121 protein-coding genes (2 of these 121 cut by a window edge) are annotated in these 111,733 nt (G+C 68.2%); 96 read left to right on the forward strand and 25 right to left on the reverse strand.

Features of this window, described 5'->3' with window-relative positions; translation table 11 throughout:
• The 7 genes from ACZ5ZX_RS05695 to ACZ5ZX_RS05725 form a co-directional block, all read left to right on the forward strand.
• Window positions 1-326, forward strand: the 3' end of a protein-coding gene (locus ACZ5ZX_RS05695; RefSeq protein WP_465500825.1) for a serine hydrolase domain-containing protein. 778 nt of this gene lie to the left of the window's left edge; only the last 326 of its 1,104 coding nucleotides appear in the window; the start codon falls outside the window, past its left edge; the stop codon is at window positions 324-326.
• Window positions 327-1,277: 951 nt separating this feature from the next.
• The gene (locus tag ACZ5ZX_RS05700; protein WP_465501051.1) at window positions 1,278-3,077 is read left to right on the forward strand and encodes a hypothetical protein; all 1,800 of its coding nucleotides are present in this window, start codon (window positions 1,278-1,280) and stop codon (window positions 3,075-3,077) included.
• Window positions 3,078-3,158: 81 nt separating this feature from the next.
• Window positions 3,159-4,919, forward strand: coding sequence for a hypothetical protein (locus tag ACZ5ZX_RS05705; RefSeq protein WP_465500826.1), 1,761 nt, complete (start codon window positions 3,159-3,161; stop codon window positions 4,917-4,919).
• A 61-nt stretch (window positions 4,920-4,980) separates the two neighbouring features.
• Complete coding sequence (locus tag ACZ5ZX_RS05710; protein ID WP_465500827.1) at window positions 4,981-5,214, forward strand: hypothetical protein; 234 nt, start codon at window positions 4,981-4,983, stop codon at window positions 5,212-5,214.
• Between the two features lie 28 nt (window positions 5,215-5,242).
• The gene (locus ACZ5ZX_RS05715) at window positions 5,243-5,476 is read left to right on the forward strand and encodes a hypothetical protein (protein ID WP_465500828.1); all 234 of its coding nucleotides are present in this window, start codon (window positions 5,243-5,245) and stop codon (window positions 5,474-5,476) included.
• Window positions 5,477-5,532: 56 nt separating this feature from the next.
• Window positions 5,533-6,024 (forward strand): hypothetical protein, encoded by a 492-nt coding sequence (locus ACZ5ZX_RS05720; protein WP_465500829.1) that lies wholly within the window; start codon window positions 5,533-5,535, stop codon window positions 6,022-6,024.
• A gap of 81 nt (window positions 6,025-6,105) precedes the next feature.
• Window positions 6,106-6,606, forward strand: a complete 501-nt coding sequence (locus tag ACZ5ZX_RS05725; protein ID WP_465500830.1) for a GNAT family N-acetyltransferase — start codon at window positions 6,106-6,108, stop codon at window positions 6,604-6,606.
• Window positions 6,607-6,667: 61 nt separating this feature from the next.
• On the opposite strand, the gene ACZ5ZX_RS05730 is transcribed toward ACZ5ZX_RS05725, so the two are convergent.
• Genes ACZ5ZX_RS05730 through ACZ5ZX_RS05745 form a run of 4 tightly spaced genes read right to left on the reverse strand, consistent with a single transcriptional unit; the run spans window position 6,668 to window position 9,586 of the window.
• Window positions 6,668-7,366, reverse strand: coding sequence for a hypothetical protein (locus ACZ5ZX_RS05730; protein ID WP_465500831.1), 699 nt, complete (start codon window positions 7,364-7,366; stop codon window positions 6,668-6,670).
• Between the two features lie 32 nt (window positions 7,367-7,398).
• Window positions 7,399-8,664, reverse strand: a complete 1,266-nt coding sequence (locus tag ACZ5ZX_RS05735; protein ID WP_465500832.1) for a WXG100 family type VII secretion target — start codon at window positions 8,662-8,664, stop codon at window positions 7,399-7,401.
• Window positions 8,664-9,020 carry a WXG100 family type VII secretion target gene (locus tag ACZ5ZX_RS05740; protein WP_465500833.1) on the reverse strand — a complete coding sequence of 119 codons (357 nt, stop codon included), beginning with the start codon at window positions 9,018-9,020 and terminating at the stop codon, window positions 8,664-8,666. Before ACZ5ZX_RS05740 ends, ACZ5ZX_RS05735 begins: the two co-directional genes overlap by 1 nt.
• Entirely contained in the window at window positions 9,020-9,586 is a 567-nt protein-coding gene (locus ACZ5ZX_RS05745) for a YbaB/EbfC family nucleoid-associated protein (RefSeq protein ID WP_465500834.1), read from the reverse strand. Before ACZ5ZX_RS05745 ends, ACZ5ZX_RS05740 begins: the two co-directional genes overlap by 1 nt.
• Window positions 9,587-9,777: 191 nt before the next feature.
• Here ACZ5ZX_RS05745 and ACZ5ZX_RS05750 point away from each other — a divergent pair, with 191 nt between their 5' ends.
• The 40 genes from ACZ5ZX_RS05750 to truA all read left to right on the forward strand — a co-directional run bounded on the left by ACZ5ZX_RS05750 (window position 9,778) and on the right by truA (window position 34,844).
• Window positions 9,778-9,924, forward strand: a complete 147-nt coding sequence (locus tag ACZ5ZX_RS05750; RefSeq protein ID WP_465500835.1) for a hypothetical protein — start codon at window positions 9,778-9,780, stop codon at window positions 9,922-9,924.
• A 366-nt stretch (window positions 9,925-10,290) separates the two neighbouring features.
• Entirely contained in the window at window positions 10,291-10,665 is a 375-nt protein-coding gene (gene rpsL, locus ACZ5ZX_RS05755; protein WP_003102113.1) for a 30S ribosomal protein S12, read from the forward strand.
• A complete protein-coding gene (gene rpsG / locus ACZ5ZX_RS05760) occupies window positions 10,665-11,135 on the forward strand; it encodes a 30S ribosomal protein S7 (RefSeq protein ID WP_005166770.1) in 471 nt (156 codons plus the stop codon). The genes rpsL and rpsG overlap by 1 nt, the downstream gene beginning before the upstream one ends.
• 63 nt (window positions 11,136-11,198) lie before the next feature.
• A complete protein-coding gene (gene fusA / locus ACZ5ZX_RS05765) occupies window positions 11,199-13,298 on the forward strand; it encodes an elongation factor G (protein ID WP_061979961.1) in 2,100 nt (699 codons plus the stop codon).
• Window positions 13,299-13,425: 127 nt separating this feature from the next.
• Entirely contained in the window at window positions 13,426-14,619 is a 1,194-nt protein-coding gene (tuf, locus tag ACZ5ZX_RS05770) for an elongation factor Tu (protein WP_007031035.1), read from the forward strand.
• Window positions 14,620-15,012: 393 nt separating this feature from the next.
• Window positions 15,013-15,318 (forward strand): 30S ribosomal protein S10, encoded by a 306-nt coding sequence (gene rpsJ / locus ACZ5ZX_RS05775; RefSeq protein ID WP_003102098.1) that lies wholly within the window; start codon window positions 15,013-15,015, stop codon window positions 15,316-15,318.
• A 31-nt stretch (window positions 15,319-15,349) separates the two neighbouring features.
• Window positions 15,350-16,000: a 50S ribosomal protein L3 gene (rplC, locus tag ACZ5ZX_RS05780; RefSeq protein WP_061979959.1), complete on the forward strand. Its 651-nt coding sequence runs from the start codon at window positions 15,350-15,352 to the stop codon at window positions 15,998-16,000.
• A gap of 2 nt (window positions 16,001-16,002) precedes the next feature.
• Entirely contained in the window at window positions 16,003-16,689 is a 687-nt protein-coding gene (rplD, locus tag ACZ5ZX_RS05785) for a 50S ribosomal protein L4 (RefSeq protein ID WP_037314655.1), read from the forward strand.
• Window positions 16,686-16,997 (forward strand): 50S ribosomal protein L23, encoded by a 312-nt coding sequence (gene rplW, locus ACZ5ZX_RS05790; protein ID WP_005166778.1) that lies wholly within the window; start codon window positions 16,686-16,688, stop codon window positions 16,995-16,997. Before rplD ends, rplW begins: the two co-directional genes overlap by 4 nt.
• Window positions 16,998-17,013: 16 nt before the next feature.
• Complete coding sequence (rplB, locus tag ACZ5ZX_RS05795) at window positions 17,014-17,847, forward strand: 50S ribosomal protein L2 (protein WP_061979958.1); 834 nt, start codon at window positions 17,014-17,016, stop codon at window positions 17,845-17,847.
• Between the two features lie 18 nt (window positions 17,848-17,865).
• A complete protein-coding gene (rpsS, locus tag ACZ5ZX_RS05800) occupies window positions 17,866-18,147 on the forward strand; it encodes a 30S ribosomal protein S19 (protein WP_026468892.1) in 282 nt (93 codons plus the stop codon).
• A gap of 29 nt (window positions 18,148-18,176) precedes the next feature.
• Complete coding sequence (gene rplV, locus ACZ5ZX_RS05805; protein ID WP_005166780.1) at window positions 18,177-18,593, forward strand: 50S ribosomal protein L22; 417 nt, start codon at window positions 18,177-18,179, stop codon at window positions 18,591-18,593.
• Window positions 18,593-19,444 carry a 30S ribosomal protein S3 gene (gene rpsC / locus ACZ5ZX_RS05810; protein ID WP_037314663.1) on the forward strand — a complete coding sequence of 284 codons (852 nt, stop codon included), beginning with the start codon at window positions 18,593-18,595 and terminating at the stop codon, window positions 19,442-19,444. Before rplV ends, rpsC begins: the two co-directional genes overlap by 1 nt.
• Window positions 19,445-19,447: 3 nt before the next feature.
• Window positions 19,448-19,867, forward strand: coding sequence for a 50S ribosomal protein L16 (gene rplP / locus ACZ5ZX_RS05815; protein WP_005166782.1), 420 nt, complete (start codon window positions 19,448-19,450; stop codon window positions 19,865-19,867).
• The gene (gene rpmC, locus ACZ5ZX_RS05820; protein ID WP_061979955.1) at window positions 19,867-20,115 is read left to right on the forward strand and encodes a 50S ribosomal protein L29; all 249 of its coding nucleotides are present in this window, start codon (window positions 19,867-19,869) and stop codon (window positions 20,113-20,115) included. The genes rplP and rpmC overlap by 1 nt, the downstream gene beginning before the upstream one ends.
• Complete coding sequence (rpsQ, locus tag ACZ5ZX_RS05825; protein WP_007031041.1) at window positions 20,112-20,393, forward strand: 30S ribosomal protein S17; 282 nt, start codon at window positions 20,112-20,114, stop codon at window positions 20,391-20,393. Before rpmC ends, rpsQ begins: the two co-directional genes overlap by 4 nt.
• Window positions 20,394-20,472: 79 nt before the next feature.
• Window positions 20,473-20,841 carry a 50S ribosomal protein L14 gene (gene rplN, locus ACZ5ZX_RS05830; RefSeq protein WP_005166785.1) on the forward strand — a complete coding sequence of 123 codons (369 nt, stop codon included), beginning with the start codon at window positions 20,473-20,475 and terminating at the stop codon, window positions 20,839-20,841.
• Between the two features lie 3 nt (window positions 20,842-20,844).
• On the forward strand, window positions 20,845-21,159 hold the full coding sequence (gene rplX / locus ACZ5ZX_RS05835) for a 50S ribosomal protein L24 (protein ID WP_037314671.1): 315 nt from the start codon (window positions 20,845-20,847) through the stop codon (window positions 21,157-21,159).
• A gap of 2 nt (window positions 21,160-21,161) precedes the next feature.
• A complete protein-coding gene (gene rplE, locus ACZ5ZX_RS05840; RefSeq protein WP_061979954.1) occupies window positions 21,162-21,725 on the forward strand; it encodes a 50S ribosomal protein L5 in 564 nt (187 codons plus the stop codon).
• A gap of 4 nt (window positions 21,726-21,729) precedes the next feature.
• Window positions 21,730-21,915 carry a type Z 30S ribosomal protein S14 gene (locus tag ACZ5ZX_RS05845; RefSeq protein WP_005166789.1) on the forward strand — a complete coding sequence of 62 codons (186 nt, stop codon included), beginning with the start codon at window positions 21,730-21,732 and terminating at the stop codon, window positions 21,913-21,915.
• An 80-nt stretch (window positions 21,916-21,995) separates the two neighbouring features.
• On the forward strand, window positions 21,996-22,394 hold the full coding sequence (gene rpsH, locus ACZ5ZX_RS05850) for a 30S ribosomal protein S8 (RefSeq protein WP_005166791.1): 399 nt from the start codon (window positions 21,996-21,998) through the stop codon (window positions 22,392-22,394).
• A 16-nt stretch (window positions 22,395-22,410) separates the two neighbouring features.
• Window positions 22,411-22,950, forward strand: a complete 540-nt coding sequence (rplF, locus tag ACZ5ZX_RS05855; protein WP_037314677.1) for a 50S ribosomal protein L6 — start codon at window positions 22,411-22,413, stop codon at window positions 22,948-22,950.
• A 2-nt stretch (window positions 22,951-22,952) separates the two neighbouring features.
• Entirely contained in the window at window positions 22,953-23,351 is a 399-nt protein-coding gene (gene rplR / locus ACZ5ZX_RS05860; protein ID WP_037314970.1) for a 50S ribosomal protein L18, read from the forward strand.
• A gap of 31 nt (window positions 23,352-23,382) precedes the next feature.
• Window positions 23,383-24,027, forward strand: a complete 645-nt coding sequence (gene rpsE, locus ACZ5ZX_RS05865) for a 30S ribosomal protein S5 (protein WP_005166795.1) — start codon at window positions 23,383-23,385, stop codon at window positions 24,025-24,027.
• A gap of 1 nt (window position 24,028) precedes the next feature.
• Window positions 24,029-24,214 (forward strand): 50S ribosomal protein L30, encoded by a 186-nt coding sequence (gene rpmD, locus ACZ5ZX_RS05870; RefSeq protein ID WP_005166796.1) that lies wholly within the window; start codon window positions 24,029-24,031, stop codon window positions 24,212-24,214.
• Complete coding sequence (gene rplO, locus ACZ5ZX_RS05875) at window positions 24,211-24,657, forward strand: 50S ribosomal protein L15 (RefSeq protein WP_037314680.1); 447 nt, start codon at window positions 24,211-24,213, stop codon at window positions 24,655-24,657. Before rpmD ends, rplO begins: the two co-directional genes overlap by 4 nt.
• A 188-nt stretch (window positions 24,658-24,845) precedes the next feature.
• The gene (locus ACZ5ZX_RS05880) at window positions 24,846-25,673 is read left to right on the forward strand and encodes a hypothetical protein (protein ID WP_465500836.1); all 828 of its coding nucleotides are present in this window, start codon (window positions 24,846-24,848) and stop codon (window positions 25,671-25,673) included.
• A gap of 50 nt (window positions 25,674-25,723) precedes the next feature.
• The gene (locus ACZ5ZX_RS05885) at window positions 25,724-26,356 is read left to right on the forward strand and encodes a LysE family translocator (RefSeq protein WP_465500837.1); all 633 of its coding nucleotides are present in this window, start codon (window positions 25,724-25,726) and stop codon (window positions 26,354-26,356) included.
• A gap of 321 nt (window positions 26,357-26,677) precedes the next feature.
• Window positions 26,678-27,985: a preprotein translocase subunit SecY gene (gene secY / locus ACZ5ZX_RS05890; protein ID WP_465460529.1), complete on the forward strand. Its 1,308-nt coding sequence runs from the start codon at window positions 26,678-26,680 to the stop codon at window positions 27,983-27,985.
• On the forward strand, window positions 27,982-28,536 hold the full coding sequence (locus tag ACZ5ZX_RS05895) for an adenylate kinase (protein WP_465500838.1): 555 nt from the start codon (window positions 27,982-27,984) through the stop codon (window positions 28,534-28,536). Before secY ends, ACZ5ZX_RS05895 begins: the two co-directional genes overlap by 4 nt.
• 44 nt (window positions 28,537-28,580) lie before the next feature.
• Complete coding sequence (map, locus tag ACZ5ZX_RS05900) at window positions 28,581-29,357, forward strand: type I methionyl aminopeptidase (RefSeq protein WP_465500839.1); 777 nt, start codon at window positions 28,581-28,583, stop codon at window positions 29,355-29,357.
• Window positions 29,358-29,900: 543 nt separating this feature from the next.
• Window positions 29,901-30,122, forward strand: coding sequence for a translation initiation factor IF-1 (gene infA, locus ACZ5ZX_RS05905; protein WP_005166804.1), 222 nt, complete (start codon window positions 29,901-29,903; stop codon window positions 30,120-30,122).
• A gap of 36 nt (window positions 30,123-30,158) precedes the next feature.
• On the forward strand, window positions 30,159-30,272 hold the full coding sequence (gene rpmJ, locus ACZ5ZX_RS05910; protein ID WP_004558882.1) for a 50S ribosomal protein L36: 114 nt from the start codon (window positions 30,159-30,161) through the stop codon (window positions 30,270-30,272).
• A gap of 205 nt (window positions 30,273-30,477) precedes the next feature.
• Entirely contained in the window at window positions 30,478-30,858 is a 381-nt protein-coding gene (gene rpsM, locus ACZ5ZX_RS05915; RefSeq protein ID WP_005166805.1) for a 30S ribosomal protein S13, read from the forward strand.
• Entirely contained in the window at window positions 30,855-31,040 is a 186-nt protein-coding gene (locus ACZ5ZX_RS05920; protein ID WP_004558884.1) for a hypothetical protein, read from the forward strand. Before rpsM ends, ACZ5ZX_RS05920 begins: the two co-directional genes overlap by 4 nt.
• 18 nt (window positions 31,041-31,058) lie before the next feature.
• Window positions 31,059-31,466 (forward strand): 30S ribosomal protein S11, encoded by a 408-nt coding sequence (gene rpsK, locus ACZ5ZX_RS05925; RefSeq protein WP_004558885.1) that lies wholly within the window; start codon window positions 31,059-31,061, stop codon window positions 31,464-31,466.
• A 23-nt stretch (window positions 31,467-31,489) separates the two neighbouring features.
• Entirely contained in the window at window positions 31,490-32,095 is a 606-nt protein-coding gene (rpsD, locus tag ACZ5ZX_RS05930; protein WP_061979949.1) for a 30S ribosomal protein S4, read from the forward strand.
• Window positions 32,096-32,222: 127 nt separating this feature from the next.
• Window positions 32,223-33,296, forward strand: a complete 1,074-nt coding sequence (locus ACZ5ZX_RS05935; protein ID WP_005166811.1) for a DNA-directed RNA polymerase subunit alpha — start codon at window positions 32,223-32,225, stop codon at window positions 33,294-33,296.
• A gap of 77 nt (window positions 33,297-33,373) precedes the next feature.
• Window positions 33,374-33,937, forward strand: coding sequence for a 50S ribosomal protein L17 (rplQ, locus tag ACZ5ZX_RS05940; protein ID WP_061979948.1), 564 nt, complete (start codon window positions 33,374-33,376; stop codon window positions 33,935-33,937).
• 73 nt (window positions 33,938-34,010) lie between these two features.
• Complete coding sequence (truA, locus tag ACZ5ZX_RS05945) at window positions 34,011-34,844, forward strand: tRNA pseudouridine(38-40) synthase TruA (RefSeq protein WP_465501052.1); 834 nt, start codon at window positions 34,011-34,013, stop codon at window positions 34,842-34,844.
• Here the strand turns inward: truA and ACZ5ZX_RS05950 are convergent.
• The 4 genes from ACZ5ZX_RS05950 to ACZ5ZX_RS05965 all read right to left on the reverse strand — a co-directional run bounded on the left by ACZ5ZX_RS05950 (window position 34,814) and on the right by ACZ5ZX_RS05965 (window position 38,170).
• On the reverse strand, window positions 34,814-35,773 hold the full coding sequence (locus ACZ5ZX_RS05950; RefSeq protein ID WP_465500840.1) for an endonuclease domain-containing protein: 960 nt from the start codon (window positions 35,771-35,773) through the stop codon (window positions 34,814-34,816). The genes truA and ACZ5ZX_RS05950 overlap by 31 nt on opposite strands.
• A gap of 257 nt (window positions 35,774-36,030) precedes the next feature.
• Window positions 36,031-36,753: a hypothetical protein gene (locus ACZ5ZX_RS05955; RefSeq protein ID WP_465500841.1), complete on the reverse strand. Its 723-nt coding sequence runs from the start codon at window positions 36,751-36,753 to the stop codon at window positions 36,031-36,033.
• On the reverse strand, window positions 36,750-37,931 hold the full coding sequence (eccE, locus tag ACZ5ZX_RS05960) for a type VII secretion protein EccE (protein WP_465501053.1): 1,182 nt from the start codon (window positions 37,929-37,931) through the stop codon (window positions 36,750-36,752). Before eccE ends, ACZ5ZX_RS05955 begins: the two co-directional genes overlap by 4 nt.
• A 50-nt stretch (window positions 37,932-37,981) precedes the next feature.
• Window positions 37,982-38,170, reverse strand: coding sequence for a hypothetical protein (locus ACZ5ZX_RS05965; protein WP_465500842.1), 189 nt, complete (start codon window positions 38,168-38,170; stop codon window positions 37,982-37,984).
• Between the two features lie 289 nt (window positions 38,171-38,459).
• On the opposite strand from ACZ5ZX_RS05965, the gene eccB reads away from it, so the two are divergent.
• Genes eccB through ACZ5ZX_RS05980 form a run of 3 tightly spaced genes read left to right on the forward strand, consistent with a single transcriptional unit; the run spans window position 38,460 to window position 41,631 of the window.
• On the forward strand, window positions 38,460-40,085 hold the full coding sequence (gene eccB, locus ACZ5ZX_RS05970; protein ID WP_465500843.1) for a type VII secretion protein EccB: 1,626 nt from the start codon (window positions 38,460-38,462) through the stop codon (window positions 40,083-40,085).
• Window positions 40,086-40,141: 56 nt separating this feature from the next.
• Window positions 40,142-40,468 (forward strand): hypothetical protein, encoded by a 327-nt coding sequence (locus ACZ5ZX_RS05975; protein ID WP_465500844.1) that lies wholly within the window; start codon window positions 40,142-40,144, stop codon window positions 40,466-40,468.
• Window positions 40,469-40,473: 5 nt separating this feature from the next.
• Window positions 40,474-41,631: a WXG100 family type VII secretion target gene (locus tag ACZ5ZX_RS05980; RefSeq protein WP_465500845.1), complete on the forward strand. Its 1,158-nt coding sequence runs from the start codon at window positions 40,474-40,476 to the stop codon at window positions 41,629-41,631.
• A 98-nt stretch (window positions 41,632-41,729) separates the two neighbouring features.
• Here ACZ5ZX_RS05980 and mycP read toward each other — a convergent pair whose 3' ends face one another.
• Together mycP and eccD are read right to left on the reverse strand one after the other, a co-directional pair.
• Window positions 41,730-43,385: a type VII secretion-associated serine protease mycosin gene (gene mycP / locus ACZ5ZX_RS05985; protein ID WP_465500846.1), complete on the reverse strand. Its 1,656-nt coding sequence runs from the start codon at window positions 43,383-43,385 to the stop codon at window positions 41,730-41,732.
• Between the two features lie 23 nt (window positions 43,386-43,408).
• Window positions 43,409-44,773 (reverse strand): type VII secretion integral membrane protein EccD, encoded by a 1,365-nt coding sequence (eccD, locus tag ACZ5ZX_RS05990; protein WP_465501054.1) that lies wholly within the window; start codon window positions 44,771-44,773, stop codon window positions 43,409-43,411.
• A 461-nt stretch (window positions 44,774-45,234) separates the two neighbouring features.
• On the opposite strand from eccD, the gene eccCa reads away from it, so the two are divergent.
• The 5 genes from eccCa (at window position 45,235) to ACZ5ZX_RS06015 (ending at window position 52,533) form a co-directional block, all read left to right on the forward strand.
• Window positions 45,235-49,242 (forward strand): type VII secretion protein EccCa, encoded by a 4,008-nt coding sequence (gene eccCa / locus ACZ5ZX_RS05995; protein WP_465500847.1) that lies wholly within the window; start codon window positions 45,235-45,237, stop codon window positions 49,240-49,242.
• Window positions 49,243-49,310: 68 nt separating this feature from the next.
• Window positions 49,311-51,266 carry a type VII secretion-associated protein gene (locus tag ACZ5ZX_RS06000; protein WP_465500848.1) on the forward strand — a complete coding sequence of 652 codons (1,956 nt, stop codon included), beginning with the start codon at window positions 49,311-49,313 and terminating at the stop codon, window positions 51,264-51,266.
• A gap of 12 nt (window positions 51,267-51,278) precedes the next feature.
• Window positions 51,279-51,641 carry a hypothetical protein gene (locus ACZ5ZX_RS06005; RefSeq protein WP_465500849.1) on the forward strand — a complete coding sequence of 121 codons (363 nt, stop codon included), beginning with the start codon at window positions 51,279-51,281 and terminating at the stop codon, window positions 51,639-51,641.
• A 233-nt stretch (window positions 51,642-51,874) separates the two neighbouring features.
• A complete protein-coding gene (locus ACZ5ZX_RS06010) occupies window positions 51,875-52,195 on the forward strand; it encodes a WXG100 family type VII secretion target (RefSeq protein WP_076153463.1) in 321 nt (106 codons plus the stop codon).
• Between the two features lie 53 nt (window positions 52,196-52,248).
• Window positions 52,249-52,533: a WXG100 family type VII secretion target gene (locus tag ACZ5ZX_RS06015; RefSeq protein WP_125691155.1), complete on the forward strand. Its 285-nt coding sequence runs from the start codon at window positions 52,249-52,251 to the stop codon at window positions 52,531-52,533.
• A 122-nt stretch (window positions 52,534-52,655) separates the two neighbouring features.
• Here ACZ5ZX_RS06015 and ACZ5ZX_RS06020 read toward each other — a convergent pair whose 3' ends face one another.
• Together ACZ5ZX_RS06020 and ACZ5ZX_RS06025 are read right to left on the reverse strand one after the other, a co-directional pair.
• Window positions 52,656-53,390, reverse strand: coding sequence for a DUF4333 domain-containing protein (locus tag ACZ5ZX_RS06020; RefSeq protein ID WP_465500850.1), 735 nt, complete (start codon window positions 53,388-53,390; stop codon window positions 52,656-52,658).
• A gap of 62 nt (window positions 53,391-53,452) precedes the next feature.
• Window positions 53,453-54,343: a hypothetical protein gene (locus tag ACZ5ZX_RS06025; RefSeq protein ID WP_465500851.1), complete on the reverse strand. Its 891-nt coding sequence runs from the start codon at window positions 54,341-54,343 to the stop codon at window positions 53,453-53,455.
• A 276-nt stretch (window positions 54,344-54,619) separates the two neighbouring features.
• On the opposite strand from ACZ5ZX_RS06025, the gene rplM reads away from it, so the two are divergent.
• The 6 genes from rplM (at window position 54,620) to ACZ5ZX_RS06055 (ending at window position 60,602) form a co-directional block, all read left to right on the forward strand.
• Window positions 54,620-55,072 carry a 50S ribosomal protein L13 gene (gene rplM / locus ACZ5ZX_RS06030; protein ID WP_037314750.1) on the forward strand — a complete coding sequence of 151 codons (453 nt, stop codon included), beginning with the start codon at window positions 54,620-54,622 and terminating at the stop codon, window positions 55,070-55,072.
• Between the two features lie 14 nt (window positions 55,073-55,086).
• Window positions 55,087-55,599 carry a 30S ribosomal protein S9 gene (gene rpsI, locus ACZ5ZX_RS06035; protein WP_074038207.1) on the forward strand — a complete coding sequence of 171 codons (513 nt, stop codon included), beginning with the start codon at window positions 55,087-55,089 and terminating at the stop codon, window positions 55,597-55,599.
• A gap of 228 nt (window positions 55,600-55,827) precedes the next feature.
• Complete coding sequence (glmM, locus tag ACZ5ZX_RS06040; RefSeq protein ID WP_465500852.1) at window positions 55,828-57,162, forward strand: phosphoglucosamine mutase; 1,335 nt, start codon at window positions 55,828-55,830, stop codon at window positions 57,160-57,162.
• A gap of 137 nt (window positions 57,163-57,299) precedes the next feature.
• Entirely contained in the window at window positions 57,300-57,608 is a 309-nt protein-coding gene (locus ACZ5ZX_RS06045; protein ID WP_465500853.1) for a type VII secretion target, read from the forward strand.
• Window positions 57,608-60,091, forward strand: a complete 2,484-nt coding sequence (locus ACZ5ZX_RS06050) for a hypothetical protein (protein ID WP_465500854.1) — start codon at window positions 57,608-57,610, stop codon at window positions 60,089-60,091. Before ACZ5ZX_RS06045 ends, ACZ5ZX_RS06050 begins: the two co-directional genes overlap by 1 nt.
• 19 nt (window positions 60,092-60,110) lie before the next feature.
• A complete protein-coding gene (locus tag ACZ5ZX_RS06055; RefSeq protein ID WP_465500855.1) occupies window positions 60,111-60,602 on the forward strand; it encodes a hypothetical protein in 492 nt (163 codons plus the stop codon).
• Window positions 60,603-60,606: 4 nt separating this feature from the next.
• On the opposite strand, the gene ACZ5ZX_RS06060 is transcribed toward ACZ5ZX_RS06055, so the two are convergent.
• Window positions 60,607-61,539: a cytochrome P450 family protein gene (locus ACZ5ZX_RS06060; protein WP_465500856.1), complete on the reverse strand. Its 933-nt coding sequence runs from the start codon at window positions 61,537-61,539 to the stop codon at window positions 60,607-60,609.
• Between the two features lie 15 nt (window positions 61,540-61,554).
• On the opposite strand from ACZ5ZX_RS06060, the gene ACZ5ZX_RS06065 reads away from it, so the two are divergent.
• The 5 genes from ACZ5ZX_RS06065 (at window position 61,555) to ACZ5ZX_RS06085 (ending at window position 66,998) form a co-directional block, all read left to right on the forward strand.
• Window positions 61,555-63,264: a fatty acyl-AMP ligase gene (locus ACZ5ZX_RS06065; protein WP_465501055.1), complete on the forward strand. Its 1,710-nt coding sequence runs from the start codon at window positions 61,555-61,557 to the stop codon at window positions 63,262-63,264.
• Window positions 63,254-63,559, forward strand: coding sequence for an acyl carrier protein (locus ACZ5ZX_RS06070; protein WP_465500857.1), 306 nt, complete (start codon window positions 63,254-63,256; stop codon window positions 63,557-63,559). Before ACZ5ZX_RS06065 ends, ACZ5ZX_RS06070 begins: the two co-directional genes overlap by 11 nt.
• A 139-nt stretch (window positions 63,560-63,698) precedes the next feature.
• Window positions 63,699-64,013 (forward strand): hypothetical protein, encoded by a 315-nt coding sequence (locus ACZ5ZX_RS06075; RefSeq protein ID WP_465500858.1) that lies wholly within the window; start codon window positions 63,699-63,701, stop codon window positions 64,011-64,013.
• Complete coding sequence (locus tag ACZ5ZX_RS06080; RefSeq protein ID WP_465500859.1) at window positions 64,010-66,427, forward strand: hypothetical protein; 2,418 nt, start codon at window positions 64,010-64,012, stop codon at window positions 66,425-66,427. The genes ACZ5ZX_RS06075 and ACZ5ZX_RS06080 overlap by 4 nt, the downstream gene beginning before the upstream one ends.
• 28 nt (window positions 66,428-66,455) lie before the next feature.
• Window positions 66,456-66,998, forward strand: coding sequence for a hypothetical protein (locus tag ACZ5ZX_RS06085; protein WP_465500860.1), 543 nt, complete (start codon window positions 66,456-66,458; stop codon window positions 66,996-66,998).
• Between the two features lie 274 nt (window positions 66,999-67,272).
• On the opposite strand, the gene ACZ5ZX_RS06090 is transcribed toward ACZ5ZX_RS06085, so the two are convergent.
• Window positions 67,273-68,100, reverse strand: coding sequence for a dienelactone hydrolase family protein (locus ACZ5ZX_RS06090; RefSeq protein ID WP_465500861.1), 828 nt, complete (start codon window positions 68,098-68,100; stop codon window positions 67,273-67,275).
• Between the two features lie 152 nt (window positions 68,101-68,252).
• Between ACZ5ZX_RS06090 and glmS the strand changes: the two genes are divergently transcribed.
• The 8 genes from glmS (at window position 68,253) to tsaE (ending at window position 77,873) form a co-directional block, all read left to right on the forward strand.
• The gene (glmS, locus tag ACZ5ZX_RS06095; protein WP_465500862.1) at window positions 68,253-70,115 is read left to right on the forward strand and encodes a glutamine--fructose-6-phosphate transaminase (isomerizing); all 1,863 of its coding nucleotides are present in this window, start codon (window positions 68,253-68,255) and stop codon (window positions 70,113-70,115) included.
• A 14-nt stretch (window positions 70,116-70,129) separates the two neighbouring features.
• Window positions 70,130-71,575, forward strand: coding sequence for an NAD(P)H-hydrate dehydratase (locus tag ACZ5ZX_RS06100; RefSeq protein ID WP_465500863.1), 1,446 nt, complete (start codon window positions 70,130-70,132; stop codon window positions 71,573-71,575).
• A 233-nt stretch (window positions 71,576-71,808) separates the two neighbouring features.
• Window positions 71,809-72,624: a DeoR/GlpR family DNA-binding transcription regulator gene (locus tag ACZ5ZX_RS06105; protein WP_465500864.1), complete on the forward strand. Its 816-nt coding sequence runs from the start codon at window positions 71,809-71,811 to the stop codon at window positions 72,622-72,624.
• Window positions 72,614-74,050, forward strand: a complete 1,437-nt coding sequence (gene xylB, locus ACZ5ZX_RS06110; RefSeq protein ID WP_465500865.1) for a xylulokinase — start codon at window positions 72,614-72,616, stop codon at window positions 74,048-74,050. Before ACZ5ZX_RS06105 ends, xylB begins: the two co-directional genes overlap by 11 nt.
• Before the next feature lie 4 nt (window positions 74,051-74,054).
• On the forward strand, window positions 74,055-75,146 hold the full coding sequence (locus ACZ5ZX_RS06115; RefSeq protein WP_044855699.1) for an ABC transporter ATP-binding protein: 1,092 nt from the start codon (window positions 74,055-74,057) through the stop codon (window positions 75,144-75,146).
• A gap of 29 nt (window positions 75,147-75,175) precedes the next feature.
• Window positions 75,176-76,315: an alanine racemase gene (gene alr / locus ACZ5ZX_RS06120; protein ID WP_465500866.1), complete on the forward strand. Its 1,140-nt coding sequence runs from the start codon at window positions 75,176-75,178 to the stop codon at window positions 76,313-76,315.
• On the forward strand, window positions 76,312-77,409 hold the full coding sequence (locus ACZ5ZX_RS06125; RefSeq protein ID WP_465500867.1) for an alpha/beta fold hydrolase: 1,098 nt from the start codon (window positions 76,312-76,314) through the stop codon (window positions 77,407-77,409). The genes alr and ACZ5ZX_RS06125 overlap by 4 nt, the downstream gene beginning before the upstream one ends.
• Complete coding sequence (tsaE, locus tag ACZ5ZX_RS06130) at window positions 77,409-77,873, forward strand: tRNA (adenosine(37)-N6)-threonylcarbamoyltransferase complex ATPase subunit type 1 TsaE (protein WP_465500868.1); 465 nt, start codon at window positions 77,409-77,411, stop codon at window positions 77,871-77,873. Before ACZ5ZX_RS06125 ends, tsaE begins: the two co-directional genes overlap by 1 nt.
• Window positions 77,874-78,003: 130 nt before the next feature.
• On the opposite strand, the gene ACZ5ZX_RS06135 is transcribed toward tsaE, so the two are convergent.
• From ACZ5ZX_RS06135 to ACZ5ZX_RS06145, 3 genes are all read right to left on the reverse strand, one after another.
• Window positions 78,004-78,414, reverse strand: coding sequence for a hypothetical protein (locus ACZ5ZX_RS06135; protein ID WP_465324956.1), 411 nt, complete (start codon window positions 78,412-78,414; stop codon window positions 78,004-78,006).
• A gap of 627 nt (window positions 78,415-79,041) precedes the next feature.
• A complete protein-coding gene (locus ACZ5ZX_RS06140; RefSeq protein ID WP_465500869.1) occupies window positions 79,042-80,373 on the reverse strand; it encodes a carboxyl transferase domain-containing protein in 1,332 nt (443 codons plus the stop codon).
• A complete protein-coding gene (locus ACZ5ZX_RS06145) occupies window positions 80,370-81,791 on the reverse strand; it encodes an acyl-CoA synthetase (RefSeq protein ID WP_465500870.1) in 1,422 nt (473 codons plus the stop codon). The genes ACZ5ZX_RS06140 and ACZ5ZX_RS06145 overlap by 4 nt, the downstream gene beginning before the upstream one ends.
• A gap of 194 nt (window positions 81,792-81,985) precedes the next feature.
• Here ACZ5ZX_RS06145 and tsaB point away from each other — a divergent pair, with 194 nt between their 5' ends.
• Genes tsaB through tsaD form a run of 3 tightly spaced genes read left to right on the forward strand, consistent with a single transcriptional unit; the run spans window position 81,986 to window position 84,167 of the window.
• Complete coding sequence (tsaB, locus tag ACZ5ZX_RS06150; protein ID WP_465500871.1) at window positions 81,986-82,645, forward strand: tRNA (adenosine(37)-N6)-threonylcarbamoyltransferase complex dimerization subunit type 1 TsaB; 660 nt, start codon at window positions 81,986-81,988, stop codon at window positions 82,643-82,645.
• Window positions 82,642-83,121, forward strand: coding sequence for a ribosomal protein S18-alanine N-acetyltransferase (rimI, locus tag ACZ5ZX_RS06155; RefSeq protein ID WP_465460569.1), 480 nt, complete (start codon window positions 82,642-82,644; stop codon window positions 83,119-83,121). Before tsaB ends, rimI begins: the two co-directional genes overlap by 4 nt.
• On the forward strand, window positions 83,121-84,167 hold the full coding sequence (tsaD, locus tag ACZ5ZX_RS06160) for a tRNA (adenosine(37)-N6)-threonylcarbamoyltransferase complex transferase subunit TsaD (RefSeq protein ID WP_465500872.1): 1,047 nt from the start codon (window positions 83,121-83,123) through the stop codon (window positions 84,165-84,167). The genes rimI and tsaD overlap by 1 nt, the downstream gene beginning before the upstream one ends.
• Here the strand turns inward: tsaD and wecB are convergent.
• From wecB to ACZ5ZX_RS06175, 3 genes are all read right to left on the reverse strand, one after another.
• Entirely contained in the window at window positions 84,164-85,315 is a 1,152-nt protein-coding gene (gene wecB, locus ACZ5ZX_RS06165) for a non-hydrolyzing UDP-N-acetylglucosamine 2-epimerase (RefSeq protein ID WP_465501056.1), read from the reverse strand. The two genes, tsaD and wecB, sit on opposite strands and share 4 nt — an antisense overlap.
• A 104-nt stretch (window positions 85,316-85,419) precedes the next feature.
• Window positions 85,420-85,599, reverse strand: coding sequence for an LPXTG cell wall anchor domain-containing protein (locus tag ACZ5ZX_RS06170; RefSeq protein ID WP_044855691.1), 180 nt, complete (start codon window positions 85,597-85,599; stop codon window positions 85,420-85,422).
• Window positions 85,600-85,620: 21 nt separating this feature from the next.
• Complete coding sequence (locus ACZ5ZX_RS06175; protein ID WP_465500873.1) at window positions 85,621-86,394, reverse strand: choice-of-anchor P family protein; 774 nt, start codon at window positions 86,392-86,394, stop codon at window positions 85,621-85,623.
• 428 nt (window positions 86,395-86,822) lie between these two features.
• Here ACZ5ZX_RS06175 and xrtP point away from each other — a divergent pair, with 428 nt between their 5' ends.
• Window positions 86,823-87,326, forward strand: a complete 504-nt coding sequence (gene xrtP, locus ACZ5ZX_RS06180) for an exosortase P (RefSeq protein WP_465501057.1) — start codon at window positions 86,823-86,825, stop codon at window positions 87,324-87,326.
• On the forward strand, window positions 87,326-88,714 hold the full coding sequence (locus ACZ5ZX_RS06185; protein ID WP_465500874.1) for a glycosyltransferase: 1,389 nt from the start codon (window positions 87,326-87,328) through the stop codon (window positions 88,712-88,714). Before xrtP ends, ACZ5ZX_RS06185 begins: the two co-directional genes overlap by 1 nt.
• A gap of 64 nt (window positions 88,715-88,778) precedes the next feature.
• Here the strand turns inward: ACZ5ZX_RS06185 and ACZ5ZX_RS06190 are convergent, their stop codons facing one another.
• Window positions 88,779-90,674, reverse strand: a complete 1,896-nt coding sequence (locus ACZ5ZX_RS06190) for an N-acetylmuramoyl-L-alanine amidase (protein WP_465500875.1) — start codon at window positions 90,672-90,674, stop codon at window positions 88,779-88,781.
• Between the two features lie 382 nt (window positions 90,675-91,056).
• On the opposite strand from ACZ5ZX_RS06190, the gene groES reads away from it, so the two are divergent.
• Window positions 91,057-91,350, forward strand: a complete 294-nt coding sequence (gene groES, locus ACZ5ZX_RS06195) for a co-chaperone GroES (protein ID WP_009072407.1) — start codon at window positions 91,057-91,059, stop codon at window positions 91,348-91,350.
• Window positions 91,351-91,449: 99 nt separating this feature from the next.
• Window positions 91,450-93,063, forward strand: a complete 1,614-nt coding sequence (groL, locus tag ACZ5ZX_RS06200) for a chaperonin GroEL (protein WP_465500876.1) — start codon at window positions 91,450-91,452, stop codon at window positions 93,061-93,063.
• 254 nt (window positions 93,064-93,317) lie between these two features.
• Here the strand turns inward: groL and ACZ5ZX_RS06205 are convergent, their stop codons facing one another.
• Window positions 93,318-93,620 (reverse strand): WhiB family transcriptional regulator, encoded by a 303-nt coding sequence (locus ACZ5ZX_RS06205; RefSeq protein ID WP_037315007.1) that lies wholly within the window; start codon window positions 93,618-93,620, stop codon window positions 93,318-93,320.
• A gap of 248 nt (window positions 93,621-93,868) precedes the next feature.
• Between ACZ5ZX_RS06205 and ACZ5ZX_RS06210 the strand changes: the two genes are divergently transcribed.
• The 5 genes from ACZ5ZX_RS06210 (at window position 93,869) to ACZ5ZX_RS06230 (ending at window position 98,268) form a co-directional block, all read left to right on the forward strand.
• Entirely contained in the window at window positions 93,869-94,783 is a 915-nt protein-coding gene (locus ACZ5ZX_RS06210; RefSeq protein WP_465501058.1) for a MerR family transcriptional regulator, read from the forward strand.
• Window positions 94,784-94,792: 9 nt separating this feature from the next.
• Window positions 94,793-95,632 (forward strand): hypothetical protein, encoded by an 840-nt coding sequence (locus ACZ5ZX_RS06215; RefSeq protein ID WP_465500877.1) that lies wholly within the window; start codon window positions 94,793-94,795, stop codon window positions 95,630-95,632.
• Window positions 95,633-95,772: 140 nt separating this feature from the next.
• Entirely contained in the window at window positions 95,773-96,369 is a 597-nt protein-coding gene (locus ACZ5ZX_RS06220; RefSeq protein WP_003073605.1) for a response regulator transcription factor, read from the forward strand.
• A gap of 381 nt (window positions 96,370-96,750) precedes the next feature.
• The gene (locus ACZ5ZX_RS06225; protein WP_037314832.1) at window positions 96,751-97,323 is read left to right on the forward strand and encodes a sigma-70 family RNA polymerase sigma factor; all 573 of its coding nucleotides are present in this window, start codon (window positions 96,751-96,753) and stop codon (window positions 97,321-97,323) included.
• Complete coding sequence (locus ACZ5ZX_RS06230) at window positions 97,324-98,268, forward strand: anti-sigma-D factor RsdA (protein WP_465500878.1); 945 nt, start codon at window positions 97,324-97,326, stop codon at window positions 98,266-98,268.
• 109 nt (window positions 98,269-98,377) lie between these two features.
• Here the strand turns inward: ACZ5ZX_RS06230 and ACZ5ZX_RS06235 are convergent, their stop codons facing one another.
• On the reverse strand, window positions 98,378-98,764 hold the full coding sequence (locus ACZ5ZX_RS06235) for a DUF5319 domain-containing protein (protein ID WP_037314839.1): 387 nt from the start codon (window positions 98,762-98,764) through the stop codon (window positions 98,378-98,380).
• A gap of 123 nt (window positions 98,765-98,887) precedes the next feature.
• Here ACZ5ZX_RS06235 and guaB point away from each other — a divergent pair, with 123 nt between their 5' ends.
• From guaB to ACZ5ZX_RS06265, 6 genes are all read left to right on the forward strand, one after another.
• Window positions 98,888-100,399 carry an IMP dehydrogenase gene (gene guaB, locus ACZ5ZX_RS06240; RefSeq protein WP_465500879.1) on the forward strand — a complete coding sequence of 504 codons (1,512 nt, stop codon included), beginning with the start codon at window positions 98,888-98,890 and terminating at the stop codon, window positions 100,397-100,399.
• Window positions 100,400-100,480: 81 nt separating this feature from the next.
• Window positions 100,481-100,939, forward strand: coding sequence for a DUF3574 domain-containing protein (locus ACZ5ZX_RS06245; protein ID WP_465500880.1), 459 nt, complete (start codon window positions 100,481-100,483; stop codon window positions 100,937-100,939).
• Window positions 100,940-101,111: 172 nt separating this feature from the next.
• Window positions 101,112-102,245, forward strand: a complete 1,134-nt coding sequence (locus ACZ5ZX_RS06250) for a GuaB3 family IMP dehydrogenase-related protein (protein WP_061983389.1) — start codon at window positions 101,112-101,114, stop codon at window positions 102,243-102,245.
• A 239-nt stretch (window positions 102,246-102,484) separates the two neighbouring features.
• The gene (locus tag ACZ5ZX_RS06255) at window positions 102,485-102,850 is read left to right on the forward strand and encodes a hypothetical protein (RefSeq protein WP_465500881.1); all 366 of its coding nucleotides are present in this window, start codon (window positions 102,485-102,487) and stop codon (window positions 102,848-102,850) included.
• A gap of 189 nt (window positions 102,851-103,039) precedes the next feature.
• Complete coding sequence (locus tag ACZ5ZX_RS06260) at window positions 103,040-104,746, forward strand: GMC oxidoreductase (RefSeq protein WP_465500882.1); 1,707 nt, start codon at window positions 103,040-103,042, stop codon at window positions 104,744-104,746.
• A gap of 9 nt (window positions 104,747-104,755) precedes the next feature.
• Window positions 104,756-105,478, forward strand: coding sequence for a maleylpyruvate isomerase family mycothiol-dependent enzyme (locus ACZ5ZX_RS06265; RefSeq protein ID WP_465500883.1), 723 nt, complete (start codon window positions 104,756-104,758; stop codon window positions 105,476-105,478).
• A 24-nt stretch (window positions 105,479-105,502) separates the two neighbouring features.
• Here ACZ5ZX_RS06265 and ACZ5ZX_RS06270 read toward each other — a convergent pair whose 3' ends face one another.
• Window positions 105,503-106,486, reverse strand: a complete 984-nt coding sequence (locus tag ACZ5ZX_RS06270; RefSeq protein WP_465500884.1) for an ABC transporter substrate-binding protein — start codon at window positions 106,484-106,486, stop codon at window positions 105,503-105,505.
• Between the two features lie 53 nt (window positions 106,487-106,539).
• Between ACZ5ZX_RS06270 and ACZ5ZX_RS06275 the strand changes: the two genes are divergently transcribed.
• The 4 genes from ACZ5ZX_RS06275 to ACZ5ZX_RS06290 are packed head-to-tail and all read left to right on the forward strand — an operon-like array spanning window position 106,540 to window position 110,885.
• A complete protein-coding gene (locus tag ACZ5ZX_RS06275; protein WP_465500885.1) occupies window positions 106,540-107,547 on the forward strand; it encodes a FecCD family ABC transporter permease in 1,008 nt (335 codons plus the stop codon).
• Window positions 107,544-108,602: a FecCD family ABC transporter permease gene (locus ACZ5ZX_RS06280; RefSeq protein WP_465500886.1), complete on the forward strand. Its 1,059-nt coding sequence runs from the start codon at window positions 107,544-107,546 to the stop codon at window positions 108,600-108,602. Before ACZ5ZX_RS06275 ends, ACZ5ZX_RS06280 begins: the two co-directional genes overlap by 4 nt.
• Window positions 108,599-109,393: an ABC transporter ATP-binding protein gene (locus ACZ5ZX_RS06285; RefSeq protein WP_465500887.1), complete on the forward strand. Its 795-nt coding sequence runs from the start codon at window positions 108,599-108,601 to the stop codon at window positions 109,391-109,393. Before ACZ5ZX_RS06280 ends, ACZ5ZX_RS06285 begins: the two co-directional genes overlap by 4 nt.
• Window positions 109,394-109,430: 37 nt before the next feature.
• Window positions 109,431-110,885 (forward strand): FAD-binding oxidoreductase, encoded by a 1,455-nt coding sequence (locus tag ACZ5ZX_RS06290; protein WP_465500888.1) that lies wholly within the window; start codon window positions 109,431-109,433, stop codon window positions 110,883-110,885.
• On the opposite strand, the gene ACZ5ZX_RS06295 is transcribed toward ACZ5ZX_RS06290, so the two are convergent.
• Window positions 110,882-111,733, reverse strand: partial view of an aldehyde dehydrogenase family protein gene (locus ACZ5ZX_RS06295; protein WP_465500889.1) — the 3' portion only. It continues 594 nt past the right edge of the window; only the last 852 of its 1,446 coding nucleotides appear in the window; its start codon lies off the right edge, out of view — the gene reads right to left on this strand; it ends in the stop codon at window positions 110,882-110,884. The genes ACZ5ZX_RS06290 and ACZ5ZX_RS06295 overlap by 4 nt on opposite strands.

A 111,733-nucleotide genomic window follows, 5' to 3' on the forward strand; every position in this document is an offset into this window, starting at 1 on the left:
AGCTTCTCGGCGGCGAGATCGTCAGCCCGTCTTCCCTGGCCGAGATGCAGCGGCTCGTTCCGGTCATCAGGCAGAACGGGCAGCTGGTCGACTACGGCCTCGGTCTCGACAAGACCGAGATTCCCGGGCACGGCACCGTCTGGGGTCATGACGGCACGGTTTGGGGAGCCTCGACGCTGTCCTGGACCAGCGTCGACGGCGAACGGCAGTTCTCCGCCGCGATGAACCTGGCGCGGTGGCGCAAGCCGGATGCCGAGGGGACGCCGCACCCCATCGACGAGGCAGTGGCGGCGCTCAAGCACCTCGCCCTCACCAGCCCCGCCTGACCCCCCGGCCACTCCGATCACGTTTAGCCCGCGAAACGCACCTCCCTGCCCCGGAGCGCGTTTCGCGGGCTAAAGGCGATCTGGCACCTGGGTGGGCAGACTTGCGTTTCGCCCCCTAATCGCGATCTGTGGGGGAGGGTGCGCAGGTCAGGAGTGCCGTGCGGCGGGGAAGTCGAAGTAGGTGTCCGGGAATGGCTCCCCGACCAAGGTGTAGTGCCATCACTCCTCGGCCAGGTTCCGGAACCCTGCCGCCGCGAGTGTGGATCACCGGCGAAGCGCGGGCGAACCGGCAGTTGCTCAAGGGCAGGATTGTGGGCACCACCTCCGAAAGCGCGACGAACTCCCGCGGCGCCTTCGTGTGGTACCGCTGGGAAGTTCCCGACAGTTCATAACGAAACCATAACGACCAAACGCGCGGCGGACGCCGGTTACTGGTCCGTTGTGACCTGCGGTAGTGCGGCCAGGTGGCCTAATTCCCACTACCCGGAAAATCGCCACTCGTTCGGGCTAATGGCCCATCCGCATCGTGGGAAATTCACCCTGCCGAGGCATGTCTCATTCTTTGATCACGAGATTGACACTACGACGCGTTCGCACGAGTATTTCGCCCATGCAATCCCCAGTCGCCTTGGTGTGGCGCCGGCACGTTGACTTGCGGCAGCAAGCAAGCGCGCTGTGTATGGATTCCTGACCTTTTTCGGCTCGTCGTGTCCCGTTGAATTCGTGCATCCGAAATGGATGCTCCTGTTCTCCGTGTGTTGACGATTTCCGCTGTGCCGCAACGGTTCCCTGCTTGAATCGGCGGTTGATTGCTTTCCCTTGATCCGTGTCGGTGACGCCTGCGCGAAATGGGGGAGAGGTGTGCCAATTGTCTGGCGCTTTCGGTAGCGAAAACAGGGAGAAAGAATGCTATCCAACTCGCCCAAGTGGCGAAAAGTGGTGATAGGCGCCATGGCGGCGGCGCTCGCCGTGGGCACGGTGACCTATACCGGCTCGGCGACGAGTGCCTACGCGGACGTCCAGGTCGTCAAGGACGCGAAGAAGGCGGCTGACGGCAAGGAGTACTGGGTCCAGAACCACCTGGTGTCCAAGGACGTCGCGGCGGCCCGAAGCGCTGACGGCAAGCGCAAGAAGTGGTTGCTGGTCTGGGCCGGTGACGAGAACATCGCCGACACCCTGGTCAAGGACGTCAAGAACCTGCCGGGGTCGCTCGGCGGCGGTCTCAACAAAATCAAGAACGCGTTGCCGGGTCCGGACTTCCTCGCCGTGATCGACGCGACGCAGGGCTCGCCGACCTACGGCAAGGTCGTCAACACCGCCACCGTCGGTCCGCTTGTCGAGAACGAGCCGCACCACATGCAGTACGTGTGGCACAAGGGCGACACGATCTACGCCGGTGCGCTGTTCGCCGCCGCGACGTACGCCTTCGACGTCTCCGCGTTGCCGCAACTGAAGCTCAAGGGCGTCAGCCTCCCGACCCAGACCCTCGGCGGCTCCGTGCCGGACGCGTACTGGGTGCTCAAGGACGGCACGGCGTACGGGACCTACATGGGCGGCCCGGTCGTGCCCGGTCCGCACACCTACGCCAACGGGTCCACCGTGGTGGGCAACGGTTTCGCGGGCAGCCCCGGCGAGGTCGTCCGCTTCGACCAGAACGCGCAGGTGCTTTCCGAGTCCCCGGCGGCCACCCCGCAGGGCGACAACAAGAAGCTGTGCGACAACCTCCCGCAACTGGACAAGCCGACCTGCGCCAACCCGCACGGCATTCAGGCCCGCGAGGACCTCAACACCCTGGTCACCAGTGACTACGCCGAGCCCCGCAACATCATTCTCGACCCGGTGAAGCAGCCGTCGCCGTACCTGCGACGCCCGACCGTCCGGACATGGGACATCTCCGATCGCAACAAGCCGAAGCTCAAGGCGGTCTCGTACCTGCCGGACGGTCCGAGGGCCGACCCGGCCGACCCGCTGCACGCCGAGAGCCGCGCGGTCATGGAGACCACGGTGACCAACCTGCCCGGCCACAAGGGCGCGTTCGCCCAGACCATGCAGGGCGGCGCGGTGTTCTACACGCCGGACATCACCGCCAAGGAACCGCACTGGATCCAGGTGTTCGACGACGGTGCCGCGAACAAGGCCATCCACCCGAACAACGACTCCAACGGTGGTGGTTCGAACGGTGGCTGGATCCAGACCAGCCCCGACGACAAGTACCTCTACCGCGCGATCACCGGACGCTCCAAGGGCGCGCTCGGCCCGGACGACCCCGGTACCACCGGTGGTGTCTACGTCCTCGACATCCAGAAGCTCGTCGCCGCGGGTGACAAGGTCGAGAACATCAACGGCCGGATCGACACGAAGGAGAAGTCGCAGCAGGGCGGTGGCGGCGACCTGCCGACCGTCGTCGGCGCGGCGCCGATCAACCCGGGCACGCCGGGCGGGGGCCCGCACTGGGGCGCTTACGACAACTTCGTGCTCGGTGACGACGGGTACTACCGCGAGACCGACAAACCGCAGCATCTCGCGGTGTCGAACTACTTCGTCGCACGGTCCGGTTTGGACGGTGACCACAAGGTCAACCTGCTGAATCTCGGCGAGGACGGGAAGGTCGCGGTCGACCAGAACTTCCGGGACGAGTTCACCGGACAGGTCGGGATCAACTTCAACCGGAAGACCTGGCCGCACGGGTCCTTCGGAAACGCCAAGCCGCACTCCGAACTGTTCGTCGTAGCGGACGCGGATCTCAAATAACCCTGTTCGGCGCGGAAGGTCGTGGGTGGCGGGCACATCTCCGTCACCCACGGCCCCGCCGATTCGCTCCGGAAGGTCCCCATGGATCACCACGTCATACCGGCGAGTTCGGGTTCGGCCGGAGTCGGTATCGCCCTGGTCCTGCTTCGGCTCGGGCTACTACTGGCGACGGCTTTCCTTGCCGGAACCGGGATTCTGCGTCCGCTGGTGGGAGAGCCGCCCCGGCGCCTTTACCTCACCATCGCCGCGCTCGGCGGAGTTTCCGTCGCACTCGCGGCTGTTTCCGCTTTCGCGACCGACGTCAACGTCATCGCGCTGACCGTGCACATCGCGCTGGCGCTGGCGATTCCCGTTCTAGTGCGCTGGCCGTCCGCCTGCCGATGGGCTTCTCTCGCCTTGGCCGCGTTGGTGGTGCTCGAAACCTCGCTCGGGCGATCCGGTGTGGAGTTCGCCATCGACACCGTCTACGTCGCGGCGGCGGCCTTGTGGTTCGGCGTCACCGTTCTTTCCGGCTGGGTGCCCGCCTCGGGATGGCGCCAGACGAACTTCCGGCTGGGCCCGCTTTCCTTGACACTGGGCGGACTACTCGTCGTCGCCGGCGCCGTCCAGCTGTTCTCCTCCGGACTCGGGTTCGATCGTCGGATCTACGGAACCTTCTTCGGGATCACGTTGCTGGTGATCGCCGTGCTTCCGGCCATCGCCACCGCAGTCGCTGGCTTTTCCTTGCCAGGCAAGGATTCCACCCGTGCCTATCGATTCGGCGCGGCCGCCGTCGCTGTCGGTTTCGTCGCCTGGAGCGCCCTCGCGGCCATTCCCAAACCACCCGAACTGCCGATTCCCGGCGTCCCGCTGCTCGCCGACGCCTCTATCGGCGATCAGCGGATCCCGGTGTTGATCAGCCCACAGCGACCCGGCAAGAACCTCGTCCATTTCCCGGCGAGCGCGGGGCCGGAGCTGTCAGCCGGAATCGAAGGCGGCCTGATCGGCAAGGCCATCGTGCGCCCCGGCGCCGAGGGCACCTGGGCCGAGGTCGAGCTGCCGAAGGGGCGCAGCGACGTGGTCGTCAGCCGTGGTGAGGAGAAGACGACGATCGAGGTCGACGCGGGGGAGGAGCAGGGGCCCGCCATCGAGGACACGGACGCGCCCGAATGCGCGTCGGCCGCGTTGGGCGGGCTGATCGCCGACCGCCGCGAAGTCCTCACTTCGTGCCCCTCGGACACGCTTTCGGGCGAAGACAGCGGTTCCCTGGTCAAGCTCGTCGAGTTTCTCGCCGGTCGCAAGCCTTCCGCGCTCACCCTTGTCGAGGATGCCTCACCGCGGAGTGTGGCCGCCGCGAAGCTGGTCCGGGAGACCGCCGCGCGTGCCGGGCTCCGGGTGCAGGCCGAAGCGGGCCCGAACACCGCGCTGGTGGTGGTGTCCGGCTGGGCGGGCGGCTACACGGCGATGACCCGCGCGGCCGAGTCCCAGCGGCTCAAGCCGACCCATCAATACGGCCTGTACCTGGCGCCGTGGCTCCTCAACGGCCCGATCGTCAACGCTGTCGCGAGTTCGTCGCTGCCGCTGAGGTTCGACCCGCGAGAGCAGGTCGCCGTCAGCTACGCGGTCGCCACGAACAACGCCTTCGGTGGCGAGAGCCCCACGCTCGGCGGTTTCCGGAACTGGCTCGGCGGCCAGTGGACGTCGGTGAACGGTGACGTCCAGATCTTCGCCGCGGCGCAGGTCAACGCCATGCCGATGTACCCGGGCGAACCGCATTCCGCCGGGATGATCGCCGACCGGAACTACGCGGGGCAATGGATCCCCGACGGCACGATCGTGCCGATCAGTTCGGTGCTGCGGTGAAGGATTCCGCTCGATTCCAGCAGCGGTAAAGCTCGATTTCAACGAAGGAAAAGGAGATGAAATGAAGCGAATCGCGGCCCGTGTGCTGCTGCCGCTCGCCGTGGCGGGCGCGTTGTCCGGACTGGCGGGAGGGATCGCCTCGGCCGACCCGCTGCCGGGCCTGCCGACCGGTGGTGGCGGCCCGGCGCTCTGGCTGATCCCCGGTGTCGACCTCGGCGGGCTGCTCGGCCCGGCCGTCACGGCGCCGACCGGCGTCCTCGCCCCGATCTTCGGGATCATCACGCCGATTTCGTAAGAAACCGTTACCAGCAAAGGAGAAACCCATGAAGAAGAGTCTCGTCCGCGCGGTCGCCGGCGCGGCGCTCGCCGGCCTCGTCGCCCTCGGTGCGGCCGCTCCCGCACTCGCCGTGGAAGCCGCCCCGAACGATGTCGTGGTCGTCGACGAGCCCGACACGAGCGACCTCAACAACATCTGGACGTTCGCGCCGCTCGGTGTCCCGGTGCTGGGCCTCATCCAGTCGCTCAACGGTGTCCCCGGCCGGCTGCTGCCGTCCTGACTTTTCGCGGCGGCGCGGCTCCCGGGCCGCGCCGCCGCTTTCGGTGAGGAGAACCGATGGCCGACAGACAACTGATCGGGCGGATCGCCATCGCGGGAATCGTGGTGGCCGCGCTCGCGACCTGCGTGGTGCTGCTCAACGGCGGTGAAGAGCCGCTAGCCGAGACGGTGGCCGTCGTCGGCGAACCCACCGACGCCGCGCCGTCGCGCGAACCGGACCGCACGATCACACGGACGCTCAGCCAGGAGCGGCCGCAGCCGGTGTCGGGCGACTGGCGGATCACCTACGAACTCGACGGCACGGGGACGGCGACCGTGGTCTACGACTCGAACGGGCTGGGGCTCGTGCACCAGGAGTTGCAGGTGACACTGCCGTGGCGCAAGGAACTCACGTGGAAGAACACCGGCGCGCCGCCGACCGTCCAGCTGATGGGGCAGGGCGAGGGCGCCGTGGAATGCCGGGTGGCCGTGGGCGGCGCCGTCGTCACGGCACAGAAGTCCACCCCCGGCGAGGTCGCCACCTGCGCCGGCCGCCTGGCCCCCTCCTGACCCGCCCCCACGTCGCCTTTAGCGGGCTAATCGCGATCCGGGCCGGAGAAATTCGCTGGCCGGGGCAGGGATCATGGAGCCATGAGCTGGAGCTTCGAAGTGACCCCCGTCGACCACCCCGACGCGGCGCTGCTGCTGCGCGAGTACCTGGACGAGATCGCGTCGCGTTACTACGGTAGCCCGGTCCCCGAGGAGGAGCTCGACATCCTGCTCGAGGAGCATCACAGCCGGGATCTGGTCCCGCCGACCGGCGCCTTCCTGCTCGCGCGCCGTGACGGGGTGCTCGCCGGATGCGCCGGGGTCCGGGGCGCCACGCCTGAAATCGCCGAACTCACCCGCGTCTTCCTCCGGAAGGACGAGCGCGGCCGAGGCGGGGCGGCGCTGCTCGTGGCCGCCGCCGAGGACGTCGCCCGAGGACTCGGGGCCACCTCCATCCGCCTGGACACCCGCAGCGATCTGGTCGAGGCGAGGGCCCTGTACGCGCGCCTCGGCTACGACGAGGTCGAGCGCTTCAACGACAACCCTTTTGCCCACCACTTCTTCTCGAAGTCCCTGGTCCAGGCCATGTCAGATCGCGTTTAGCCCGCTAAAGTCGCTCTGGCCCGCGCGCGCCCGGAGCGCCTTTAGCGGGCTAAACGCGATCTCAGCGGGGCAGGCGGGCGGCGACGTCGATCAGGAAATCGGCCTCGGCGAGCAGGGTCTCGCGGTCAAGGGACCGGTGCCCGCCGGTGCGGATCGTCCCCCGTTCGACGAACACGGGCCACCGCCCGAACCGCGGGTCGCCGAGGATCCAGGCGCGCACGTCCGGCGTGAGCAGCCCCGCGGCCCGCTCACGGTCGGCGGCGCGGACCTTCATCGCGCCGTCGAAGGCCCTGTCGAACGTCTTGACCTGCTCGAATTCCCGCAGCACACGGGCCGGGAACACCCCGTCGGCCGCCAGGAAGAGCGCCGCCGAATCCGGCACGCGGACCTGCACCGAATGGAACGCCCGCGGGGTGGTGTCACCGCCCGGCTGATGGCGGTCGTCGAAGAAGTCGACGCCGATGACGTCGTGGTCGCGGTGCCGGAACTCCACCGACCTGGTCACCGAAGCCTCGGCCAGCGGCCGGTCCCGCCCGACCGGATCCACGCCGAACCCGGGTGACGTACCGCCGTCCTCGGCGTGGAATCGGCCGGACCTCTCCGCGGCGAAACCGCTCATCCAGTGCCCGCGCTCGTGCCTTCCGCGCACCTTCCCGGCGATGAACAGGACCAGGAACAGAAGCCCGACGCCGACCGCGAGCATGAAGATCGCCCCGAGGGTGATCATGACCGGCGAATCGGCGTCGAGTGCCGAGACCATCTCGTATTCCCTTTCCACACCGCTCGAAAGTCTCAGAAGTCCAGGTCGTCCTTGATCTCCTGATCGGACTGCTCCTCGCCGCGACCACCGTGGTCTCCGGCCTTCTTGAAGTCCTTGGTGTAGCCGATCACCTTGCCGCCGGCGTCGAGGATGGCCTTGCCGCGCTTGTCCTTCCAGTCACCGGTCGTCGCACCGGTCACGCCCTTGACGACGCCGTCCACCGCCGCCTTGCCGACGTCGCGCCGCATCTCGGCGCGCAACGTCGCGTCGACGTCGACCGCGTCCTTGGTGGCGTTCAGCACCGGCCGCGGGGTGTCGAGCCGCTTGCCGAGCATGCCCTTCTCACCCATCAGCGCGTCGACGTACCCCTTGCCGGACTTGGTGTTCGCCATCCGGTCGGCGAACCGGTCGGTCGCCTTGGTCCCGTCGGTGAGGAACTTGCCCATCTTGCTGTCGGCGAGTTTGGCCTGCATCTTGCGCAGCCACGCCAGCACGTCGGACAGGATCTTGCGGAGCCGGTTGACGAACCCCGTCGTCTTCGTCGCGGTGGACGCGAGCTTCGGCGGCGTGGCGGCACCGGCGGCCGCCGTCGAAGCGCCCGCGGTGGGGATGGCCGCGGCGATCGCGGGCACCCACAACGTGATCAGCCAGCTGATGACCTCGGTGAGGATGGCCTTGATCAGCTCCTCGATGAAGGTCATCAGCATGCTGTTGAGCTGCAGCATCTGCGCCATGTCGCCGGCCTTCGCCGCGACACCGTTGATACCGCTGGAGAACTCCGCGAGCCCCTTCTTCGCCGCCGTCCCCGCGTCACCGGCCCAGCCGGCGAGCCGCTCGTCCGCGACCTGGTCGAAGTTGACCGACATCTCCTGCAGCGCCTTGGCCAGCGTGCCGAAGTTCTCCGCCGCCTTGCCCAGTGCGGGGCCGTCGCCGCTGACGAAATGGATGGCGTCCTGCACCGGCTGGACGACGTTGATCAGAAAGCTCAGTCCCTGCCCGATGAGCCAGCCGAGCGGATCCGTCGCGATGTCCACAATGGTCTGTGAGCCGGACTGGATCAACGACTTGGCGTCGAGGGCGATGGTGGTGACACCCAGCGCGATGTCCGCGCCGTCGGCCTGGGTCTTGCTGTCGAAGACCTGTTTGTACGCCGAGACGGAGTCCTTGCCCAGCTGGACGGCGTCGCCGACGATCGGCGTCTTCTTGATCGCGTTCTCGGTGTTGATCCCGGGGATCACGGTGTCGCCCTGGTAGGACTTCATCGAGACGCCCTCGGTCACGTCCTTGACCTCGGCCATTACGGCTTCCCCCCGGTCTTGGGCCCGTCGATCTTCGCTTCGATCTTGTTGAACGTGGTCACATGGTCCTCTTCGACGCCCTGGTAGATGTCGGCCGCCTGCGTCATCTTCGACCCGGCGCTCTCCAGGCCCTTGGCCATGGCTTCCATCAAATCCTTGAGGGAGGCCAAAGTCTGCGTGTAACCGTCCTTGGTGAACAGGCCGACGAGTCCCCAGGACTGGTTGCCGACGTCGGCCTGGCCGACCATTTCCTTCAGCTTCCCGGTCTGGCCGCCGTAGTTGCCGAGTTCGCCGGAATAGCGGCGGAGCGCGGCGGGATCCACGGTGTAGCCGCCGTTGACCGAACCGTCGGGCATCAGTGGTCACCTTCCTCGAACAGGTGCTTCAGGAACCGGTCGCCGTCCGAGCCGCCGGACGACGGCGGTGCCGGTCGCGGCGGCTCCGGGTCGGTCTTGAGGACCGATCGCTCGGAATAGTCGTCCGCCGGGCTGTCCGGTGAAGGACGCGCCGGCGCCTCTTCCGCCATCTTCGACCGCATTTCCTCGACGGTGGTTCCGAAAAGCTCCGCCTGGGTCTCCAGCACCTGGTCGACCAGGTGGAGATCGTCACCCATGTGCTCTTCGACGATGGCGGCCTGCTTGCGCGCCGATTCGGCGACGGCCTGCTGGATGGTCGACATCAGCGCCGCCGAAAGGGCCTCCGGACGCTGGCGTAACGCCTCTTCGGTGAACCGGACGTCCATGATCGCGCCCGCCGGGCCCGCCACCACGGTGACCGAACGGTCCGGAGAGGACGCCGTGGCCTGAAGCGCGCTGAGCTCGCTCTGCATGTCGCCGATGTTCGCGAACCGATCATCGACGTTCTGGATCCTGGACTGGAACTTCTCGAATTCCGCGACCAGCTGTTCGAACTCGGCTGACATGGAGCCTCCCCGTGCGAGTGCGATGCGCCACCTGGAACCACGCCCGTCGACGCTGTGACCGGTGTCATCGTGACCTATTCACCGGTTCGACGCGATGGGGTGCTTCTCGGATCCATCCGGCTCACCCGTTAGGGGAATGGGTAGCGTGGTTCGCCGAGTAAGGCGACAGCAGCACAGCGAGGGGAGGCGTCGTGGACGCCGAGCAGAAGGAAAGCAACGAGGAGCCGAGGCGGGGGAGCCACGCGGCGCCGGAGGGTGCGCCCGTGCACCCGCTGATCGATCTCGGCCGGGACCCGAACCCCGGCAGGCCGGACCACGCCAAGCCCGACGAGGAATGAAGGCCGGGCGCGCGGCCCCTCGGTTCGAGGGCGAGGGAATGAACGCGGCCGAAACGCCGTTCCATCAGGGTGGCCGCGGCCTGACGCCCGGCACGATATAGTTATCGACCCCCCGATTTGGTCGCCCCTGAAGTGGGCGGGTATCTTTGGAGACCGTGCCCGGCAGGCGTCGGGCCGTCCCGTGTGCCGTGCGGCGTGAACGGGGTGCTCAGGCATCCGGTTCGAAGGCTTCGCCCACACGGGATCCGACGGAAAATCCCTACGGGAAGTTACCGGTCGAAAGACCGTGACGCGGGCCGACACGCCCGACCGCGGGGGCCGGAGACAGACACGTAGTAGCAAGATCGCGAACAGAAAGCTGGTCCATTGCCCACGATCCAGCAGCTGGTCCGTAAGGGCCGCCAGGACAAGGCTGCCAAGCAGAAGACCGCGGCCCTCAAGGGGAGCCCGCAGCGGCGTGGCGTGTGCACTCGCGTGTACACCACAACCCCCAAGAAGCCGAACTCGGCGCTTCGCAAGGTCGCTCGTGTGAAGTTGACCAGCGGCATCGAGGTCACCGCCTACATTCCCGGTGAAGGCCACAACCTGCAGGAGCACTCGATGGTGCTCGTGCGTGGTGGTCGTGTGAAGGACCTGCCGGGTGTCCGTTACAAGATCATCCGCGGTTCGCTCGACACCCAGGGTGTCAAGAACCGTAAGCAGGCGCGCAGCCGGTACGGCGCGAAGAAGGAGAAGAGCTAATGCCTCGCAAGGGTCCGGCGCCGAAGCGGCCGCTGATCTCTGACCCCGTCTACGCATCCCCGCTGGTCACCCAGCTGGTGAACAAGGTGCTGAAGGACGGCAAGCGGTCCCTGGCCGAGCGCATCGTCTACGGCGCCCTCGAAGGCGCTCGCGAGAAGACCGGCACTGACCCGGTCGTCACGCTGAAGCGCGCCCTCGACAACGTGAAGCCCACCATCGAGGTGAAGAGCCGTCGTGTCGGTGGCGCCACCTACCAGGTGCCGATCGAGGTCAAGCCGGGCCGCTCCACCACCCTTGCGCTTCGCTGGCTGGTCTCCTTCTCCGCGGCTCGCCGTGAGAAGACCATGATCGAGCGCCTGCAGAACGAGCTGCTCGACGCGAGCAACGGCCTCGGCGCCAGCGTGAAGCGGCGCGAGGACACGCACAAGATGGCCGAGTCCAACAAGGCCTTCGCGCACTACCGCTGGTGATGACCGCCCGGCTGCCGATCCAAGCCTTGCCGGGCCCCAATTTTGAGACAGGGGAACACTCTCGTGGCACGTGACGTGCTGACCGACCTGAACAAGGTCCGCAACATCGGCATCATGGCCCACATCGACGCCGGTAAGACCACCACCACCGAGCGGATCCTGTTCTACACCGGGGTCAACTACAAGATCGGTGAAGTCCACGATGGCGCCGCCACCATGGACTGGATGGAGGAGGAGCAGAAGCGGGGTATCACCATCACCTCGGCTGCCACCACCACCTTCTGGGCCGATCACCAGATCAACATCATCGACACCCCGGGTCACGTCGACTTCACCGTCGAGGTGGAGCGTTCGCTCCGCGTGCTCGACGGTGCCGTCGCCGTGTTCGACGGCAAGGAAGGTGTCGAGCCGCAGTCCGAGCAGGTCTGGCGTCAGGCGGACAAGTACGAGGTTCCTCGTATCTGCTTCGTCAACAAGATGGACAAGCTCGGCGCGGACTTCTACTTCACCGTCCGCACCATCGAGGAGCGCCTCGGTGCCCGCCCGCTGGTCATCCAGCTGCCGATCGGCTCCGAGAGCGAGTTCGAAGGCGTCGTCGACCTGGTCCGCATGAAGGCGCTGACCTGGCGCGGCGAGGTCCAGAAGGGTGAGGACTACGCCGTCGAGGAGATCCCGGCCGAGCTCGCCGACAAGGCGGCCGAGTACCGGGAGAAGCTCGTCGAGACCGTCGCCGAGGCGGACGACGCCCTCATGGAGAAGTTCCTCGAGGGCGAGGAGCTGACCGAGGCCGAGATCAAGGCCGGTATCCGGAAGCTCACCGTCGACCGCGAGGCGTACCCGGTGCTCACCGGTTCCGCCTTCAAGAACAAGGGCGTTCAGCCCATGCTCGACGCGGTCATCGACTACCTTCCGTCGCCGCTGGACGTCCCCGCCGTCGAGGGCACGCTGCCCGACGGTGAGACCGTCGTGTCGCGCAAGCCGTCGACCGAGGAGCCGTTCTCCGCTCTGGCGTTCAAGATCGCCGCGCACCCGTTCTTCGGCAAGCTGACCTACATCCGGGTGTACTCGGGCAAGGTCTCCGCCGGCGCGCAGCTGATCAACGCGACCAAGGAGCGCAAGGAGCGCATCGGGAAGCTCTTCCAGATGCACTCCAACAAGGAGAACCCGGTCGACGAGGCCCAGGCCGGCCACATCTACGCGGTCATCGGCCTGAAGGACACCACCACCGGTGACACCCTCGCCGACCCGCAGAACCCGGTCGTCCTCGAGTCGATGACGTTCCCGGCGCCGGTCATCCGCGTCGCGATCGAGCCGAAGACCAAGGCCGACCAGGAGAAGCTCTCCCTGGCGATCCAGAAGCTGGCCGAAGAGGACCCGACGTTCCAGGTCAACCTGGACGAGGACACCGGCCAGACGATCATCGCCGGTATGGGCGAGCTGCACCTCGAGGTGCTGGTCAACCGCATGAAGTCCGACTACAAGGTCGAGGCGAACATCGGTAAGCCGCAGGTCGCCTACCGCGAGACGGTGCGCAAGACGGTCGAGAAGCTCGACTACGTGCACAAGAAGCAGACCGGTGGTTCCGGTCAGTTCGCGAAGGTCATCGTCAAGCTCGAGCCGCTCGAGTCCACCGACGGTGCCCTCTACGAGTTCGACAACAAGGTCACCGGTGGTCGCGTGCCGCGGGAGTACATCCCGTCGGTCGACGCGGGCGCGCAGGACGCCATGCAGTACGGCGTGCTGGCCGGCTACCCGCTCGTCGGGTTGAAGTTCACCTTGTTGGACGGCGCGTACCACGAGGTCGACTCTTCGGAAATGGCCTTCAAGATCGCCGGTTCCATGGCGATGAAGGAAGCCGCGAAGAAGGCCGGTCCGGTCATCCTCGAGCCGCTGATGGCCGTCGAGGTCACCACGCCCGAGGACTACATGGGCGATGTGATCGGCGACCTCAACTCCCGCCGTGGCCAGATCCAGGCCATGGAGGAGCGCGCCGGTACCCGTGTCGTCAAGGCACTGGTCCCGCTGTCGGAGATGTTCGGTTACGTCGGTGACCTGCGGTCGCGTACCCAGGGACGTGCCAACTACTCCATGGTGTTCGATTCCTACGCCGAGGTTCCCGCGAACGTCGCCAAGGAAATCATCGCGAAGGCGACGGGGGAGTAGTTCCCGTCTGTCCGCGGGCATAAGGGACACTCCTGACCGTCCGCAGCACCCACCGAGAAACGAATCTCCGTCCGACGACAGCCACGTTGGCCGGTGAGTAAGCAAAACAGTCCAGGAGGACATTCCAGTGGCGAAGGCGAAATTCGAGCGGACCAAGCCGCACGTCAACATCGGGACCATCGGTCACGTCGACCACGGTAAGACCACTCTGACCGCGGCGATCACCAAGGTTCTGCACGACAAGTACCCCGAGCTGAACACCGCTTCGGCGTTCGACCAGATCGACAACGCGCCGGAAGAGAAGCAGCGCGGTATCACGATCAACATCTCGCACGTCGAGTACCAGACCGAGAAGCGTCACTACGCCCACGTGGACGCCCCCGGTCACGCGGACTACATCAAGAACATGATCACCGGTGCGGCGCAGATGGACGGCGCGATCCTCGTGGTCGCGGCGACCGACGGCCCGATGCCGCAGACCCGTGAGCACGTGCTGCTCGCGAAGCAGGTCGGCGTGCCTTACATCGTGGTCGCGCTGAACAAGGCCGACATGGTCGACGACGAGGAGATCCTGGAGCTCGTCGAGCTCGAGGTCCGCGAGCTGCTGTCCTCCCAGGACTTCCCTGGCGACGACGCTCCGGTCATCAAGGTCTCCGGCCTGAAGGCCCTCGAGGGCGACGCCAAGTGGGGCGAGAGCGTTCTCGAGCTGATGGAAGCCGTCGACGAGAACGTGCCGGACCCGGTGCGTGAGCTCGACAAGCCGTTCCTGATGCCGATCGAAGACGTCTTCACGATCACCGGCCGTGGCACGGTCGTGACCGGCCGTATCGAGCGTGGCCGCGTCAACGTGAACGAAGAGGTCGAGATCGTCGGCATCAAGGAGAAGTCGACCAAGACCACCGTCACCGGTGTCGAGATGTTCCGCAAGCTGCTCGACCAGGGTGAGGCCGGCGACAACGTCGGTCTGCTGGTCCGCGGTATCAAGCGCGAGGACGTCGAGCGCGGCCAGGTCGTCGTGAAGCCGGGCACCACCACCCCGCACACGGAGTTCGAGGGCTCGGTCTACATCCTGTCGAAGGACGAGGGTGGCCGTCACACCCCGTTCTTCAACAACTACCGCCCGCAGTTCTACTTCCGTACCACGGACGTGACCGGCGTCGTCACCCTCAAGGAGGGTGTCGAGATGGTCATGCCGGGCGACAACACGGACATCAGCGTTGTGCTGATCCAGCCGGTCGCCATGGACGAGGGTCTGCGTTTCGCCATCCGTGAGGGTGGACGGACCGTCGGCGCCGGCCAGGTCACCAAGATCATCAAGTGATTCAACGCCACCCGGGGGTCTGATACACCCCCGGGTTCAAGGCGTCAAATCACGTGTGCGACACTATTCAGGTTGCTCGTCATGGGGCGGCCGAACCTTGCAAGTCATTTGATGAGCAGGTTCCGGCCGCCCTGGTATGAGCGGCCACGGTCCGTGGAGCTCTTCCTTCGGGTGAGGCCAGCGGGCGCGGCGGTTGAGACGGCATGGCCGGATCGCTGCCTCCTCACATGAGGAAGACCAGCAAGACGACGATCCCGCGGGATCCGTCTGTGCGTCGGGCGCGACACGCCCGACCGCGTGGACCGGGGACAGGGCCGTTGAACTGCGAGAACCCCGGCCCCGCCGAGGTTTGAAGAGACAAAGCGGCACGAGACGACAAGGAACGCAGCCACCATGGCGGGACAGAAGATCCGCATCCGGCTCAAGGCCTACGACCACGAGGCGATCGACACCTCGGCGCGCAAGATCGTCGAGACGGTCACGCGCACCGGCGCCCGTGTTGTCGGGCCGGTGCCGCTGCCCACCGAGAAGAACGTTTACTGCGTCATCCGCTCGCCGCACAAGTACAAGGACTCGCGCGAGCACTTCGAGATGCGCACGCACAAGCGTCTGATCGACATCCTCGACCCGACGCCGAAGACGGTCGACGCGCTCATGCGCATCGACCTGCCGGCGAGCGTCGACGTCAACATCCAGTAGCGGCTGGCGAGCGGCGGAGAGTAAGAGACTCATGTCTGACAGGCAAGTGAAGGGCATCCTGGGCACCAAGCTCGGCATGACCCAGGTCTTCGACGAGAACAACCGGGTCGTCCCGGTGACCGTCGTCCAGGCCGGTCCGAACGTGGTCACCCAGGTTCGGACCCAGGAAACCGACGGCTACAAGGCCGTGCAGCTGGCTTTCGGTGCGGTCGACCCGCGCCGGGTCAACAAGCCGCGCACCGGCCACTTCGACAAGGCGAGCGTGACCCCGCGTCGTTTCCTTGCGGAGCTGCGTACCACCGACGCCGAGACCTACGAGGTCGGCCAGGAGATCACCGCTGAGGTGTTCGAGGCCGGTATCGAGGTCGACGTGACCGGTACCAGCAAGGGCAAGGGCTACGCCGGTGTCATGAAGCGTCACGGCTTCAAGGGCCAGGGCGCGAGCCACGGTGCCCAGGCCGTGCACCGCAAGCCCGGCTCGATCGGTGGCTGCGCCACCCCGGGCCGCGTCTTCAAGGGCCTGCGCATGGCGGGCCGGATGGGCAACGACCGGGTCACCACGCAGAACCTGACCGTGCACGCGGTGCGTGCCGAGGACGGCCTGCTGCTGATCAAGGGCGCCGTGCCCGGTCCCAAGGGCGGCCTGCTGTTCGTTCGCAGCGCCGCGAAGGGTGGTAACTGAACATGACCAGCGTCGAGCTGAAGACCCCGGCCGGTAAAGCCGACGGCACGGTCGAGCTCCCCTCGGAGATCTTCGACGTGCAGGCCAACGTGCCCCTCATGCACCAGGTCGTGGTGGCCCAGCTGGCCGCCGCTCGCCAGGGCACGCATGACACCAAGACCCGCGGCGAAGTCCGCGGTGGTGGCAAGAAGCCGTACCGCCAGAAGGGCACCGGCCGCGCCCGCCAGGGTTCGACCCGTGCGCCGCAGTTCACCGGTGGTGGCGTCGTCCACGGCCCCACGCCGCGTGACTACACCCAGCGGACCCCGAAGAAGATGAAGGCCGCCGCCCTCCGTGGCGCCCTCTCCGACCGGGCCCGCGCCGGACAGCTGCACGTCGTCACCGAACTGGTGACCGGCGAGAAGCCGTCCACCAAAGCCGCCAAGGCCGCCATCGCCGCGGTGACCCAGGCCAAGCGCGTTCTCGTGGTGCTGCACCGCGACGACGAGCTGAGCTGGAACTCCGTGCGCAACCTGGCCGAGGTCCACATCATCACGCCCGACCAGCTCAACACCTACGACGTGTTGGTCAACGACGACGTGGTGTTCACCAAGGCCGCTTACGACGTGTTCGTCGCCGGCCCCGTCCGGGGCAAGGGCGCGAAGGCTTCGGCCCGGTCGAGCGAGGTTGAAGGGAGTGACGAGCAGTGAGTGCGATCGCCATCCCCGATCCCCGCGACATCTTGCTCGCGCCGGTGATCTCCGAGAAGTCCTACGGGCTGCTCGAGGACCACAAGTACACGTTCATCGTCCGCCCGGACGCCAACAAGACCCAGATCAAGATCGCGGTCGAGAAGGTGTTCGGCGTCAAGGTGGTCAGCGTCAACACGGCCAACCGCCAGGGCAAGCGTAAGCGGACTCGCGCCGGCTTCGGCAAGCGCAAGGACACCAAGCGCGCCATCGTGACTCTTTCGGCTGAAAGCAAGCCGATCGAGATCTTCGGCGGACCCACCGCGTAAAGGACTGAGCTGACACATGGGCATCCGCAAGTACAAGCCGACGACCCCGGGTCGTCGCGGTTCGAGCGTCTCCGACTTCGCCGAGATCACTCGGTCGACCCCGGAGAAGTCGCTGCTTCGTCCGCTGAGCAAGTCCGGCGGCCGTAACTCCAGCGGCAAGATCACCACCCGCCACAAGGGCGGTGGCCACAAGCGTGCGTACCGGCTGATCGACTTCCGCCGGAACGACAAGGACGGCATCCCCGCCAAGGTCGCGCACATCGAGTACGACCCCAACCGGTCCGCTCGTATCGCGCTCCTGCACTACGCCGACGGCGAGAAGCGCTACATCATCGCCCCGGAGAAGCTCAAGCAGGGTGACACGGTCGAGAACGGCCCCCGTGCCGACATCAAGCCGGGTAACAACCTGCCGCTGCGCAACATCCCGGTCGGCACCGTGATCCACGCGATCGAGCTCCGCCCCGGTGGCGGCGCGAAGATGGCGCGGTCCGCCGGTGCCAAGGTGCAGCTGGTGGCGAAGGACGGGCCTTACGCCCAGCTTCGTCTCCCCTCGGGCGAGATCCGCAACGTCGACGTGCGCAACCGCGCCACCGTCGGTGAGGTCGGCAACTCCGAGCACTCCAACATCAACTGGGGCAAGGCGGGTCGTAACCGCTGGCGCGGCAAGCGCCCCACCGTCCGTGGTGTCGTCATGAACCCGGTCGACCACCCGCACGGTGGTGGTGAGGGTAAGACCTCCGGTGGTCGCCACCCGGTGAACCCGAACGGAAAGCCCGAAGGCCGCACCCGCCGCCGCAAGGCTTCCGACTCCATGATCGTCCGCCGCCGGCGTACCGGCAAGAAGCGCTGAGCAGGGAGGTAGAAGAACATGCCACGCAGCCTTAAGAAGGGCCCCTTCGTGGACGACCACCTGCTCAAGAAGGTGGACGTGCTCAACGAGTCGGGCAAGAAGACCGTGATCAAGACCTGGTCGCGTCGCTCCACGATCATCCCGGACTTCCTGGGACACACGATCGCGGTGCACGACGGCCGCAAGCACGTCCCGGTGTTCGTCACCGAGGCGATGGTGGGTCACAAGTTGGGCGAATTCGCACCGACTCGGACCTTCAAGGGCCACATCAAGGACGACCGCAAGTCGCGCCGCCGCTGAGCGGGCACGAGAGAACAAGGAAGCTAGCGATGAACGCCCAGAACGACGTGGCCGAGGCTTTGCCGACGGCTTACGCGCGGGCTCGCTTCGTCCGGGACTCGCCTACCAAGGTGCGCCGGGTGATCGAGCTGATCAAGGGACGTAGCGCCGCCGACGCCTTGGCCGTGCTCCAGTTCGCCCCGCAGGCGGCAAGCGAGCCGGTCGCGAAGGTGCTCGCCAGCGCCGTGGCCAACGCCGAGAACAACCTCGATCTCGACCCGGACACCCTCTGGGTCAAGAACGCCTACGCCGACGAGGGCCCGACCCTCAAGCGCATCCGTCCGCGGGCCCAGGGCCGCGCGTACCGGATCCGCAAGCGGACCAGCCACATCACCGTCGAGGTGGAGTCGCGTCCGAAGGCCGAGGCCAAGAAGGCACAGGGCAAGAAGAAGGCAGGTGGCCGGTAGTGGGCCAGAAGATCAACCCGCACGGCTTCCGCCTGGGTATCACCACGGACTGGAAGTCGCGTTGGTACGCCGACAAGCAGTACGCGGAGTACGTGGCCGAGGACGTCAAGATCCGGAAGCTGCTGTCCACGGGCATGGAGCGCGCCGGGATCTCCAAGGTCGAGATCGAGCGCACCCGTGACCGGGTCCGCGTCGACATCCACACCGCCCGGCCGGGCATCGTCATCGGCCGTCGTGGTGCGGAGGCCGACCGCATCCGCGGCGCGCTGGAGAAGCTGACCGCCAAGCAGGTCCAGCTGAACATCCTCGAGGTCAAGAACCCCGAGGCCGACGCCCAGCTCGTCGCTCAGGGTGTCGCGGAGCAGCTGAGCAACCGGGTGGCGTTCCGCCGCGCGATGCGCAAGGCGATCCAGACCTCCATGCGTTCGCCGCAGGTCAAGGGCATCCGCGTGCAGTGCGGCGGTCGTCTCGGCGGTGCCGAGATGTCCCGCTCCGAGCACTACCGCGATGGCCGCGTCCCGCTGCACACGCTGCGTGCCGACATCGACTACGGCTTCTTCGAGGCCAAGACGACGTTCGGTCGCATCGGCGTGAAGGTGTGGATCTACAAGGGCGAGCTCGTGGGTGGTCTCAAGGCCAAGGAGGCGCGTGACGCCGCCGCGGCCGCCGAGCGTGCCCCGCGCCGTGACCGTGGTGACCGTCCGTCCCGCCCGCGCCGTTCCGGTGCGTCGGGCACGACGCCGACCTCGACCGAAGCCGGCCGGGCCGCTGCCGCCGCCAAGAGCGACGACACCGCCCCCGCGGCCACCGAGGCCCCGGCTGCTGAGACTGCAGAAAAGACGGAGGGCTGACACGTGCTCATCCCGCGCAGGGTCAAGCACCGGAAGCAGCACTCCCCGAAGCGTCACGGTGCCGCCAAGGGCGGTACGAAGGTGAACTTCGGCGAGTACGGCATCCAGGCGCTTGAGCACAGCTACGTGACCAACCGGCAGATCGAGTCCGCTCGTATCGCCATGACGCGTCACATCAAGCGTGGTGGCAAGGTGTGGACGACCATCTACCCGGACCGCCCGCTGACCAAGAAGCCGGCGGAAACCCGCATGGGTTCCGGTAAGGGTTCGCCCGAGTGGTGGATCGCCAACGTGAAGCCGGGCCGCGTGATGTTCGAGATCTCGTTCCCGAATGAGGAGACCGCCCGCGAGGCGCTCCGTCGCGCGATCCACAAGCTGCCCATGAAGTGCCGCATCGTGACCCGTGAAGGTGGTGAGTTCTGATGGCGAAGGCAGGTGCTGCCCAGGCATCGGAGCTGCGTGAGCTCACCGCGGAAGAGCTCGTTCTGCGTCTGAAGGAATACAAGGAGGAGCTCTTCAACCTCCGTTTCCAGATGGCGACCGGACAGCTCGACAACAACCGCCGTCTGCGCATCGTCCGTACGGACATCGCGCGGATCTACACGGTCATGCGCGAGCGTGAACTCGGCCTGTCCGTTTCCCCTGACGCCGAGAGTGAAGGTGCCGCATGAGCGAGCAGCCCAACGCTGAGGCGGCCCCCCGCAACGACCGCAAGGTCCGTGAGGGTTACGTCGTCTCGGACAAGATGAACAAGACGATCGTGGTCGAGCTCGAAGACCGCAAGAAGCACCGTCGTTACGCCAAGGTTCTCCGCAGCACCAGCAAGGTCAAGGTGCACGACGAGAACAACGAGGCGGGCGTTGGCGACCGGGTCACCCTGATGGAGACCCGCCCGCTGTCGGCGACCAAGCGCTGGCGTCTGGTGCAGATCGTGGAGAAGGCCAAGTAAGTAGGGCTCTTTTTGAGTCCCTTAGTTCCGCAAGGCTCGCGTCAAAGCGCGAGAACCAGCGCGACATACAGGAGTTGACGTGATCCAGCAGGAGTCGCGGCTACGGGTTGCCGACAACACGGGCGCGAAGGAAATCCTTTGCATCCGCGTTCTCGGTGGTTCGGGGCGGCGCTACGCGGGCATCGGCGACATCATCGTCGCCACCGTGAAGGACGCCATGCCGGCCGCCGGCGTGAAGAAGGGTGACGTCGTCAAGGCCGTCATCGTTCGCACGCGCAAGGAGCGCCGTCGTCCGGACGGTTCTTACATCCGCTTCGACGAGAACGCTGCTGTGCTCATCAAGAACGACAATGAGCCCCGCGGCACCCGCATCTTCGGCCCGGTGGGCCGCGAGCTGCGCGACCGAAAGTTCATGAAGATCATTTCGCTCGCGCCGGAGGTGTTGTAGAGCATGAAGGTGAAGAAGGGCGACACGGTCGTCGTCATCGCCGGCAAGGACAAGGGTGCCAAGGGCAAGGTCATCCAGGCCTACCCCGAGCGCGAGCGCGTGCTGGTCGAAGGCGTGAACCGGATCAAGAAGCACACCCGGATCTCGCAGACCCAGCGCGGCGCGCAGTCCGGCGGCATCGTCACCCAGGAGGCGCCCATCCACGTCTCGAACGTGATGGTCGTCGACTCCGACGGCAAGCCGACTCGCATCGGCTACCGCATCGGCGAGGACGGCAAGAAGGTCCGGGTCTCGCGCCGGAACGGTAAGGACATCTGATCATGACCACCGCAGAGAAGATCGCCCCGCGCCTCAAGGTGCGGTACCGCGAGGAGATCAAGGGACAGCTCCAGGAGGAGTTCTCCTTCGAGAACGTCCACCAGATCCCGGGCGTCGTCAAGGTCGTCGTGAACATGGGTGTCGGTGACGCCGCCCGTGACAGCAAGCTGATCGAAGGCGCCATCCGCGACCTGGCCGCGATCACCGGGCAGAAGCCCGAGGTTCGCAAGGCCCGCAAGTCCATCGCGCAGTTCAAGCTGCGTGAGGGCCAGCCGATCGGCGCGCGCGTCACGCTGCGCGGCGACCGGATGTGGGAGTTCCTCGACCGGCTGCTGACCATCGCGCTTCCGCGTATCCGCGACTTCCGCGGGCTTTCGCCGAAGCAGTTCGACGGCAACGGCAACTACACGTTCGGTCTCAACGAGCAGTCGATGTTCCACGAGATCGACCCGGACGCCATCGACCGCCCGCGCGGTATGGACGTCACTGTCGTCACCACCGCCAACACCGACGACGAGGGCCGCGCGCTGCTTCGCAAGCTCGGCTTCCCGTTCAAGGAGAACTGAGTCGATGGCCAAGAAAGCACTGGTCCACAAGGCCGCGAAGACGCCGAAGTTCAAGGTTCGCGGTTACACGCGCTGCCAGCGATGCGGTCGCCCGCACTCGGTGTTCCGCAAGTTCGGACTCTGCCGGATCTGCCTTCGCGAGATGGCACACGCGGGCGAGCTGCCCGGCGTCCGCAAGTCCAGCTGGTAAGAGTCTTTTTTAACTCCCACTTCGCCACAGGCCTTGCAGTGACTGCAGGGAACCAGGGCGAGAAAGGTTGACAGGTCACCATGACGATGACCGACCCCATCGCAGACTTCTTGACCCGTCTGCGTAACGCGAACTCGGCTTACCACGACGAGGTCGTGCTTCCCCACTCGAAGATCAAGGCGAACATCGCCGAGATCCTCAAGCGCGAGGGCTACATTTCGGGCTACCGCGACGAGCCGGGCGAGAAGCACAAGAACCTCATCGTGGAGCTGAAGTACGGCCCCAACCGTGAGCGCAGCATCGCCGGCCTTCGCCGCGTGTCGAAGCCCGGCCTGCGGGTCTACGCAAAATCGACCGAACTGCCGTCGGTTCTCGGTGGCCTCGGCGTCGCGATCATCTCGACGTCGTCCGGCCTCCAGACCGACCGTCAGGCCAAGCGCAACAGCGTGGGCGGCGAAGTCCTCGCCTACGTCTGGTAAGGAAGGGGGCACAGACATGTCACGCATTGGAAAGCTGCCGGTCGCCGTCCCCTCCGGGGTCGAGGTGACCATCGATGGTCAGCACATTCAGGTCAAGGGGCCCAAGGGCACCCTTGAGCACACCATCGCCGAGCCGATCACCGTGGAGCGCGCCGAGGACGGCACGCTGCAGGTGAAGCGGCCCGACGAGGAGCGCACCAGCCGTGCCCTGCACGGTCTCACCCGGACGCTGGTCAACAACCTCGTCGTCGGTGTGACCGAGGGTTACGAGAAGAAGCTTGAGATCCACGGTGTCGGTTACCGCGTGCAGGCCAAGGGCTCGGACCTCGAGTTCGCCCTCGGCTACAGCCACCCGGTGAAGATCGAGGCCCCGGAAGGCATCACCTTCAAGGTCGAGACCCCCACCCGGTTCTCGGTCTCGGGCATCGACAAGCAGAAGGTCGGCCAGATCGCCGCGGTCATCCGCAAGCTGCGCCGCCCGGACCCGTACAAGGGCAAGGGCCTGCGCTACGAGGGTGAGAAGATCCGCCGCAAGGTCGGAAAGACGGGTAAGTGATCATGAGCGACACGACTACGAAGCGCAAGCCGGTCGGCAAGGACATCTCGACCCGCCGCCGCGTCGCGAAGGCCCGTCGGCACTTCCGGCTCCGCAAGAAGATCAACGGCACGGACCAGCGTCCGCGCCTGGTCGTCAAGCGTTCGTCGCGGCACATCGCCGTGCAGCTGATCGACGACCTCGCCGGCAAGACCCTGGCGTCGGCGTCCACCCTCGAGGCGGACGTCCGCGCGCTCGACGGCGACAAGAAGGCCAAGGCCGCGAAGGTCGGGGAACTTGTCGCCAACCGCGCCAAGAACGCCGGTGTCTCGACCGTGGTGTTCGACCGTGGTGGCAACGCCTACCACGGCCGCATCGCGGCGCTCGCCGACGCTGCCCGTGAGGCGGGGTTGGAGTTCTGATGCAGATGCTCGTGAATGGAAGGACAGCCTGATGCCGGGACGTACACGGCAATTCGGCGGCGGCCAGGGTGGACCCGGCGGGCAGGGCGGCAACGACCGCAATGACCGTCGCGACCGCCGTGACCGGCGCGACAGCGGCCGTGGCGGGGCCGGCCAGGAAAAGACCCCGCACCTCGAGAAGGTCGTGACGATCAACCGCGTCGCCAAGGTCGTCAAGGGTGGTCGTCGCTTCAGCTTCACCGCCCTGGTGGTCGTCGGTGACGGCGACGGTCAGGTCGGCGTCGGCTACGGCAAGGCCAAGGAAGTTCCCGCGGCCATCGCCAAGGGCGTCGAGGAAGCGAAGAAGAACTTCTTCCGCGTTCCCCGTGTCGGCGGCACCATTCCCCACCCGATCCAGGGTGAGGAAGCCGCCGGTGTCGTGCTGCTGCGTCCGGCTTCGGCCGGTACCGGTGTCATCGCCGGTGGTCCGGTCCGCGCGGTCCTGGAGTGCGCGGGTGTCCACGACGTGCTGTCGAAGTCGCTCGGCTCCGACAACGCGATCAACATCGTGCACGCCACCGTGGCGGCCCTGAAGGGTCTGCAGCGTCCCGAGGAGGTCGCGGCTCGTCGCGGCCTGCCGCTCGAGGACGTCGCGCCGGCTCGGATGCTGCGGCAGCGCGCGGGTCAGGGGGTCTGACATGACTCAGCTCAAGGTGACCCAGGTCAAGAGCAAGATCGGCACGAAGCACGCTCACCGCGAGTCGCTGCGCACCCTCGGGCTGCGCAAGATCCGCCAGAGCGTCGTGCGTGAAGACACTCCCCAGGTTCGCGGCCTCATCCACACGGTCCGCCACCTGGTGGAGGTCGAGGAGGTCAAGGCATGACTGCCATCAAGATCCACCACCTTCGCCCGGCTCCGGGCGCGAAGCGCGACAAGATCCGCGTCGGCCGTGGTGAGGGCTCGAAGGGCAAGACCGCCGGTCGCGGTACCAAGGGCACCAAGGCCCGGAAGAACGTGCCCGCCGGTTTCGAGGGTGGGCAGATGCCCATCCACATGCGGCTCCCGAAGCTTCGCGGCTTCAAGAACCGCTTCCGTACCGAGTACCAGCCGGTGAACCTGGGCGACATCGCCCGCGTTTTCCCGGAGGGTGGCAAGGTCGGCAACGAGGAGCTCGTCGCGAAGGGCCTTGTTCGCAAGAACAAGCTCGTGAAGGTGCTCGGCAACGGTGACCTGAACGGCGTCAAGCTGGACGTCACCGCCGATGCCTTCTCCGGCTCCGCCAAGGAGAAGCTCTCCGCCGCCGGTGGCTCTGCCACCACGCTCTGAGCTCTCTTCGCTCGCTTCACCGAAAGGCCCGCCTGGCTTCGCCACGGCGGGCCTTTCGCTTGCGCTCGCTCCGCTCTCCCGCCTTCGCTCCGCTCGGCTCCACGGTGTCGACTTTCGCGGGCTAATCGCGATCCCGTGGTCGCCCAGGTGCCCAAGTCCCAGATCGCGATTAGCCCGCGAAAGTCGACGTGCTCACCCAGGCGAAGGGCGTGGCGGCTGTCGGGCTGAGCTGGAAGGATCATGAGGTGGACACACCTTTCGGGCAGGATCCGCAGCCAATCCAGCAACAGCCGGACGCTCCACCGACGGTCGTGTCGGTGCCGGACCCCGCGGATCCCGTGGGCGCTCCGGAGCGGTATGACCGGCCCGAGCCGCGCCGGCTGATCGCGGCAGGCCTGTCCGCTCTGGCGATGGTCCTGACGCTCGTCGGCTGCTTCTTCCCGCTCTTCCGCTCGCAGCACCGAACCGACTTCGACGAGGGCAGGAGCTTTGAGCTGGTGACGGTGCAGAGCGCGTGGGGCTCGGAGTTCGTCCAGCTGGGAGAGACGTTCAAGCAGTCGTCGGCTCCCATCGGCGTCCCTCTCCTGATCACCGCTGTCCTGCTCTTGGGCGCTCTGCTCGTCAGTGCGAAGACGGCTTACCAGCGACCGCCGAATGCGCTGGACCGATGGCTGACCACCAGCGCCGCGGTGTTCCTCGCCGCTGTCGTGACGACCATCGGCATGCTGGGCATCGGCATTGGAATCGGCCCGACCATCGAATCGACGACGACGCTCGAAGCGGGCATGTGGGCGCTTCTCGCCGCTGTCGCCGCCGCGGCGGGCGCAGCGGTCATGAGTCACCGCGTCCAGGAGGCCGAAATCCCGGTGATCGGTGACCCGAGCCTCGCGGATATGCCCACACCTAAGGACGGCATCTCCATCACGGTGCTCCCACCGGAGCCGCGGCCCGAGCCGCCACCGGACTATTCGGCCTTCGCACCTCCGCCGGCTTCCGCCCCGAAGGAGCGCGATTAGCCCGCTAAACGCGCTCGCGTCGGCCGATACGGTGGGGGAGGAGGTGGCCGATGACTTGGGTGGTGGTCTTTTTCGGTGCGGCGGTGCTCGTGGCTTTTACGCCAGGGGCGAACAACCTGCTTGGCCTGCACCATGGCATGACACAAGGTGCCTGGAAGGGGCTCGTCGGCCTGTTAGGCCGTTTGGCGGCGTTCACGGTCTTGATCGCGGCAGTCGCCGCAGGGCTCGGGCAACTCCTCGCCGCCTCCGAACTTGCACTCACGGTGATCAAGTGGGCGGGTGTCGCCTACCTCGTCTGGATCGGCGGGCGACTCCTGTGGTCGACCTTCGGCGGCGAACGGACGGCGGTGGTCCCGGGGCCGCAAGGCGCTGGACCCGTACCGGCGCTGCGGGTCGCGAGGAAGGAATTCGTCGTCGCGATCACGAACCCGAAGGCGATCCTCATCTTCACGGCGTTCGTTCCGCAGTTCATCGACGCAGCTCACGGCTCCTTTCCCGCCCAGATCGCGATCCTCGGCGCCGTTTATCTGCTGGCCGAATTCGTCGCGGGCGCCACTTATATCGGTGCCGGCACGCTCGTGAAGTCGCTCCGCCTGTCCCGCCGCGCGACGCGCAACGTCGATCGCGGCACCGGCGTCGTGCTGATCGGCATGGCGGGCGCCCTCGCCGCGTCGAGCTCCTGAGCCCCGCGCCTGATCACAGCGCGTTTAGCGGGCTAAGTGCGATCCAGTGCGGCCGAAAAGTGGGGAACCACAGGGCGATCTGTCAAGGTTCCAGAGGGGGAAGCGGAGATCGATCAACCTCGTGGACCAACCTTCGTTCGGAAAACCCACAGGCACTGCGAACACGCCCTGTGAAGCTGTTAGAGTCGGCGACACGCTTCGGGACGAGTGTGCCCCGAAGCGTTCCTGGCTTGTGCCAGAAAGCTGTGTATTCCTGCCGGCCCCAGGCCGGCCAAGCCGATCGTCGGTAAGACAGCCGACGACGCCGAGGAGGTCCCCCGCGTGCTCAGCGCCTTCCGCTCGGCTCTCGCGACGCCGGATCTACGTAAGAAGATCCTGTTCACGCTAGCCATCGTCGCGGTCTACCGAATCGGTGCCACCATCCCGGCCCCGGGCATCTCTTACTCCGCTGTGCAGCAATGCACGGAGACTGGGTCGCAGGAGGGCGTCTATCAGCTGCTGAACCTGTTCAGCGGTGGTGCGCTACTGCAGCTGTCGCTGTTCTCGACCGGCATCATGCCGTACATCACGGCGAGCATCATCGTCCAGCTTCTCACCGTGGTCATCCCGCGGTTCGAGGAGCTGAAGAAGGAAGGCCAGGCCGGCCAGGGCAAGCTGACCCAGTACACCCGGTACCTGACGATCGCTCTCGCGGTCCTGCAGGCGACCGGTGTGGTGGCGCTCGCCGACCGCAAGCAGCTCTTCCCGCAGTGTGAAACCGCGATCATCCCGGACAACAGCGTCTACACGCTGGCCATCATCGTCGTCACGATGACCGCCGGTACCGCCGTCATGATGTGGCTGGGTGAGCTGATCACCGAGCGCGGTGTCGGCAACGGCATGTCCGTGCTGATCTTCCTGAACATCGCGGCCCGCATCCCGATCGAGGGTGGCAACATCCTCAGCAGCGCCGGTCCGGTGGTCTTCACCCTGATCTGCGTGTTCGGCCTGGTGATCATCGCCAGCGTCATCTTCGTCGAGCAGGGCCAGCGCCGGATCCCGGTGCAGTACGCCAAGCGCATGATCGGCCGCCGCATGTACGGCGGAACCTCGACCTACCTGCCGATCAAGGTGAACCAGGCCGGTGTCATCCCGGTCATCTTCGCCTCATCGCTGCTCTACCTGCCGGACCTGATCAGCCGCCTTGTCGGGGACGCCAACAGCAACGCCGGCTGGCAGGTCTTCATCCAGAACTACATCGTCAACCAGTCCAGCTGGGCGCACGTCCTGCTGTACTTCGCGTTGATCATCTTCTTCACGTACTTCTACATCACGATCACGTTCAACGTGGACGAGCGTGCGGAAGAAATGAAGAAGTTCGGTGGCTTCATCCCGGGTATCCGCCCGGGCCGTCCCACCGCGGAGTACCTCAGCTACGTCCTCGGCCGGATCACTCTGCCGGGCTCTTTGTACCTGGGCATCATCGCGATCCTTCCGAACTTCTTCCTGTCCGTCACCGGTAGCGGGAACAACCAGAACTTCCCGTTCGGTGGCACGGCTGTGCTGATCATGGTCGGTGTCGGTCTCGACACCGTGAAGCAGATCGAAAGCCAGCTGATGCAACGTAACTACGAAGGGTTCTTGAAGTGACGCGCCTGGTTCTCGTTGGCCCTCCTGGCGCGGGCAAAGGTACTCAGGCGGTAGCACTGTCGGAGAAGCTCCGGATCCCGCACATCTCGACCGGCGATCTGTTCCGCGCCCACGTGGGCGAGCAGACGCCGCTGGGCCAGGAAGCCAAGCGCTACTTGGATTCCGGTGAGCTCGTCCCGGACTCGGTCACGAACGAAATGGTGCGCGAGCGCCTGGCCGAGCCGGACGCCAAGGTCGGGTTCCTGCTGGACGGCTTCCCGCGCAACACGAAGCAGGCCGAGGTCCTCGGCGAGATCCTCGGCGAGGCCGACACCGTGCTCAACGCGGTCATCCAGCTCCAGGTTTCGGAGGACGTCGTCGTCGAGCGGCTGCTTTCGCGCGGCCGCTCGGACGACACCGAAGACGTCATCCGTCGTCGTCAGCAGATCTACGTGTCCGAGACGGCTCCGCTGCTCGAGTACTACGCGGACATCCTCGTCACGGTCGACGGCGTCGGCACGGTCGACGAGATCTCCGCCCGCGTGCTGGAAGCGCTGCGCGACCGCACGTGAATCTCGGAGGACTGCGTGTACTGCAACGACTTCGTCGTGGGCGCATGATCGAACTCAAGACCCCTGGCGAGCTCCAGGCGATGCGTGCCGCCGGTCTGGTGGTCTGGCGCACCCTCACCGCGGTGCGCGAGATCGCCAAGCCGGGGGCCACGACGGCCGATCTCGACGAACTCGCCGAGCAGACGATCCGCGACGCCGGGGCGGTGCCCTCGTTCAAGGGTTACCACGGCTTCCCGGCGTCGATTTGCGCCTCGGTGAACGAGCAGATCGTCCACGGCATCCCGTCGAAGACGCAGGTCCTCAACGAGGGCGACATCATCTCCGTGGACTGCGGCGCGATCCTCGACGGCTGGCACGGCGACTCCGCGGTCACTCTCGCGATCGGTGAGGTGTCGAAGGCGGATCTCGCGCTTTCGGCGGCCACCGAGGCGGCGATGTGGGCGGGGATCGCCGCGGTGTCGGCCGGCGGCCGGCTCACCGACATCTCGCACGCCGTACAGACCGCGGCGGAGAAGGCGAGCCGGGAAGACGGCATCGAGTACGGGATGATCGTCGAGTACGGCGGTCATGGCATCGGGCGCCAGATGCACATGGACCCGTTCCTGCCGAACCTGGGCAAGCCGGGCAAGGGCCCGCGGCTCAAGAGCGGGATGGCGCTCGCGATCGAGCCCATGCTGACCGGCGGCGGCGGTGAGACCGTCGAGCTCGACGACGGGTGGACAGTCGTGACCGCGGACGGCTCGCGTGCCGCGCACTGGGAGCACACCGTCGCGATCACCGATGACGGCCCTTGGGTACTGACCGCCCCCGAAGACGCCTGACCCAGCCCCGTCACCCGGATCGCGTTTAGCCCGCTAAACGCAAGTGCGCTCCGACCTGCGCTTCGCCCCCTGATCGCGCTCCCGGTGTGCGCGATCAGGGAGCGAAAGTCGCGTGGGCGCCGGAGCGCAGTTAGCCCGCTAAACGCGAGTCGGCCCGCCGTCCGCCACAGCCCCGAGGCCCGCCGTAGAGCCGCCCGCGCCTTGCCTCCATCGGGTGGACTTCGCCCCTGCCATGGCATGCCAGGTCGCAGGCTCACCGGAGCGCGATTAGGGGGCTAAACGCACGTCGGCGCAGGCGTACAATGGAGGCAGTCGCCACCGGCGGGCACAGGGGTCATCTAACACAGTTACCCCCCGTTTGGGGCTCACGACACGGGTTGCGTACACTGTCAAGTCGGTGTACTCATCGCGCCCGGATCCTGCGCGCTCGTGACTTCTCGCGAACGGACATTGGAGCCGGGCAGGAGTGTGCCGAAGCACCACCCAGCCAAGCACTCAAGCTCTGACTGATAACACAGCGTAGCGACAGGAAATGCGGAGGACATGGGCAAGAAAGACGGGGCCATCGAGGTCGAAGGCCGCGTAGTCGAGCCGCTCCCCAACGCGATGTTCCGCGTCGAGTTGGAGAACGGCCACAAGGTCCTTGCACACATCAGCGGCAAGATGCGGCAGCACTACATCCGCATCCTGCCCGAGGACAGGGTTGTCGTGGAGCTCTCGCCCTACGACTTGTCTCGTGGTCGCATCGTCTATCGCTACAAGTGATCACGACGAGTTAGCACAAGCAGGAGAGCAGGAGACGTGAAGGTCCAGCCGAGCGTCAAGAAGATCTGCGACAAGTGCAAGGTGATCCGCCGTCACGGCCGGATCATGGTGATCTGCGAGAACCTGCGGCACAAGCAGCGGCAGGGCTGATCACTCGCACTCGTACAGAGTGGATTGACGGCTACACAATCTCCCCGCACCTGCCGGGCCGTGCGAACGGCCCGGTTCACCCTCGGACTTCAGGCCGAGGCCGGGACACCCGAAGCGCAAGCAGAGGGCACGACAGGCGAGTCGGTCCCGGGACCGGACGGGGAGCAGACCTGAAGATGAATTCTATGAAGGAGCATCAACGCCAATGGCACGACTCGCTGGCGTAGACCTCCCCCGCGAAAAGCGGTTGGAGATCGCGCTGACCTACATCTACGGCATCGGCCGTACCCGCTCGAAGCAGCTCATCGCGGCTGCCGAGCTCAACGCGGACACTCGCGTCAAGGATCTGAGCGATGACGACCTCGCCAAGCTGCGGGTCTACATCGAAGAGAACTTCAAGGTCGAGGGTGACCTTCGCCGCGAGGTGAACGCCGACATCCGTCGGAAGATCGAGATCGGGTGCTACGAGGGCCTTCGCTGGCGTCGCGGACTTCCCGTCCGTGGTCAGCGCACCAAGACCAACGCCCGCACCCGCAAGGGTCCGAAGAAGACGGTCGCCGGCAAGAAGAAGGCTGGCAAGAAGTGAGCGTCCAGGGCAAGAAGGTCGTGCAGATGGGCGGCGTTCACCGTCGCGGCTCGGCTTGTGTCTCGCCCAAGGCGCTCTACGCCCGCCCGATGGCGCTGCGGAACCTGTACACCGACGCCGGTTCGATCATCCGGCGCGGACAGGCCGAAGCGGTCGCCGCTCACCAAGAGAACGCGCGCTAACAGGAGAACCCTCAAAACATGCCACCGAAGTCTCGTACTGCGGCGGGGGCCAAGAAGGTCCGCCGTAAGGAAAAGAAGAATGTCGCGCACGGTCACGCGCACATCAAGAGCACCTTCAACAACACCATCGTCTCGATCACGGACCCGACCGGTGCCGTGATCGCGTGGGCGTCGAGTGGTCACGTGGGCTTCAAGGGCTCGCGTAAGTCCACCCCGTTCGCCGCGCAGATGGCCGCCGAGAACGCCGCCCGCAAGGCTGCCGAGCACGGCATGAAGAAGGTCGACGTTTTCGTGAAGGGCCCGGGTTCGGGCCGCGAGACGGCGATCCGCTCGCTGCAGGCGGCCGGCCTCGAGGTCGGCACCATCCAGGACGTGACCCCGCAGCCTCACAACGGCTGCCGCCCGCCCAAGCGGCGCCGGGTCTGAGGAACGGGGAGGAGTAAGAAGAAATGGCTCGTTACACCGGCCCCGCGACGCGTATTTCGCGTCGCCTCAAGGTTGACCTCATCGGCGGCGACCAGGCTTTCGAGCGTCGCCCCTATCCGCCCGGCCAGCACGGCCGCGGTCGGATCAAGGAGTCCGAGTACCTCCTGCAGTCGCAGGAGAAGCAGAAGGCTCGTTACACGTACGGCGTTCTCGAGCGTCAGTTCGTCCGGTACTACAAGGAAGCCGTCCGGCGTCCCGGTAAGACCGGTGAGAACCTGCTGCAGATCCTCGAGTCCCGTCTCGACAACGTGATCTACCGCGCCGGCATCGCCCGCACCCGCCGTCAGGCGCGTCAGCTGGTGAGCCACGGCCACTTCGTGGTCAACGGCGTCAAGGTCAACGTGCCCTCGTACCAGGTCAGCAAGTGGGACATCATCGACGTGCGGCCGAAGTCGTTCTCGATGCTGCCCTTCGTCGCTGCCAAGGAGTCGTTCGGCGAGCGTCCCGTTCCCGCGTGGCTCCAGGTTGTTCCGTCCAACCTCCGTGTGCTGGTCCACCAGCTCCCGGAGCGCGCTCAGATCGATGTTCCGGTCCAGGAACAGCTGATCGTCGAGCTCTACTCGAAGTGATCCATCACCGGGCCGGGGTTTCCCCGGCCCGGTGTGGGCACGGGCGGCGGCGCCCGGAGCGCGCCGCCGTTTCGCCATCCCTTTCGGTGTCATATGGCGGGCGCCGTTTGGAAAGGAATTAGGAAAGATGCTGATTTCCCAGCGGCCGGCTCTCGGCGAAGAGACGGTCAACGAGACCCGCTCCCGGTTCACCATCGAACCGCTGGAGCCCGGCTTCGGCTACACGCTCGGCAACTCGCTGCGGCGCACGCTGCTGTCGTCCATTCCGGGCGCGGCCGTGACGAGCATCCGCATCGACGGCGTGCTGCACGAGTTCACCACCGTTCCCGGGGTGAAGGAAGACGTCACCGACATCATCCTGAACCTCAAGGAGCTCGTGGTCTCCTCAGAAGAGGACGAGCCGGTCACCATGTACCTGCGCAAGCAGGGCCCCGGTGAGGTCACGGCCGCCGACATCGTGCCCCCGGCCGGTGTCACCGTGCACAACCCGGATCTGCACATCGCGTCGCTGAACGGCAAGGGCAAGCTCGAGATCGAGCTCGTCGTCGAGCGCGGCCGCGGTTACGTTCCGGCCCTGCAGAACAAGCAGGCGGGCGCGGAGATCGGCCGGATCCCGGTCGACTCCATCTACTCCCCGGTGCTGAAGGTGACCTACAAGGTCGAGGCGACCCGTGTCGAGCAGCGCACCGACTTCGACAAGCTGATCCTGGACGTGGAGACGAAGCCGTCGATCACGCCGCGGGACGCCGTCGCGTCGGCCGGTAAGACGCTGGTGGAGCTGTTCGGTCTCGCGCGCGAGCTGAACGTCGACGCCGAGGGCATCGAGATCGGCCCGTCGCCGCAGGAGGCGGACACCATCGCCGCCTACGCGATGCCGATCGAGGACCTGGACCTCACCGTCCGGTCGTACAACTGCCTCAAGCGCGAGGGCATCCACACCGTCGGCGAACTGGTCTCGCGCAGCGAGGCCGACCTGCTGGACATCCGCAACTTCGGCGCGAAGTCGATCGACGAGGTCAAGCTCAAGCTCGTCGGTCTCGGTCTCGCGCTGAAGGACAGCCCGCCCGGGTTCGACCCGACCGCGGCCGCGGCCAGCTACGACGGTGAAGGCTGGTCCGAGGGCGTCGACAGCATCACGGACGGAATTTCGGACAATGGCCACGACGATGGCCAGGACTACGCAGAGACGGAGCAGCTGTAAGGCCAGCTACGGCTCCCTCACACCAGTAGGGGTGGGGGAGCGACGGCCTCCAGCTGTGAGCTGAACGAGGAGAACCGATGCCCACCCCCACAAAGGGACCCCGTCTCGGCGGGTCGCCCGCGCACGAGCGGCTGATTCTGGCCAATCTGGCCACCCAGCTGTTCGAGCACGGCAAGATCACGACGACCGAGGCGAAGGCCCGGCGGGTGCGCCCGCTGGCCGAGAAGCTGATCACGAAGGCGAAGCGGGGCGACCTGCACAACCGTCGTCAGATCCAGCGCGTTGTGCGCGACAAGGACGTCGTGCACAAGCTGATCGCCGAGATCGGTCCGTTCTTCGCGGAGCGTCCGGGTGGCTACACCCGGATCACCAAGACGATGGCGCGCAAGGGCGACAACGCCCCCATGGCGGTCATCGAGCTGGTGGCCGAGAAGACCGTCACCGCCGAGGCCGAGGCCGCGCGTAAGACGAAGTTCGCCAAGGACGAGCCGAAGGCTGCCGCCCCGGCCGCCGAGGAGACCACCGAGGCCACTGAGGCTGCCGACACGGCCGCCACCGAGGCTCCGGAGGCCACCGAGGCTCCTGCCGCCGACGAGGCCGCTGAGGCCCCCGCCGCGGACGCGGACAGCAAGAAGGACTGACGTCCTGACGGCACCGACCACCCCGGACGAGCCCGCCACTCCCACTGCGGAGGGCGGGCTCGTTCGTCTGCGTCTGGATGTTTCCTACGACGGCACCGATTTCTCCGGTTGGGCGCGGCAGCCTGGACGGCGCACGGTCCAGGGCGTCCTCGAAGAGGCGCTCGCGAAGCAGCCTCCAGGAGCCTCGGTCCCGAAGTCCGTCGTCGTCGCCGGCCGCACCGATGCCGGTGTGCACGCCGCCGGCCAGGTGGTCCACGTCGACGTGTCGCCTTTAGCGGGCAAAACGCGATCCGGTCGCTTGGAGGTGGACGCGCAGGGCATTCCTGACCTGCGCCGGATGTGCCATCGATGGAACCGGTATCTGCCGGGTGACGTCCGGGTCCTGGACGCTCGCGTGGCGCCCGCGGGCTTCGACGCGCGGTTCTCTGCCGTGCGGCGGCACTATCGCTACCGGGTCTCCGACGCGTCGTGGGGCGTGGATCCCTTGCGGCGCCATGACACCCTGGCCTGGGGAAGGCCGCTCTCGATCGACGCGATGAACGAGGCGTCAGCGTCCCTTTTGGGGCTCCAGGACTTCGCTGCCTTCTGTAAACAGCGCGAAGGCGGCACGACCATCCGAGAGCTGCAGAGGCTCGTCTGGCGGCGTACCGGGCCGCACGCGGTCGAGGTCGACGTCTCCGCCGACGCGTTCTGCCATTCGATGGTGCGCAGTTTGGTCGGGGCACTGCTTTTGGTCGGCGATGGCCGCCGTCCGCTGGATTGGCCCGGCGACGTCCTGGAGAGCCGCACGCGCGACAGCGCTGTCGCTCCCGCCCACGGCCTCACGCTCATGGCCGTCGACTATCCCCCGGACACCGAACTCGCCGCCCGCGCTGATCAAACGCGCGCCATGCGGACTCCCTCCTGACCCGGTCGCGGCACAGTTAGCGGGCTAACCGCGCTCCGGCGGGCCCGCCGGACGGCCTCGACGACGCCTTCGAAGTCGGTCGCCAGATCCTCTGCGGTGACGATCACGAACCGCCAGCCCTCGGCTTCCACGCGTCTTCGGCGTTTGCGGTCGTGGGCTCGTTGTTTCGCTGTGTTGTGCCATCGCCCGTCGTATTCGATGGCGACTTTTGCCTCGTCGTCCGCGAGGTCCAGGCGTGCGATGAAATGACCCGTCCGGGAGAAGACCTCGACCTGAGGTGTCGTCTTGATGCCGCCTGCGGCCAACACGATTCGAAGTTCCGACTCCCGGGGTGACTCCGCGCGGGGATCGGACAGCCGCAAAGCATGTCTGGCCAGGCGGATCCCTCGATTACGGCGGCCATAGAACTCCCGGTTGAGATGCAGATCGGTCAGCTTCTCGGCTCTCATGAACTGGTCCAGATCCGGGACGCCGGTGCGGAGCCGTCGCACCCACCCGGCTCTGCGGGGAGAAAGCCGGAGGAGCAGGTCCAACGCGATCCGGCTTTTCCTCGCGATACGAATGCCGTTCCAGGGCTTCGATTCTTCGGGTTTGACCTCGGTCCGCCGCACCTCGATACCGACTATCGGGCCGAAGCGGTGCTTCTCCGGCACGACCATCTCGACCGGGTCGTTGGGATTGGCCAGCTTGATGCCGTGGACGGTCGCGGCCGATCGGCCGGTCAGCACGGCTTCCGGCGGTGCCAGCAACGCGGCGCCACGGCAGCGCAGCTCGTGCGTGACTTCTACGTCAGCGCGCGTGTAGACGTCCTGGAAGAGCCTCCGGACGCTGGGACCGCGTAGCCGGCTCGCCGTGATGAGACCCGCTTTGCGCGCCTCGGAGCCACGGAAGACGTCGGGGAGATGGGATGAATCGAATGGTTTGGTCATGCCGACACGGTGATCGACAAGACCGACAACCCATGGCCGCCACCGTCCCCGCAGGGCCGACTTATCCACAACCCCCGGCTTATCCACAGCCGTCGTGATTGCCCCTTGACCGACCAAACGCGCGTCCCGCTTCCCGACCCAGGTCGACTTTCGCCCCCTAATCGCGCTCTGGGGCGGGACGCAAAACGGGGGCACTGTCCGATATGGACAGTGCCCCCGCAGAGCACGATTAGCCCGCGAAAGTCGACGCGCCGGGGTTAGTCGCCGCGCCGGACCGGGCCCAGGATCTGCTGTTCTTTGGCCGTCGTGACCAGGCGAAGGGGGCGCCACAGGTTGCGTCCCAGTGCGACGACCTGGTCGTCCTTCAACGTCGTGAGCTGCTTCATCATCTGCGGCGGGAGCCGCCAGATCCGCGCGGCCAGTTCGGCCTGACCCGGCGGGAGCCGCTGCATCAGCACCAGGTCGGCCGCGTTCGCGGTCGCCCCCGCCTGCGGATGCAGGTACGGCAGCACGTAGACCGTCGTCTGCCACGGCGAACGCGGCGGGAACAGGTCCTGCGGCGTCGGGCCGCCGTCGGTCACCACGAGCAGCGGCGCGTCCTCCGACGGGCGCGGGAGGTCCACCGGCGACAGCCGCCGGATCTGTACCAGCGGCGACGGCCTGCCGTTGGGCTGATTGCCCGCCGCCTGGGGGAGAACCTGCCACGCGGCCGGACGTCCGGTCGCCACGACGACCCACGCCCCGACGGCCATCGCCCGCAGCGCCACCTGGCGAGCCAGGTACAGACCGCCGACCAGCACGATCCGGGTCGGTGTCGAACGCAGCGCGGAGATCGTCAGCGGTTCGCCCTTGAGCCCGGAGCCGAGGACGATCCCGCCCCGGTCGCCGGACGGGCTGATCGCGTCGAGCATCGCCGGGTCTACGGTGAATTCGGGGGCGACCCCGGTGTTCTGGCCGGCGTCACGCATTCGGGTGCTCATGCCGTGCCTCCGATCGGCAACGTCGCGGAGAACCCGGAGATCTGCAGGCCGCGCAGCGGCGTCAGCGTCACGCCGAGCCGGTCCGAGATGCCCTGCAGCCGCTGGTCCGCCGCATCAAGTTCACGCGGGTTCCGCGCGCTCAGGCGCACGATGCCCCGCAAGCCGATCTTGCCCTCGTCAGCGGACGGTGAGATCGACATCGCCACCGTCGCCGACAACGCGCGGACACTGGTCAGCGCGTTCAGGCTGCCGCTGATCTTGCCCTTGGGCCAGCTGGTGATCGCGTAGCTCGCGTGTCCGATGCCCGCCGCCGTGACGCCGGTCCAGCGTTCCTGCAGACCGACTTTCGCGGGCGAACCGGCGACCGCGGTCAGCTCGGCTGCCGAAATGCTGGATCGCAGCAGCTCGTCCGGATCGAGCGGCCGGGTCGGCACGCCCTGGGACTCCAAGGCGTTGCGCACCCGCGACAACGCGCCGATCAGCGCGCGGTGGGCACCGACGACGCCGCCGCCGCGTTCGCGGATGGCGGCCGGGCACCGGCGCGGGTCGAGCCGGATGGCGACCCAGGTCGTCCGACGTGCGGCGGCTGGAAGCGGGCCGAGCACCTCCATGTAGGAGCTGAGCGCCGGCGAGTCCGACGGAAGCGCCGCGCTACCCGGGTAGCAGTGCCAGATCATCTGGATCGAGTCGAGGACCACACCGCGGTCTTCGAGACACGGCGCGAGCGCGGACAGCGGCAGGCTCGGTGCGCCACCGGCCTGGGTGATCAGCGCGGGAGCGGGCTCGACGAGCAGGACGGCGGTCCACGTCCCGTCGTTCCACGCGATGCCGACCTGCTGGCGTTCGTGGTCGACGCCGTGCGCGACCACGAGATCGGGAACGGCGAGGCGAAGCAGGTTCACCCTGGCGTCGTCGGGGCCGGTGACGGCGTCCTCTTCGGCGGCGAGCGTCTCGATGCTGCTCGGCGGAAGCGGAGTCGCCACACGATCATGCGAACGGAGCATGTACCGCGTGGTGAGTCCAGCCCATTGGGTGAACCAGCGGCCGCCCCAGCGCAGGAACGCGATGACGATCGCGACCACGAGGACGCCGATCGCGACGTACTTGAGCTTCATGTCGATCGCGAGGAGCACGAGACCGATCGCGAGCCCGAGTTCGAGCACGACCAGGTTCGCCACGGGCAGCGGGCCGAGGTTGATCCCGCCGGTCCGGCGCCGTGCGGGCGCGGCTATCCGCACCGCCGGGGTGGGCGGAGGACCGGACTGCGGGCCGGGGCCGCCGGGCGGAGGACCGCCTGGGCCACCAGGGCCACCAGGGCCACCAGGTCCGCCGGGCCCACCAGGCCCTCCTGGACCGGGGCCGCCGGGACCCTGAGGTCCGCCAGGGCCTCCTGGACCACCGGGTCCGCGAGGAACACCGGGGCCTCCCGGGCCTCCGGCGGGGCCACCCGGACCGGCCGGCCTGCCCGGCCTTGGCGGCGGCCCCGGCGGGCGGCCTGGAGGTTGAGACCCCGGAGGGCCAGGCGGACGTGGAGGAGTGGTGACGGACATCCGCGCTTTCTCTTCCCCTCGTGCGTGCTGCGTACCCGGAAAGCCGGTCCCGAGCGACTCGACCCTAGCTGGAGTTGGTAGAAACCCCACACCAGACGGTCCCCGTACGGCTATCCTGCGGAACCGTACCGCGACGGGGAGGACTGTAGGTCGAGAATGCCATCAACACCGACTACTAAGTCTCAAGTTCAGGCTTATCAGTTCGTTCTGCGCCGGATGCAATCCGCGCTGGTCCGTCGCGACGCCGTCATGCTCCACGACCCGATGCGCACGCACACACGCGCCACCATCGTCGGTGTCGTGCTGGCCGCGCTGGGCGTCCTGGTCTTCGTGATCTGGGGACTCCTGAGCCCGAAGCCTTCCGTGCCGGATGCGGGGAACATCGTCATCGGCGAACAGTCCGGAACGGTTTACGTCGTCGCCGGGAACCCCAAGAAACTGATTCCGACCTTCAACCTCGCCTCCGCAAGGCTGCTGATCATCGCTCAGTCGAAACAAGGGGCGCAGCAGGCGGGAAACAAGCCTTCCGGGCCTACACAGGCCTCCGAGGTGAAGAACCCCACAGTCGTTTCGGACGAACAGCTGAAGAACATTCCCCGCGGCCAGCTCATGGGCATTCCCAACGGCCCGCAGCTGATGCCGACCGAAGGCCAGCGTGTCACCCCGGAGTGGGGCGTATGCGACGAGGTCATGTTCGACCCTTCGGTGCCGAGGCCAGATCTCACGAAGACGGAAACGACCGTCTACGCGGGTGTGAAGCAGCTGGGAAACCGTGAGCTCGGCCAGAACGAGGCACTGCTGGCCAAGGCCGCCAACGGCCGGACCTATCTGATCTACCGGTTGGCGTCGAACCCCAACCTCCCGAACGCGAACGCAGTCAAGGCCGAGATCAAGCCCGACGCCAGTGCCGTCCTGTCCGCGTTGAAGCTGCCCGATCAGCCTCGCGGTATCTCCCAGGGCCTGCTGGACGCGATTCCCGAGGTGCCGGAGCTGAAGCTGCCGGATGTCGAGGGCAAGGGCGGGACCCCCAACTTCGACATCGACGGACTCAAGATCGGAGACGTCTTCTCCACCGAGCAAGCCGGCGGGAAACTCGACTTCTACCTCATCACGCGGGAGGGGATCCAGCCCATCTCCCCGGCCGTCGCGGACATCGTCCAGACCGGGAAGAACGACGGCAGCACTTCGGTGATGTCCGTGGCACTGGGCAAGATCCGCAACGTCACGCGGGTGACCGCGGGGCAGAAGGGCTTCGTCGACCTCGACGCGTACCCCCAGACAGTGCCGACAGTGCTCAACGCGACCCAGGGTTCCCGGGTCTCCTGCCTGAGCTGGTCCATCACCGGCGACGGCGCCAACCGGGACGGGCACACCGCGGTCTTCGTCGACGACAAGCTGCCGAAGGGCAGGAACGCCGACGGTTCCGCTCCCGGGGTCAAGATCGGTACCCCTGGCCCGGTCGGCGCACCGATCAACAGCTTCTACATGGAGCCGGGTTACGCGGCGGTCGTCCAGTCGGCGACCGGCAAGGAGACCTTCGACAAGGGGCCGATCCAGCTGATCTCCGATCGCGGGATCCGGTACGGCGTCCCGGACGCGGTCACGGCGGACTCGATCGGGCTCAACAAGCGGGTGCCCGCACCGGAAGCCATCGTCAGGATCCTGCCGGTCGGCGCGTCGCTGAACACACAGGACGTGCTTCGTACGTTCGACACGGTGCCGATCGACGACAGGGCGGGTTCGGTCGCGACTCAGTCGCAGCAGGCTCCGGCGGGGAACTGATCCCGGGAACCCCTGGGCAGGCGCGCGCGTCTCAACGCCCAAGCACTATCGGGTGAGTGGAGGGTGCAGTGGCCGGCCTGAAGATCGACGGCACCGTCGTCGGTGACTATGCGAAGCGAGTGGACGCGGCCGCCGGAGAGCTCGAGCTGGCGGCCGCCGAAGTGACCGGGGACGGCGTCACCGTCGAGTCCCACGGCGCGCTGGGGGAGGAGCTGGGACTCGGCGCGTCTTACGGACGTGCGGCCGAGGCCATCCGACGTCAGCTGGTGGAAGGCGCGGCCGCGCTGCGGTCGGCGTCGGAGGCCCTGCACACGGTGACCGCGCGGCACGCCGGACACGACGACGAGGCCGCCCAGATGATCAAGCACGCCGTGGAGCTCTGAGCCGCATGATCGCCGAGTCGGAGAACCCGACCGATTCCATCCCGCACCCGATGGCGTCCGCGCGCCCTGCCGCTCCGGTGGCGGCCCCGAGCGCGTTTAGCCCGCTAAACGCGACAGGGTCGGGAGACGATGACCTGGTCGAGGCAGCAGCGCCGCATCTCGCTTTTCTCACGGAGCTGTCGGGTCATCTGGGGCTGATCGATCCGGTCGAGGCCTACCTGACCCCGCTGGCGGCACGTTGGGAGGACTTGAAGGACGAGGCCGACCGGCTCCGGAAAGCGGCGAAGACCGCGGGCACCGTCTCGAAAGAACTGTCGGAGGATCTCGGCCGCCTCGACGCCGGCTGGTCGGGCAAGGACGCGGACGCCTTCGTCGCGTACATCCGGGACATCAACATCGCGGGCTCTGATGTCGAAGACGCGCTCACCACGTTGGCGGGCTCGCTGGATGAATTGGTGCTGTCGATCCGTCGCATCCTGACCGACCTCGTCGAGGTTCTGGTCGATACGGCCGAACTGACCTCCGAGACCGCGATGCTGCCGGTCGGCGGCGTCGGGCGGGCGCGGACTCAGCTCGAGGAGGCGCAGGAGTCGGCCAAGGCGCTCTTCGAAGCCGCACGCGACGTGCTCGAGGGCTTCGTGAGGTTCTGCGACGGCGTCGACGATCCTGACGCGGCTTCGCGGAGCATCGAGATCGCCCACCGGTTCCCGCAAGAGGAGTTCAAGCTCCATGACGAGGCTGCGGCGGTGGGTGCGCCTGCGCCGGCGAAGAAGGTCGGCGACGGTGTGGAAGCCGCTGAGCCTGATTCAGAGGAGCAGTCGACGTCGCCGTCGGCGGCCGATCCCGGCGAGGGCCGGAAGACCGGATCGCAGGAACCTCTGATCGAGCAAGGGCAGGCGCCGATCCCGGAGGTCGCGCCCGTGCAGGCCGCACCGGCTCCTGGCCAGGCCGCTGCCGGCGCGGGAACCGCGATGATGCCGATGGGCATGGCGCCGATGGGGATGGGCATGGGTGGCGGAGGGGGCTCGGCTCACCAGTCGAAGACCCGGCCCGCCTCGAAGCCGTCCGACGTGGTCGGCGAGCCCGGACAGGTCGTCCCGCCCGTGATCGGCGAGGACGACACCCCCGCGAAACCCGGTCCGAAGCCGAAACCCGCCAAGTAAGTGCCCACGGGCGGAGCGACTTTAGCGGGCTAATCGCGATCTGGGCGGCTCGGAGGTGAGCCCCGCACAGATCGCGATTAGCCCGCTAAACGCAAGTCCTACGGGGTCTTGCGGCCAGGTGAGGCGGTCGGCCGGTTGCGGCGGACCGAGTGCACCACGAACAGCGTGATGAGCAGCGCCACCAGGCCACCGCCGGTTCCGGCGAGCGCGACGATCATCGGGGTCGAGTCCCGGTCGTTCGACGGCGGCAGATTCGCGGGCAGCTGAACCGGCTTGGCCTTGTCCGCCTCCGACGGCACGATCGCAGTCAGCGCCGCGATGGGGTCGATGACCCCGAAGCCGACGAAGTTGTCCCGCCCGCCCGGTGCCGCGGGGTGCTGCGCCGTCGCCTTGATCCGGTTCATCACCTCACGCGCGCTCAGGCCTTGGAACTTCGCGCGCACGAGAGCGGCCACACCCGCGACGTACGGTGCGGCGAAGCTGGTCCCTTGGATGGGGCCGGGGTCTCCGCCGCCCTCGATGGTCAGGTTCGCCAGTGCGTTCGACCCTTCCGCCGGATCCAGCGAAATGATCTTGGTTCCCGGGGCGGCGACACTGACCCAAGGGCCGTTGACGCTGAACTGCGCGACGCCGCCGGTCTCGTCGATCGCCGCGACGGACAGCACGTCGTCGGCGAACCACGGCGGCGTGACGATCATCTTGGGGTTCTTGGGATCCGGCTGGTCGTTCTGCGGGCATTTGTCGCCCACGTTGCCCGCCGCCGCGACGACGACAACGTCCCGCTCGACGGCGTAGTGCACCGCCGCCTGCAGCTGCTTCTCGCCATCGGTGATGCCGCCGGTGGCCGGACGACAGTTGTCGACCGACATGTTGATCACCTGCGCGCCCTTGTCGACGGCGCGGACCACGGCCTGCGCGAGCGTCTTCAGCGTTCCGGCGGTTTTGCCCTGTTCCTGCTGCCGTCCACCTTTGTTCTGGCCCGGCGCCGTTCCGTCCGCCGCTCCGCCGACAGCGCCGTTGCCCTGCGAGGACGGCGGAAGCTGCGATCCCGGGTTGTTCGACGAAGCGGGGGGTGCGGAGCTGGCGGGCGGCGCCGGCGGCGGTTCCGGCTTCTTTTCCGTCTCTTCGTAGTTCTGACTCGACTGCCGAATCGACAGGATCGTGGCGTTCGGCGCGACGCCGCGGAACCCGATACTCGTGTCCGGTGGGTCCGCGGCGATGATCCCCGCCACCTCGGTGCCGTGGCCGTCGCAGTCCTCGAGTCCCGGTGCCTTGCCGCCGCCAGGGGGCGCGACGTAGTCGCCTCCCGATTCGACACGACCACCGAAGTACGGGTGCGCGCTGACACCGGTGTCGATCACGGCGACCTTGATACCCCCGCCGATCGACTGGGTAGCGCCGCGCATCAGCTGGTGCACCTTTTCGATCTGCAGGTACTCCTGGCCCCACGGGCGGTTCTTGATATCGACCTGGTCACCGCCGAGCTTGCTGCGCTGAACGCACTCGGTCTTCTTCTCGTAGTTCTTGTCCGGCTTGTTTTCGTCCACCGGTTTCTTGGACATGTCCACCGGAGGCGGAGTCGCGTAGTAACCACCGGCGTCCGAGGGGACGCTGCTTTGCTGTGCCCACGCGGGAAGCGCCACCGACGCCGGCGAGAGAACACCGATACCGGCCGCCACCAGCACCGTTCCGGTACGTCCGGCGAGGCCGAGGTGGCGGACGCGCGTCCCCCTGGACTTCCGCGCTGCAGCCATCAGAGCATCATCCGATCGGGTTGTCACTTGAAGTTGAGGTGGCGCAGCGTGGTGTAGAGATCCATGACGCCGAGCGCCAGCGGGAGCACCGTCGCGATGAAGACGGCCTCGAAGATCTCCACGGTCCGCCGCAGCGGCGGCGAGAAACGCTGGTTCGGGAAGATCACGCCGACCACGAGCGCGCCCGCGCCGATCAGCAGCAGTGCGCCGAACACGAACAGGACGCGGTTCAGCGGGCTCGCCGACCACATCCAGCCGAGCAGGATGCCGGCACCGGACACCATGCCGGTGGTCAGCAGCGCGATGGCCTGCGCGCCGTTCGCGTACGCCCGCGCCCGCAGGAGCAGGACCAGCGTGGCGACCACACCGAGGATGGGCCCGAAGATCGACGGCGACGTCGAGGCGATGATCGCGAACAGCGCGGTGGCCGCGCCGCAGCCGGTCAGCAGGCCGGTCATGTACTCGTGGGCGACCGCGGTGCGGCGCTCGATGGCGCGGTAGTCCGGGAAGCCCGAGTCTTCCTTGAGTTCTTCGGCGCTGCCGGGAACGTGCGGTGTCGGGAGGGCGGCGAGCTTGATCGTCGCGCGCGGCAGGATCGAGATGCAGGCCAGCGAGAACGCGGTCGCGCCGGCGGCGACACCGGCGATCGGGGTGTCGATGAGGGTCGCGGCCAGGAACGTCAGCGCCGAGATGGTGGCCGTCGTCGCGGCGGCGATGAAGGTGGTGATCCCGTGGCCGATGACGAGGATGCAGACCGCCGCCACGATGATCACGAGGGTGCTCGCGAGGAGCAGGTTCGCCCACAGGGACAGGCCCGGCACGATGTAGAACCCGCTGACGAAGGCCAGCGGCAGGCCGCCTGTCGCGGCGATCAGGACGCCGGTCGCCTCGGCCTTGTACGCCTTGGCCAGCGTCGCGCCGATCGCGACGCACGCGATCGCGCCGACACCACCGGCGATGGCGGCGGCGAGGGCATTGCCGCCGTAGAACGAGCCGCTGGTGAAGAGCGCGAGGGCCGCGAAGAACAGAGCCAGGCCGCCCGCGATGTGTCCGAAGCGGCGCGCCGTCTCCTTGGTCCAGGGGCGGAAGCTGTCGGGGGAGGACTCCGCGATCGCGTCGACGACGTCGTCGTACAGCGGCGGAGGCGGGTTCTCGTTGCGCTTGCGCAGCTGCAGCAGTTCGCCGTCGACGACGCCGAGGGACGCGAGGGTCCGGCTCGGGTCGAGTGGCGCGTCGCCGAGCTTCGCCAGCGCCCAGCCACCGTGGCGGGCGCCGCCGTCCGGCGTCGCCTCCTTCGCCATCTCCAACAGCATGGGCAGCAGGTCCGCCACCGCGACGTCAGCCGGCAAAGCCACGTCGATCCGGGTGCGTGGTGCGACCACCGTCACCCTGCTGAATACCGTCGTGCCCGTTGCCACTGCCTTCCCCCTGCCCTGAGAGTCTGCTCCCGGGGGAACTTATACCGAACCCGGGTGCGCACATCATCGACTGTCGGAAAAAGACCGGCAAAAGTAAGGGAGACGACCTCCGTGGCCCCCTCGCCGCGGGCCGGGCACGTCGACTTTCGCGGGCTAAACGCGACGCTTAGCGTTCCTAAGTACTGCGGGGGCCTCGTGGCCGCCGGATCGCGATTAGGGGGCGAAAGGCGACGTGGGCCGGGCGGGGGCCTGCGGGTTCGTTGGGTCTTGTCGGTCCCGCGTCCTACACTCCCCGGCATGCGTATGGCCCCGGTCGGGGTCGTTCTCGGCGTTGTCCGGATTTTCCCCGGCCACGTTCGATAGGTTGTCTCGCGCACCAGTACGCGCACCAACGGTGGCCGCCATCGTCGAGTTTGAAGAGGGGTCCTTCGATGAGCACGCTGCAGTTCAAGAAGTCACCGCGCCTGGCGGCGCCGCGGCCGCCGGGTGGCGAGGTGCATCTCGAACCGCCGCCTGAGGTGCCCCGCACCATCCCGGGCAACATCGTCATGAAGCTGCTTCCGGCGGTGATGATCGTCGCCTCCCTCGGGATGATGGTCTTCATGTTCACCACCGGTGGACGCAACCCCATGATGATGATGATGGGCGGCATGATGGTGCTGAGCACCGTCGGCATGATGGCCGGTGGTGCGGGCAAGGGCGGCGGCGCCAAAAAGGCCGAGATGGACGAGGACCGCAAGGACTACCTGCGCTACCTCGGCCAGATGCGTGACAGGGCCCGCGAGGCCATGGTCGACCAGCGCGCCGCGCTCGAGTGGGTCCACCCCGACCCGCAGACGCTGTGGTCGCTGGCCGCGAGCCGCCGCATGTGGGAACGCCGCCAGAACGACCAGGACTTCCTCCACCTCCGCGTCGGCCGCAGTTCGCACCGGCTCGCGACACGGCTCGTGCCGCCTCAGACCGGTCCGGTCGACGAACTGGAGCCGATCGCGACGCTGGCCCTGCGCCGATTCGTCCGCGCGCACTCGATCGTCCCGGACCTGCCGACCCAGATCACCCTCCGCGGGTTCGCCGCGGTCAGCATGCAGGGCGACCGCGGCCTGACCCGCGGCCTCACCCGCGCGATGCTGGCCCAGCTGGTCACCTTCCACAGCCCCGACGACGTCCTCATCGCGATCGCGACGGCGGGCCGCGCCAAGGAAGAATGGGAGTGGGCGAAGTGGCTGCCGCACGCCCAGCACCCGGCGCTCGCCGACGGCATCGGCCAGCTGCGGATGATGGCGGGCTCCCTCGCGCAGATCGAGCAGTGGCTCGACGAAGAACTCCGTGACCGCCAGCGGTTCTCCCGTAACGCGACGCCCGCCCCGGATCAGCCGCACGTCGTCATCGTCATCGACGACGCCGAGGTCACCCGCGAGGAACAGATCATCCTCGAAGAGGGCCTCGTCGGCGTCACCCTGATCGACCTTTCCGACTCCATCGGCAACCTCGCGGCCCGTCGTGGTCTGCGGCTAGTCGTCGAGGAAGACCGCCTCGGCGCGCGCAGCGCCGGCGGCGTCGAATGGTTCGGCCGTCCGGACACGCTCAGCGTGGTCGAGGCCGAAGCGCTGGCCCGGCTCCTCGCGCCCTACCGCGTCGGCACCGCCGCGCAGGACGCCGCCGAGGAAGAGCCGCTGCTGTCCAACCCCGGCCTGCTCGAACTGCTGGGCATCCCCGGCGACCCGATGACCTTCGACGTCCAGCAGGCCTGGCGGCCGCGTCCGGTGCGGGACCGCTACCGCGTCCCCTTCGGCGTCGGCGAGTACGGCCAGCCGGTCGAGCTGGACATCAAGGAAGCCGCGATGGAGGGCATGGGCCCGCACGGCCTGTGCATCGGGGCGACCGGTTCCGGTAAATCCGAGTTCCTCCGCACCCTGGTGCTCGGCATGCTGGCGACGCATTCGTCGAGCACGCTGAACTTCGTCCTCGTCGACTTCAAGGGTGGTGCGACGTTCCTCGGTCTGGACGCCGCGCCGCACGTTTCCGCGGTCATCACCAACCTCGCGGACGAGGTCACGCTGGTCGACCGGATGAAGGACGCGCTGGCCGGTGAGATGAACCGGCGCCAGGAGGCGCTGAAGAACGGCGGTAACTTCAAGAACGTCTGGGAGTACGAGAAGGCCCGTGAGAACGGCGCCGACCTCGACCCGCTGCCCGCGCTCTTCATCGTCTGTGACGAGTTCTCCGAGCTGCTGGCCGCGAAGCCGGACTTCATCGACCTGTTCGTCGCCATCGGACGGCTGGGCCGGTCGCTGCAGATGCACATGCTCCTCGCGTCGCAGCGGCTGGAAGAGGGCAAGCTGCGCGGTCTCGACTCGCACCTTTCCTACCGCATCGGTCTCAAAACCTTCTCCGCCGCGGAATCCCGTGCCGCGATCGGTGTGCCCGACGCGTTCGAGCTGCCGTCCGTCCCCGGTGGCGGTTACCTGAAGTACGACACCTCGACGCTGGTCCGCTTCAAGGCTTCGTACGTCTCGGGCCCGTACCGGCCCGCGGGCATCAAGGCGGCGGGCCCGGTCGCGACCGTGGTCCGCGCGGACAAGCGTCCGCAGCTGTTCGTCCCGGACTTCGTCGAACTGCCGAAGGAGCCGGAGCCGCAGCAGATCGAGGCCGCCCCGGTGGAGCAGGCCAAGTCGGAGGAAGCCGTCGAGCCGAGCGAGCTCGACGTGATCGTGTCCCGGCTGATCGGCCAGGGCCCGCCGGCTCACGAGGTCTGGCTGCCGCCGCTCAAGGAACCGAACTCGCTCGACACCCTGCTGCCCAACCTGAACCCCACCGACGACCGCGGCCTTTCCCCGGTCGGGTTCTTCGGCAACGGACGGCTGCAAGTGCCGCTCGGCATCGTCGACCGCCCGTACGAACAGCGTCGCGACCTGCTCTGGGCCGACTTCTCCGGTGGCGCCGGGCACGGTGTGATCGTCGGCGGCCCGCAGTCGGGCAAGTCGACCATGCTCCGGACGCTGATCATGTCGATGGCGCTGACCCACACCCCCGAAGAGGCGCAGTTCTACGCGCTCGACCTCGGTGGCGGTACCTTGGCCGGTCTCCAGGGCCTGCCGCACGTCGGTGGCGTCGCCGTCGCCCGGCGGGAGCCGGACAAGGCCCGCCGGATCGTCGCCGAGCTGACCACCCTGCTCACCGAGCGGGAAGGCAGGTTCGGCGCGCTGGGCATCGACTCGATGAACGAGTTCCGCAACCGGAAACGGCGCGGCGAGATCAAGCCCGAAGACGACGCCTTCGGTGACGCTTTCCTGATCGTGGACAACTGGAAGGCGCTGCGGGACGACTTCGACGAGCTGGAAACCTCGATCACCAAGCTCGCCACCCAGGGTCTTTCCTACGGCGTGCACGTCATCATCGCGGCGAACCGGTGGGCGGACATCCGCCCGGCCATCAAGGACATGATCGGTACCCGGTTCGAGCTCCGCCTCGGTGACCCGAGCGAGTCCGACATCGACCGCCGGGTCGCGGTGAACGTTCCGGCCGGTCGCCCCGGTCGCGGTCTGACCAGGGACAAGCTGCACCTCCTGACCGGTCTTCCCCGGATCGACGGCTCGAGCAACGCCGACGACGTCGCCGCCGGTGTCGCCGACGCCGTGGCGAAGATCAAGGGCGCGTGGCGTGGCCGCCCGGCGCCGCAGGTCCGCCTGCTGCCCGAGATGGTCACCTACGACGAGGTGCTCAGCATCGACACCAAGCGCAACACGAAGCTGGTGCCGATCGGCGTCAACGAGGAAGACCTGCAGCCGATCTACCTCGACTTCGCCGCCGACTCGCACTTCTACGCGTTCGCGGACGGTGAATCGGGCAAGACGAACCTGCTGCGCCAGATCACCCGGGGTATCACCGAGCGGTACACGACGCAGGAAGCGGTCATCATCCTCGTCGACTACCGGCGCACGATGCTCGGCTTCATCGGCGGAGACCAGCTGCTCGGCTACGCGGTTTCCGCCGCGCAGCTGGACAGCATGGTCAAGGACGTCCACGGGTCGATGACCCGGCGGCTCCCCGGTCCGGACGTGACGCAGGAACAGCTGAAGACGCGGTCCTGGTGGACCGGTCCGGAGCTGTTCATCATCGTCGACGACTACGACCTGGTCGCCACCCAGACGAGCAACCCGCTGAAGCCGCTCGCCGAGTTCCTCGCGCAGGCGAAGGACGTCGGTCTGCACATCGTCGTGGTGCGCCGAAGCGGTGGCGCGAGCCGGGCGATGTTCGACCCGATCCTCGGCAAGCTCAGGGAGATCGCGGCGCCCGGTATGGTCATGAACGGTTCGCGTGACGAGGGCAACCTCGTCGCCAACGTGAAGCCGAGCCAGATGCCGCCGGGCCGAGGCAATCTCGTGACCCGGAAGCACGGCAAGCAGCTCATGCAGGTCTCGTGGATCCAGCCGGACTGACCTCCCGCGGAACCAGGTGAGGTACAGGCTGGGCGTGGGGTGACGACGACGATCTGCGGGAGTGGCTTGTGACAGTGCGGGTAGCGGTGGACTTCGGGACATCGAGCACCTGCGTGGTCGCTTCGATCAACGGCCGTGAGCCGCAGGTCGTCGTGGTGGACGGGCAGCCCCTGATGTCGTCCGCGGTCTACGCCGCGCCGGACGGGACGCTGTTCGTCGGCCAGGAGGCGGAACGGCAGGCGGCGGTGGACCCGTCGCGTTACGAGCCGAACCCGAAGCGCCGGATCGACGAAGGCGAGTTGCTGCTGGGTGACAACGTCCTCCGCGTGACCGACGTCGTGCACGCCGTGCTGAAACGCGCGGTGACGGAGGCGCGCCGCCTCGGCGGTGACTCCGAGGTCGAGTTGCTTGTGTTGACTCACCCTGCCGATTGGGGCGCGACCCGGACCCGCCTGCTCCGGCAGGCGGCGGGCGGGCTCGCTCGCCAGGTCGCGCTCGTGCCGGAGCCGGTCGCCGCGGCGGTCTATCACGCGGCGACGTTCGCTCCCGCCGATCTCAACTCCGAGCGCACCGTCGAGTTCAGCGGTCGTCCCGGTGACGCCCTCGCGGTACTCGACCTCGGCGGTGGCACCGTCGACGTCTCCGTGGTCCAGCGCATGCCCGGCAGCCCCGCGGATCGCAGTTCGCCCGCTAAACGCGCCGGGTTCCAGGTGCTGGCCACCCGCGGGGACCCGAGTTTCGGCGGGGCGGACGTCGATCAGGCGCTCCTGGAGCACGTCGGCTCACTGGTGTCGTCCGTCGATCCGCCGGAATGGCGGAAGCTGGTCGAGGGCCGCGAACTCACCGACCGGCGGCGGCGCCGCGTCCTGAGGCAGGACGTGCGCGGTGCGAAGGAGACGTTGTCGCGGCACGCGTACACCGACGTCCCGATGCCCCCGCCGTTCGCTGACGCTCATGTGACCCGTGAGGACCTCGAGCGGCTCATCGCGGGCCCGCTCGGGCGCGCGGTCGAGCTGACGGTGGCCGCGATCGGCGATTCCGGGCTGCGGCCGAAGCAGCTGACCGCGATCTTCCTCGTGGGCGGGTCCAGCCGGATCCCGATGGTGTCGCGGCTCGTGCACGAGCGGACCGGTGTCGTGCCCACGACCCTCGACCAGCCGGAGACCGTGGTCGCCCGCGGCGCCCTGCGCGCGGTGCTGATCGACCCGGACCGGACGGGATCGCTGGCCGCCTCCGCGGTCTCCCGCGCGGGTGGTGCCCCCGCGCCGTCCCACCCCGACCGGCGCCCCGACGTCCAGCGCCCCCAGTTCCCGCCTGGCGCTCACCAGCCCGCCCCGCCCCCACAGAGCGCGTTTAGCCCGCTAAACGCGACGCGGCAGGGGCCGCCGTCGCCGCCGATGGGGCAGCAGGGGATAGCGGCACCGCAGCCGTGGCGGCCGGGGGCGCCCGCCCACGAGAGCAAACCGGCCGAGCGCGGCGGGAAGAACAAGAAGACCCCCTGGATCATCGCCGCGGCCGTAGTGGCCGTGGTGGCCGTCGTCGGAGGTGTCCTCTTCGCGGTCAACAGCGGGGAGGGCGAGCCGGAAGGGCGGACGCTCGCCCAGTACGACTACCGCTTCATCGCGCCGCTGGACTGGACGCAGACCGACGACCGGGTCGCCCAGCGTCAGGTGGTGATCCATCCGAGCGATTCCCTCACCGGGGACGACCTCGTGGTCGCCCAGGAGTACGTGATGGACTACGACGCGACGGCCGACAGGCAGAAGCTCGTCGACGAAATCAGTTCCGGGGCGCGGAGCGCGCCCCATAAGTACAGTGGCTTCAACGGCGCCGCGAACTATGCCGGCAAAACCGTCATCTACTACCGCGAGACCAAGCCGAGCGCGCGCGTCGACTGGTACGTCGTCGCACAGGGAAAGATCCGCGTCCACATCGGTTGCCAGTACGGCACCGGCTCACCGCTCGAACAACGCGTGAGCGCGGCCTGCGAGCAGGTCGTCAAAACGATGGTGGTCGTCAACTGAAGGGGGAGCCGGATGGCACCCGAACCCGAGACCGCCGCCGAGCATTTCGCGCGCACAGGGCGTGACGCGGTCACCTACGCCCGGCAGGTCGCCCGCACCGCCAAGGCGCGTTACGAACGCCGCCGGGGAGAAAACGCCGAGCTGGCGAAGCAATTCGGCAAGGGACGGCTCGCCGGCGGGGAGACCGCCCCGACCCCGAGTGTCGTCCGCAACGCCGCGAAACGGTTCCGTGCCGGCGCCGGTCTTCCGGTCCCCGCTTTGCCCTCGGCGGCGGACCTGGTTCCCCTTCGGCCAGAATCGGCGCCCAGAAGGCCACGTGTGGGTGACGACGACGAGGACTTTTCGCAGTCGCGAATCATGAGCCGAGGCGATTGACCGACCACTGTGCGTTTGCTAAATCGCGTGGTGAAAGCCCTTTTCCGCACGCGATTCGCAGCGTGCCGCCCGGGTTCCCACGGCCGGTTCCCACCGCGAGCGTTAACGCAAGCAACTACTTGAAACCAACGAGCGACAAGAGGGAACCAGACGTGGCAGTGTCTCCGTCGTAGGTCCGTACCAAACGAACTTCACCGAGTACGGATAAACCACGAACGAAGGGGGTAGCTCCCATGGCTGGCGGATTTACCGGGACAGTTGAGCAGTTCACCGAGGCCGAGAAGCGCGTGACCGAGGTCCGCGTCTCGATGGACCAGAACCTGAGCAAGCTTCGCGACAACATCGAAGCCACCCGTGCGGGCTGGACCGGCGACGCGGCGCTCGCGTTCAACAACGTGATGACGCGCTTCGACTCGGCGGGCCGTGGGCTCAACCAGGCCCTCCAGAACATCGGTGACCTGCTCGAGCAGGCCGGTTCGAAGTACAACGCGACCGAGCAGCAGCAGCAGGAGCTCATCAAGTCGGTCAACCAGGGCTTCGGCGTCCTCGGCTGATTCGGCTACACCACACCAAAACCAAGACTTCTTATTTCTGACTGGAGGAACTTATGGGCGAGATGAAGGTCGATTACGCCACGATCCACGCGGCGGCCGACGACTGCAAGAACACCGGTGGCGAGCTGGAGTCCCTCTTCGGGCAGCTGAAGAGCGACCTGTCCCCGCTGGTCAACACCTGGGACGGTGACGCGAAGGTCGCGTACATGGCCGCTCAGCAGGAGTGGGACAACAAGTTCGAGGAGCTCAAGCAGCTGCTCGCGCAGGTCGCCGGCGTGCTGCCGCAGCTGGCCGACGGCTACCAGGCCACGGAACAGGGCGTCACCGGCCTGTTCTGAGTCTTCCGGCTCCGAACGAGCAACGGCGGGCAGGCATCTTCGGATGCCGAGCCCGCCGTTTCGTTTGTGTCAAAGGAAAAGCCGCGACGGGATCCGTCGCGGCTTTTCCTGTCCGGCGGCGATCAGTGCGGTGCGCCGACCTCGAATTCCGGCGTGGTGTTCAGCACCCGGACGGTGACCTTCTTCTGCTTTCCCGAAAGATCGATCGAGCAGTCGAACGTGGTGCCGTTCTCCACCGGTTGGCCGGATGGACACGCCACGTTCTTCACGTCCGGTTCCCCGTAATGCTCGTTGAGCACGCGGACGACACCGTCCTGGACCGACTTCTGATCGAGACTGTCGCCCGCGAAAGCGCCGAGCAGCCAAGCGCCGACCCCGCCCGCGATCACGACGGCCGCGGCGATTCCGCCGATCAGCAACGTTTTCTTGGAAACCTTCGGCTTCTTCGCGGGCTCTGCCCCGAAAGCGCCGAGTCCGCCGTATTGGGACGACGACGGCGCGGGCTGGAACCCGCCGCCGTACTGCCCCTGTGGTGGAGTCTGTTGCGGCGCCTGCCAATTCTGCTGCGGCGCGGGCTGCTGTTGTTGTTGCTGTGGTGGTTGCTGCTGCCACGCCGTTCCCGGTGCGGGAGCGCTGCTTTGCTGCCACGGCCCGGAAAACGAGCCGGTGACGCCGGGCTGACCGGACTGCTGCCACGGCCCGGTGTAGGACCCGGTGCTCGCCGCGTTCGGGTCGCTTTGCTGCCACTGCCCGGAATGCGGTCCGGTGGCCTGCCCTTCCTGCTGGCTCCCGGGATTCGACGGCGGCTGCCACCACTGTTGCGGCTGTTGCGGCTGCTGTTCGGGCGCCTGGCTCATCGGTGGTCACCTCGGGACATCGAGAATTTCACGGCGTCGGGACAACGGCGTTCGGACATGCCTCAGACGCCTTTCAGCTCGCTGAACCGGCGGTTGAAATCATCCTTGGCCGCCTTGTCCGGCAGCACGGTGATCTGCGAGGCGTCCGGCAGCTTCGGCAGGTCCTGGGTGCTCGCCTTGCCGGTGAAGCGGAAGTCGTAGCGCAGCTCAAGCTTGTGCCCGCCGCCCTCGATCTTGGCTTCCATCACGATCTGGTTCAGCGTCCCGTCCGAGTTGAGGGAGACGGTCGTCCGGACCGGGGCCTTCTTCATCTCGGCCGTGATCGCCCCGCTGATCGACGGCGGCAGGATCTCCACCCGCCGTTCCATGAACTTCCCGAACGGGACGTCGGCGGTGAGCTCGATCCGGTTCTCCGGGAGGCTTTTCGCGCCCTTCACGATCTTCTTGTCCGCGTTGTAGGCCACGGCGATCGCGTCGGCCATCTTGCAGGCGGTGATGATCCCGACCCAGGCGCAGGGGATGGTCAGCCCGGCCTCCGACTTCGGCATCGAAACCCACGGTGTCGGGGCGAGGCTCTTGTAGACGGGGCCGAGGTAGACGTATTCGACGGTCCCGTCGGCCGGGGTGTACCAGTCGATGCTGTCGTCCGGGTTCTTCTGCGAGCGTTGACGGCTGACCCGGCCCTCCGGGGAACCGGTGCGGGCCGAGGAGATCGTGCTGCGGATGTACTTCTCGTCGAAGCGGAAGTAGGCACCCGATTCGCTGGTGACGTCCCGCTGGTCGCCGATCGTGTCCTGCAGCTTGTTCATCGCCGCTTCGAACTTCGTGCCGACGTAGGCCGCGGCGTCGTCGCCCTTCGGCACGGCGTTGCCCGCCCTGGCCTGGCCGCAGGCGGTGGTGAGTGCCAGCACGGCGCCCAGCACGCACAAGATGATCGTTGGCCGTTTGTTCATCGCCGTTCCCCTGAATCGAGTCCCCGCGCGCGGTGCGCGACCGGATCGTCTCATCCTCCCCCGCCGAAGGTGATGCCGTGGGCGGTTCCGCCACACCGGCGGGGTACGATTGCGGGGCGCCCGCCGGGCGCCGGTCCTAGTATGGGACCCCGGACCGACCCCCGCTTCGCAGTAGGGTCGGGCGTGGGGGTATCTTCATATGTCGTTGTGCGCTGCGGCGCGTAAGCGCTAGGCCCGCACAGAACCCACACGCAATGTTGACGACGAGGTAGACCCTTGCCCACGTACAGCCCCAAGCCCGGCGACGTCACTCGTGCCTGGCACGTGATCGACGCCGAGGATGTCGTGCTCGGCCGGCTCGCGACCGAGGTCGCCACGCTGCTGCGCGGCAAGCACAAGCCGACCTACGCCCCGCACGTGGACACCGGTGACTTCGTCATCATCGTCAACGCCGAGAAGGTGGCGCTCACCGGTAACAAGCGCGAGCAGAAGTTCGCGTACCGGCACAGCGGTTACCCCGGTGGTCTGCGTAAGCGCTCCTTCGGCGAACTGCTCGACACCAAGCCCGAGCACCTGCTCGAGAAGGTCGTCAAGGGCATGCTCCCGAAGAACAAGCTCGGCCGCGCCCAGGCGAAGAAGCTCAAGGTCTACGCCGGCCCCGGGCACCCGCACGCCGCGCAGCAGCCGCAGGCGCGCGAGATCACCAAGATCGCGCAGGTCGCGCAGTGAGTGAGGAACAGTCTGTGACCAGCACCGAGGAGACCGCGACGGAGGCCGTTGAGGCCGTCGCGACCACGGAGACCCCTGCGGTCGGCGACGCCGTCGCGACCAGCGAGACCCCGGCCGGTGCGCGCCCCTCGCGTGCCGCGGGTGGCAACGCCCAGACCGTCGGCCGCCGCAAGGAGGCCGTCGTCCGGGTGCGCGTCGTTCCCGGCACCGGTGAGTTCAAGCTCAACGGCCGCACGCTCGAAGAGTACTTCCCGAACAAGGTGCACCAGCAGCTCATCCGTGAGCCGCTGGTGACGGTCGACAAGCCCGACTCGTTCGACATCTTCGCCAACCTGCACGGTGGCGGGATCTCGGGCCAGGCCGGTGCGCTCCGCCTCGCGATCGCTCGCGCGCTCGTCGAGGTCGACGCCGACGACCGCCCGGCACTGAAGAAGGCCGGCTTCCTGACCCGTGACGCCCGCGCCACGGAGCGGAAGAAGTACGGCCTCAAGAAGGCCCGTAAGGCTCCGCAGTACAGCAAGCGCTGATCGCGCCTCTGGCGCAACCCGCGGAAGCGCCCATCCGTCTCTCGGATGGGCGCTTCCGTGTTTCCCGGGTCCTTTCGTCCCCGCGGGCCCGTTGTCACAGCAGTCCCGTGTGCCCCACGCGCCCCACCCGTGTCGCGTTTAGCCCGCTAAAGGCGAAATCGGGGGTGCGGGGACACAGGCCTGGGCACTCGCTAGGTTGTCGTGGTGGTTTTTCAAGGAGGTCGACAGATGGCACGTCTATTCGGTACCGACGGCGTACGTGGCCTCGCCAACGAGGAGCTGACCCCGGAGCTGGCGCTCGCGCTCGCCGCCAGCGCGGCGCGCGTTCTCGCCGCCCACGACCGTTCGCACCGTCCCGTCGCGGTCGTCGGCCGCGACCCGCGAGCCAGCGGCGAGATGCTCGAGGCCGCCGTTGTGGCAGGCCTCACGTCCGCCGGCGCGGACGTGCTCCGCCTCGGCGTACTCCCCACGCCCGCCGTCGCCTACCTGGTCGGCGCGCTCGAAGCGGACCTCGGCGTGATGATCTCCGCCTCCCACAACCCCATGCCCGACAACGGCATCAAGCTGTTCGCGGCAGGCGGCCACAAGCTTCCCGACGGGATCGAGGACGAGATCGAGGCCGGTCTCGAAGCTCCCGTCACCCGCCCGACCGGCATCGGCGTCGGCCGCGTCCAGGACGTCCCCGACGCGGGTGATCGCTACATCCAGCACCTGCTGTCGGCCACCCCGCATCCGCTCGCGGGTCTCCGCGTCGTCGTCGACTGCGCCAACGGCGCGTCGTCGTTCGCGGCCCCCGAGGTCTACCGCAAGGCGGGCGCCGAGGTCATCGCGATCCACGCCGAGCCGGACGGCGTGAACATCAACGAACACTGTGGGTCGAATCACCCGGACGCGTTGCGCGCGGCCGTCGTCGAGCACGGCGCCGACCTCGGGATCGCGCACGACGGTGACGCCGACCGCTGTGTCGCGGTCGACGCCGCGGGTGAGCTCGTCGACGGCGACCAGATCATGGCCGTCCTCGCGCTGGCCCTCGCCGAGACCGGCGAGCTGACCAAGAACACCCTGGTCGCCACGGTCATGAGCAACCTCGGCCTGCACTTGGCGATGCGCGCGCACGACATCAACCTCGTCACCACCGCCGTCGGCGACCGCTACGTCCTCGAGGAACTCCGTGCGAGCGGGTTCGCGCTCGGTGGAGAGCAATCGGGTCACGTCGTCCTTCCCGCCTACGCGACCACCGGCGACGGCCTGCTCACCGCGTTGCGGGTGATGAGCCGCATGGCCTCCACCGGCAAGTCGCTCGCCGAACTCGCCGCCGTCATGAACCGCCTGCCGCAGGTGCTGGTGAACGTCCCCGTGGCGGACAAGGCCGCGGTCGCCGTCTCGGCCGCCGTCCGCGATGCCGTCGGCGCCGTCGAGGCCGAACTCGGTGAGGAGGGCCGCGTCCTGCTGCGTCCGTCGGGCACCGAACAACTGGTCCGCGTCATGGTCGAGGCCACCGCGCACGACACCGCACAAGCGGCCGCCGACAGGCTCGCCGGGGTCGTCTCCTCGGCCTCGTAAGCCCTCTCACGTTCTTTCCAAGTCGCTGCGCCCTGGTTACCGGCCCGGTACATTCCGTGTGCGGGTCACGGGCACCGAACCGGTGCCGCGCGCGTCCGATCATGGACCGGACGTGAGCACTCAGGGGAGGGTGAAGGGTGACGGGCAAAGGGCACAAGGTCGATCCAGCGCAGCTGAACGAGGCAGCCAAGGTCTTGCAGGACCTGCCCAAGCAGGCCTGTGAAGGGCCGATCGGGGCGGTCGAGCAGATCAACCTGAACGCCGGGAGTTTCGGGCCGGCGCACGGGGACTGTTTCACCGGCTATTCAGCCGGCATCCAGCGCCTGGCGAAGTGCGCGCGCAGCTACCTCGCGGCGTCGGACGAGTTCGGTCGGAAGCTGGCGGCGTCCAAGGACCTCTATCAGTCCAATGAGGATGCCAACGCCGCCGAGATGAGGAAGCACTGATGCCTCTCGCAGATGTCGGTGGTGACACCGGGCACGACATTCCCAGCCGGGCCGAAGTCGAGAAGATCCTCAACGACCCGAACATCGATCGCGACACCAAACGCGAGCTCGCCCTCAACTACATCGACTACATCGAGGACGAGACCCCGGAAAGCTGCGGCTTCGCCAGCGAAGACGAGCGGAACCGGTTCCGGGACTACATCAAGTCGATGAACGGTGACTGGATCACCGAAAGCGACATCGGTGACAACACCGCCTACCTCGAAGATGTCCAGGCGGCTTACAAGACCGCGCACGAGAAGTACGACGCGAACCAGGCCGCTGGTCGGCAGGGTGATCGTGACGCACTGAACAAGGACGCGGCGAAAACCCAGGAGATCGCCGGTCGCGCCACCGAGACCGACCCGGGTTGCGCGAACTCGAATGACATCATGGTCCCCGGTCTGTCGGGGTTCAAGGTCTATGAGATCTTCCACCCGCTCTACGTCCGCGCGCTGAGCTTGGCCGGCGGCGGGGCGGCCGTCTCCCTCGGCGAACTTCAGCGGCTGTACCACGAACAGGACAACATCCCGTTCAACCTGTTCAAGGCGAGCGCGGACGAGCTGGCCGCGGTCGGCACGGCCATCACCGGCTCGGCGCAGGACGTCTCCGGAAAGCTCGGAAACTCGCTCGGCACCTGGGAAGGCGCCGCGGCCGATCAGGCGCGCGCCTATCAGAAGGCCTACTCGGACAAGACCAATCTGGTCGCCGAGGCGTTCAAGGCGGCAGCAGACGGGCTGGTGCGGACCAATGCCTCGGTGGGCAAGTTCTGCCGGGAAAAGGTCGAGTGGCTGCAGAAGTGGTACACCGACAACATCGACGGCGCCACGGCCCAGGACATCGAGCGGATCATCCGCATCGCCGACGGCTCGTGCAGCCAGAACGACATCATCCACTGCATCAAGTTCCTGAGCATCGAAGCCAAGAACGCGTTCAACGACGATGGTGGCGACATCGACCAGAGCACCATCGACGAGGTTCTCAAGCCTCAGGCGGTGGCCTGGCTGAAGAATGTCTTCCTCGGCTGGTTCGGCAAGCACATCGAGAACTTCCAGCTGGTCTGCAAGAACACGCGTGACGCGATCAACGGCGCGTGGAAGGCGTACTCCGATTCGCTCGGCCAGGTTGTCGAGAATCCCTACGCCGATTTGGGTAAGACTCCCGAGACGGGTGGCGAGAAGCCTGTCGAAAAGGGCGGTGGCGGCAAGGACACCGGCGGTGGTGGCCCGTCCTCCGGTGGCGGAGGTCCGTCGTCCGGCGGTGGTGGCCCGTCGTCTGGTGGCGGGCAGAAGCCGCCGCCGAGTGCGGTCGAGTACATGCAGCCGGAAAAGCCCGAGGTGCCGGGGCAGGAGAAGAACCCGGTCACGGACAAGCCACTCGACGTCGACCCGGCGACCGGGCAGCCGTATCCGATCGATCCGCGCACGGGCGAGGCGATCAAGGACGGCACCCGGCCCGAGACGATGACGGTCGAGCAGGGCGACCGCAAGATCTCCATGGCCGAGCCCGGCGCCGACGGGAAGATGGACATCTCCGTCCAGGACGGCACTGGACAGGCCAAGGACTACAACCTCGATTTCGGGGACGGCAAGGCCACGCCAGGGACCGGCGACGCGGCGGGCGGGCCCCTGCACCGGGACACCGGCGAGCGGCTGGACCAGCAGCCTGCCTCGCGTCCCCTCGCGAGCCCAGGGCAGGTCTATCAGCCGGGCCCCGACGGCAAGATCCACATCGAGGACGGCGGCCTCAAGATCACCGCGGAACGGCCCGACGGCCCCGGCGGGCCGACGCTGGTGACCGTCGACGACGGGTCTGGGCATCCTGCGAAGTACACCCTTGGCGAGGACGAGCCCGCGGGCGGACGTCACGCGAGCACGGATCCCGCGCCGCAGGCGGCTGGTAGGCACGCGGCGGAAGCCGCGCCGGCGCGGCCGGTTGAAGAGGCCGCGCGTCAGCATGTCGGGCAGGACGTCCGTCAGCACGACGCGACGTCCGGCGGTGTCGGCGGCGGAGCACCCGCCTCGGTGCCCGCGGAAACCGCTCACCAGCCCGAACCGGTGGCGGCGGCAGCGGTGGACAGCGATTCCGAATCGACGACCGCCCAATCGTTGAGCAACCCGTTCGACGAGAATGACGACGCCCTCGGTGACACGTCGGATCCCGCCGGATCCGGTGGCGGCGTGACCGCTCCCTCGGCGCCGCCCGGACTCGGTTCCGCTCCGGGCGGAGGCGCCCAGGACCCGGCCGCGGCCGGGGCGGGGATGATGGGCGGTATGGGCATGATGGGCGGCGGAGCGCCAGGAGGCGGGCAAGGGTCCGGTGAAGACCAGCAGCGCACGTCCAGCGGGTACCGGGTCGACGGAGGTCTGTTCGACACCGCCACGTCGACGGGCAGCCGGATCAGCGGGTCGCTCGACGACGACGGCGTAATCGGCTTCCGCTAGCGGTCAGGGGAGGGGATCAGTGAATCCTGAGGAGGATCTCGCCAGACTCCGGCACAAGCTGGCCGGGCTGGAACGCGAGAACGGCGATCGGATGTACCTGGTCGACAACCGGGCGACCAAGGCGATCGAGGAGACCCAGGCCGCAGGCGACAAACTCAAGCAGGAGACGAGCGCGGCGCTGACCGCGCGTCTCGAGCAGAAGCGGCGGGCCAAGGCCGCGGGCGGCTGGGCGACCGAGTCGACGCTGGCCGAGAAGGTCGAAGACGACGGCGATTTCGGGTTCGAGGAGGACGAGGCCGAGAACGAGCGCCGTGCCGGGTACCGGACGGCCGAGGAGCCGCCGGTCGCCTACCGGCCGCCTGCCCCGTCGGCGGCGCCGCCGCCACCCCCGCCACCCCCGCCGCCCCCGGCGCCGGTCCAGGAAGAGCGTCCGGCCGGACGGCACCGGCGAGCGGCCGCCGCGCGGGGTGACGACGACGATTTCGCCAACACCGACTGGCTGGCGACCTGAGCCGTCAGGTTCGCAGCGTCACGATGGCCCGCTCGACGCCGTGGAAGACGGAGTGGGTCTTGTACCGGACGTCTTCGGCGACGTGGCCGGGAGTCAGGATCTCGGCGAGGGCGCGCAGCGCCACTTCTCCCTCGGCGACCGCGACTCGCGAGCCGGGGCAGGTGTGCCTGCCGAGGCCGAACGCGAGTTCGGCGTCGGGGCCCAGCGGGATGGCGAGTTTGTCCCCGGTCGTGAAATCCTTGCCCGCCAAGGAAAACGGCGCGATCACGCGGCGGGCGGCGAAGCGGGTCGGGGCGATTTCGTGGATCAGGCCGCGTACGTCGTCCAGGACGTCTGGGCGGCGTAGGAGTTCGAGGCCGCCGAGGGCGAGGAAGTTCATGGAGTTCTCGTACGCGGCGTGGGCGAGCATCACCGGCGTGATCATCAGTTCGTCTTCGGTGATCCGGTCTGCTTCGTGTGCTTCGCGGAGCAGCGCCAGCCCGCCGCCTTCGACGGCCGTCGCCTTGAGGAAGAACATCGCGACCCTGAGCGCGGCGGTGTCGGCTCCGGCCGGTCCGCCCGACCAGACGTCCAGGTTCGCGGCCGTCTCGGACAGGTTCGTCAGCAGCTTCTCGTCAAGCGGTTCGACAGTGCCGAGCACCGCCTGGGCCACCCTGGCCGCCACCGGCCTGGCGAAGTCGGCCACCAGGTCGAACCGAGCGCGCGACTTTAGCCCCCTAATCGCGATGCGGAGGTCGGCGAGCACCTCCTCCGGCAGCGGCTCCACCAGGGCGATGACCTCCTTGACGACCGCGCGCAGCCGCCGGTGGTCCGCGCCGTCCATCAGCAGGAGGTTCGGGGTCTCGGCGGCGGCACCGCCCGGATTCGAGCTGAGCTCGCGGTCGCGCAGGGCTTTGACGCGGTCCGCCGGATCGTCCAGCACGAAGAAGTCGTCCACGTTCGTATGATGCCCATGCAGCGGCCGGAGAAGGTGCCAGTGTCCACAAAAGAAGTGCCCGAGGAAGTGTTGCGGACGCCACTGGTGCACCGCTTGCTCGAGCGCGCCGAAGTCGAGCGCCCGGCGTACACGCACCTCGACTGCTCGAACCGGCACGAGCTCGTCGAAGACACGCTGACCTGGGCGGAACTCCTCGTCCACGTCCGCGCGGTCGCGGCGAAGCTCCGTGGGCTGATCCAGCCTGGAGACCGCGTCGCGATCACGGCGCGACAGGACCTCTCGTACATCGTCGCGTTCTTCGGCGCGCTGTACGCCGGAGCCGTCGCGGTGCCGTTGTCCGCGCCGGACGTCCGCGCACACCGCGAGCGGCTCGTCGGGGTCCTCAACGATTGCGACGCCGACATCTGGCTCACCTCGGAAGCGCTGGTCGAGCGGCTCGGGGAGTTCGCCTCGACCGAGGCGGTTCCGGCGCCGCGCGAGATCGTCGCCGTCGACACCCTGCCGCTCGATCCGGCGGACCGATCCCTTCCCGCGCCGGTTTCGCCCGAAGACCCCGCCTACCTGCAGTACACGTCCGGTACGACGCGCTCACCCGCCGGCGTGATCATCACGCATCGGGCCCTCTCGGCCTCGTGCTGGCAGATCTGCGAGGCCTACGAGGTCGGCGAGCACACCACGTGTGTCGGCTGGATCCCGTTCTTCCACGACATGGGGCTGGCGCAACTGATCGCCGGGACGATGCACTGCGGCGGCCGGACGGTGTTCATCGCGCCGCTGGAGTTCATCCGGCGCCCGGAGCGCTGGCTGCTGCTGATGTCGGCGTATCCGAACACGCTCACGGCGGCCCCGAACTTCGCGTACGACCTGGTCACCGAGGCCGTGCCCGAGTCGAAGCGCGCCGAGTACGACCTGTCGACGGTGTCGATCGCGCTCAGCGGCAGCGAACCGGTCCGGGCGGCGACCGTCCGGGACTTCCTCGCAGCCTACGAGCCCCACGGCTTCCCGAGGGGCGCGTTCAGGCCGTCCTACGGCCTGGCCGAGGCGACGGTCTACGTCGCCAGCGGCGACTCCAGCGGGCCGGCGGTGACCGAGGTGGACGGCCGCGAGATCGTCGAGATCGGCTGGCCACGGGGCCAGCGGGTCCGCGTCGTCGCCCCGGCGGATCGCGTTTTGCCCGCTAAAGGCGACATGGGCGGGACGGGCGAGATCTGGGTCAAGGGGCCCAACGTGGGGGCCGGGTACTGGCGACGGCCGGAGCTGACCGCCGAGGTGTTCGACGCCGAACTCGACGGGGAGCGCGGCTGGCTCCGCACCGGTGACCTGGGCTGGATCCGGGACGGCAGGCTCTCGGTGACCGGACGCCTGAAGGACCTGATCATCATCGACGGCCGCAACCACAGCCCCCACGACATCGAAGAGACCGTCGCCGCCGCTCATCCCCTTCTCGGGCCAGAGCGGGTCGCCGCGTTCTCGGTCGACCTGGACGACGGCGAGGGCATCGTCGTGGTCGCCGAGCGCGCGCGGAAGGCCTCCGACTTCGACGAAAACGAGGTCGCGCGGGCGGCCACCCGCGCCGTCGCCGAACGGCACGACGTGCGGCTCAAGGCCTTCCTCCTGGTGAAACCCGGCGGGCTGCCGCGAACCTCCAGCGGCAAGGTCGCGCGTTCCGCGGCCAGAACGCGGTACTGGACGGCGGATGGGACAGAATCCCCTCATGGCAGCTGACGGGAGCGAGTACGTCGACGAGATCAAGGCCCTCGTCTGCAAGACCTTCGACGTCGATCCGGACACCATCGACGAGAACACGCCGTTCGCCGAAATGGGCGTCGACTCCCGGCGCCGGGTCCGGCTCCTGGCGACGGTCGAGGTGGAATTCGGCATCGACATCGACCTCGACGAGCTGGATCGCCTGGTCGACATCCGCGGAGCGGCGGCTGTGCTCGCCGAAGCCGTCGAAGCGGGCGGGCAACCGCGAAAACGCGGTCTACCAGGCTTCTTGCGCCGAAACCGTTTGAGTTAGCAAAGGTAGGAATGTTCCTGCGGCTTCGGTGACCGGTGGGTACATTCTTGTGTGCATATGCGATGGCACCTGATGCCGCCGGCGTGCGTCGTAGGTAGGACAACGAGGCGGATACAGCGGGACGAAGGGGGCACCGGTCATGCCGGACGGGGGCTACAAAGCCGATTCAGAGGCGATGCTCACGGCGTCGACGTCGTTGGAGCGCGCGGCTGAGCACACGACGTCCGAGGCGGGGAAGGTAGGACCGACCCAGGTGCAACCCGCGGACTTCGGCCGGGTGCACAAGGACTATCAGAAGGGCTACGCCACCGGGATCCTCGCCATTTCCGACGCGATGAAGGGCTACGCGGGCCAGCTCACCCAGCTCGCCGGTGGCGTCAGTACCGCGTCGACCCGCTACACCTCATCCGACCAGGCGAACGCCGCGGCTGCCAACAAGGCGGGGACGCAATGAGCAAGTACACGTGGGAGCAGAAGAAGGCGCTCCTCGACGACCCGTACATCACGCAGGGCACGAAGGACAAGCTGCTCTTCGGCGGCGACGCGGCGTACGAGAAGGCCATCGCCGAGCGTGACTCGAACGCGGCCGCGGACAAGAAGCAGAAGACCGCCGTGGAGAAGGCGGACAAGGATCTCGACGCCATGGCCAGGCCGGCCGCGGGCGGTTCCACGACCAAGTCCGATCAGGTGCTCGATCTGGGGAACCCGGCGCTCGACTTCTTTTCCGACTGGGCCGAGCAGGTCTGGAACAAGATGCCGGACCGGCCGTACGAGATCAATTACAAAACCGATGTCTGGGACCGGTTCCACGAGAACCGCGAGATCAATTTCCAGAAGATGTTCGACGAGGTCGAGGATCTCGGCGATGCGAAGAAAGCCGTCGAGCAGACCAGGACCGACGCGACAACGGCGCTGACCACGCTCTTCCACGATTGGAAGGGGGAGGGTGCGACGGCCGCGAAGGTCAAATACGAGCAGCGAATCCAGCCTGACGCGAAAGAGCTCATCGCGCAGATGGACGGCGCCATCAAACTGGTGCCTTCGACCATCGACAAGATCTACAGCGCGCTCAAGCTGAAGGTCGACGAAACGCTGAAGCTGCGCGTCGACAAGGTCGCCACGGCGCCGCTGTTCACGGCGAAACAGGTCGTCGAGATCGCGAACGGCAACGTCGGTTCCAAAGAAAAGCTCTTGGATGTCGCGTACTGGCTCGACTCCGCGTGTCCGGGCAACAATCTCGCCGAGCGGCTGCGTCACGACGACTGCAAGCTGAACGACGAGAACAAGGACTATGCGATCGGGGCCGCGAAGCAGTGGCTGAAGGGTTCGTTCGCCAAAGAGTTCGGTGAGCGGTTCGAGAACTTCAAAAAGCTCTGCAAGAACGCGACCGACACGATCAACACGCAATATCACGAGCTTTCGCGGTTCATGGAGGACTACACGAATCCGTTCCCCGCGCCCGGAGCCGCGAAGCCGCCCGCCGACGATGGCAAGGGCAACGGAAACGGCAATGGGAATGGGAACGGAAATGGCAGCGGCAGCGGGACGCCCCCCGGCGGCGGGGGTGGTACCCCGCCCGGCGGAGGTGGCGGCACGCCGCCGGCGGCGACGGTTCCCGAGGCGCCCAAGCCGGAGGACAAGCCCGCTGACGGCATGAACCCGGTCACCGGGAAGCCGCTCGAGCTGGATCCCGAAACCGGCAAGCCGTATCCGATCGACCCGGCGACGGGCGAAGCGATCAAGGACGGCCTCGACGGTCAGGACACCATGACCGTCCAGAAGGGTGACAACAAGATCGAGATGACCGAGCCGGACAAAGACGGCAAGATGGACATCAAGGTCGACGACGGCAAGGGTCACGAAAAGGACTACAAGCTCGACTTCGATGACCCGAAGGGCGAAGACGGCAAGCCCGGCGAAGAGGGCAAGGACGGCAAGAAAGACGGCGAGTTCGGCCCGCAGGGCGCGGTCAAGGAAGGCCAGCCTGGCGCCGACGGTGTCTACCGGCCCGGTCCGGACGGCAAGATCCACATCCAGGACGGCAACCTCAAGATCACCGCGGAGCAGCCGCAGGGCCCGAACGGCCCGACCGTGGTGACCGTCGACGATGGCAAGGGCGAGCCGACGACCTACACCCTCGACGAAAAGGGTGAGAAGAAGGAGCTCAAGCCCGGCGACGTCGTCCCGACCGACGACCTCAAGAACGGTCTCGACGACCGGAATCCCGGCAACCCCCAGCCGGGCCGGATGGACGACGTGCGCACGATGCCCGCACCGGCCGATGCCGGTGTGGCGGGCGGCGGAGGCTTCAGCGCTCCGGGCGGCGTCGAGGTCGGTGCCGGTGTCGGAGGTGGAGCCGGTGGTGGCGAAGGGACCGCCGCGGTGTCCGCGGGGGCCGAGGCCTCCGGTGGCGCCGTGTCGGGCGCCGGTGGAGAAGGCACCGTGCCGACGGCCAGCGGCGGCGGAGGAAGTTTCGAAGGCGCGCTCGGCGGTGTCGGTGAGGGCGGTTCGGCGGGGGCGCTGAACGAGGCCGGTTCACTGGAACCAGGCATGCAGTCCGGGGGCGGTGCGCAGCCTGCCGGGACCGACGGCGGACTCGGGATGGCGCCCGGCGGGATGGACCCCGCACCCGCGGGCGCCGGTGCCGGCGGGGCGTCCGGGGGTGCCGGAATGGGTGGCATGGGCGGCATGATGGGCGGAATGGGTGCCATGGGCGGCGCGGCCGGTGGTGGTGGGGGTGACACGCAACGCGGGTCGAGCCAGTACCGCGTCGAGGGTGGCATCTTCGAGACCAGTGGCGCGGGTGGCCGGATCAGCGGGTCGCTCGACGACGAGGGCGGCGACCGTTCGATCAGCTACGAGCGATGATCGGTAGCCGGGGAACGAGGGAGGACCGATGAGCGCTGTTGACCGGCTGGCGGCCGCCATGTCCAGGCAGGACGCCGCCATCACGGAGCAGTTGGAGCAGCGGGGGCTGCGAGAGCGGCACCTCGCCGACGCCAAGGCTCAGGCGATGGAGACCATGCAGAAGGACGCGGCCGTCCACGACAAGTACGCCGCCCACATGCAGGAACTGGGGAAGCGGAGCAAGGAGGCGGGTGGCTGGCTGACCGGCAAGACGACCGCCGACCGCAGCCACACGATGGGCTTCGACATCGAGGACGACGAGAAACCGGACGCCCGGTTCGCCGAGTTCGGTGCTCGGTCTGGCCTCGACGCTTCGCGGCCGGTCGCTCCGCCGCCGCCGCTTCCGGTCGCGCCGGGGGTGCCCGGAATGCCGGCGACGGTGGACGTCCCGCCCGCGGTGCCCACGCCCGCGCCGAGTGGCGCGGCGCCTGAGGAACCTGCCGCGCCGGCGCGTCGTCGAGGTCGTCACGCCCGCGACGACAAGGGTTTCGACGACGACGACTTCTCGAACAACTCGTGGATGGTCGACTGACCCGCTTCACGTCCTTTGGGCCCGGCTCACCAGAGCCGGGCCCTTCTCTTCGCCCACTTCGCCTGCCCGGCCGAGTCGCCTTTAGCGGGCTAATCGCGATCCGCCGGGCGGTGCACCCAGCGCGGCCGAGGTCGCCTTTAGCGGGCTAATCGCGATCTGGCGGCCCGGCCTCTCGCTCCGGCCCGTGTCGCCTTTAGCGGGCTAATCGCGACGCGTAGGGATGCTAAGTAAGCAGGGGGCAGGATCGCGATTAGCCCGCTAAACGCAGGTCGGGTCAGGCGGCGGGTTCGTCCTGGAGTTCGATCGGGGCGCGTTTGACGTCGGCGTCCAGCAGCGGCTGGTACTTCGTCGTCCCCGTCAGGTGCGTGAGGAAGAACGCCGTGAACAGCGCCCTCGTCAGCTGCTGGGTCCCGCGGTGCGGCTTCCCGTGCAGCAGCAGCTGGCTCCAGTGCCTGCCCTCCGTGACGCCGAGATGCGACGACTTCCCGAGCGTCCGCAGCTGCACCGGCCCGCCCCACGCGTCCGCGATGGCCTCGGCGTGCCCCACTGACGGCGCGACGAGATCCTCGCCCGCCGCGAGGTGCAGACCGGGCACGGTCACCGACCGGGCGGACACCGTCGCCGGCGGCAGCGTCTGTGCGGGCGTGATGGTCGCGACAGCCTGGATCCGTGGCCGATCGGAGCCTTCGTCCGCTGCCTGCGCGGCCGCGAGGACGGCCGAACCGCCGCCGGTCGAGTGCCCCGCGAGGCCGAGCTTCACCGGGTCGACGCTGATGCCGTCCGGTCCGAGGCGGACCGTCGTGATCAGGTCGAGCGTGGTGAGGAGGTCGCCGGCCAGCAGCCGGTGCGACGGCAGCGGTCCGCGCTGGGTGGCCGGGGCCGCCGCGACGATGCCCCAGCTCGCGAGATGCCTGAGCAGATGCCGGTAGCTCCCGGTTGGCTGCAGCCAACCGTGCCCGAACGCGATCGCGGGCAGACCGAGCCCCGAGCGGGGCGTGAACACGACACCGGGGAGCCCGACCAGGGCGAGGTTGCCGCGCAGAACCTCGTGCGGGCCTGGGTGGGACAGCTCCGCGAGCAGCTGCTTGGGCTTGCTGGCCATGCTCGTGACCTTACTGCCCGCACCCCCGTCCAGCCCGCGCGCCGCCCCGGCGTTCGCCTTTAGCGGGCTAAACGCGACGCGTTCAGCCCGCTCAAGGCGATGGGCGGGCGCCCGGGCGAAGGGGCTGAATTTCCCTCGTTAGGCTGGTGGCCGTGTGTGGAATCGTGGGATACGTCGGACATCGCCCGGCCCTGGACGTCGTCATCGGCGGCCTTCGGCGGATGGAGTACCGCGGCTATGACTCGGCAGGCGTCGCCGTCCTCGACGGCTCCGGTGCGCTGAACGTCGAGCGCAAGGCAGGCCGCCTGGCCAACCTGGAGACCCAGCTCGACACAGTCGGCAGGGACGCCTTCACCGGCACCGCCGGGATGGGCCACACCCGCTGGGCCACCCACGGCGCCCCGGTCGACCGCAACTCGCACCCGCACCGCGACGCCTCCCAGCAGGTCGCCGTCGTGCACAACGGCATCATCGAGAACTTCGCCGCCCTGCGCGCCGAGCTCGAGGCCGACGGCGTCGAGATGGCGAGCGACACCGACTCCGAGACCGCCGCGCACCTGATCTCCCGCGCCTACACCGAAGGCGACACGAAGGGCGACTTCCCGGCCAGCGTCGCCGCGGTCTGCCGTCGCCTCGAAGGTGCGTTCACCCTGGTCGTGACCATCGCCGACCAGCCGGACACCATCGTCGCCGCGCGCCGCTCCTCGCCGCTGGTCGTCGGCGTCGGCGAGGGCGAGCACTTCGTCGCCTCCGACGTCGCCGCGTTCATCGAGCACACCCGCGAGGCGGTCGAGCTCGGCCAGGACCAGCTCGTCGTGATCACCCGTGAGGGTTACGAGGTCACCGACTTCCACGGCGACGCCGCCCAGGCCAAGCCGTTCACCGTCGACTGGGACCTCTCGGCCGCGGAAAAGGGCGGCCACGAGTACTTCATGCTCAAGGAGATCGAGGAGCAGCCCGAGGCGCTGGCGAACACGCTGCGCGGTCACTTCGACGGCGGCCGGATCATCCTCGACGAGCAGCGCATCTCCGACCAGGACCTGCGTGACGTCGACAAGGTCTTCGTCGTCGCCTGCGGTTCCGCGTACCACTCCGGCCTGGTCGCCAAGTACGCCATCGAGCACTGGTGCCGTCTCCCCGTCGAGGTCGAGCTGGCCAGCGAGTTCCGCTACCGCGACCCCGTGCTGGACCGCGCGACCCTGGTCGTCGCCGTCTCCCAGTCGGGCGAGACCGCGGACACCCTCGAGGCCGTCCGCCACGCGCGCGAGCAGAAGGCCCGCGTCCTGGCCGTCTGCAACACCAACGGCGCCCAGATCCCGCGTGAATCCGACGCCGTCCTCTACACGCACGCCGGTCCGGAGATCGGTGTCGCCTCGACCAAGGCGTTCCTCGCCCAGATCGCGGCCAACTACCTGGTCGGCCTGGCGCTGGCGCAGGCCCGCGGCACCAAGTACCCGGACGAGGTCGCCCGCGAGTTCGCCGAGCTCGAATCCATGCCCGCCGCGGTGCAGAAGGTTCTGTCCACTGTGGACCAGGTCCGTGACCTCGGCCGCCGGATCGCCGACTCGAAGGCCGTGCTGTTCCTCGGCCGCCACGTCGGTTTCCCGGTCGCCCTCGAAGGCGCGCTGAAGCTCAAGGAACTGGCGTACATGCACGCCGAAGGTTTCGCCGCCGGTGAGCTCAAGCACGGTCCGATCGCGCTGATCGAAGAAGGCCTGCCCGTCGTCGTGGTGATGCCGTCGCCGAAGGGCCGCGCGGTGCTGCACTCGAAGCTGGTGTCGAACATCAGCGAGATCCAGGCGCGCGGCGCTCGCACGATCGTGATCGCGGAGGAGGGCGACGAGACCGTCCGCCCGTTCGCCGACGAGCTGATCGAGATCCCGGCCGTGCCGACCCTGCTGCAGCCGCTGGTTTCGACGGTGCCGCTGCAGGTGCTTGCCGCGGAGATCGCCCGCACGCGCGGGTACGACGTCGACAAGCCGCGTAACCTGGCGAAGTCGGTCACCGTCGAGTAAGGACCGGAGGCGTCGTGCAGGGAATCTGGACCACGGAACGGATTCGCGCGGCGGAGGATCGGTTGCTCGCCGTCACTCCCGACGGCGAGCTCATGCGACGCGCGGCCTTCGGCCTGTCGGTGCACGCCGCCGGGATGCTCGCCGAGCACACGGGCTCGGTGTCCGGGCGGCGGGTGACCTTGCTGGTCGGTTCGGGCAACAACGGTGGTGACGCCTTGTGGGCCGGCGCGTTCCTGTGCCGTCGCAACGTGGCCGTCTCGGCGATCTTGCTGAAGCCCGAACGCGCTCATGCTCAGGGTTTGGCCGCTTTGAAGCGATCCGGCGGCAAGGTGGTGTCCGTTGAGGACGGTCCACAGTGGATCAAGCAGGCGGACCTCGTCCTCGACGGGATCGTCGGTATCTCGGCGCGAGGACCCTTGCGGGCGGACGCCGCCGCGCTGCTGGAGCACGTGAGTTCGCCGGTGCTGGCCGTCGATCTGCCGAGTGGCGTGGATCCGGACACCGGTGCCGTCGACGGTCCCGCCGTCGTCGCCGACCGCACGGTCACCTTCGGCGCCCTCAAACCCGTGCACGCCCTCGCGCCCGCGTCGTGCGGTGAGGTCGCCCTGGTGGACATCGGGCTGCGGCCGGAACTCGGCGATCCCGACCTGGAGCGGCTCGACACGACCGACGTCGCCGCGGCGTGGCCGGTCCCCGGGCCGGGGGACGACAAGTACAGCCAAGGCGTGGTCGGGGTGGCCGCGGGATCCGCGACGTATCCGGGCGCGGCCGTGCTCGCGGCCGGTGCCGCCGTGCGGGCGACGTCGGGGCTGGTGCGCTACGCCGGGCACGCCGCGGACGTGGTACGCGGGCGGTGGCCCGAAGTGATCGCGACGGGCTCGGTGACGGACGCCGGCCGGGTACAGGCATGGGTTGTCGGGCCGGGGATCGGCACCGGTCACGAGGGGCGGGACGTGCTGCGGTTCGTGCTCGGCCAGGGGGTACCGGTGTGCGCGGACGCCGACGCGACGACGATCATCGCGCACTCGCCCGAGGTGCTCGACGCGCGCGATCCGGACACACCTCTGGTGCTGACGCCGCACGCGGGGGAGTTCGAGCGGCTGATGGGTTCCCCGCCGGGAGCGGACCGGGTGGCGGCGGCGCGGTCGGCCGCGCGGAAGTACGACGCCGTCGTGCTCCTGAAGGGGCACTGCACCGTCGTCGCGGCGCCGGACGGGCGCGCGCTGGTGAACACGCCGCGGGGGTCGTGGCTCGCGACGGCCGGTTCGGGCGACGTTCTGTCCGGTCTGGTCGGCTCGCTGCTCGCAGCCGGGCTCGATCCGTGGCTGGCGGCCGGGGCCGCCGCGCACGTCCATTCGCTCGCCGGCTTCCTCGCCGCCGACGGCGCCCCGACCTCGGCTTCCGGCATCCTCGACGCCGTCCCCGACGCCATCCGGTCCGTCCGCTCGCACACCCTCTGACCAGGGCCCCGTGTCGCCTTTAGCGGGCTAAACGCGCTCTAAGGCACCCCCCCCCCGAGCGCGGTTATACCGCGAAAAGCGCCACCACCGGTCAAGATGGGGAAGTGTGGGAAATGGGAGAGTTATCGAGTTATGTGTTAACTCCGGGCGAATAATCTGGTAAGAAGCAGGTGTGAGCGCCGACACCCACCCCGCCGGGACCCCGATGGTCCGGGTCGTGAACGGTGTCGCCCATGTCTAAGACCAGGCCATCGGACGCCGCCGTCGAGCATCGGCGCCAGGAGATCCTCGACCACGTCATCGCCACCGGCGAGGTCCGCATCGACGACCTCACCACGCGGTTCGGCGTCAGCCTGATGACGATGCACCGCGACCTCGACGACCTCGCCGAGCGCCGCCTCCTCCGCAAACTGCGCGGCAAGGTCGAGGCCTACCCGGCGACGACCATGGAGTCGGCCGCCCGCTTCCGCGACACCTTCAACCAGGCCGCGAAGGACGCGCTGGGCGAGGCCGCCGCGGCTCACGTCCAGTCCGGTCAGACCGTCTTCGTCGACGACTCGACGACGCTCTTCCCGCTCGTCCGCCGCCTCGGCGCGATCGAAGACCTGACCGTCATCACCAACTCGCTTGAAGCCGCCCGCATCCTCGGCCCGGTGAAGAGCGTCGAGGTCGTTCTCGCCGGCGGCCGCTATCACCACGAGTTCGACTCGTGCGCCGGACCGGACGTCCTCGCGTTCCTCGAACGCACCCACGCCGACATCGCGTTCGTCTCGGTCGCCGCGGTCGCGGTCGGCCGCCTGTTCCACCCCGTCCAGGACTACGCCGCGCTCAAGAAGGCCGCGCTGCGCACCGCCAGCCGCAACGTCCTGGTCGTCGACAACTCCAAGTTCGGCCGCACCGCCACTTTCGCGCACGGCGACATCGGCGACTACGACCTCCTGATCACCGACGACCTGACACCGACCGAGGAGATCGAGGCAGCCCTGAACGCGGGCACGGCCATCGAGCAGGTCGAGTGCGACCCAGAGGGGCCGGAATATGAAATCTGACCTGGTCGCCGGAATCGACTCGTCGACCCAGTCGACGAAGGTCGTCGTCTGCGACGCGGCCACCGGCGAAATCGTCCGAACTGGTCGCGCTTCACACCCGGACGGCACCGAAGTCGCCCCCTCGGCGTGGTGGGACGCGTTGCGCGAGGCCACGGACGGCCTGCTCGACGGCGTCGGCGCGATCGGTATCGGCGGTCAGCAGCACGGCATGGTGACCCTCGACGAAGCCGGTGAGGTCGTCCGCCCGGCCTTGCTGTGGAACGACACCCGGTCCGCGAAGGCGGCCGAAGAACTCGGACGCGAACTCGGCGCGGAGAACTGGGCGAAGTCCGTCGGCTCGGTTCCGGTCGCCAGCTTCACCGTCACGAAACTGCGCTGGATGGCGGAGAACGAGCCCGAGCTGGCCGATCGCGTCGCCCGCGTGCTGCTGCCACACGATTGGCTGACCTGGCGCCTGCTCGGCGACGGCGCCGAGCCGATCACCGACCGCGGCGACGCCTCCGGTACCGGCTATTTCTCGCCAGCCACCGGCGAATACCGCCAAGACCTCCTCGCACACGCCTTCGGTGGCCGGATCCCGGAGCTGCCCAAGCTCCTCGGCCCCGCCGAGGCCGCGGGGCACACGCCGGACGGGATCCTGGTCTCGGCCGGAACCGGCGACAACATGGCCGCCGCACTCGGCCTCGAACTCGTCCCCGGCGACGTCGTGGTCTCGCTGGGCACCAGCGGCACCGTCTTCGGCGTCTCCGAAACCGCGAGCGCCGACCCCACCGGCATCGTCGCCGGATTCGCCGACGCCACCGGCCGGTTCCTGCCGCTCGCCTGCACCCTCAACGCCGCCCGCGTGCTCACCGCCACGTCCGCGATGCTCGGCGTCGAGCTCGCGGAATTCGACAAGCTCGCGCTCGCCGCCGCCCCCGGCTCCGGCGGCCTCACCTTCCTGCCCTACCTCGACGGTGAGCGGACGCCGAACCTCCCGGACGCCAAGGGCACGCTCTTCGGCCTGACCCGCGCGAACATGACGCCGGAGAACCTCGCCCGCGCCGCCGTCGAAGGCATGTTGTGCGGCCTCGCCGCCGGTCTCGACGCTCTGCGTGAACAGGGGCTCGAGGTCCGCCGCGTACTCCTGATCGGTGGCGGCGCGCAGTCGGTCGCCGTCCGCGCGGTCGCGCCGATCGTGTTCGGCGTGCCCGTCGTCATCCCCGAAGTCGCCGAGTACGTCGCGGTCGGCGCCGCGCGGCAGGCGGCCTGGGCCCTCGCTTCCAGCAAGGAACCTCCCCGCTGGCAGGAAGACCACGGCAAGACCCGGCTCGAGCTGGCCGAACCGACCGAGGCGGACCGCGCCGAGGGATACCGGATCCAGCAACGGCATCTCGAGGCCCGCGAACTCGGGCACGGCATTCCCGCGAAACCGAAAGAGGACTGAACCGATGGCCACGATCACCTACGACAAGGCGACCCGGCGCTACGCCGGTTCCGAGCGGCCCGCCGTGGACGCACTCGAACTCGAGATCGCCGACGGCGAATTCCTCGTGCTGGTCGGGCCTTCCGGCTGCGGCAAGTCCACCAGCCTGCGGATGCTCGCCGGCCTCGAGGACATCGACGAAGGCGCCGTCTGGATCGGCGACCGCGACGTCACGCAGCTGCCGCCGCGTGCCCGCGACATCGCGATGGTGTTCCAGAACTACGCGCTGTACCCGCACATGACCGTCGGTCAGAACATGGGCTTCGCGCTGAAGATCGCCGGCCGTCCGGCTTCGGAGATCAAGCAGAAGGTGCTCGACGCGGCCAAGCTGCTCGACATCGAGCAGTACCTCGACCGCAAGCCGAAGGCGCTCTCCGGTGGTCAGCGCCAGCGTGTCGCGATGGGCCGCGCCATCGTGCGTGAGCCGCAGGTCTTCCTGATGGACGAGCCGCTGTCGAACCTCGACGCCAAGCTGCGTGTTTCGACGCGTACGCAGATCGCCGCGCTGCAGCGCCGCCTCGGCGTCACCACCGTGTACGTCACGCACGACCAGGTCGAGGCCATGACGATGGGCGACAGGGTCGCCGTCCTCTCGGACGGTCTCCTCCAGCAGTGCGACACCCCGCGCGCGCTGTACGACCGGCCCGCAAACGCTTTCGTCGCCGGTTTCATCGGCTCACCCGCGATGAACCTCGTCACCGCGAAGCTCACCGCGGACGGTGCCGAACTCGGCGGTGCGCGGGTGCCGCTGTCCCGCGAGATCCTCGCCAAGGCCGACGGCGACACGGTCACCCTCGGCTTCCGGCCCGAGTCCCTCGAGGTGACCACCAGCGAGGACGGCACCGTGCCGGTCAAGGTCGACCTCGTCGAAGAGCTCGGCTCGGACGCGTACGTCTACGGCAAGCTCGCCGAGACCGACGCCGAAGGCACGAAGTCGAACGTCGTCACCCGGGTCGACCCGCGCAAGCCGCCGGTCATGGGCGACACCCTGCACCTGCGGATCCGTCCCGACGAGCTGCACGTGTTCTCCGCCACTGACGGGGCGCGCCTGTCCTGAGCCCGGTTCGTGGGAAACTGGTGGTCGTTATGACCGCCAGTTTCCCGCGTGCCGAAGTCGTGATCGACCTCTCCGCCATCCGGCACAACGTCGCCCTGCTCGCTTCCCGCGCCCCTGGGGCCCAAACCATGGCGGTGGTCAAGGCCGACGGCTACGGGCACGGAGCGCTCGAGGTCGGGCGTGCCGCCATCGAGGGCGGGGCGACCTGGCTGGGCACCTGCTCGCTCGACGAAGCGATCGCGCTGCGCCGCGCGGGGATCGGCGTCCGGCTCTTCAGCTGGCTCGACACTCCCGAAGCCGACTTCGCGACCGCTGTCGCCGAAGACATCGACGTCGCTGTCAGCTCCCTCGACGAACTCGCTCGCGTGGCCGATGGCGCGCGCCGGGCGCGCGACTTTAGCGGGCTAAACGCGATCTCGCGGGTGCACCTCAAGATCGACACCGGCCTCTCCCGAAACGGCTGCCCACCTGCGGAATGGCCCGCGTTGGTCCAGGCAGCGGCGGCCGCGAAGCCGCTCGTCGAGGTCGTCGCGATCTGGTCGCATCTCGCCTGTGCCGACGAGCCGGGCCACCCCTCCATCGACGCGCAGGCCAAGCGGTTCGACGAGGCCTACGACCTCGCCCGCGCGGCCGGTCTGAACCCGATGCGTCACCTCGCGAACTCCGCCGCCGTGCTGACCAGGCCGGATCTCCACTTCGACCTCGTGCGCCCCGGGATCGCGATCTACGGGCTGAACCCGGTGCCCGTGGCCGAGGATCTGCGTCCGGCGATGACCTTCAAATCCTCGGTAGTGCTCACGAAACGGATCGCCGCCGGCGAGTCCGTGTCCTACGGCCACACCTGGACGGCCGAGCGCGACACCACCCTCGCCCTGGTCCCGGTCGGGTACGCCGACGGCGTGCCGCGGTCGCTGTCCGGCCGGATGGACGTCTGGCTCGGCGGACGCCGTCGCCCGGTGGTCGGACGCGTCTGCATGGACCAGCTGATCGTCGACTGCGGAGACGACGAGCCCGCCATCGGCAGCGAGGTGATCCTCTTCGGCCAAGGCACGTTTGGCGAGCCGACCGCCCGGGAATGGGCGGACAAGCTGGGGACGATCGACTACGAGATCGTGACTTCGATGTATCGCCCGCGCATCCACCGGACGTATCTGGAGGCAGGCTCGTGACACCTTCACGACGACTGCTGGCCATCGTCGGCGGGGTCGGGGCGGTGGCCACCGGCACCGCCGCCGCGATCGCCGTCGCCGCACAGCAGCGGCGGCAGAGTGAGGACCCGTTCGTGGACGAGCCGTTGGGGGATCTTGAACCGGACCGGACCTCGACCGTGGCGGCCGAAGACGGCACGCCGCTCGCGGTCGAGGAGATCGATCCGGCTGATGGGGGCGAACCGGAGCTGACCGTCGTCGGCGTGCACGGGTTCGCGTTGTCGAAGCGCTGCTGGCATTTCCAGCGGCGAGACCTCGCGTCGCTGAAGTTGCCGCGGGTCCGGCAGGTTTACTACGACCACCGCGGGCACGGGCTTTCCGGCGCCGCGAACGCCGAAACCAGCACTATCGAACAGTTGGCGCGCGACCTCGACATGGTCGTTCGCTCGGTGGTGCCGGAGGGACCCATCGTGCTCATGGGGCACTCGATGGGCGGCATGGTGATCATGGAGCTCGCCGCGGAGCACCCTGAGCTGTTCGACGACCGCGTGTGCGGCGTCGCGTTCATCGCGACGGCCGCGGGCGAGGTCGGCGCGCGCGGGCTGCCGAGGTCGCTGCTTTCGAAGTACAACCCGCTCACCCGGGGTGTCGGCGGGCTGGCGGGCTGGCAGCCGGGGCTGGTCGAGTTCGTGCGCGCGGCGGGCGGCCAGCTGACCAGGCAGGCTGTCCGCAGACTGGCTTTCGGCAGCCGGGACGTGTCGCCGCGCCTCGTCGACTTCATGCTGGAAATGCTCGAAGTGACGCCGGTGCGCGGCCTCGTGAACTTCGTCGACACGCTGGGCAGCCATAATCGGTATGCCGCGCTCGCCGGGTTGAAGCACGCGCACGTGCTGGTCGTGGGCGGGGATTCCGACCGGTTCACGCCGATCGCGCACGCCGAGCGGATCGCGGCGGAGCTGCCGGACGCGGAGCTGGTGCGCGTGCGCGGCGCGGGACACATGGTGCAGCTGGAACAACCCGAACTGGTGAACAGCCACCTGATCGACCTGATGCAACGGTGCACGGGCACCGATGGTGAAACTTCCGACCGGCGAACGTGGTGGTGGCAGCGCTGATGAACTTCGCATTCCCGACTCCCGAGGCGACCATGGACTTCGGGCGTGCGCTCGGGCGTTCCCTGCGCGCGGGCGATCTGGTCCTGCTCGCCGGGCCGCTCGGAGCGGGCAAGACGACGCTGACCCGCGGGATCGCGGACGGTCTCGGTGTCGGCGGGCGGGTGAGCTCGCCGACGTTCGTGCTGGCCCGGGTCCATCCGGCGGGCGAGGCCGGGGTCGCCTTGGTGCACGTTGACGCGTACCGGCTCGGCGGAGACCTCTCGCAGCTCGACGACCTTGACCTCGACACCGAACTGGAGCGGTCCGCGCTGGTCGTCGAGTGGGGCGAGGGTGCCGCGGAGCGGCTTTCGGACGACTACCTCGTCGTACGCCTGGAGCGTCGCGACGACGACGTCCGTGAGGTCACCTTGGAACCGCACGGCACCTGGGCGTCCCGCACCCCTGACTTGCGTTTAGCGGGCTAAACGCGATCTCACCCGGATGCCGCATCAGGGCCGACCCGGCGGAGCGTCCCCTTCATGCCCCAAGCGGGCTTGGGGTGCGCATGCCGCTGGTTCGGACAGCGGCATGCGCACCTGTCTGGTCAGGCCGCGCCTAGACGGCCGGGGCCGGGCCACTTCGGCCGCGCCGATGGTGAAGCCACCACAGCCCGCACAGGCCGATCACGCCGGTTTGCGCGGCCGGTGTCGCGACGATGGCCAGTGCGAGGAGTGCGGTGATCAGAGCGAACCAGTAGAGCAGCACGCGTTTGGTGTTTTCCCGGCTGCCGAAGAACGTGCTTCGCCAGAAGTCGGGCCACTGGGTCGCGGGACGCAGATGGACGCGACGGCAGGCGGGGTCGGTGACTATGCCGGCCGGTTCGCCTGCCAAATCGAGTAATTCGTCGAGACTGACTTCTGCCGGGTGACACCCGCCGTGGTGATCCTGGTTCGTATCCGGGGTCATCGCCTGCGGCTGGGGTGGCTCCTCTGGCATACCGCCGGAACACGGCGCTACGCTGGGCATGTTTGACGCCTCCATAGAACTTTTCCGGGTTGATGGAGCTGTTGAACTTCAAGCGGCTCCCCGGGCATGGGGAGCCGCTTCCTTATGTGCGGCGTTTCGGTCGTTGCCGAGCCGCAACACAAACCATTGTGGACGAACTTTCCGGACCTACGGGGCGGTAAGTGAAAGGTTGCTGAATCCTGCGGTGAGCGGTCGACGTAATTCACCCCGGGTCATCGGATTGTGCCGCTATAACTCGAAAGAGTAGTTGCGGGCGCGGGGCGTCAGCTCATTGCGCAGATAGCGAGAGCAGAGTCTACTTATAGTGGTTCGCGTTCACGCTATCGAGTGAGAAGCCGTGATCGGTGCGAAGAGAATTGTTCGGTAGCGGACATTCGACCGCGGCATTCGCACATGCAGATGGCCGTGATCGATCCATCGTGCCCGCTCAGCGCCGATCTTCGACCGTTTGCCGCTTCCCCTTCCGCGTCGAATGGTCATGGGCGACGACAACACGGAAGGTATCGATGATTTTTCAATCACCTTCGCCCGCCCCACCTGCGGCAAGGCGACTTTAGCCCGCTAATCGCGACGCGTAGGCATGCTAAGCAATGGAGCGCCGCGGCGGCCCAGATCGCGTTTAGCGGGCTAAACGCGATCTGGTGGGCCGACGACGGAGCGCGCGATTCCCAGGTCGACCAGGTCTTGGGGGCGTAGCCGCAGGCGGTCCGCGAGGGCGGGGACTTCGTCGGCGGGCAGCTTGAGGATCGCTGCGGCCGCCTCCGGCGCGGTGACCGAGAAGTACGCGTCGGGCGTCACCCAGGTCGACCCCGGCGCCGCGAACGCGAGCGCGCCACCGGATCCGCCTTCCCCGATCACCAGCGTCGTGATCGGCACGGCCGCGCTCGCGACGGCTTCGAACAACTCCGCGATCGCCGCCCCGGCGCCGTCCCGCTCGGCCGCCGCGTCGTTCGCCGCGCCAGGGGTGTCGACGAGAGTGAGCACCGGGATGCCGAGCCTCGACGCGAGCCGCACCAGACGTGCCGCTGTCCGGAAGCCCGCGGGCAGCGTCGGAGTTCCGCACTGCGCCGCGTACGCGATCGTCCGGCCGTCTCGCCTGCCGAAGCCGCACAGGACACCAGCGTCGACTCCGCCGCACCTATCGCCCGAGACATCCTCGCGCCAATCGAAGTACGCCTTGAGGTACTCAGCCGCCCTCGGTCGATCAACGGAGCGCGCCGCCTGAACCGCTTCCCATCCGGTGTCGGGCAACACCGACGACCCCAGCGCGCCGGGCGGCTCGGCGGCCTCCGGCGTCGGCGAAGTCAGCAAGCGCAACCAGCGTTCCAGCACGGCGGGCAGGTCGGCAGGCGGCACGATCTGATCGACCTGACCCCACGCGAGCTTCGCTTCGGCCGTGTAGGCCTCCGGGGGCGCGTCGGCGGGGCGCACCCGGGACCCGGCGAAACCGACCTGTGCCTCGGGCAACGCGAGGACGACGTCGGCGCTGGCCCCGAGCGTCGCCCAGCCACCGCCCGTGGTCGGATCGCGCAGCACCGAGATCTGCGGCACCGATCGGGCACCGGCCGCCGCCCGCGCGATGCGCTGCAATTGCGAAAGCGCCCGCATCCCTTGCTGCATGCGGCTGCCGCCGGTCGCGATCAGCGAAACCACCGGCAGCCCGGACTCGACCGCCCGCGCGAACGCCGCCTCCACGCGATCACCGGTCCGCTGACCGATCGACCCGCCGAGGAACCCGAACTCGAAGGCGATCACGACCGCTTCGACGTCACCGATCCTGGCGGTTCCGCAGAGGACCGATTCGTCTTCGCCCGACCGCTCCGCGGCGGCATCCCGCGCTGCCCGGTAGCCCGGCCAGCCGATCGGCCCGTCGTCCGGTTCGTCGGAACGCGGAACGTCCAGGTCCTCGAAACCGGTCGCGATCTCCTTGATGACGGCCCGCGCGGAAGGCCTGCTCACCCGAGGGCCCGCTTCATGACCTTGCCCATGTCATTGCGCGGCAACGCCTCCAGATAGCGGACCACCCGGGGCCGTTTGTGCGGTGACAACAGGCGTGAGACGTGGTCGGCGAGCTCCGACTCCGTCGGGCGATCGCCGTCGGGCACCACCCAGGCCACGATGCGCTCGCCGAGGTCGTCGTCGGGCTCGCCGGTGACCGCGACCTCCGCCACACCGGGATGCTCCATGAGCGCGTTCTCGATCTCGCCCGCGCCGATCTTGTAGCCGCCGCTCTTGATCAGATCCGTCGCCTTCCGGCCGACGATCTTCACGTATCCGGCCGCGTCACGGGTCGCCATGTCACCGGTCCGGAACCAGCCGTCGTCGAAGGCGGCTTCGGTCGCGTCGGGGCGGTTGAGGTACTCGGTGAACAGATTCGGCCCGCGGACCTGGATCTCCCCGACGGTTTCGATCTCCTCGACAGGCTTTCCGGCTTCGTCCACGAGCCGCAGGTCGACGCCGCTCAGCGGGACGCCGACGGTGCCGGGGACACGCTCGCCGTCGGCGCGGACGCTGGTGTTCATCAAGGTCTCGGTCATCCCATAACGCTCGATCACACGTTGGCCGGTCGCCGCGGTGATGCGCTGGTGGTCGTGGACCGGCAGGGCGGCCGACCCGGAGACGAGCAGCCGGGCGCCGCTCAGCGCCTCGGCGAGCGACGGGTTGTCACCGACCTCGGCGGCGATGCGGTGATACATGGTCGGGACGCCGAACATCATCGTCGCCCCGGTCGCGAGTTCGCGTGCGGCGCCTTCCGTGGAGAACCGGCCGAGATGCCGGACCGAGCCGCCGCGCCTGAGTGGTCCGAGGATGCCGAGGATCAGGCCGTGCACGTGGAACAGCGGGAGACCGTGCACCAGGACGTCGTCGGCTGTCCATCCCCAGGCGTCTTCGAGCGCGTCGAGGGTGGTCGTGATCGCTCGGCGGGGGAGGACGACGCCCTTGGGCGGGCCGGTCGTGCCGGAGGTGTAGACGATCAGCGCCGGGGTTTCGGCATCCGGTTCCGCGGGGAGATCGACGGCCGTGCCTTCGAGGGTGATGTCGCGTCGTGGCAGACCGTCGAGACCGGCGGGCAGGTCGGCGCCCGGTTCGGCGAGCACGAGGACGGGCTCGCTGTCGGCGAGGATGTGCGCGAGTTCGCGCTCGCCGATCTTCGGGTTGAGCGGGATGGCGGGGGCGCCGGCGAGCAGGGCGGCGATCACGGCGACGCTGGTGTGCGCGGTGGGTGTGGCCCAAACGGCGACGCGGCCGCTCGGCAGGTCACGGGCGAGCGTGCCGGCGACGGCGGCGAGGTCGGCGTAGGTCAGGGAGGTGCCGCCGAAGCGGAGGGCCTCCTTGCCGGAGCCGCTCGCGAGCGTGGGGAACAACCGATCGGGCACCGCGTGACCTCCTGCTCGACTCCACCGGCCGGGGCGCGTGGGCCCCTGGCTGGACCGTACCGCGCTATCCGCCCATACCCCTGCGACCCGCTTCACACCCGCAGGCAGGGGAGCAGGCGGGGGAGCGGCGCGGCAGGGGAGCGCGTTTAGCCCGCTAAACGCGACCCGGGGTCCTGGTCGTAGGCTTGGTAACCGTGCTGGTACTGGCCATCGACACCTCGACCCCGGCGGTCACCGCGGGCCTCGTCGCCCTGGACGGTGACGCGCTCGAATCCCGCGGCGACCGCGTCACGGTCGACCCGCGCGCGCACGGCGAGCTGATCACGCCCCACGCCCTCGAAGCGGTCAAGGCCGCGGGCGTCACGCTCCGCGATCTCGACGCCATCGTCTGCGGCGTCGGCCCCGGCCCCTTCACCGGCCTCCGCGCCGGCATGGCGACCGCCGCCTCGCTCGCCCACGCGCTCGGCATCCCGGCCCACCCGGTCTGCAGCCTCGACGCGATCGCCGCCGACGTCGCCCCCGGCGAAGCGCCTTTCCTCGTCCTCACCGACGCGAGGCGCCGCGAGGTCTACTGGGCCGCGTACGCCGCGGACGGCTCCCGCACCGACGGTCCGCACGTCCAGCGCCCTGCCGACCTCGAATCCACGGTCAAGGTCGCGGCGGGCGACGGCGCCCTTCTCTACGCGGACGCCCTCGGCGTCCAGCCGATCGAGCCGCGCTTCCCGTCACCTCTCGGACTGGTCAAGGCCGCCCGCAAGGACTTCGGAAGCGAGCCGGCACCGCTCACGCCCCTTTATCTCCGCCGCCCGGACGCCGTCGAGCCCGCCGCGCGCAAGAAGGTGACCACGCCGTGAGGCTGGAACCCTTACACCGCAAGGATATCCGCCGCTGTGTCGAGATCGAGAAGATCCTCTTTCCCGGGGATTCGCCGTGGAGCGCCTACGCCTTCCACGCGGAACTCGACGCGGGCGGTCACTACCTCGTCGCGCGTCCGGACGAAAGCGACGAGGTCATCGGCTACGCCGGTCTCGCCATCGTCGGCCGCCGCGGCGACTACGAGACGAGCATCCACACCATCGGCGTCGACCCGGCCTGGCAGCGCAACGGGATCGGCACCGCGCTGCTGAAGGCGCTCCTCGACCGCGCGGACGAACTCGTCGCGCCGGTGTTCCTCGAAGTCCGTACGGACAACGACGCGGCGATCGCGCTCTACGAGCGGCACGGTTTCGAACGCATCGGCCTCCGGAAGCGCTACTACCAGCCCTCCGGCGCCGACGCCTACACGATGGCCCGTCCGCGGGCCCAGGTCCGAGACGAGGTGGCTGGCTGATGCCACGCATCATCATGGGCATCGAAAGTTCGTGCGACGAGACCGGTGTCGGGCTCGTCCGCCTGCACGACGACAACACGGTCGAACTCCTCGCCGACGAGGTCGCCTCCAGCGTCGACCAGCACGCCCGCTTCGGCGGCGTCGTCCCCGAGGTCGCCAGCCGCGCGCACCTGGAAGCGATGGTGCCGACCGTCGAACGCGCCTTCGCGACGGCCGGACTGAAACTGTCCGATGTGGACGCGATCGCGGTCACCGCCGGACCCGGCCTCGCCGGCGCGCTCCTGGTCGGCGTCGCCGCGGCCAAGGCGTACGCCGCCGCGCTCGACGTCCCGCTCTACGGTGTCAACCATCTGGCCGGGCACATCGCGGTCGACACGCTCCAGCACGGGCCGTTGCCCGAACGCTGCCTCGCGCTGCTCGTTTCCGGCGGCCACACGCAATTGCTGCTGGTGGACGACATCACGGCCAAGATCACCGAACTCGGGTCCACTGTGGACGACGCGGCTGGCGAGGCCTACGACAAGGTCGCCCGCGTCCTCGGCCTGCCCTACCCGGGCGGCCCGCCCATCGACAAGGCCGCCAAGAACGGCGACGGGACGGCCATCGCGTTCCCTCGCGGGATGACCGGGCCGCGGGACGCCAAGTTCGATTTCTCTTTCTCCGGCTTGAAAACCGCCGTCGCGCGCTGGGTGGAAGGCGCCGAGCGTCGCGGGGAGGAGATCCCCGTCGACGACGTCGCGGCTTCGTTCCAGGAGGCCGTCGCCGACGTTCTCACCATGAAGGCGATCCGCGCGGCCAAGGAACACGGCGTGGACACCCTGGTGATCTCCGGTGGAGTGGCGGCGAATTCGCGGCTTTCCGAACTCGCCGCCGAACGCTGCGCAGAGGCCGGGATCCACCTGCGGGTCCCGCGGCCGCGGCTGTGCACGGACAACGGCGCGATGATCGCCGCGCTCGGCGCGCATGTGGTCGCCGCCGGACGGCCACGGGCCGCGCTCGACTTCTCCGCCAATCCGGCGCTTCCGGTCCAGATCGTCTCGATCTAACGCGATTCGGCGGCGGTGCGCGGCGCCGGCGCGAGGTCGAGCAGCTCTTCCAGCGCCGCCACCGTCAACGCGGCGGCATTGCCGTCACCGTAAGGGTTTCCGGCATGCGTCGGATGAAGATCGCCGCGCAGGATCTTGGCGGCGGTGTCGGCGATGAGCCCGGTGTCCGTCCCGACCAGCCAGGCGCAGCCTGCCTCGATGGCCTCGCGTCGCTCGGTGACGTCGCGGAGCACAAGGACAGGTGTGCCGAAGGTCGGCGCTTCCTCTTGGATACCACCGGAATCGGTCAGGACCAGCTCGGCGAGCCGGAGCGCGCGCACCAGATCGGGATACTCGAGCGGCTCGGTGATCGTCACCCGAGGCGTCCCGCCGAGCGCGGTCAGTACCTGCTCCCGCACCGCCGGATTGGGATGCACCGGAAACAGCACCTGGACGTCGCTGTGCTCCGCGACGATCAGTTCGATGGCCGCGAGTGTGCGGCTCAGCGGTTCGCCCCAGGACTCGCGCCGATGCGACGTGACGAGGACGAGGCGTTCGTTCGCCTCGGCGATTTCCATCTCCAGCAACGCGAGCGCGGTGTCCCTTGCCGGAAGATCGCGCTCGGCGATCGCGATCACGGCGTCGACGACGGTATTGCCGGTGATCGCGATCCGTTGCCGCGGAACACCTTCCGCACGCAGCGCGGCCGCGGCACCCGGCGTCGGCGCGAGATGCAGGGCGGCGATACGCGAGATCATCTGCCGGGTGCCCTCTTCGGGGAACGGCGCCGCGAGATCGTGCGTGCGCAACCCCGCTTCCAGGTGCACGACCGGGATGCCCAGCCAGAACGCGGCGAGCGCGCCCGCCAGCCCGGTGGTCGTGTCGCCTTGGACGACGACCGCCGCCGGGGTGACCTGGCGCAGCAACCGGTCGAGTGCGGGCAGCAGCCCGGAAACCAGCTCCGCCTGCGATCCCGTGGCCCGCGGCGGAGTGTCGAGCCAGGCGTCGACCGGCAGGCCGAAGGGGATCAGCGCCTGCTCGACCATGCCCTGATGCTGTCCACTGTGGACGACTAGGGGCCGTAGGCGCGGGTGCTCCGCCAGCGCCAGTGCCAGCGGCGCGAGCTTGACCGCCTCCGGCCGGGTCCCGGCCAGCAACATCACATCCACGCGTTCGCGCTCCTCATCCACGGTTTCGAGTGTCCCGGAGAAACCCGGTGACGGCCGCCGGCGTGCGAGGGGCCCACGCCGGCGGCCGTTCTGCCAGGGGAGCGTCAGCTCCCCACCTTGCCGAGCCGTTTCGTGCGGCGGTAGCCGGCGATGACCGCGATGGTTCCGAGAACCAGCAGGATCACGCCGACCGCCAGCCACCAGCCGACATCGGCCCCGGTGGCGGCGAGGGCACCCACCCCGCCACCGGCGACGCCGACTCCGGCGCCAGGCAACTTGTACATCTCGACCTCACCTCACCCAGGTCAGGCGGTGGTCGCGGAACGACGGCCGCGGACGACGCGGATACCGACCGGAACAGCGACGGCGCCGAGCAGGCCGAGACCGATCCACAGTCCGGCGCCCGAAGCGAGCGGCACGGGCAGGCCGGCCGGACCGCAGGTGGCCGACGAGACGATCACGTCGCCGGAGCCGAGCGGGTTGAGCGCCCCGCCGAGCAGCTTCACGTGGATCGCGTTGACGGTCAGGCTGCCGTCGTTGTTCTTGATCTGTTCGTTCAGGATGATCGTCGCGACGTTCACGTTGCCGAGACCGACCTTGACCTGGGTGTTCGGTGCCGGCGTGGAGTCGACAGCGCCCGCGCTGCCGAGGTTCGCGCCGACCAGGTTCGTCGCGCCCTGCACGCCCTTCTGGGTCGCGGTGCAGGTGGCTTCGACGACCTTGACGCCGACGTCGCCGAGCGCGCCCTTGAGCAGCGGCAAGCCGACGTCGGCGGTGCTGGCCTTGGCCGTCACCGCACCGGAGTCGTCACGTTTGGCTTCGGTGTTGATCGCACCCGCGGTGAGCACACCGGTGAGGTTGACCTTCGCGAGGCTGTTGGTGGTCGGCCCGGAGGTCTTCGCTTCGGCGAGCGGCCCGGCCTGCACCGCGTCGAGGCCGAGGAGTTTCACATCGACCTTGACGCCATACGCGGAGCCGTCACCGGGGGCCGCCGAGGCAGGCGCCGCACCGGCGAGAGCCACGCTCGCCACCACAGCGGCGAGCAATCCGCCTCGTCGCAAGAGGTGCGTGTTCTTCAACTGGTCCTCCGAATTGATTCGTGGGGGTTTTCTCTCATCTGCGGTCGGCGCATGGGCACGACCGTTGCGGACGAATCCTCAGCTGGCCTGACTCGGCTCGCGGATCGTCTATCGGAGAGTGTTTCGGAAATTGCACAGAAAACCGCGAGGATCACCGGATCAGGTGGTCTTGCGAGCATTTTCCGCAGGTCGCCGAAAGTATCACTCGTTCGGCCTAGTCAGTTTCTCCACGATCGTGCCGAAAGGGCTCATGATCACGGTGGAAATGCGAACCCCGGTCGAAAGTCCCGGTTCTCGCTGACTTACGCTCGTCGGCGAGGTCCCCGTCCGTTTCGTCGAATCCTGCCGTCCGCTGCGTCTTTCCTGAGAGGGTCACCGTGGCCGTTGCGAGCGCTCCCTTGCCCAGTTCCAGCCGGTTTCCGCTGCGTATGGCGGTGCTGGCGGTGATCGCCGTCGCGGTCGGCCTGGTGCTGGCCGAACGTCTGTACCGGGTCTTCGAAGTGCAGCTGGCCGGGCTGATACTGAGGGTCATCACCACATCGGGTGTCTTCGTCGCCGGTGAACGCGAGACTGTCTACTTTGGGTTGACCGGCGATACTCCACTCGGGTTGAGAATGACGCCGGAATGCTCTTCGGCATTCATGTTGCTGCCGCTTTTGCTGGTGACGGCCGTCATGTTGTATTTCCGTCCGAAAAATGCGAAGAGACTGTTCTCCTCGTTGGCCATTTCCGCGATGGTGGTCGTTCTTGTCAATCAGATGAGGGTTTTGGCGATCGTCGGCCTCGTGAACTGGCTCGGCGTGGACGAAGGTTATTACTGGGGTCATACCCTGCTCGGTTCGATGGTCAGTGTCATCGGCGGCGCGATCGCCCTCGTGCTGTTCGTCTGGCTGAGCACCCGGAAGTCACGGGCCGAGCGCGGGGCCGCCTGATGGGCGGCGGCTCGCTCAAGATCCTGCTCGCGATCACCCAGGCGTTCGCGCTCACCATGAGCGTCGCCTTCATCGTCTACGTCGTCGTGATCGTCGTGCCGTACCTGCGGCGCAAACCCGCGCCCGTCGGCGACGCCGCCGACTTCACCTGGCACTTCTTCGTGCCGTGCCGCGACGAGCAGACCGTCATCCGCGAGACGGTGCGGTACCTGCGTTCGACGTTCCGGCACGCGCACGTCTGGGTCGTCGACGACGACTCCGAGGACCGTACGGCCAGGGTGGTGCGCTCGATCTGGCGGCGTAACGGCGGTTTCGACCCGTACCTGCACCTCGTTCCCCGCCGCCGTCCGGAGGCGAGGACGGGCAAGGGTGACGCGCTCAACGCCGCCTACCAGGCACTCAACGACTGGATGGGCCCGGACGCGAGCCGGGACGACGTGGTCGTCGTGGTCGTCGACGCGGACGGCCGTCCGGCGGAGAACTGCCTCGAAGTGTGCGCGGCGGACCACCTGTTCGGCGACGAGACGATCGGCGCGGTGCAGCTCGACGTCTGGATGGGCAACGCCGACAGCCGTCCGCCGGGGAAGAACTGGTTCTCCCGTGCCTTCGGGCTGAAGCTGGCCCAGATGCAGGACCTCGAGTTCCGCACCGCCATCGCGGCGATCCAGACCTCGCGCGGGTTCACCGGCACGATCTCCATGGGCGGCAACGGTCAGTTCACGCGACTGTCCGCATTGGACTCGATCGCCGGTGAGGACGAGCAACCGTGGCGCGGTTCGCTGCTGGAGGACTTCGAACTCGGTGTGCACCTGCTGACCGCGGGCTGGCGGACCGGTTACACGCCTGACTCCCACGTGAAGCAGGAAGGGCTCTACAGTCTGCGGCGATTCCTGGTGCAGCGCACCCGCTGGGGCCAGGGCACGATGCAGTGTTCGCGGTATCTGCGGCGGATCTGGGATTCACCGCATGTGAGCACGCTGGGCGCGGCGGAGATGATGTACTACCTCGCGCAGCCGTGGATGCAGTTGCTCGGCTCGCTGCTGTACCCGATCCCGTTCATCCTGCTGCTGTTCAGCACCGCGGGGGATCCGGCGCAGGTGTGGACCTGGTTCGCCGACGACGGCGCGTGGATCCTGTTCGCGATCTACGGCTCGTTCGGGCTGCTGCCGTTCATCGTGTGGGGCCCGATCTATCAGTTCAAATGCCTGAAGAGTCGCAATCTCCTGCGCGGACTCGGGATGGGCTTCGCCTACGCGCTGTACATCTACACGTTCTACATCACGTCGTGGCGGGCGCTGTTCCGCCTGGTGCGCGGGCGGAACGGCTGGGCGAAGACGCGACGGAACACCGAGCACGCCCCCGGCGTCAAGGTCGCGCTGGACTCCTGACCGAGCCCCGCGCGGATCGCCTTTAGCGGGCTAAACGCGATCCGCGCGGGTCGCGGGAGCAGGGTCAGGCGGCGGGCAGGATCCGGACGTCGTCCGCCTTCACGTAGGCGATCCGATGCCCGAACTGGATCTGGACGTACCGGGTCTTGCCCTTGACGACCACGTGATCCGCCGGGTCGAACGTCGTCGCCCAGTAGTACTCGGAACCGAGGAGGTTGCCGACGGAGTACCGCTGCCCGGCCGAGAACGTGTACGGCAGCGGGACGACCTGCTGCACCGGCACGTTCGCCGGATACGCCTCAGCCTCGGGATACGCGCGACCGAACACCGGCACCGTCGCCAGACCCGGCTTCGGGGTCACGACCAGGCCGAACGCCGGGCTCGTCGTACGCGCGTCGCGGAACCAGCCCTTCTGGCCGAGGTACCAGATCGCCGTCCAGCCGTCACGCCGCTCGGCGACCACGTAACGCTGACCGGTCTCCGCGCGGCTTCCGATGTCGGAGACGGCCATCGTGCTGGCCGAACCGTCCGGGCGCAGGCCGATGTCCTTGAGCAGCGGGGCCGAGTCGTTCGGCTCACTGCGCAGCACGACCGATCCGGATCCCCTTGCCGGACAAGGCTTTCCCGCGGTCTCGCAGCCGGTGAACGCGGGCTGGTTGGTGGCAAAGTCCGGTGTGATGGTCACCAGCGGCGAACCGGGACGGCCGAAGCCGGACAGCGGCGCGCCCATCAGGTCGAAGTAGTGCGCCCAGTCCCAGTACGGGCCCGGATCCCAGTGCATCCCCTTGATGGTCGAGGGAATCGTGCCCGGGACGTTGTCGTGGCCGAGGATGTGCGCGCGGTCGAGCGGGATGTCGTACTTCCGCGCGAGGTAGCCGACGAGCTTCGCGGAGGTGCGGTACATCGCCTCCGTGTACCAAGTGCCCTTCGCGGCGAAACCCTCGTGCTCGATGCCGACGGACTTCGCGTTGACGTACCAGTTGCCCGCGTGCCACGCGACGTCCTTCGTCGGGACGTGCTGCGCGATCTGACCGTCGGCCGAGCGGATCGTGTAGTGCCAGCTCACGTACGTCGGGTCCTGGACCAGGTCCATCGCCGTGTCCCAGTAGCCCTCGGTGTCGTGGATGATGATGTATTCGACCTTCTGGCTCTTCGGCCGATCCGCCTTGTCGTGGTTGCCGTAGTCGTTGTTCGGCAGCTCCTGGTACGGCGCCGGCACCGAAAGGCACGAAAGCTTCTTCGGGCACTCCGTTTGCGAGGTGCCGGCCTGCTCGCGGACCGGGCTCACCGGCGTGGCGGCGAGGGTGACGGTCTGGCCGTCGTCGGTCTTGCGGCTGATGCCCTTGGAGATGGTGTCGAAGACTTCGTCGGCGAAGGACTGCGCTCCTTCCGCGTCCTTCGCGCCGCTGTAGCGCGCGACGGCGGCCTTCCAGTCGCCGGTCTCGCGCTGGTACTTCGCCAGCAGAGCGGCGCCACCGCGAATGTTCTGCGTGGTGTCGGTGCGCAGCGTCGCGACGTCCTGGCCGATCAGCGCTGACGCCTCGTCGATGGTCTGCAAGCCGGGCGGGGGAGGTTTCGGCGCCGGTGTCGCCGGGAGTTTCGCCCGGCGGGCATCGTCGCCGCGCGGATCCTCCTCGCCTTCGTCGTGATGCGTGCCGGTGCCCGCTTCGCGCAGGTCGGTCAGGTGCATCGGGCCGTAGCCGGCGGACGTGCTCGGCGTACCGGCGTTGAAGTCCCAGCGTGACTCCAGATAGGAGACGCCGAGCAGGACGCTCTCGGGCACGCCGAATTCCCGCGCGGCGGCCGCGAAGTCCCGCTGACGCTGCTGATCCGCCGGGGCGGCTTCGGCGGGGACGGCGGCGAGGAGTCCGGCGGCGAGGGCGAGGACCGCGAGTCCGGCGGTCCGTCTGGACCGGCGCCGGAGCGGTGCGAGGGCAACAGGATGGAAGGGACGCGGCATGGGCGTAAACCCCCAGTGACTAGGTCTGCTGTACAGGACCGACCCCAATGGTCGGAACCTAACCAGAAACGGGCCCCTTCCGTAAGGTCCCTCCGAGTCGCGTTTAGCGGGCTAAACGCGACTTGGCGGCATGCCGCCGGCGGTGGTGGGCAGTCGAGGGCGATGGAGAGCAGCGTGGCACCACCACGGGACAAAAGGGCCGGTCAGGCGCTCGGAGGCCGAGTTTTCGGAGAGTGAGCGGACCCTCCTTGCGAAGCTGGCACTCACATGGCTAGAGTGCTAATTGCACGGCCCGAACACGCCCCGGCACCCGCGACGGCGGGGGTGGTAGGAGCCGTAATACATCCTGCCAACGCTTTCGACGACCGTGGAGGTCAACCCGGTGAGCGTGAACATCAAGCCGCTCGAGGACAAGATCGTTGTCCAGACGAGTGAGGCCGAGGAGACGACCGCTTCCGGCCTCGTCATCCCCGACACCGCCAAGGAGAAGCCCCAGGAGGGCAAGGTTCTGGCCGTGGGCCCGGGCCGCATCGACGACAAGGGCAACCGCGTTCCGCTGGACGTGGCTGTCGGCGACGTCGTCATCTACTCCAAGTACGGCGGCACCGAAGTGAAGTACAACGGTGAGGACTACTTGATCCTTTCCGCCCGCGACGTGCTGGCCGTCATCAACTGACGTCCGCTCTCAGCGCATGACGCCCCGGGCCCCGCATTGCCGGGGAACGGGGCGTTCGTGTTTTCGAGCATAAAAACTGGAAGGTAAGCGGAACAGGCCATGCCCAAGCAGATCAGTTTCGACGAGGACGCTCGTCGCGCGCTCGAGCGCGGGGTGAACAAGCTCGCCGACGCGGTCAAGGTCACCCTCGGCCCGCGCGGTCGCCACGTCGTGCTCGACAAGAAGTTCGGTGGCCCCACCATCACCCTCGACGGCGTCACCGTCGCTCGTGAGATCGAGCTCGACGACCCGTTCGAGAACCTCGGCGCCCAGCTCGCCAAGAGCGTCGCCACCAAGACCAACGACGTCGCCGGTGACGGCACCACGACGGCGACCGTGCTCGCCCAGTCGCTGGTGAAGGTCGGCCTGCGCAACGTCGCCGCCGGTGCCAACCCGACGGCCATCGGCCGCGGCATCGAGGCCGCCGCGGAGAAGGTCATCGCGGTCCTCAAGGAGAAGGCGACCCCGGTCAAGGGTCGCGACAACATCGCCCAGGTCGGCACCGTCACCTCGCGTGACGCGGCCATCGGCGCCCTGCTCGGCGAGGCCGTCGAGCGGGTCGGCGAGGACGGCGTCATCACGATCGAGGAATCGTCCACGCTGGCGACCGAGCTCGTGATCACCGAGGGTGTGCAGTTCGACAAGGGTTTCCTGTCGGCGCACTTCGCGACCAACCCGGAGGAGCAGAAGGCGATCCTCGAGGACGCCTACATCCTGCTGGTCCGCGAGAAGATCTCGGCGCTGGCCGACCTGCTCCCGGTGCTGGAGAAGGTCGTCGAGGCCAAGAAGCCGCTGCTGATCATCGCCGAGGACGTCGACGGCGAGGCGCTGTCCACCCTCGTGGTGAACTCGCTGCGCAAGACGATCACCGCCGTCGCGGTCAAGGCGCCGTTCTTCGGTGACCGCCGCAAGGCGTTCCTGGACGACCTCGCGGTCGTCACCGGCGGCGAGGTCATCTCGGCCGAGATCGGGCACAAGCTGTCCGAGACCACGCTGGCCCAGCTGGGCAACGCTCGCCGGATCGTCGTCACCAAGGACGACACCACGCTCGTCGACGGTGGCGGCACCAAGGACGACATCGCGGCGCGCGTCGCGCAGATCCGCAAGGAGATCGAGAACACCGACTCCGACTGGGACCGCGAGAAGCTGCAGGAGCGGCTGGCGAAGCTCGGCGGCGGTGTCGCGGTGATCAAGGTCGGCGCGGCCACCGAGACCGAGCTCAACGAGCGCAAGCACCGCATCGAGGACGCCGTGGCTTCGACCAAGGCGGCCGTCGAAGAGGGCATCCTGCCCGGCGGTGGCTCCGCTCTGGTCCACGCCGTCAAGGAACTCGACGGTGGTCTCGGCCTCGAAGGTGACGAAGCGACCGGTGTGCGCATCGTCCGCGACGCGCTGTCCGCCCCGCTGTTCTGGATCGCGACCAACGCGGGCCACGAGGGCGCGGTCATCGTGAACAAGGTCCAGGAGCAGAGCTGGGGGCACGGTTTCAACGCCGCCACCGGTGAGCTCACCGACCTGCTGGCCGCCGGCATCGTCGACCCGGTCAAGGTGACCAGGTCCGCGGTGGCGAACGCCGCCTCCATCGCCCGGCTCGTGCTCACGACGGAGAGCTCCGTCGTCGAGAAGCCGGCCGAAGAGGAGCCCGCCGCGGGTGGTCACGGCCACGCGCACTAGCTCCACCGTTCGACCCGAAGCGGGGCGGTACTCCACCAGGAGTGCCGCCCCGCTTTCTTGTGCCCGGCCCCTCCGACCCGCGTTTAGCGGGCTAAACGCGATCTGGCGGCGGGGAGGCGTGGGGCCAGCGGGAGCGACTTTCGCCCCCTAATCGCGATCCCGGGGCGAGGAGGGCAGGCAGGCCTGGAGCTGGAAACGCGGAAGGGCGGCACCCCACCCGGATGCCGCCCTTCCGCGGTGCCGACTCGGCCGGATCAGCCGTTCGACATGCTCAAGGTGCGTTTGTCCGCCTTGATGATGTGCTCGCGTTCCGACTCCGACAGCCCGCCCCAGATCCCGTACGGCTCGTGCACGGCGAGCGCGTGGGTCCGGCACATGGCCAGTACCGGGCATGCCAGGCACACGGCTTTGGCCCTCGCCTCGCGGCGGGCTCTGGCCGGCCCGCGCTCGCCGTCAGGGTGAAAGAAGGACGCGCTGTCCATGCCTCGGCACGAGCCTTCGAGCTGCCAATCCCATACATCGGCGTTGGGCCCCGGGAGCCTGCGTGTGTCCGCCATCCTGACCGCCTCCGTCATCCGGTCGAAGCGTTTACCTGCTCTGCTGCGCTGCGGATACTCCATTCGGTGCAACGGCGGTAACGTTAGAAGCGCGCCAATACTTGTTCAAGCGATTCAAGACGATTCAGCCGTTAGGCATCCCCCGGATGTGTGAGCGGTACTTTCCGTTCCGGTTGCCCCCGCCCCGGCCTGCCTGGATATTGGGTCGAGTGGGATCTCGGATCAGCAGTGAAGAACCCACCCTGCCGGTGGCCTCGGTCGCTCGCCGGCTCGGGGTCGCACCGTCCACCCTGCGAACCTGGGACCGCAGATACGGCGTCGGACCGAGCCGCCACACCAACGGCCGCCATCGCCGCTACGGCAGCTCCGACATCGGCCGCCTCGAACTGATGCAGCGCGCGTTGCTCCGTGGCGCCTCGACGGCCGAAGCGGCGAAGTACGCACTCGAGCAAATGCCCCGGACAGCCCAGGAGAACCCGGGAACCCCCGTGGTCCAAGTGGAGGAACAGACCACCCCGCCGCCCGCGGAGGATCACGACGTCCCCTCCCGGCTCGCCAGACGCTTGAGCACGGCCGCGCTCGCGATGGACTTCGGGGCGGTCCAGCGGATGCTCGCCGACACGATCCGGGAACTCGGCGTCCTGCCGGCCTGGACCGGTGTCGTCTCACCGGTCCTGACCGCGCTCGGCGCACGCTGGCGCGGGGTCAGTGCCGGCGCCGAGGTCGAGTATCTGCTCGCCGAATGCGTGTACGCCGCCCTCGTCCGTGCGACGCCGGTGCTGCGCGAACCGCGCAACCAGCGGCCGGTCCTGCTGACCTGTGTCCCGGACGAGCGCGACAACCTGCCGATGTACGCGCTCGCCGCGGCACTCGCCGGCCGCCGGATCGGTGCCCAGCTCTTCGGTGCCTCCCTGCCTGCCGAGGTGCTGGCGGTGACCGTCCGCCGCAGCGTCCCGGCCGCGGTGGTGCTGTGGTCGGGACGGAACGCCACCGCGGACCCCCGCCTGTTCGCCAGGGTGTCCCGCGGTCGTCAGCGCAGCAGGATGTTCGCCTGCGGCCCCGGCTGGGATCCCGCGACGCTCCCCGACAAGATCGAACTGCTCGGCGAACTGACGACGGCCGCCGACCGGATCGAGCATGTTCTTGTCGGTGCGAGGCGCTAGAAAGGACGGATGGAAGAGTCCTTGCGGTCCGCCGCGTTCGGGGACGGCGTGCCGCCGCCGTCGCCCTTCGTGGTGCCCGCTTCGCCTCGCGGACGGCTGCTCGCCGCGATCGGGCTCGGCGCCCGCGGCCGGTACGCGGCGGCGGCCACCGTGCTGAGCGGGTTGCGGACGAGCAGGGATCCGGTGCTCGCGTCGCTGGCCGCGAGCACGCTGGCCTCGCATCGACGGCAGCTGGGCGGGCACGCGGCGGCGCTCGTCCTCGACGGGGAAGCGCTCGCGCTGGTGATCGAGGAGCCCCAAGGCACACCCGATCCCGACGGCCTGGACGCGGAGGGGGCGCGGGCGGACGCCCTCCTCGGTCTCGCGGCGGACAACCTCGGGCGCGGCAGGCTGACCGCCGCCCGGCGGCTGGCGGCCCGTGCGGGAGCGCACACCGGCAACTGGCGGACCCGGACCAGGGCCGGTTGGGTGGGCGCGGAAATCGAACTGGCGAGTAACATTTCCGAGGCGGCGATCGCACCTGCGGAAATGGCGTTGGAAACGGCGCGGACCCAGGGCGCCTGCCGACATGTCGTCAAATCACAACTCGTACTCGCCGTGGCGATGGCGAATGAGAGTTCCACTGAGCGGGAGCGTGCGAAGACGCTGGTCGAGGAGGCTCGCGAGACCGCCGAGAAATACGAATTCAATTCACTTTTGTGGGTCGCTTGCCTGGTCGCGGCGGATCTGGGGGCGGGACACGCCGATGAGTATCGATTCAGAAGTGCCGAACTGTTGCACGCAGTGTTACGGCACGCAGATGCTTGCGGGAGGTGGCTCGCACGGGAATCTCCGTGGGTCCCGGGCTGAGGGCGTCTAGCCTGTTGGAGGGCCCATTCCGGCAACCGGGCTAAGAACTTTCAAAAAAAGCCACCGGATCGTGTCAAGGTTCGGGCTAAAGCGTCCGATAGGGGAAGTGGAATGTCACCCGGCTGCAGGAAGGAAACCCCGTGACGACGGTCTTGATCTGCGACGACCGACGCAGTGTCCGCGAAGGGCTCACTCGAGTGATGTCCGCGGTACCAGGGGTCAGTCGCATCGACTGCGTAGCGCACGGTGACGAGCTGCTGGCCCGGTACTCCCGTCAGCCGGTCGACGTCGTGCTGGTCGGTACCCAGCGCGCTGTCCCGACTGGCGTCGAAGCCACCAGGCGGCTCGTCTCGGCGAACCCCCAAGCGAACGTGATCGTGTTCGGCGCCCCGGACGATGCGGGAAGCATCGCCGCCGCGATCGCCGGCGGAGCACGCGGCTACCTGCGCTGGGACGCCTCGCGTCCCGAGCTGGTCGCCGCACTGGCGCATACCCTCGCCAGCACTTCGGTGCCGGCGCCGCGTCAGCCGTCGGACCCTGGTGTCCAGCTCACCGAGCGCGAGCTTCAGGTGCTCCGTGGGATGAGCCAGGGCAAGAGCAACGGACAGATCGGCCGCGAGCTGTACCTGTCCGAAGACACCGTGAAAACCCACGCGCGCCGCTTGTTCCGCAAGCTCGGCGTGCGAGACCGCGCTCAAGCGGTCGCCCACGGATTCCGCCGTGGACTTGTTTCCTGACAACGCTTTCTTGATTTCGCTGGTTTGATCGCGCAACGGGTGACAACGGGCCGGGGGCAAGCCCCTGGCCCGTACCTGTGTTCCCTGTCACGCTTCGCACTTTTCTGCTCACGGCTCGGGCACTCTGGCCCGAGCGCGTCCACCTCCGGGTGGACCGTCGTATCTCACCGCGTTCCGGCTCGTTGAAAGTTCGACACGAGCGAGGGGGACGCAGGAAGACCCGGGTTTCAGCGCGTTCGCCGGTAGGGCGGCGCGCCGGTGGCGGCCGTCAACGAAGGCGGCGTGCCCGGGCGGTACGGTAGCTGTCGCCGGTAGTGGCACCTGAAGTCACACGCCGGACTCTTTGCACGCCTATACGTAACACTGGGACTGTTGTCTGCGATGGCCAATGTGGGGGACGGACTGGATGAGCCGGTCGCCGCTGCTGTTGAGGGTGATCCTCAAGCGGTCGAGCGGTTGCTGGCGGCCATCCGTCCTTTGGTAGTGCGGTACTGCCGCGCTCGAGTTGGCAGGCAGGAGCGTTCGTTCGCTTCCGCAGACGACGTTGCTCAGGAGGTGTGTCTCGCGGTGCTCACGGCATTGCCTTCGTACCGTGATCAGGGCCGCCCGTTCCTGGCCTTCGTCTACGGGATCGCCCAGCACAAGGTGGCCGACGCGCATCGCGCCGCGGCGCGCAACCGCGCCGAGCCGGTCGCCGAAGTCCCCGACGAGATCGAGGGTGGCGTCGGCCCCGAGCAGCGCGCCCTCCAAGGCGAGCTGAACGAGCGCATGTCGCAGCTGCTACGCGTCCTTCCCGACAAACAGCGTGAGATCGTGGTCCTACGTGTCGTAGTGGGCTTGTCCGCCGAAGAGACGGCCGAAGCCGTGGGGTCCACCCCCGGCGCCGTCCGGGTGGCCCAGCATCGCGCCCTCGCGCGCCTACGTAAGGTTCTGGCCGCTGAGGAGGTGATCTGAGTGACCGATCGCGACCATCGGTTCTCCCCTGAGACCGATCGTGAACTGACGGCTTTCGAAAGAGGGCTGACGTCCTCCGAGGCTGAGTTCGCCGCTGATCTATCGGCTGTGCAGGCCGACGACGCGCTGCTCGACGCCCTCGGTGGCTCGGACCCGCAAATGGCCGACGACCTCGGCGATCAGGAACTCAACGCGCTGTTGCTGGCTTGGCGGCGCGACATCGACAGTGAACCGCTCGCGGAACTGGTGGACGTCGACACCGCCGTCACCACCGTGAAGACCGCCGCGCTCGCCCGTAAACACGGGGGAAGACGCCGGCTGCTGGTCCCGGTGGCCGCCGCGGCGGCCGTCTTGGCCATCGCCTTCGCCGGTACCGGTCTCGCCGCGAAGGACGCGCAGCCTGGTGACACTCTCTGGGGCCTGACCAAGGTGCTTTACGCCGACCACGCCCGGTCGGTCGAGGCCGCCGCCGCGGCCAAACTCGATTTGGAGAAGGCCAACCTAGCGCTCGCCGGCGGGCGCCTCGACGACGCGCGCAAGGCGCTCGCCGAAGCACAGGCCGCGCTGAGCCAGGTGACCGACGAAGAAAATCGCGACCAGCTGATCGAGCAGCATCGCCAGCTGAGCGCGCAGTTGCAGAACCCCACCCAGCCGACGCTGCCCTCGGATCAGCAGTCGCCCACGCAGACGCCGGTGGCGACGACCCCGCAGCCCACGCCGCAGCCGACTCCTCCGCCGACGTCGCTGCCAGGAGGCGGCAATCCCGGCACGAGTCTGCCGGGCACCACGACCCCCACACCGACTCCGCCGACTTCGACGACCGAGCCGCCCCCGCCCACGACGTCGACGACGCAGCCCGCGTCGGGCAATGACCCGGGTGGCTCGCGCAACGAGCCGTCGCCGGGGGCCGGCGCACAGGCGCCGGGCGTGGTCGAGAACCCGTAGTCGTTCCGGACCACCGAACTTCCAGAACGCCGAAAGGGCCTGGTGAGATCCCTCTCACCAGGCCCTTTCGCTTTGCGGGCGCACGTCGCCTTTAGCGGGCTAAACGCGATCAGTAGGCGCTCTCGTTGGCGGTGACACCGTCCGCGAAACCGCGGCAGTAGTCCCAGCTCACGTAGTCACCAGGGTTCGGATCGAACGCGGGCTCGTGCGGCCGCATCCGTCCGTCGGCGAGCAGCTGCTCGAGACTGGCGCGGAGCAGATGCCAGTCGTGGTAGTGGGGTTCGTCGCATTCTCCGCAGTCGACCACGATCCCGCGTACTCCGCGCGGTTCGAGAAGCGCCTGGTAGACGGCGAGATCGGAGAGGTCGGCCAGCAGCTCGGTGCGTTCCTCGTCGCTGATCGGCTCGTCCAGCCGGTCGGCGTCGTCGATGAACGCGCGGGCCGGGTCCTCCGGGTCATCCGCGAACGGGTCTGGGGGCAACGCATCATGCGGCACGCCTGCACGCTACCGGGCGCCCACCCGGGCCGGGCGGCCGCCCGGCCCGGATATCATGAGGGGCAGGCCCTCGCGTCGCCACAGCGACTCGTTCATCACCGCTAGGAAGGCCCTTCGCCTGCTATGACCAGCGACAGCGTCACCGCCCCCGTCCCGAGCAAGTTCGCCATGCTCGGGCTGACCTTCGACGACGTGCTGCTGCTGCCGGCCGAGTCCGACGTGGTGCCCAGTGCGGTCAGCACCCGCACCCGGCTCTCCCGCAACGTCACCCTGAACATCCCGCTGGTCTCCGCCGCCATGGACACGGTCACCGAAGGCCGGATGGCGATCGCGATGGCGCGCCAGGGCGGGATGGGCGTGCTGCAGCGCAACCTGCCGATCGACGACCAGGCGTCCGCCGTAGAGGTCGTGAAGCGCTCTGAAGCCGGCATGGTGACCGACCCGGTCACCTGTTCGCCGGAGGACACCCTCGCCGAGGTCGACGCGCTGTGCGCGCGGTTCCGGATCTCCGGTGTGCCGGTGACGGACGCCGCCGGGACGCTCGTGGGCATCATCACCAACCGCGACATGCGGTTCGAGGTCGACCACACCCGTGCGGTGCACGAGGTGATGACGAAGCTGCCGCTGGTCACCGCGCAGGTCGGGGTCACCGCCGAGGCCGCGCTGGGGCTGCTGCGCCGTCACAAGATCGAGAAACTGCCGATCGTCGACGGTGCGGGCAAGCTGCGTGGGCTGATCACGGTCAAGGACTTCGTCAAGACCGAGCAGTACCCCAACGCCACCAAGGACACCAACGGCCGCCTGATCGTCGGTGCCGCCGTCGGGGTCGGACCGGATGGGCACAAGCGCGCGATGGCGCTGGCCGACGCCGGGGTCGACGTCCTGATGGTCGACACCGCGCACGGGCACTCCCGCGCCGTCGTCGAGACGGTCGCGCTGCTGAAGAAGGAGCTGGGCGAAACCGTCGACATCGTCGGCGGCAACGTCGCGACCAGGGCCGGCGCGCAGGCGCTGGTGGACGCGGGCGCGGACGGGATCAAGGTCGGCGTCGGCCCGGGCTCCATCTGCACCACCCGCATCGTCGCCGGGGTCGGCGTGCCGCAGATCTCCGCGATCTACGAAGCCGACCAGGCGGCCCGCCCGGCGGGCATTCCGGTGATCGGCGACGGCGGCATCCAGTACTCGGGTGACATCGCGAAGGCGCTCGCGGCCGGCGCCTCCACCGTGATGCTCGGCAGCCTGCTCGCGGGCACCGCCGAATCGCCCGGCGACCTGATCCTGGTCAACGGCAAGCAGTTCAAGACCTACCGCGGGATGGGCTCGCTGGGCGCCATGCAGTCGCGCGGCCAGGCGAAGTCGTACTCGAAGGACCGCTACGCGCAGGACGACGTGCTGAGCGAGGACAAGCTGGTCCCGGAAGGCATCGAAGGGCGTATCCCGTTCCGTGGGCCGCTCGCGAACGTCGTCCACCAGCTGGTGGGCGGGCTGCGGTCGGGGATGGGCTACGCGGGCGCGTCGACGATCCCGGAGCTGCAGGAGGCGCAGCTGGTGCGGATCACCGCGGCCGGGCTCAAGGAGAGCCACCCGCACGACGTCACGATGACGGTCGAGGCACCGAACTACACCACCCGGTAGTCCGCCCTTTCGGACACTTACGCAGCCGGTTTCCTTCTCGGGAGACTTGATCCGCTGATCAAGTCTCCTGGGAGGAACCGGATGTCTTCTTCGCTGACCCTTTCGCGGCGCACCGTGGTGGCCGTCTTCGCCGCCACGGTCCTCGGGCTCGGCGGCGGGGTGGCGGCTTCGGCCGCGCCTGTTGCGAGCGCTGTCGACAGCCAGGCGTCGCCTGGTGAGCCGTGGAAGCGCACCGAGTTGTACTTCGGCGCCTCGAAGCCCAACGGTGGCGAGGTGAGTGACGCGGAGTTCACGGAGTTTTCCGACAAGGTCATCACCCCTGCCTTCCCGGACGGGTTCACCGAGCTGACCGGCCGCGGTCAGTGGCGCGGGTCGGACGGGGTGATCACGCGGGAGAAGACGAGGGTGATCGTCGTCGTGTACCCGTTCAGCGATCGCGACGCGAACCGCGATATCGAGGAGATCCGGGCAGCCTACAAAAAGGCCTTCTCACAGGAATCCGTCCTCCGGGCCGACTCCGTGGAGACAGTCTCCTTCTGACCCTCCAGTCCCATCCGCCCCACCGGAGCGACTTTAGCGGGCTAAACGCGAAACGGGTGGGGCAGATGGGGCTGGTGTGACTTCGCGCCCGGTTCGGGAGCCCCGTGCGCAGGTCACCCACGCGGCCTAGCGACAATGGGGTGTAACGGTCGTCGGTGAGAAGGGACTTGACGTGCGGGATCTGGTCGAGATCGGCATGGGCCGCACCGCGCGGCGGGCGTATGACCTCGATGACGTGGAGATCGTGCCGTCGCGGCGCACCCGGTCGTCGTCGGTCGTGTCCACCGCCTGGCAGATCGACGCGTACCGCTTCGAGCTGCCGCTGGTCACCCACCCCACCGACGCGATCGTGTCGCCGGGTACCGCGGTGGCCGTCGGCGAGCTCGGCGGGCTGGGCGTCCTCAACGCCGAAGGGCTCTGGGCACGGCACCCGAACGTCGAGGACGCGATCTTCCGCCTCGTCCGGGCGGCCGAGGACACCGATGACCCGACCGCGATCGTGCGTGAGCTGCAGGAACTGCACTCCGCCCCGATCCGGCTGGACCTGCTGACCGAGGCGATCAAGACCGTCCGCGAATCCGGTGTCACCGTGGCCGCGCGCGTCAGCCCGCAGCACGCCGCCGAACTCACGCCGGATCTGCTGGCGGCAGGCGTCGAGATCCTGGTCGTGCAGGGCACGATCATCTCCGCCGAGCACGTCCAGCGCGACGCCGAGCCGCTGGACCTGAAGGACTTCATCGGGCGGCTCGATGTCCCGGTGATCGCGGGCGGCGTGAGCGACTACCGGACCGCGATGCACCTGATGCGTACCGGCGCGGCGGGCGTCATCGTCGGTCACGGGGCCACCCGCGGCGTGACGAGCACCGACAGCGTGCTCGGGATCGGGACGCCGATGGCGACCGCGATCGTCGACGCCGCGGCCGCGCGCCGCGACTACCTCGACGAGACCGGTGGCCGGTACGTGCACGTGCTCGCCGACGGCGGGATGAGCGTGTCCGGCGACATCGCCAAGGCCATCGCCTGCGGCGCCGACGCGGTCATGCTCGGTGCGCCGCTGGCCGCCGCCTCCGAGGCGCCGGGGCAGGGGCTCTATTGGACGGCGGCCGCCGCGCACCCGTCGCTGCCGCGTTCGCGCGTGGCGCTGGGGCCGGACTACGCCGTCGACCTCAAGACGCTCCTCTTCGGGCCGTCCTCGGACGCTGAAGGCGTCGTGAACCTCTTCGGCGCCCTTCGCCGTGCGATGGCGAAGACGGGCTACTCGGACCTGAAGGAGTTCCAGCGGGTCGGCCTGACCGTTCGCCGCTGACGCTCGCACCCGGCCCGGATCGCGTTTAGCCCGCTAAACGCGATCCGGGCCGCTTTGCGTCCATGTGTCCCAGCAGCCCCATGCGTCCCTCCTGTGTCGCGTTTAGCCCGCTAAAGGCGCTCCGGGGCCACGTTCGGGTGTCTGGTTCGTCCACTTCGCGGACAAAGATGATCTTGCTTCGATAGGGTGCCTCCGGTTGGGCCATTTGGCCCTGGTGACTGTTACTGGAGGGATCATCAATGCTGCATAAGCTTCGCGTTCTGCTGCTGGGGGCGGCCGCGGTTGCGAGTCTGGTGGTGGTGTCCGCGCCGGCGGCGCAGGCCGCCGGCTACACCGCGGTCGTTCAGAAGTCGGGCTACATGCGGACGGTCATCCTGTGGCGGAACGACAGCACCCAGTGTTTCCACGCCGAGGGTAAGAACCTGCTCAGTGGCGAAACCGTCTCCGTGGTCAAGAACGAGTCGGAGGTGCTCACCGCGACCTCCCCGGCCGACGGCTCGAACATCAGCACCGGCGAGTTCTGCAGCCGGGGGTCCTACTACTTCGGCGCACTCGACCTGCGTTCCCCCGATGTCTTCGTCAAGACCGACCCCTGGTGGACGTGATCGCGGCGGCGTGACGTGACCGGAGAGGGTTGGATGACCGCGTGGCCGTCCAGCCCTCTTCTCGTGGCGCGGCAGATCGCGTTTAGCCCGCTAAAGTCGCTCCGGCCGCGTTCCCGCAACCGGGTGGAAGGTGACTGGCCGGTAACTTACCTCTGGTCAGAAGGGGTGGCCGCGGTTACAGTCGTAGGTGTGACTGCCAGTAACACCACCACTGAAGACGACTTCGACTACGACGTGATCGTCGTCGGCTCCGGGTTCGGCGGCAGTGTCGCTGCCCTCCGCCTGACCGAAAAGGGCTACCGCGTAGCCGTCATCGAGGCGGGCCGGCGCTTCGCCGACGACGAGTTCGCGAAGACGTCCTGGGACCTGCGCCGCTACGTCTGGGCGCCTCAGGTCGGCTGCTTCGGCATCCAGCGCATCCACATGCTCAAGGACGTCATGGTGCTCGCCGGCGCGGGCGTCGGCGGCGGCTCGCTGGTGTACGCGAACACGCTGTACCGCCCGCTGAGGCCGTTCTACGTCGACCCGCAGTGGTCCCACATCACCGACTGGGAGTCCGAACTCGGCCCGCACTACGACCAGGCCAGCCGCATGCTGGGCGTCGTCACCAACCCGAGCGTCACGCCGTCGGACGTCGTGATGAAGGGCGTCGCCAAGGACATGGGCGTCGCCGACTCGTACCACCCGACGCCGGTCGGCGTGTACTTCGGCAAGCCGGGGGAGCGCGCCGAGGACCCGTACTTCGGCGGCGCGGGTCCGGCGCGCACCGGCTGCACCGAATGCGGCGCCTGTATGACCGGCTGCCGTGTCGGCGCCAAGAACACGCTGGTCAAGAACTACCTCTACCTCGCGGAGAAGGACGGCGCGAAGGTCATCCCCCTCACCACGGTGAGCGCGATTAGCCCGCTAAACGCGGGTGGGTACGAGGTGAGCATCAAGAAGACCGGGACCACCTCGCGCAAGTTCCGGCACAAGCTGACGGCCGCGCAGGTGGTGCTCGCCGCCGGGACGTGGGGCACGCAGAACCTGCTCCACAGCATGCGCGACACCGCCAGGCTGCCGAAGCTCTCGCCGCGCCTCGGCGAACTGACCCGCACCAACTCCGAGGCCATCATCGGCGCCGCCCGCACGTCGGTGGACGAGGAGCGGAACTTCAGCCGCGGCGTCGCGATCACGTCGTCGATCCACCCCGACGAGAACACCCATATCGAGCCCGTCCGCTACGGCAAGGGCAGCAACGCGATGAGCCTGCTCCAGACCATCGCCACCGAAGGCGATTCGGCGGTCCCGCGCTGGCGCCAGGCGGTCGACTTCATGCTCAAGCACCCGGTCCAGACCGTGAAGCTGCTCAACGGCTACCGCTGGAGCGAGCGCACGGTGATCCTGCTGGTGATGCAGAGCCTCGACAACTCCATCACCACCTACACCAAACGTGGTCTCTTCGGCCGCCGCAAGTACACCTCGAAACAGGGACACGGCGAGCCGAACCCCAGCTTCATCCCCGCCGGGCACGAGGCCAACCTCCGCACCGCCGAACGCATCGGCGGCATGGCGGGCGGCACCTGGGGCGAGATCTTCGACATCCCGCTCACCGCGCACTTCATCGGCGGCGCCCCGATCGGCACGGCACCGGACAACGGCGTGATCGACCCGTACCACCGGGTCTTCAACTACCCCGGTCTGTCCATTGTGGATGGATCGGCGATCACGGCCAACCTCGGCGTGAACCCCTCGCTGACCATCACCGCGCAGGCCGAGCGGGCGTTCTCGCTGTGGCCGAACAAGGGCGAACAGGACAGCAGGCCGCCGCAGGACTCGCCGTACGTGCGGCTCGAGCCGATCTCGCCGAAGAACCCGGCTGTTCCGGCGGACGCGCCGGCGGCACTTCGGCGCTAGATTGGGGTCGTGACAGCCACTGAACGCGCACACGCCCTGCTGAACCGCGTCCGCGCCCGGCACGAAGAATGGGCGCGGGTGGCGCGCGGGCTCGACGACGAGACCGTTCGGGCCCCCAGCGCGCTACCGGGCTGGACGAGGGCGCATCTGCTGTCCCACCTCGCCCGTAACGCCGACGGCCTGGTCAACCTGCTCACCTGGGCGAAGTCGGGCGTCGAAACCCCGATGTACGCCGGTGAGTCGGCCAGGGACGGCGACATCGAGCAGGGCGCGTACCGGTCCGCGGCCGAGATCGCCGAGGACGTCGCCGGCTCCGCCGCGCGGTTCGTCGAGGTCGCCTCCGGCCTGCCGGACGAAGCCTGGACGGTGCGGGTACGCGCCAGGCAGGGCCGGGAGATCCCGGCGGAGTTCGTGCTGTGGCTCCGGCTCTCCGAAACCGCCATCCACTTGGCCGACCTGGATCTCGGTTACGACTTCGCCCGTGTCGCCGAGCTGCTCGCCGACGAGTTCGAGATCGTCGTCAGCAACGCCATCGGCATGTACGGCGGGGAACTGCCGTCCGTCCTGCTGGTCGCCGCCGGAGCCGACGGGACCCGGCACGAGTGGCGGATGGGCACCGGAAAGCCGGTGACGCTCACCGGAACCCCTGGCGAGGTACTGGCGTGGGTCACCGGCCGCAGCGATGGATCCACTTTGGACGGTGTCGCGCCGCCGCTGCCGCATTGGCTGTGACGACACCATCCACAGAGGACCTGATCAGCTCCGGAACGAGTCGACGCCGAACTGCTTGGCGATGTCGTCCAGCATGGCCTGCGCGCCCTGGAGGCTCACCGAGGTGAACCACGTCGTGTCGTTGACGTCGATCACCTTTCCCTTGAGGGTTCCCCAAAGCGGGTTCGACTGGAACTTCGCCTTGGGGCTTTCGGCCTGCTTGCTCTCGTCGGCGTAGCTGGCGACGAAGATCGCTTCCGCGTCGAGCTTCCCGATGTCTTCCTGGCTCAGGTCGTTGGAGATCTTCGTCTTGTTGTCCGGCTGACCGGCCGGTCGCTGGAGGCCGGTGTCGGCCATCACGGTTCCGGGGAACGAAGCGCTGCTGTAGAGCCGCACGGTCGGTTCGCCTTCGACGAAGCGGACGACGGAGACGGCGGCGGGCTTGCCGAGCTTGGCCTTGATCGCGTCACCGACCTTGCGGGCACGCTCCTCGTAGGCCTTGATCTTCTGCTCCGCCAAGGCTTCCTTGCCCAGCGCCTTGCCGAGCATCCGGATGTTGTCCTTCCAGGTGGCGCCGGTGGTCTGGCTGAACACCGTCGGCGCGACCTTGCTGAACTCCGCGTAGAACTTCTCGTGGCGCACCTTCGCGGACACGATCAAATCCGGCTTGATGTCGTACAGCTGCTCGATGTCCGGGCTTTCGAGCGCGCCGATCTCCTTGGCGCCCTCGGCGTATTTGCGGTCGTCGCCCAGATAATCGGGAAGCTTGTCGTAGTTGCGGTACTTGGTGTACGCCACGACCTTCGTCTCGAGCGCCAGCGTCGCGTCGACGTAACTCGAATCGAGCGCCGCGACGGTGGTGGGCTGTTTCTCGATCTTGGCCGACCCCATCACGTGCTCGACGGTGCGCGGGAATCCATTTTGGCCGGTGCCGGTGGAAGAGGATTCCTGTTCGCCGCCACCGCAGGCGGAGAGTGCCAGGCAAGCGGTCACGGCGAGGGTGAGGACTGCGCGCCGGGGTGGGGTCATGGGTCACTCTTTCTGTGCGGTTAGGCTTTCCTAACCGGAGCATAGGATGGCGGATGTCCACAGTGGAAGTTCGTGTTGGGAAGGCGACAGCGGGAGCGCTGCTCCTCGCTCTTCTGGCTGTGATCTGCGTCGCCAGCATCGCGCTCGGTGCGCGATCGATTCCCCTCGGTGTGGTTTGGGACGCCCTCGTCCATCCCACGGCCGCGCCGGATCACCTGATCGTCCGCTCTTTGCGCGTTCCGCGCACGCTGCTCGGTGTGCTGGCGGGGCTCGCGCTCGGCGCGGCCGGAGCGCTCATGCAGGGCCATACCCGTAATCCGCTGGCCGACCCCGGCTTGCTCGGCGTCACCCAGGGCGCGGCGTTCGCGGTCGTGCTCGCCGTGGTCGTGTTCGGCATCGACGACCTGTATTCGTTCATTTGGTTCGGTTTCGCGGGCGCGCTCGTCGCGAGCGCCGTGGTGTTCCTGCTTGGCGCAGTCGGCGGACGCGGCGCCACCCCGGTGACGCTCGCGCTGGCCGGGGCCGCGGTGAGCGCGCTGCTCAACGGCGTCATCTCCGCCATCGTGCTCGGCGACGACCGCGGGATGGAGACCTACCGGTTCTGGCATGTCGGCTCGATCGCCGGCCGCGACCCCGCGATGATCGGCCAGATCGCGCCGTTCGTGGCGGCCGGACTGCTCCTCGCGGTCGTCAACACCCCCGGGATGAACACGCTGGCACTCGGCGACGACGTCGCTGTCGCGCTCGGGCGGCGGGTCGGGCGGACATGGCTGCTCGGGGTCGCCGCCATCACGCTGCTGACCGGTGCCGCCGTCGCGGCCTGTGGCCCGATCGCGTTCCTCGGTCTGCTGGTCCCGCATTTCGCGCGGGCGATCAGCGGACCCGACTACCGCTGGCTGGTGCCGTTCTCGGCGGTGCTCGGGGCGATCCTGCTGCTGGCCGCGGATCTGCTCGGCCGCGTCGTCGCCTCGGACAGCCTGGAAGTCGGCATCATGCTCGCGGTGCTCGGGGTGCCGGTGTTCGTCCACTTGGTCCGCAAGAAGGGCTTGGCACGGATATGACCGCTCCCAAGGTGATCACGTTCGGTCGCGCGGCCTGGCCGGTCCGGCCGAGGACGATCGCCGTCGTGATCTTCGCGGCGGTCGCGCTCGTGCTGGTCGCGGCGCTGAACATCGGCATCGGCACCTCCCACATCGGCCTCGTCGACGTGCTGAAGACACTGTTCGGCGGCGGCACCGCGCGGGAACGCGGGATCATCTTCGACCTGCGGATGCCACGCACACTGACCGGTCTCGGCGTCGGCGCCGCGCTCGGCCTCTCCGGTGCGCTGTTCCAGACCATCGCCAGGAACCCGCTGGCCAGCCCGGACATCCTCGGGATCACCTGGGGCGCGGGCGTCGGCGCGGTCGGCGTCATCGTGGCGGGCGGCACCGGTGGCCAGGTCAGCGGACTGGCGGGCACGCTGGGCGTGCCGCTCGCCGGATTGGCGGGCGGCGTGATCGCGGGCATCCTGCTGTACGCCCTTTCCTGGCGGCGCGGGATCGACGGTTATCGCCTTGTCCTGATCGGCATCGCGCTTTCGGCCGTGGGCTACAACCTCGTGTACTGGCTGCTGACCGTCGGCGACGTCGACAACGCGGCGCGGGCGACGACGTGGATCGTGGGCAGCCTCGCCGACGTCGGCTGGGAGTCGGTCGCCCCGGTCCTGCTCGCGCTGGCCGTGCTCGCGCCGGTCACGCTGATCGCCGGGCACACCATCGGCGGGCTCCAGTTCGGCGACGACACCGCGCGCGGCCTCGGTATCCGGGTCGACGCCGCCCGCGGGACGCTGCTGCTGCTCGCCGCCGCGCTGGCCGCCGTCGCCACCGCGGCGGCCGGTCCGATCACGTTCGTCGCGCTGGCCACTCCCCAGATCGCACTGCGGCTCGTTCGTTCGCCGCAGCCGCCGCTCGCCGGATCGATGATCCTCGGCGCCCTGCTGACCGTGGGCGCGGACTTCGTCGTCCGGGTGACGCCGGGCCTGTCCGGGCTCCCCGTCGGGGTGCTGACGGCGATCCTCGGCGCGCCCTATCTGATCTTCTTGTTCGTCCGCAGCCGTAAGGAGGAGCGCGCGTGAACGCGAGACTGCGTGCCCGGGAATTGGAACTCGGCTACGGCGAAACACCCGTCGTGACCGGGCTCGACCTCGACGTCCTCGACGGGACCGTCACCGCGATCATCGGGCCCAACGGCTGCGGCAAGTCGACGCTGCTGCGCGCGCTGGCGAGGTTGCTCAAACCACGTCAGGGCGCCGTCCTGCTCGACGGCGAGCGGATCGACAAGCTCCCGACCCGTGAGGTCGCCAAGATCATCGGCCTGTTGCCGCAGACGCCGTCCGCGCCGGAAGGGCTGACCGTCTCGGATCTGGTCCGGCGGGGGCGGCATCCGCATCAGAGCTGGTACCGGCAGTGGTCCTCCTCCGATGACGAGGCGATCGAGCGGGCCCTGCGGCTGACCGGGATGGAGGAGCACGCCGGCCGGGTCGTCGACCAGCTTTCCGGCGGTCAGCGGCAGCGGGCGTGGATCTCGATGACGCTGGCACAGGAGACCGGGCTGCTCCTGCTCGACGAACCCATCACCTACCTCGACCTCGCGCACCAGATCGACGTGCTGGACCTGGTGTACCGGCTGCACGAAGAACGCGGGACCACGGTGGTGATGGTGCTGCACGACCTGAATCTCGCCGCCAGGTACGCCGACAAACTGGTCGCGATGCGCGACGGCCGGATCGTCGCGCAGGGCCCGTCCGCCGACGTCCTCACCGAGCCGCTCCTCGACGAGATCTTCGGTTTGTCGGCGAAGGTCATGGAGGATCCGGTGTCCGGTACGCCGCTGGTCGTACCGGTGAGCGCCCACCTTCGGGGGTAGAACGGCAACCTGCCCGCCTCACGGGCGTCTAACGGGCATGAAGCTGGAGAGAAGGGCGTTCCTCAAGCTCGCCGGCGCGACCGTGGCCGGGGCGGCCGCCTCGGCGTGCTCGGCCGCGCCTCCCGGGTCGGCGCCCAGTTCGGCGCCGGGAACGTCCTTGCCGCCGAGCACCAGCGTCACGCCGCCCGCCGGGCCGCCGGACTGGGCGGCGTTGCGGAAGCAGGTTTCGCTGTTGCTGCCGGGGGATTCCGGCTACGACAGCGCCAAACGCGTGTTCAATCCGGCCTTCGACGGTCTCAAACCCGCCGCGATCGCGAAATGCGCCAAGCCGGAAGACGTGCAGGCCGCTGTTTCCGCCGCGGCGAGAAGGGTGCTGATCGCGGCCCGGAGCGGCGGGCACAGCTACGCCGGTTACTCCGTTCCCGACGGTGGCTTGATGATCGACCTCGGCGGAATGTCCTCAGTGGACGTTCAGGGTGAGCAGGTCGTGATCGGGCCGGGCGCGAAACTCAAAGATGTCTACGCCACCCTCGGCGCCGCGGGCCGTTGCCTGCCCGCGGGTTCCTGTCCCAGCGTCGGTATCGCCGGGCTGACGCTCGGCGGCGGGATCGGTGTCCTCGCCCGCAAATACGGACTCACCTGTGATCATCTGGTGTCCGCACAGATCGTCACGGCGGAGGGGAAGCTGCGGACCGCGTCGGCGGATTCCGAGCCCGACCTGTTCTGGGCGCTACGGGGTGGAGGGGGCGGCAACTTCGGCGTCGTCACCTCGTTCACCTTTCGCACAGATCCGGCGCCCTCGGTTGTTTCGGTGTTCTCCTTGCGTTTCCCGGCGGGAAGCGCGAACGACGTCCTCACTCAGTGGCAGCGCTGGCTTCCCGAAGCGCCGCCGGAGCTGTGGGCGAACGTCGTGCTGTCGGGTGGGTCTCCGGTAGGGTGCCGGGTTTCCGGTTGCTATGTAGGGGATTCCGCTTCCTTGACCACGGTGCTTTCACGGCTGACCGACAAGAGCGGCGCGACGCAGACCATGAAGCAACTGGACTATCTCGGCGCCATGAAGTACTTCTCCGGCAGCGAAAGCCGACAGTCCTTTGTGGCCTCTTCGCGGATACTGAGCGAACCCGCGGATCCCGCGAAGCTGACGGCCGTCCTCAAGGGCAGGAGCGGAATGGATTTGCTGGTCGACGGTCTCGGCGGCGCCGTGGCCGAGATCGCCCCGGGGGACACCGCCTTCTGGCACCGCAAGGCGATCGGCAGTGTGCAGGTCTACAGTCAGGCCGACCCGCGTAACCGTTCCGTGGCAACGGATACCGTCGCCGAAGTGGTGAACGGGATGGGGCTGGGCGGGGGCTACGTCAACTACATCGACCCCGCCCTGCCCGACTGGATGACGGCCTACTACGGCGACAACGCCACCCGCCTCAAGCAGGTGGCGAAGACCTACGACCCGGACAAGGTGTTCGGATTCGCGCAGGCCGTCACCCCGGATTAGAGGTCGATGCCGGTGAAGACGGTGACCCGTTCCTCGGTGAGGTCGTGCATCGCGGCGAGCACGCCTTCCCGGCCGACACCCGATCCTTTGACGCCGCCATACGGCATCTGGTCCGCGCGGTAGGACGGGACGTCGCCGATGATCACGCCGCCGACTTCCAGTTCGGTCGACGCGTAGAAGGCGAGATGCACGTCGCGGGTGAACACTCCGGCCTGCAATCCGTACGCGGATTCGTTGACCGAAGCGAAAGCCTCGTCGACACCGTCCACAATGGATACCGCGAGTACCGGACCGAAGACCTCCTCCGCCCAGGCCTTTGTGGACGGTGGAACGTCGGTGAGCACGGTCGGCTCCACCGTCGCGCCGTCCCGCTTGCCGCCGGTGAGGATCTTCGCGCCCGCCGCGACGGCTTCGTCGATCCAGGCCACGATCCGTTCCGCGGCGGCCTCGTCGACAACCGGGCCGACGTCGGTGTTCTTGTCGTACGGGTCGCCGGTCCGCTGGGATTTCACGGCTTCCACCAGCGCGGGCACGAATTCCTCGGCGACCTCGCTTTCGACGATCACCCGCTGCACCGCGATGCACGACTGCCCGGCCTGGTAGTTGCCGAAGGTCGCGATGCGCTCCGCCGCGCCTTCAGGGTCCGGCCAGTCACGCAGGACGACGGCCGCCGCGTTGCCGCCGAGTTCGAGCACGACGTGCTTGCGCGGCGCGGCGTCCGCCAGCGACCAGCCGACCGGACCCGACCCGGTGAACGACACGACCGGCAAACGAGGGTCCGCGACCAGTGCCGAAGTCTCCTCATTGCCGAGCGGCAGTACCGAAAACGCGCCTTCCGGCAGGTCGGT

The organism is Amycolatopsis sp. NPDC033938 (genome assembly GCF_055575975.1).

Coding starts and splice junctions, on each gene's coding strand:
- ACZ5ZX_RS06290 (WP_465500888.1), top strand. CDS start 109,431: ATGAAGCTGGAGAGAAGGGCGTTCCTCAAGCTCGCCGGCGCGACCGTG.
- ACZ5ZX_RS06275 (WP_465500885.1), top strand. CDS start 106,540: ATGTCCACAGTGGAAGTTCGTGTTGGGAAGGCGACAGCGGGAGCGCTG.
- ACZ5ZX_RS06005 (WP_465500849.1), top strand. CDS start 51,279: ATGGCACCCGAACCCGAGACCGCCGCCGAGCATTTCGCGCGCACAGGG.
- guaB (WP_465500879.1), top strand. CDS start 98,888: ATGACCAGCGACAGCGTCACCGCCCCCGTCCCGAGCAAGTTCGCCATG.
- rplE (WP_061979954.1), top strand. CDS start 21,162: ATGACCACCGCAGAGAAGATCGCCCCGCGCCTCAAGGTGCGGTACCGC.
- ACZ5ZX_RS06170 (WP_044855691.1), bottom strand. CDS start 85,599: ATGTACAAGTTGCCTGGCGCCGGAGTCGGCGTCGCCGGTGGCGGGGTG.
- tsaD (WP_465500872.1), top strand. CDS start 83,121: ATGCCACGCATCATCATGGGCATCGAAAGTTCGTGCGACGAGACCGGT.
- glmM (WP_465500852.1), top strand. CDS start 55,828: ATGGCACGTCTATTCGGTACCGACGGCGTACGTGGCCTCGCCAACGAG.
- ACZ5ZX_RS06075 (WP_465500858.1), top strand. CDS start 63,699: ATGCCGGACGGGGGCTACAAAGCCGATTCAGAGGCGATGCTCACGGCG.
- rpsS (WP_026468892.1), top strand. CDS start 17,866: ATGCCACGCAGCCTTAAGAAGGGCCCCTTCGTGGACGACCACCTGCTC.
- ACZ5ZX_RS06225 (WP_037314832.1), top strand. CDS start 96,751: ATGGCCAATGTGGGGGACGGACTGGATGAGCCGGTCGCCGCTGCTGTT.
- ACZ5ZX_RS06135 (WP_465324956.1), bottom strand. CDS start 78,414: ATGCCCAGCGTAGCGCCGTGTTCCGGCGGTATGCCAGAGGAGCCACCC.
- ACZ5ZX_RS06070 (WP_465500857.1), top strand. CDS start 63,254: ATGGCAGCTGACGGGAGCGAGTACGTCGACGAGATCAAGGCCCTCGTC.
- rpsG (WP_005166770.1), top strand. CDS start 10,665: ATGCCTCGCAAGGGTCCGGCGCCGAAGCGGCCGCTGATCTCTGACCCC.
- rplO (WP_037314680.1), top strand. CDS start 24,211: ATGACTGCCATCAAGATCCACCACCTTCGCCCGGCTCCGGGCGCGAAG.
- rpsE (WP_005166795.1), top strand. CDS start 23,383: ATGCCGGGACGTACACGGCAATTCGGCGGCGGCCAGGGTGGACCCGGC.
- ACZ5ZX_RS05725 (WP_465500830.1), top strand. CDS start 6,106: ATGAGCTGGAGCTTCGAAGTGACCCCCGTCGACCACCCCGACGCGGCG.
- rpmC (WP_061979955.1), top strand. CDS start 19,867: ATGGCGAAGGCAGGTGCTGCCCAGGCATCGGAGCTGCGTGAGCTCACC.
- ACZ5ZX_RS05710 (WP_465500827.1), top strand. CDS start 4,981: ATGAAGCGAATCGCGGCCCGTGTGCTGCTGCCGCTCGCCGTGGCGGGC.
- infA (WP_005166804.1), top strand. CDS start 29,901: ATGGGCAAGAAAGACGGGGCCATCGAGGTCGAAGGCCGCGTAGTCGAG.
- rplD (WP_037314655.1), top strand. CDS start 16,003: ATGACCAGCGTCGAGCTGAAGACCCCGGCCGGTAAAGCCGACGGCACG.
- rplR (WP_037314970.1), top strand. CDS start 22,953: ATGAGCGACACGACTACGAAGCGCAAGCCGGTCGGCAAGGACATCTCG.
- ACZ5ZX_RS05955 (WP_465500841.1), bottom strand. CDS start 36,753: ATGAGCACCCGAATGCGTGACGCCGGCCAGAACACCGGGGTCGCCCCC.
- map (WP_465500839.1), top strand. CDS start 28,581: ATGATCGAACTCAAGACCCCTGGCGAGCTCCAGGCGATGCGTGCCGCC.
- rplV (WP_005166780.1), top strand. CDS start 18,177: ATGAACGCCCAGAACGACGTGGCCGAGGCTTTGCCGACGGCTTACGCG.
- eccCa (WP_465500847.1), top strand. CDS start 45,235: ATGAGCACGCTGCAGTTCAAGAAGTCACCGCGCCTGGCGGCGCCGCGG.
- ACZ5ZX_RS06090 (WP_465500861.1), bottom strand. CDS start 68,100: ATGGCCAGCAAGCCCAAGCAGCTGCTCGCGGAGCTGTCCCACCCAGGC.
- rpsQ (WP_007031041.1), top strand. CDS start 20,112: ATGAGCGAGCAGCCCAACGCTGAGGCGGCCCCCCGCAACGACCGCAAG.
- rpsD (WP_061979949.1), top strand. CDS start 31,490: ATGGCTCGTTACACCGGCCCCGCGACGCGTATTTCGCGTCGCCTCAAG.
- rplX (WP_037314671.1), top strand. CDS start 20,845: ATGAAGGTGAAGAAGGGCGACACGGTCGTCGTCATCGCCGGCAAGGAC.
- rplB (WP_061979958.1), top strand. CDS start 17,014: ATGGGCATCCGCAAGTACAAGCCGACGACCCCGGGTCGTCGCGGTTCG.
- alr (WP_465500866.1), top strand. CDS start 75,176: ATGACCGCCAGTTTCCCGCGTGCCGAAGTCGTGATCGACCTCTCCGCC.
- ACZ5ZX_RS06190 (WP_465500875.1), bottom strand. CDS start 90,674: ATGCCGCGTCCCTTCCATCCTGTTGCCCTCGCACCGCTCCGGCGCCGG.
- ACZ5ZX_RS05720 (WP_465500829.1), top strand. CDS start 5,533: ATGGCCGACAGACAACTGATCGGGCGGATCGCCATCGCGGGAATCGTG.
- ACZ5ZX_RS06080 (WP_465500859.1), top strand. CDS start 64,010: ATGAGCAAGTACACGTGGGAGCAGAAGAAGGCGCTCCTCGACGACCCG.
- rpmD (WP_005166796.1), top strand. CDS start 24,029: ATGACTCAGCTCAAGGTGACCCAGGTCAAGAGCAAGATCGGCACGAAG.
- tsaE (WP_465500868.1), top strand. CDS start 77,409: ATGAACTTCGCATTCCCGACTCCCGAGGCGACCATGGACTTCGGGCGT.
- ACZ5ZX_RS06015 (WP_125691155.1), top strand. CDS start 52,249: ATGGGCGAGATGAAGGTCGATTACGCCACGATCCACGCGGCGGCCGAC.
- ACZ5ZX_RS06105 (WP_465500864.1), top strand. CDS start 71,809: ATGTCTAAGACCAGGCCATCGGACGCCGCCGTCGAGCATCGGCGCCAG.
- ACZ5ZX_RS05885 (WP_465500837.1), top strand. CDS start 25,724: ATGACTTGGGTGGTGGTCTTTTTCGGTGCGGCGGTGCTCGTGGCTTTT.
- ACZ5ZX_RS05980 (WP_465500845.1), top strand. CDS start 40,474: ATGATCGCCGAGTCGGAGAACCCGACCGATTCCATCCCGCACCCGATG.
- groL (WP_465500876.1), top strand. CDS start 91,450: ATGCCCAAGCAGATCAGTTTCGACGAGGACGCTCGTCGCGCGCTCGAG.
- ACZ5ZX_RS05935 (WP_005166811.1), top strand. CDS start 32,223: ATGCTGATTTCCCAGCGGCCGGCTCTCGGCGAAGAGACGGTCAACGAG.
- ACZ5ZX_RS05700 (WP_465501051.1), top strand. CDS start 1,278: ATGGCGGCGGCGCTCGCCGTGGGCACGGTGACCTATACCGGCTCGGCG.
- ACZ5ZX_RS05740 (WP_465500833.1), bottom strand. CDS start 9,020: ATGCCCGACGGTTCGGTCAACGGCGGCTACACCGTGGATCCCGCCGCG.
- xrtP (WP_465501057.1), top strand. CDS start 86,823: ATGGCGGTGCTGGCGGTGATCGCCGTCGCGGTCGGCCTGGTGCTGGCC.
- ACZ5ZX_RS06010 (WP_076153463.1), top strand. CDS start 51,875: ATGGCTGGCGGATTTACCGGGACAGTTGAGCAGTTCACCGAGGCCGAG.
- eccB (WP_465500843.1), top strand. CDS start 38,460: ATGCCATCAACACCGACTACTAAGTCTCAAGTTCAGGCTTATCAGTTC.
- ACZ5ZX_RS05715 (WP_465500828.1), top strand. CDS start 5,243: ATGAAGAAGAGTCTCGTCCGCGCGGTCGCCGGCGCGGCGCTCGCCGGC.
- mycP (WP_465500846.1), bottom strand. CDS start 43,385: ATGGCTGCAGCGCGGAAGTCCAGGGGGACGCGCGTCCGCCACCTCGGC.
- ACZ5ZX_RS06245 (WP_465500880.1), top strand. CDS start 100,481: ATGTCTTCTTCGCTGACCCTTTCGCGGCGCACCGTGGTGGCCGTCTTC.
- rplC (WP_061979959.1), top strand. CDS start 15,350: ATGTCTGACAGGCAAGTGAAGGGCATCCTGGGCACCAAGCTCGGCATG.
- ACZ5ZX_RS05845 (WP_005166789.1), top strand. CDS start 21,730: ATGGCCAAGAAAGCACTGGTCCACAAGGCCGCGAAGACGCCGAAGTTC.
- ACZ5ZX_RS06205 (WP_037315007.1), bottom strand. CDS start 93,620: ATGGCGGACACACGCAGGCTCCCGGGGCCCAACGCCGATGTATGGGAT.
- ACZ5ZX_RS06025 (WP_465500851.1), bottom strand. CDS start 54,343: ATGAACAAACGGCCAACGATCATCTTGTGCGTGCTGGGCGCCGTGCTG.
- ACZ5ZX_RS06280 (WP_465500886.1), top strand. CDS start 107,544: ATGACCGCTCCCAAGGTGATCACGTTCGGTCGCGCGGCCTGGCCGGTC.
- ACZ5ZX_RS05950 (WP_465500840.1), bottom strand. CDS start 35,773: ATGACCAAACCATTCGATTCATCCCATCTCCCCGACGTCTTCCGTGGC.
- ACZ5ZX_RS06020 (WP_465500850.1), bottom strand. CDS start 53,390: ATGAGCCAGGCGCCCGAACAGCAGCCGCAACAGCCGCAACAGTGGTGG.
- ACZ5ZX_RS06115 (WP_044855699.1), top strand. CDS start 74,055: ATGGCCACGATCACCTACGACAAGGCGACCCGGCGCTACGCCGGTTCC.
- ACZ5ZX_RS06185 (WP_465500874.1), top strand. CDS start 87,326: ATGGGCGGCGGCTCGCTCAAGATCCTGCTCGCGATCACCCAGGCGTTC.
- ACZ5ZX_RS06215 (WP_465500877.1), top strand. CDS start 94,793: ATGGAAGAGTCCTTGCGGTCCGCCGCGTTCGGGGACGGCGTGCCGCCG.
- ACZ5ZX_RS05745 (WP_465500834.1), bottom strand. CDS start 9,586: ATGTCAGCCGAGTTCGAACAGCTGGTCGCGGAATTCGAGAAGTTCCAG.
- rplQ (WP_061979948.1), top strand. CDS start 33,374: ATGCCCACCCCCACAAAGGGACCCCGTCTCGGCGGGTCGCCCGCGCAC.
- ACZ5ZX_RS06085 (WP_465500860.1), top strand. CDS start 66,456: ATGAGCGCTGTTGACCGGCTGGCGGCCGCCATGTCCAGGCAGGACGCC.
- ACZ5ZX_RS06255 (WP_465500881.1), top strand. CDS start 102,485: ATGCTGCATAAGCTTCGCGTTCTGCTGCTGGGGGCGGCCGCGGTTGCG.
- xylB (WP_465500865.1), top strand. CDS start 72,614: ATGAAATCTGACCTGGTCGCCGGAATCGACTCGTCGACCCAGTCGACG.
- ACZ5ZX_RS06065 (WP_465501055.1), top strand. CDS start 61,555: ATGCAGCGGCCGGAGAAGGTGCCAGTGTCCACAAAAGAAGTGCCCGAG.
- rplF (WP_037314677.1), top strand. CDS start 22,411: ATGTCACGCATTGGAAAGCTGCCGGTCGCCGTCCCCTCCGGGGTCGAG.
- rpsM (WP_005166805.1), top strand. CDS start 30,478: ATGGCACGACTCGCTGGCGTAGACCTCCCCCGCGAAAAGCGGTTGGAG.
- rpsJ (WP_003102098.1), top strand. CDS start 15,013: ATGGCGGGACAGAAGATCCGCATCCGGCTCAAGGCCTACGACCACGAG.
- ACZ5ZX_RS06270 (WP_465500884.1), bottom strand. CDS start 106,486: ATGACCCCACCCCGGCGCGCAGTCCTCACCCTCGCCGTGACCGCTTGC.
- ACZ5ZX_RS06050 (WP_465500854.1), top strand. CDS start 57,608: ATGCCTCTCGCAGATGTCGGTGGTGACACCGGGCACGACATTCCCAGC.
- ACZ5ZX_RS05730 (WP_465500831.1), bottom strand. CDS start 7,366: ATGGTCTCGGCACTCGACGCCGATTCGCCGGTCATGATCACCCTCGGG.
- ACZ5ZX_RS05705 (WP_465500826.1), top strand. CDS start 3,159: ATGGATCACCACGTCATACCGGCGAGTTCGGGTTCGGCCGGAGTCGGT.
- ACZ5ZX_RS05735 (WP_465500832.1), bottom strand. CDS start 8,664: ATGGCCGAGGTCAAGGACGTGACCGAGGGCGTCTCGATGAAGTCCTAC.
- rpsK (WP_004558885.1), top strand. CDS start 31,059: ATGCCACCGAAGTCTCGTACTGCGGCGGGGGCCAAGAAGGTCCGCCGT.
- rpsH (WP_005166791.1), top strand. CDS start 21,996: ATGACGATGACCGACCCCATCGCAGACTTCTTGACCCGTCTGCGTAAC.